The organism is Floridaenema fluviatile BLCC-F154 (assembly GCF_041929135.1).
In the GTDB taxonomy this organism is placed as follows: domain Bacteria; phylum Cyanobacteriota; class Cyanobacteriia; order Cyanobacteriales; family Aerosakkonemataceae; genus Floridanema; species Floridanema fluviatile.
Genome location: NZ_JBHFNS010000070.1, coordinates 1 through 114,747 on the forward strand (window position 1 = coordinate 1; position 114,747 = coordinate 114,747).

The following is a 114,747-nucleotide window of genomic DNA, read 5'->3' on the forward strand; positions in this document are numbered from 1 at the left end:
AAATCAATGTATCTTCTGTTTCTTGGCTCGACTCTACTATAACTTCTGGTAAATTTAGCAACTTAGTTAATAAGCTATTCTTCATATCCTACATCTGTTCACACTTCCTTAATAATTTAGCACAGTAAGTACGGAAGAACCTAAAGGTTTTAAGGTAGTACAAATAAACTAATGATTAAAGTTGTATACAGGTATTGACTCTAAAGGTGTATACAGGTATCGTGATAGTGGAATAGTTGTATACAGGTTTATGAGCATTAGAAAAGGCGGTCGCGGTAATTCTGCCCCATATAAAACCCAAATGGTTAGGACTCCTGAACCATTGTTAGAACTGGCTAAGCAGCTTACAGAGGGTTACAGACAGGTTTTAGGGACTGATAGAGAGCAAGAGTACCTAGACAGCGTACAGAAGGCTATCAGCAATGGTTACTACCCAGATGACACTTCTACATCAGATGAAAGACTGAAGGCGTTACAGACTCGTTTAAGTGCCATAGAAGAGATTATTGGCACTTACCAAGAGCAGAGTAAACCAACTAGGGACTGGACTAAGGCCAACCAACTGATAACCGACCTGAAAGGGTTTTAAATTAGTGGGGAACTTTAGTGGGATTTTTTAGTGGAATATGAGATGATTTAGGTAGTGGGACTGTTTAGTGATTCGCTCAAACCCTTGACTTTACTAAGCCGATAGTGGGATTTGAACCCACGACCAACTGATTACGAATCAGCTACTCTACCACTGAGCTATATCGGCACAATTATTAATTATATCACAACTTACCGAAAATTTACATCGATAATCTTAACTGGGAACCGTTGGGAGTTTTGTTGACTTCGATTCGCGCTTGGAAGGCTTCTTTGAAGTATGGCATGTGGGTGACGGTGAGGATGCAGGCGAAGTCGTTGGCGATCGCATTTATCGCCGCAATTAGGCGATCGCACCCTTCCTGATCCTGTGTTCCAAAACCTTCGTCTACAATCAACATTTGTAAAGCTGTTCCCGCACGTTGCGCTAGGAGTCTTGCTAATGCTAACCTAATCGAAAAGTTAATCCGAAAAGCTTCTCCACCTGAGTAAGTTTCGTAAGCACGAGTACCCCGCGCATCTGCAATCAAAATATCCAAAGTATCAATCATTTTTACATCTTTTTTACTTGATGTTCTACCACTTTTTCCGGCTCTTTGGGTGACAAATTGAACGTGCAATTGATTCCCTGTAAGTCTTGCCAATAAAGAGTTTGTTTCGGCTTCTAATTGTGGTAAAATGTTTTCAATCATGTAAGCTTGAATGCCTTTTTTACCGAAAGCTTCTGCTAAAGAGCTATGCACTTTATATTGGCGTTTTGCTTGTTGTAATTGGGAAGTTTGGGTTTGATATTGTTGATTTAGGGCTTCCAAATGTTGTAATTGTTGTTGCAGACTTCCCAGTTGACGCAGTTGTTCTTCTAATTGCAATTTTCGCCATTGCATCTGCTGTTCTAATGTTTGAATTTCATTGATTGTATTGGGAATTTGTTGTAATTGTTGGACGATATTGTTAATTTGTAGGTTAGCAGTTTCTACGTCTTGCGATCGCACTTCCCACACTCCCGCTAACTCTTGACAGCGTTGGCGAATTTGCGGATATTGTTGTTGCGCCGCTGCTAATTGTTGATAGCGCATTTCCCAACTTCGCGCTTGACGCACCGCTGTTCTTAAAGAGTTGTAATCGCTTTCTTTATAAGCAATTTCAGCTATTTTCTGGTTAATTGCGGCAATTTGATGCGATAATTCGGAATCAATTTGTTCCTGCTCAATTTTGCTTTGAATTTCGGTAATTTCGGCATGAAGTTCAGGTCTTCTGGCGGTAATTTGCGTTTGGCGACGTTGCGCTTCTTTGATTCTATCCTGCTTAATTTCCGCCCAACGCCATCTTTCCACCTCGTTTCGGGCTAAAGCGTGGTTTTTCTCATCGTAGCTCAAGTTTTGTAACTCTTGCTCTAGTTGGCGCAGTTCTTGCTGGACTTCTGTGGCATAATTTCCGGTAGCGAGCGATCGCTCAAGTTGCTCAACTTCCGCTCTCATTTGTTGCAAACGTTGTTGTACGTCGCCTGTCGCCTGAAGTTGAGCTTGCAATTCTCCCCTTTGTTCCCGTAAATTCTCATAAGGTGCTAATTCTTGGGATAATTGGCGATATTCTCCCCTTAATACCTGAATTTCTCGCTCGCAGACTGCCAATTGCTCTCGGATTACCCAAAACTCCTGTTGGATTTCCTGGTGTTCGTTTTGAGTTTTGTGTACGACTCTGTTCCAATGGTGTTCGTCGAGGGGGCGATCGCACAAGGGGCAAATAGCGTCAGGATTTTGCAACATATCGATTTTTTGCTGCAATTCTCCGAGTTTTTGCTCGCATACCCGTTGATTTTCTTGCAGACGCTCCATAAAGCTGCGTCTTTCTAAACCTTTCTCCTGCACACGCTGTTGGTAAACCCGCTTTTTCTCCAACTGATCGATTTGCGTCGCCACTTCCATGACTGCTTGTTGCAATTTTGGTTGACGTTGCTGCTGTGCTTGCAATTGGTAAGCGGAAGCGGAGATTTCTTCTAACTTGGCGCTGAGTTTAGCATGAGTGCGATCGATCTGGTTTTGCAACTGTTGACGACGCTGTAACAATGGACTAACTTGCAATTGCAATTCATCTAATTGATTTAAGCGAATTCGTGCTTGTTGTAACTTCGCCAAAGCTGCTTCAACTTCGCCTGTTTGATTTAATATTTGTTGGTTTTGTTGTTCCTGTTTATCTAACTCTTGTAACTGAGTTTGTATCTGGCGCAATTGCAGATTTAATTCGTTAATTACCCCGGTTTGTTGTTCTTGTAACTTGCGCTTTTGTTCAACTGCTTTTTGATGCGCTTGAAATTTTCCTGCTAAAGCTTCTTCCTGAGATTGTAAGTTTTGAAAATGAGCATAACCCGCAGTTATTTCTGCTTCCTGACTCAGGAGATTTTCTAATTCTTGTTGTTGCTGTTGACTACTCGCCAAATCTTGCTGGAGTCGTTCAATATCTCCCCGGAGATTCTGATATTGTTGTTGTTGCCAAGTTAGTTGTTGTTCCCAAGTTTGGCGCTGATGTTGTAGAGCTTGTAATCTTTGCAATTCATGATTATCGGCAGCTTGGGCTTGTTGGAGAGTGTTGACTTGAGCTTCTACCGTTGCTTGTTCTTGAGCGATCGCATCTCGCTGCTGTAACTGAATTTTAATTCTGTCTAAATCTTGCTGAATTTGATCCGCTTGTCCTTTAAATTGACGGGACAAATCTTTGGCTTTTTCCGCTAATTCTTCATATTGACTTAGTTTCAACAAATCTGCTAAAATTTGTTTGCGTTCGGTAGGTTTTCTGAGCATAAATTCATCGGCTCGACCTTGACGCAAATAAGCGGAATTAATAAAAGTATCGTAATCTAATCTCAGGTGTTGGGAAATTAATTGCTGAGTTGAACGCATTCCCCGTTCGGTTAAAGCGCGATAACCTGTAGGGGTTTGTACCTGAAATTCTAATGTTGCGCCTCCGCCTCGACGACGCGATCGTAAAACGCGATAAACTACTTCTTGATGTTCAAAAACAAAAATCACATGAACCTCATCCGCGCCAGCGTGGATGACATCATCTTCAGTCGCCGCCCGACTTTCGCCCCAAATCGCCCAAGTGATAGCTTCTAAAAGGGAAGATTTTCCCGCCCCATTTGCGCCACAAATGCAAGCAGTATGCAATCCCCGAAAATCCAGGGTTGCTTGACGATAGCTGAGGAAGTTTGTTAATGAGAGTTGTAGAGGAATCATGCAGGCTGTGTGCCCTACCTTTCTTTATTTATTAATACCAGTACATTTGCACTTTTGCATAGTTAAATTGTAAAACTATTAACGTAAATTGCTAGTTATTAGCCCAGACTTTTTAGATCCCCCTAAATCCCCCTTACCAAGGGGGACTTTGAATTTTGAATCCGAGAAGTTTGAGATCCCCCTAAATCCCCCTTACCAAGGGGGACTTTGAATTTTGAATCCGGTTCCCTTTTTTGACTTTGAATCCGGTTCCCCCCTTGGTAAGGGGGGTTAAGGGGGATCTAACCAACAATCTATGTAACTAGCAAATTAAATTATTAGTTAATATTTAGAACAGTTGCTAAGGCGGCGCTAATTTCTTCCATAATTGTTTCGGGAAGGGTTCCTATCTGACGAACAAATCTTTGTTGGGATATGGAACCGACTTGAAAAGCATCTGCGGCTGAGGTTTTTGCGAGATTATTTTCTGTGTCAGTTTCAACTCGCACCATCCAGACTCTAGTTGCAAAATCATCTTTCCAATCTGTGATAGGAACAATTACTTTAAGTCGCAAAATTCCCACTGTATCTTTACTAACGATAACAGCAGGGCGAGTTTTGCTGATTTCTGCTCCTATAGTAGGCGCTAGGTTAACTAACCAAACTTCACTTCTTTGCATGGGAATCTAAATTAGCTAAATCTTCATCTGTATAATCATAAAAATCTTCTCCATCCAGAGCAGTGAAAGCAGTTAGTTCTTCATCTTCTAAATAATCTAATACTGCTAGTTGGGCTGAGATAGCAAGTTGTTGCTCTTTTTCTGCTGGAGTGAGAGTTTTCCAATCTTCCCGCGCCATCTGCAAAGCAACTGTAGCAATAGTAAGGCGTTCTGAGTTGCTTAGTTGTTTGAGTGCTTGTAAGATTTCGGTTTTTGTCATGGGTGTTAGTTGGTAGTTTGGGGAGAATATGAGGCACTTTACTATTTTAAATTGGGTGGGGTGGGTGCGATCGACTCCACAAACTTTTGGCAATTGTGAAATAGCGTATCGGACAAAAATTTTGTAGGGGCGAAGCATTCGGGCGACAATTCACGCAACTCAACCAAAATATGAATATCCGAATGCTTCGCCCTGTCTTAGCGAAAGATTGTAAATACAGGTTATCTGCGGGGGAGGGCGAAGCATTTGGGTACAAGAATTTTTTGTGAGTTGCAAAACTTGTCGCCCAAATGCTTCGCCCCTACTTTAAACAATTAGACAAAGCCCACCAGTCCACAATTTAAAAAATAAACAAAAAACCCGCGCAGGCGGGTTTCGTCTGTGTAGCTACGAATTCTATTCGTTTTAGATAGAAGGTAATGCCTCTTCGTAAAACCATTTTAGAAATTGCAGTGCTGTCTTCCTTTTAGCAAAATAAAGGACATCTAACAACCCATCTTGCTTTACTGTCACAACTTGATGTTTCCAAAGGTAAAGTTGACCGCTAACATCTTGATCTACAGCAGCTAAACCCTTAAACTCGTCAAGAATTTTTATAGAAATAGATGGGCTAAGTTCAAGGGCAGAAAGTAAGTCTACAGCAGTCAGCATAATACTTTCTGCTGTTTTGAAAAATCGCACTAAATTACCATTGAAGTAAAGCTCTTTATAGGTTGTTTGTGTAGTTTCCATAATCATCACTTGCAAATTGGACAATTACAGTTTGGCATTCTTAGCTTGGAATGTAGTCAGAGTAAATGTTTGACTTTATGTAAGAGTTGTCAGAGTTGTAAAATTTAACTTATATAATAAGTTTAAAAGTTTAACTTTTAGGTGGTTATGTCAAGGCGAACACTCCAAGCATCTGCGGAAGGAATCAAAAAAATAAAAGCTGCTCTGAAAAAAAAGAAATGGACACAGGATTATTTAGCGGGTTGTGTTGGTTGTCACCGTCAGACAATTTGGAGTTTATTGAAAGGTAATCCTATTGATTATGATTGTTTTATAGACATCTGCTCTCAGCTTAAATTGGAACAGAACGAAATAGTTAAAGATGAGTTAATCGAAGAGAATCAACAATCAAAAATTAATATTGATGTCTTAGTCCAAGAAGTACGCCAAAAAATAAAACCCTTCATCCAAGAACGCTGCGGTACAATGCGCGTACTGGATATGACTCAACCCATAGGATTAAATGATATTTATACAAAGGTTAACATTCTAGAAAAAATTACTGGACTCAGGCGCAAAGAAATTGCTGACCTACTACAAGAATATAATTGTGAAGATTTTGAACGCTTTGGATTAGGCAAAATACAAGAAAAACGAGTCCCCGGACTAGAAGCAGTCGAAAAATATCCTAAGCTAATGATTCTAGGAAAACCGGGTGCAGGTAAAACTACTTTTTTAAAATACTTAGCGATCCAGTGTATTGAGGGAAGTTTTCAACCAGGCCGTGTACCAATTTTTATCACTCTTAAAGACTTTGCTGAAGCGAAAAATAAACCAAATTTTATGGAATATATTAGTCAACAATATTCTGTTTATGGAGTAACAACAACTCAAGTAAATTATCTATTTAAACATGGTCGGGCAATAATTTTACTTGACGGCTTAGATGAAGTAAGAGAAGAGGATAGTTATAGAATTGTAAATCATATTCGTGATTTTTACGAAAATTATTCATATTCTGATGAATTTAAAATTGAGCAAACGGAATATTCTCAGGAATACCAAAATTACTTGGAAGAATATTCTAAAAAACGCCAATCAACAGCTAATATTACTGCATGGCTTAGGATAAAATTTCCTAATAAATACTATAGAAACTTTTTTATTATAACTTGTCGTATTGCAGCAAAAGAATATACATTTGAGACATTTTCAGAGGTAGAAGTAGCTGATTTTGATGATGAACAAATTGCTACATTTGCAAACAACTGGTTTAAATATAAAACTGTAAAATCAGATAAATTTCTGCAACGCCTCGCAGAAAATCGTCGAATTTATGAACTAGCAACAAATCCATTACTGCTGACATTATTATGTTTAGTATTTGAAGAATCAGGCGACTTTCCAGCGAATCGTTCAGAGCTTTACAAAGAAGGGATAGATGCTTTATTGAAAAAATGGGATGCTAAACGAGGAATTTACCGTGATCAAGTTTACAAAAAACTATCTGTTCAGCGCAAGGAAGATTTACTCAGCAAAATTGCTTTAAATACATTTGAACGTTCAGATTATTTTTTTAAACAGAAAGTTGCTGAACAACACATTATAGAATACATCCGCAATTTACCTGATGCCAGCACAGACCCAGAAGCGTTACAATTAGACAGTGAAAGAGTTTTGAAATCACTTGAAGCACAACATGGGTTATTAGTAGAACGAGCAAAAGGAATTTATTCTTTTTCCCATCTAACATTTCATGAGTATTTCACTGCTAGAGAGTTTATTACAGTTCAACAGTCTTCAGCGGTAGCTTTGAAAAATCTGCTTGAACACATGATGGCAAAACGCTGGCGGGAAGTATTTTTCCTTGCGTTGGGAATGTCCCCAAGTGCTGACCATTTGTTGCTCTTAATGAAAAAGAAAGTTGATGTAATGGTAGCTGCTGATGAGGAGTTGCAGGAATTTTTAATATGGGTAAATCAGAAATCTATTTCAGTTAATATTCCTTACAAACTAGTAACAGTTAGAACTTTTTACTTTACTCATAACCTTGTCCGTGTCCGTGAACTCGTCCGCATTCAAGACCTTACTCGTGTGCGCGATCTTGTACATGACCTTTTCCGTAATCTTAACCTTACCCGTGAGTGTGACCCCATCTGTGACGTAGAACTTATTTATGACTTTAACCTTGTCGGTGTACTTGACCTGGTTCGCCTTTTTAACTTCATGTTTGTTCATGACCGCATCCTTATGCGCGATCGCGTCCTTATCCGCAACCTTGATCACGTTAACAACCTTAACCCGCAGTTAAAAAGTCCACTTCAACAGCTGAGAAATCAATTACCAAATACAGAAGAGTGCCAACAATATGAACAATGGTGGGAAACTAACGGGAAAAAGTGGGCTGAACAATTAAGAGCCATAATGATTAAGTATCGCAATATTGGTCATGATTGGCAATTCAGCGAACAGCAAAAAGAATTATTACAGCAATATTACGATGCAAATAAATTATTAGTAGAATGCCTCAACAGCGATTGCTACGTTAGCCGAGAAGTTCGACAATACATCGAAGACACCTTACTATTACCCAATTCTGAAATTGAAAAATATCCCAAACCAAATCTGTAACAGATGTAGCGGATAAGTAACTAAAAACTTTGCTTAACTCACCATTTATTTAGTCATTTGTGGTTGAAATTCGTTATTCCCGAAATTGCGAATTACATTGAATAAATTATTATAATCAAATTCGACTTGTCGATCGCACATCTCCAAAAACTCCTCTGCTATCAGCTTTAAAGCCTCTGTGAACTCAGAAATTTGGGAAATGGAGAGAGTGCGATCGCAATTGTTATATCATCAATTAGCATAAATCTAATACCAAGGACTTACGCGTGCCAAAAATTCGCTTCATCGACCTATTTTCGGGAATTGGAGGAATGAGATTAGCCTTTGAATACGCTGCTAATTCCTTAAACTACCAAACTGAATGTTTACTGAGTAGCGAAATAAATCCAAACGCTCAATTAGTTTACCAAAAAAACTTCGATCGCCAACCTTTAGGCGACATTCGGCTAATCAAAGAACTTCCCGAACATGATTTTTTACTAGCTGGATTTCCCTGTCAATCTTTCTCTTACGCTGGCAAAAAAGAAGGATTCGGAGATACAAGAGGAACACTTTTCTTTGAAATAATGAGATTGATTGATACTTCTAAACCGAAAGCTTTTATTTTTGAGAATGTTCGAGGACTATATAGCCATGACAAAGGAAGAACTTTAGAAACTATTAAACATGAAATTACCAAAAGAGGTTACAGCTTTAACGCTTTTATCCTCAATAGTTCCAACTTCAATTTACCACAAAACCGCGTCCGTATTTACATATTAGGCATTTTAAATACTGCTCCAAAATTCGCACTAATTTCTGATTTAGGCCCTAAAGATTCCCACTCTTATAATTACGAACAATTATCTTTGTTTTATGGTAATCGAAAAAATGTTACTGTTGCTGATATTCTAGAAGATAATCCCGATTCTAAATATGATTGTTCTCCTAAATTTGTTAATGCCTTAAAACGCTTTACTAAAGGTGATTTAAATCAATTACATGGTGTTCGCTTAATTGATTACCGTGGTGGTAATTCAATTCATTCTTGGGAAATTGGATTGCGTGGTGAATGTAGCCAAGATGAAGTCGAGTTAATGAATCGATTTATCTTGAAAAGGCGGAACAAAGAATTTGGTAATCATCAAGATGGTAAATTATTAACTAAGGAGCAAATAGCAAGTTTTTTTCCCCATCCTCAGCTAGATGAAGTCTTAGAATCGCTGGTAAATAAAAAATATCTAAAACTTGTAGATGGCAAGTATAAACCTGTTGCAGGTAACTTTTCTTTTGAGGTTTATAAGTTCCTCGATCCAGCGAAAATTTCTGTTACCTTAGTTGCTAGTGATGCTAATCGATTAGGTGTTTATCATAATCATCGAGTTAGGCGAATTACTCCCCGTGAAGCTGCTAGGTTACAAGGTTTTCCAGATAGCTTTATCCTTCATTCTGATGATAACAAAGCTTATTATCAATTGGGTAATAGTGTTAGTATTAATGTAGTTAAAGCTGTGGCCGAAGAAGTTATATCCCAGACTTTATACTGTATGCAGCAGAAAGAATTTGCACCAAAAATTTCGGCGGTAGCTTCATAAAAATTCCTACCTCTGTTAATCTCAATATTATTAATTTACCTAGACTACGATCGCATCCTAAAATTACGCCTCGACTTCATTTTTAATCAAAGATGAATTTTCCGGCAATTTCCAAGACTTACCCTGACAATGAACAAATCCATCTTTAACAGTTACCCCAAAAACTTGTCGTCCTAAATTAAAAAACTCTTGCCTTTCCTCTTCCGTCAAATGATCATCACCTTTTCTACCAGTGCGCTTCCGAGTATCACCCGCAGCTTCTAACTCTTTGCGCCTTTCAATTGCTAAATTAGATAGTTCCATCATCCTTTCATACTGCTTCTTTTGCAGTTCATTTGCTTTGTTCATAATTCTGATACTGGTTCAATAAGGGTTACTTCGCCATTTGGTCTTAGTATAGCCAAAGGTAAAACTGGACTGAGAGTGATAATGATGAAAATTCCCGTATCTTCATCATATCGATAATCTCGGAGTAAGGCTAGAGTATCTAGGGCATTAAGAACTAAATACTGTTCTTCCGTTGGTTCCATCAACAGTGATTCATAAATTAACCTCAGCAATTGTACAAGAAAAAAACTATTCTATCTTTAATGTAAGAAAAAATATAGATTTGTTGGAACTAATTTTTGCACCTTACGTCTTTCCCAATTTAAAAAAATATCTGTAAATAGTCTTACCCCAAACGGTTGATGTGACTCATTATTAACCTTGTTATCCTAAAGAAAGTCACTACAAATTTTCTTTTAAATCAATCAAAAAATCTCGGAAACAAAGCTTTTAAACCAGCGTCATAAAGTTCAACAGAAAAACCCCAGGAGGGTGCTAAAAAATGTTTAAAATTCGCAACTGGAAATCAACAACCGCGGTCATCATTGCTTTGGGAATGAGTGCTTCTGCAACTGCGCCAATTTTTATTGCTGCTCCTGCTTTAGCACAATATCGAGATTCAGTTACCCAAAGAAGAGATTACAGAATACCTTCAGGAACTGAAATTCAAGTTAGGTATGATTCAGCAGAAAAAATAGTGGTTTCTCCTAACGAAACTACTAATTTAACTCTGACTGTTGCTAGCGATGTTGTTTCTCGTGATGGGGAAATTTTAATTCCTGCTCGAAGTCAAGTTGTGGGAGAATTACGACCAGCAAGAGGTGGTTCCCAATTTGTCGCTAGAGACTTAATTTTACCTGGTGGAGAACGCCGATCGCTCAATGCCTCCTCCGACATCATCACCGAAACCCAAGAAGTTCGCAAAGGAACAAACCTAACCAGCATCTTAGCAGGTGCAGCCGTTGGTTCCGCCGCTGCTGCTATCATCGCTGGAGTTACAGGCGATCGCCGCATCGACGCATTAGAAGTACTCGCCGGAACAGGGACAGGGACACTAGGTGGTTTACTTTTAGGCAACCGTAGAAGATCCAATGAAGTCGTCATCATCGACCCCAACAGTGACCTCGATCTTAGATTAAACTCAGATTTAGTCGTTAATTCCTTTGGACGTGCCTCAGGTTATAGTTCGGGTTACACTGACCCAGGCTATAACAACCCAAACTACAATCCAGGGTACAACAGAGGCATCTAAATGCACAGGTTTTTGCAAAAAAGCGATCGCTCTACAATTCGTTATAGCGATCGTTTTTTTATTTAATCTTCATTGACACCCTACCTAGAAAAGTGGAAAACTTATACAATAAAACTTTAATGTGAATAATCGTGTAAAGCGATATATTACCACCGATCGGGCTGATAAATCGCATTATCTCTATTGCCAAAAGAGTTATTCTCTTTCGATCCCTTCATCAGAAATTGTAGATTTTCAATTTTTAATTGCTTAATTAGGGTGCTTAAGAGATTATTAAACTATCCCTTTAGCCATATACCAGGAATTGATTTTATGGAAAAAGTTTTCTTAATTTTGGGAGAACTCAGTGATGACGACGTTGATTGGATAATTCAAACAAGTAAATGGCAAAAAATTACAGCCAATACAGTACTTATTGAAGAAGGAAAACCCGTAGATGCAATCTACATTCTCTTAGAAGGGATTTTAACAGTTTCTATTTCCGCCTTGGGGGGTAAAGAAATTGCCATACTCACTAGCGGTGAAGTAGTCGGAGAAATGTCCTTTATAGATTTTCGTCCTCCATCCGCCACAGTCACCTCTTTACAAGAATCCTTAGTTTTATCTATTCCCCGTCGAGAATTAGCCACAAAGCTGCAATTTGACATTAGCTTCGCCTCCCGCTTTTATCGTTCATTAGCAATTCTACTTTCTCTAAGAATGCGTGGTTTAGTCAGTCAATTAGGTTACGGTAAAGCTCAAACAGAAGACGTAGAAATAGAACAACTACATCCCCATCTTTTAGAAAATATTACTCTTGCCAGAGCTAGATTTGATTGGATAATTAGACGGCTCAGAACTAGCGACTCTCAACCTAAAAACCCTTATAATAATGATTAACTAAATCAATTTAGTAGTACAATCATTAAAACCACTTCTTCGGTGACTAAGTTATGTATAAGTGCAGTTTATCCACATTAACGAAGACTGTCTTAATTGGCTTATCAATTAATTTCGCTGCAACTATATCTTTAGTTTTACCATCTCCTAACTTCGCCCAAACTAATCTTAACTTAGAACAAGAAAAACCATCACAAAGGCAAATTGCTGTAAGAGTTCCCGCCGGAACAAAACTTTCTGTAAACTACAATGGGCCTAAAAAAATTTTAGTTTCCCCTAATGAACCAGCACCAATACCATTAAAACTAGAGTTAGTAAAAACCATCTCTGATTTTAATGCCTATTACTTAATTCCTGCGGGTAGTCAAATTATTGGCGAATTAGTTACAATGCAAGACCAAAAAACTGCTCAATTTGTTGCGAAAGAGCTAGTTTTATCCAATGGTAGAAGAATTGAAATTAGTGCTACTTCCAGAATTATTCAAAGAACTTCCGAAATTTCCAAAAACCAAAAAGTTGAAAGAATAATCAAAAATTCAGCTTTAGGTACAGCCGCCGCAGCTGCTTTTGCAGCTATGTCAGGAAATCCACTTATTGCTTCCCAAGAAGTATTACTAAACTCTGGTTTCGGTTCTTCTCCTGAATTAATTGGAACATTTCGCAATCAAGAAAAAGCTACAATTATTACCATATTTCCTAACAACGATTTCACCCTAACCCTAAATTCCGATTTAGTTCTTAGATAAGTCTAGTAGGATGTGTTAATAACGCATCCTACTACTTGCTAAACTCTTGTAACCAGACAATAAAAGTAGTGCCGCATTCCTTGATTTCTGGATGTTTTGCCGGACTAAAAACTTCAATTTTTCCCTGCATTTGTTGAACTAACTCCTGAGCGATCGCCAACCCCAAACCAGTCCCAGGAATCTCCGTTTTCGCTTGCACCCCCCGAAAACCCCTAGTAAACAAATGCTCTAAATCTTGTTGAGGAATACCTGGGCCATTATCACTAACCGCCACGCCTAAAAACTTACCATCTGGCGGATCTTTCCGTTTAATTTCTACAAAAATCTTCCCCCCAGAAGGAGTATATTTCAAAGCATTATCTACAATATTACTTAAAACTTCCGTTAAAGCTTTAGTATGACATTTTATAGTTGGTAAATTATCAGGAATGTCCGCTTTAAAAGTTAAATTTCGCTCTTGTGCGATCGCAAAAGCCGCCGCCAAAACTGAATCTAAAACCTCAACCAAAGAACAAGCCGACAAACTTACCACAGACATCAAACCCGACTCCGGTAACAATAGCAAAGGTTGCTTAACACGCTTCTCCTTTTCTATTTCCACCTGCGAATCAACCGGAGAAATCGTTAACAAATCACCTAAAATTCCTTCCTCAGACGGCTGATACAAATTATCAGTTAAATCAATTACTCGATCGAACTGTTGCAACAAATCTTGAATTCGATCGCTCTCCCGTAAAATACTATTAGCAAACTCCCCATTCTTATCATCCAAACCCAACCTCTTCACCAACAACTTCCCAAAAGTTCTTAACGCCGTCAAAGGATTACGCAACTGATGTAAAAGATTATGCAACAAATCATTTTGTTGCGCTTGCAAACGCTGTTGTTCCGCAAATCTCTGCTCCAACCATTGCGAACGTTGATCTAAAATACAAGCGATCGCGATCGTCTCAGCAATCTCCTCAATCTGACTCCTCTCCGCCTCATTCCACGCCCTATCCCCCCGACTAGTCACCAACAAACCCATCACCACTTCATCATGTATCAGCGGAAAAACAATTTGCCTTTGTTGCAGGAGAAAATTATCCTTCCCCTGATTCGGAGAAGACTTCCCCTCATCTCGCGCCCACTCACCCAAAATCGCCTCATCATCATCCACCGCCGAAGGTAAGCGCCGCTTACCACTCATCCCTTGAAGTTCATTAGGTAGCAAACTTAGCGATCGCTTCTCCGAATAAATTACCCCAGCTTCCGGGTAAGCCACGATCGGAATTAACTTAGTTTCCTTCTCCTCCACCAACTCTTCCGTCACATACACCACACTCAAAGCCGCACCCAACGATTGCGTTAACAAATCAACCTGCGCTTGACAAAGAGTTACAAATTCTGAACTGGCAGGCATCAACATAGCGGTCAGCCTATAAAATCAATAATAGTTGTGCTAACTAAACAGCCCTAACTAAGCTTAAGCTAGTTTCTCTTGGGCATCAGGTGTGAAGAGATCGCATATTCCAAATTCGGGCAATCATACTGCCCCAAGAGCAGTTTCTCTCATTTCACATAAATTTATTATGACTTCTCCCCCATCATCTCTAGCCCTTTCTCCAGAAAACTTCCCTCCCAAGAGTGTTTCTCCCAGCACTATCCCAGACCCCTAGCATAAAGCGTCTGATTATTCTACCTTTTGCGCCCATCTTCAGCAAAACTTTTAATTATCCACTGTCGTGATTTGCTGTTTTGTATCAATGAGTTAATAAAACTTGATTTTTTTTACTCAAGCCGATATACTTTCGACGGTTTTGTAAATATCATTACAATTAGTACCTGAAAGAGGAGGTAAGTAGCTTGGCAAGGAGACGGAAGCGGAAAAGTCGTCGTCGCCAAGAAGGCCGGAGGATTCTTGAGCACGTCCCTCAATATAGCATCGAAAGTGGGCAAGAAAAACCTGTGACGGCGGCACGAAAATTTATTCAAGCCGAAGGAATTTTACCACCCGCATTACTGCTAGTGAAACGTAACGAGCATACTACAGATCGGTACTTCTGGGCAGAAAAGGGTTTATTTGGGGCGCAGTACGTGGAAGAAAACCATTTCCTGTTCCCTAGCTTGCGGGAATTAGAACACCCAGGCGAAAAACCCCAACTCGCCACAGCATCAGTCTGAAGAGAGAACTTAAAAAGCGGTGGGAAATAGGTAAAATTTTCCGTCCAAAAAATCATCAGAGGGTGAGAACCCCTAGTCCTTAGACAGGGGGAGAGTCATGGCTTCAGCCTGACTCAGAACATCCTTTAAGATTTCCCTTGGTTTTAATCAAGGAAGTAAATCAATCACCCTTTACTAAACCAGAATTAACTGAATAGTAAATCGGGTGCCGGGTAGAGAGTTCATCAGTAGGGCTAACAGCGGTTTTCATAAAGCCACAGAATAGCCCATCATGGGGCGATGGAAAACAAAACTCAATAGAAATTTCGTGGCAGATTCATGGCTCATTTGAATAGTCACGGATTAACTCAATGAAAATATTAGATCGACCCCATTCAAACCTTGGCTTGAATGGGGTTTTGACACTCTCACAGTTAACCGCCTGCGCGGTGTAGGGGGAGATTCTTGCTTCTCAGAAACACGCTTTTTGGTACAAGTACCAACGAGACTTACTGTTTCTCCACAAGCTTGAAATTCCGTTTGCCTTTACGAAGCTTGCTGTAAGCCCAAAGTTTCTCGTAAAACCGATAATTCATCTCGATGCCCAGTGACAGTAATTAAATTCTGAGTTTCTTGGGTACTTTCTGCCGTTTTACTTTCCAATTTGAGCGAAACCTGCTCTTGACGACCAGCTTTCTGCCAGTAGAAGATCCCTGCTATCGGCGATAACAGTTCTAGACCCAAAAAAACTAAACCTTTCTGGGGAAACAAAAACGCTAATACCAAAACCAAGCAAAGAATTCCTAATGCCGCCAAGAAGGTCAAGAAAATGGCTAAAAACCAACTTGGACGCACGAATCCGGCAAAAGTTACTTGGTTTTGCTCTGCATCTAAAGCGACGACCTGGTAAGATCTCTGCGTAAAATACTGCTGCAATTGGGCTAAAAGCGAATCAGTTGGTTCTTTTGATATCAACTGAATCACCTCCGTTCTATCCTTCACAGAAGCTCGGATAAAAAAGAATAGCCCGATCGCTAGCAGTACCGTCAGCAAGAAAGTTGAAAAAAGAATCGTCGTACTCATGCAGGAAACTCAATTCAGAGAAGTATCTTTTACTTTACTGAAAATTACGCCCTCTCTGAAACCTCCTTTACAGGTTCCCGATTGTTAGTTAAAGATTCGCTCGGATGATGGTTTTTGGTCGCATAATCATGCCACAGACGTGCTAAATTCTGCGCTTGATCTCGCCAGTCCGGTTTAATCCGGTACATTCTTCTCGGACGACCTCGCCCTTCTACCTTTTTCCAATAACCACTAATCGCCTGTTCTTCTTCCAGAAACTTTAAAGCACTGTACAACACTGTATCTGAAAGACGATAAGCCGGATATTCTGTCTCAATTAACTGAATTAGCTCTGTTCCGTAGGATTCTCCCCGTGCTAAGACAGAAAGTACGTAACAAACCGCTAACTCTTTGGTCAGATATATCGGGGGGGGATTATCGAAAAACTGGTAAATATCGTCAAATTTCATTTGCATAACCCGCTTAACACTCCATTTTTTCTTGCTTGTTTCGCCATAGTGCTGAACACAAACCTTGTCTCTTCATCGTAAACATATTCAGCTAGCCTTAATTTAATCGGGGCTAATAGGACTCATCAATGTCAGAATCAATGACGATGAGATTGTATTTTTTCCGATGGGAGACTGCTGAATATTACGATCAATTCTAGACAGTCAGTTCTCGGTCTGCTTACCTGATTCCGAAAATATTTTGGCTTTGTTTGCTCTGGCAAGTTTAATCGCCGATCAAAAAAGCCTAAAACAGAATCGTCTCAGCCAAGAAAAACCAAGTAACATCAACAATCAGCGATCGACTCCACGCTAGGTGTCATAGAAGCACTGAGAACTATTAAATTTTATTGTTTCCAAAAAGATTTTGCCAATAATGACGCATCTTTTTTTTCTCTTCTTCTCTATCCATCCCATCAAGTCTAGTAATAATAATTTTATTACTACAGTAAAGATTTTTGCTGGCAATGGAATCATTTGTAGCATGAGCTCGTCAGCTTCTTGGCTTTGGAGCTACCCCAATACTTCTCGGTTAAGCATTTTTTGCCTTTGTAGGGGCGAAGCATTCGGACAGAAAATCTAGGGTTTGAGTCATAAATTGTCGCCCGAATGCTTCGCCCCTACTCTTAACCGAGCAGTATTGGGAGCTACCCTATCGATCGCAGCAGTTTAGTGGTAAAGTTCCCAACTACTACTAAAGTAAGAGTCAAAGTACTGCGAGCCAACAACTTCCTGCACCAATTGCTTGGGAGGTGAAAACGGCATCAGCAGCGAGAAAAAATGTTTTTTGTGGACACTTTGTTTTGTTGATTCACTTTAGCTGCATCGGAGAAGACTACAATGAACTGGCGATCGCACGGAAAGCAAAGCTCTCATACCATCACTTTTTCTCTATTTTAGAATAAATTAGCTAATAGGTTGATCGTTATGTCAAATAAATCAGATTCCTCATCAGTTCCAGCATCAATTCGCCAAATTTCCGGGAATTTTCGCAGGGCGGGTTGGACTAGTTTCTGGCTTCAGTTAGTACTAGGTGTAATTTCTATAGTCCTGTTGCTGCTGTTTATCGTTTTCAGCCGTTCACCTAATACCAATAATCCCAACAGTGGCAATCCCGGCACTAGTTTTGGCGTGTTTTTGGCAATTTGCGGCATCGTAAGTTTAGGTATCGGTGTTTACATGGCTTGGCGTTATGTTCAAATTGGTAAACAACTGCAATCATCTAATCCCAGTATGCGACCTCGGAAAGCCGAAGCGATTCCGATCCTTCGCATGGGATTAACAGTTAATCTCGTAGGAATGTTATTAACTATTTTGGGTGCTTGGGCAATAGTTGGTTCTTTGGCAGCCCGGTCAATTTCTCAAGTCCAAACAGCCATCTATGCCGACCTGATTAGCTCTTTAGATATTTTGGCAGTCCAGGCAAATATTAATACCATCGCCGGACATTTCGCCGGGATTGTTGTAGCACTTTGGTTGACCGATCGCATCAGCCGCTAACCCAAAACCCCATCAAAAGCCAGAATTAAATCTCAAAAATTTCCCGATATTTTTTCCCATCTAAGTACCCAAACGGGTACTTATCTTTTTGGCAAAAACCAACTTTAATCGTAAGTAATAAAAGAAAAACTAAACCCTCATTACTGCCTATACTGCCATGAAAAAATTTGAAACTTGGAGATTCATCGCTCAAGTATCTTTTAGTACCATTGTCATCGGATTATGCGTCTTTAAATTATGTACTACTGATGCTAGAAATGACCCCAACGTAGCTCTATACTGGGGAGGTTTAACAGGTGTATTAGGATACTGGCTACCCTCACCTACGAATGATGATAAAGAAGCCCAAGAAAAACAATTTGATTTAGCGATCGCTAACCTAAACAATAGCTACAAAAATCAACCAAACGAACAAATTACGATCGCTCATGCCAGCGAAAAAACCCCATCTTAGAAGCAGGGAAGCCGGGGTTAAGGGAGCTTTTCCCTAACCCCTAACCCAGTCCCCAAATGGTATCCTAATTAATTGGCTCCAAAGCTGGGTAGAAATCTGTGCTAGACCTCAAACAAATCCGGGAAAATCCACAATACGTCCAAGAGCGCCTAAATCTGCGTGGTGCTGGTCAGTATGACATTCAACCGATTTTAGAGTTAGACCAACAACAAAGACAATTAGAACAAGAACGCAGCCGACTGCAAGCCCGTAGCAACGAAATTGCAAAACTCATTCCTGCCAAAATTAAACAAGGTAGCGACCCCAAAGGCGGAGAAATTTTAGAATTGCGGGAAGAAGGGAACAAAGTTAAAACAGAAATTGGTGCACTAGAGCCAAGGGAAAAAGAACTGAAATCCCAACTCGAAACCTTACTGTTAGCACTTCCCAATTTACCCAGCGAAAGTACACCCGTTGGGAAAAGCGAAGATGATAACCCAGAAGTGCGGCGCTGGGGAGAAGAATATAAACCGCAACATTCGGTGTTACCCCATTGGGAAATTGGGGAAAAGATGGGAATTTTGAATAGCGATCGCGCCGTCAAAGTCGCCCAAAGTCGGTTTATCATGCTCAAAGGCGCAGGTGCCGCCCTAGAAAGAGCACTAATCAGCTTCATGCTCGACAAACAAACCGCAGCCGGATACGTCGAAATCATCCCCCCCTTATTAGTTAACAGCCAATCCCTCACCGCTACAGGTCAACTGCCCAAATTTTCCGAAGAAAGCTTTCAATGTAAAGATGACGACCTTTGGCTCATCCCCACCGCAGAAGTACCCGTCACCAACCTCTACCGCGACGAAATACTCGAATCATCCCAATTACCCATTTATCACTGCTCCTATACCCCTTGTTTTCGTCGAGAAGCTGGTGCTTACGGCAGAGATACCAAAGGATTAATTCGTCTGCATCAATTCAACAAAGTCGAATTAGTTAAATTCGTTCATCCCGACAACTCCGAGGAAGAACATCAAGCACTAGTTCGCAACGCAGAGGCAATTCTTCAAGCCCTCAAGCTACCTTACCGCGTCATTGAACTTTGTACCGGAGACTTGGGTTTCGGGGCAGCAAGGTGCTACGACTTAGAAGTGTGGCTACCTTCTGCGGATAAATACCGGGAAATTTCCAGTTGTTCCAACTTTAGAGATTTTCAAGCCCGACGGGGTGGTATTCGCTTTAAGGAAGCAGGGAAAAAAGGCACTCAGTTTGTTCACACTCTCAACGGTTCCGGGCTAGCCGTAGGTAGGACAATGGCAGCAGTGTTGGAGAATTACCAACAGCCAGATGGCACAGTAAAAATACCTGAAGTGTTGCAACCTTATCTAGGGCGAGAGGTGCTTTACGAAACAGCAACGTAAAATGAAGAAATGTGTAGATTTAGCAGCATAAATTATCTATGTCCGTTTTGGCAGCGATCGCAGTCTTAGCTATCCTAATTGTGGTACACGAGTTAGGTCATTTCATGGCCGCTCGTCTCCAAGGCATTCATGCCAACCGTTTTTCCCTTGGTTTTGGCCCCATACTTTGGAAATACCAAGGGCCAGAAACAGAGTACGCCGTTCGTGCTTTTCCCTTGGGGGGATTTGTCGGTTTTCCTGACGACGAGCCAGATTGTAAATATCCCCTTGACGATCCAAATTTACTCCGCAATCGTCCAATTTTAGATCGGGCAATCGTGATCAGTGCCGGAGTAATTGCTAACCTAATTTTCGCTTATTTAGTGTTAGTAATTCAGTTCGGAATTGTTGGTGTTCCCAAAGGAATTAACTATCAACCAGGAGTACTTGTTCCTCAAGTAATCTCGGAAAACTCTCCCGCAGCAGTTGCCGGAATTAAAGCCGGAGATGTGATTCTTTCAGTTAACGGCAAAGAACTCGGTGCTGTTCGAGAAGCACCAGAATTGCTGAAAACCGAAATTCAAAACTCTCCCAATCAACCAATTAAAATCACTGTACAACGGGATGGGACAACAGGTTCTATTAACGTCACACCAGAAGCAGGAACAGATGGTAAAGGGCGAATTGGCGTTCAATTAGTGCCCAATGGTAATCCAATTTATCGCCGTCCTAATAATATTCTGGAAATCTTTAACCTTGCTGCCGACCAATTTCAACAAATCTTTGTCGGAACAGTGAAAGGTTTTTACCAGTTAATTACTAACTTTCAAGAAACAGCTTCTCAAGTAGCGGGACCCGTGAAAATTGTTGAAGCTGGCGCAAAGTTGGCACAATCTGATATTAGTCGGCTATTTTTGTTTGCCGCTTTGGTTAGTATTAACTTGGCAATCATTAATATTTTGCCTTTACCAGCTTTAGATGGTGGACAGTTGGCTTTTTTACTAATTGAAGGATTGCGTGGCAAACCTTTACCAACTCACATTCAAGATGGTGTCATGCAAACTGGGCTAATGTTACTCTTAGGACTAGGAATCTTTTTGATTGTCCGAGATACAACTCAGCTTGAGTGGGTACAAAATTTACTTCAGTGAGCATTACTCGTAAACTAGCTAATAAGCAGCAAAGAGCGTTGGAGATTTTGATTCGTTTAAAGCGACTTTATCCCAACGCTACTTGCACGCTTAATTATGAAACTCCAGTTCAATTACTGGTGGCGACGATTCTTTCAGCGCAATGTACTGATGAACGAGTTAATCAGGTAACGCCAGAATTATTTCGCCGTTTTCCTGATGCGGAAGCGATCGCCAACGCCGACCTCAGCGAGCTAGAATCTTTAATACGCTCCACAGGCTTTTACCGCAACAAAGCCAAAAATATCCAAGGCGCTTGTCGCCTAATAGGGGAAAAATTTCGCGGAAAAGTCCCAAAACGCATGGAACAATTGCTGGAACTACCCGGAGTCGCCCGAAAAACCGCTAACGTAGTTTCAGCCCATGCTTATGGCATTTATCACGGCGTAACAGTCGATACTCATGTTAAACGCCTTAGTAACAGATTAGGTTTAACCGAATATCAAGACCCAATTCGCATCGAACGAGATTTAATGACCCTTTTACCCCAACCAGACTGGGAAAACTGGTCAATTCGCCTCATCTATCACGGTCGTGCCATTTGTACCGCGAGAAAACCGGACTGTAACGCCTGTGCCCTCGCTGACTTGTGTCCTTCCGCTATTTTGGGGACTGGGGACTAAGGACTGGGGACAATAGGGAAACTCAAAACCCTCTACCTCTACTACAAATTGCCACAAAAAGTTAAGATAGAAAATGCTGTCTTAATCGTTCTACAAGGAACAATAGTTTTTCATGGCTAAAAAGAGCATGATTGAGCGCGAGAAAAAGCGCCAAAAGTTAGTGGAAAAGTACGCGGAAAAGCGGGAAAATTTATTAGATCAGTTCGCTAGTGCGACTACGCAACAAGAAAAGTTGGCAATTCATCGTCAAATTCAACAATTACCCCGGAATAGCGCACCTACTCGGTTGCGGAATCGCTGCTGGGTGACTGGTCGCCCTAGAGGATATTACCGTGATTTTGGTTTGTCTCGTCACGTTTTGCGGGAATGGGCACACCAAGGTTTACTTCCTGGGGTTGTGAAGTCTAGCTGGTAGAACTGAAAAGTGATGAGTTGTGAGTGATGAGTCAATTGTTAACTCAAAATTTTGTAAGGGCGGGTTTTGTTGTTAATTCTTTTGCTGAGAGTACAGATTTATCTGCTAAACCCGCCCCTACAACTCAAAACTCAACACTATCATTGACCACAACAGCGATCGATCCCTAGACTATCTAAAAGGATATCGCTGACAGCATTGGCGATCGCAAATTCACTATAAAAACTTTGGGAAAAATCAAACGCCTGCATCTCGGTGACAATGGCAATTACCAAAGATCCTAAGTCGTTTTCCCCTTCCATGCGTTGTCGTGCATAAATTTGCGAGGCACGACGAGCAATTTGTTGATTGACTATTTCTGGGATAAATTCTTGATCGAGCCATTGGTGTAAATTTATGCGTAACCATTCAGCCTCTTGTTGAGGATTTTGTGCGGATGGTAGTGTAATCGGTGGAATTGGTTCAGCCATTTTCTATAATTCTGAGATTCGGGTTACAAGTTGAGCATTAGCTAGTTGGTAAAAGGTAGTGATTGCTGATATGCTAACTACCTGCCAACTTTCAGCCATTCCATCGTTTGCTTAAATTTAACAACAATAGTGGAATATATGAAAGCCTCTGTTGTTGAATTAGGGGTTGAGGAACAGATCGATAGGATTTATTCAATATATTAACTAATCGATGCAAGTTGAAATTAATGGAATTATCGAAGGATACGCCCAAGGTTTCTTTCTCATGGCTGATGAAACTGGTAATTTAAACTGGTATAGTAGCCGCAGGCGTGCTTTGATCCCTCTGGACGATCGCTTTCGTTATCCCAAATCTCTCCGGCGAGCCATCAACCAAGAACGGTTTCAAGTTGCTATTAATCGGGATTTTTCTGCGGTAGTGGAAGGTTGTTCTAACCGAGAAACTACTTGGATTTCTTCGGAATTAAAACGAATTTATCATGCACTTTATCACGCTGGTTGGGCTTATAGTTTTGAAACCTGGCAAGGGGACGAATTAGCTGGGGGAATTTTAGGACTTTCTATTGGGGGCGCTTTTATTGGCGAGTCAATGTTTTACCGAATTCCTGAAGGTTCTAAGGTGGCAATGGTAAAATTAGTGGAACATTTGCGATCGCGTCAATTCGTCTTTTTCGATGCTCAAATGAACAACCCTCACTTAGAACGTTTTGGCGCATTCTTAGTTACAGATAAAGAATATCAAATCTTACTCAAAAAAGCTCTCAAATATCGCGGTTCTTTTATTTAATTTCATCAGATAACCTCCCCGACTTCTTCAAGAAGTCGGGGATCTAATTCACATCTTTTTTTCTGTTACTAAAGTCAAACTCACCCATTCCCCTTTTTCATTATAGCTCCGAATTAACCTTTGTCTTTGATTAGGAGAAAGTAACCAACCTACTTCCAGAAAAAGGCTTTGACCAAACTTAATTTGAGTTGGAAAAGTAGCAGAAACCCCATCAGGTAATAATAAGACTTGTACTTTTTGCGGACTTTGTTCAAAATCGAGAATCGCACCTTCAATTTTGGCAATTGATTCAATAGTGCGATCGGCAAAACTTAGCTTTTGCACTAAGTTACCCGCTGCATTCAGATAAATTTTTAAGTGAGTGGGATAGGTATTAGGCGATCGCCAATCAGGATAGATTGTTACCGCTTCACCTACCCATTCTCCCTGCAATTGTTCCACAGTCAAATTAGGAATTTCTGCTGATTGAGTACCTGCCAAAACTTCGCGAATCAGGGTTATTTCTGCCAACTCACTATTTTTATTAAACAATTGTACCAAGCGCAAACGGCGCTCCCGATCGATCAACCCCAACTCCGCACCAAACTCCGAAAAAGGCGCAATTTGTATCGATCCCTGAGAAAAAGCCCCATTCTCAAAAAATAAAATCCCACGCCCCAACGAGCTATATTCTAAAACTTGTTCCGCTACTTCTCCAGTAGGTAAAAACCGGACAATCTTTTGCCGAATAGTCTGATTATTATTTAACCCTTCTAAAGACACCAGCGTCGGAGTATCTGCCAATAATTCCACTCTGGGCGAAAACCGAGTAAAAGAACCTTGCCACTCTCCCAGATTTTCTAATAAACATTCCCACTGAGACTTCATTTGGTTAAAAAATGATATAGTTTTAGTTGAAATTCTTCTCTTTTATCATATTCAGTAGATTTCTGCCAGACTTCCAAGAAATATTTTTCATTCCGATCTACTTTCCAGTAGCACTAGTAAGGGAAATATACTAACTTTTGTAATTAAACACTTGGCAAAACTAGGGATAGTTTGAGTAAAATATTAATTGGCTTTAGTGATAGATTTTCGTTAGGTAATACACATTTGTGTGGGCTAGGCGATCGGGCAAATCTCCTAACTTAATGACGATCGAAGCATCTCCAACCAAAGTCAATATTTTATCTGAGTTGCATCAATGAAATTCAGCATAGTAAGACCTGCACTTTTACTTACATACCAACTCCATTAAATCCATAAAAGCTCTGGTATTTATGGTAAATTTATCAGTAAAAGATTGTAGCAAAACTACCTTGCTGTAGGTAAAGATAGAGTTAAACTTTGAATATCACAAATAATGACAATTAACTTGTCATCATAGCCTAACCAGAGATTAACTAGAGTAAGATCCTATCGAAAGCTTGCGTAGTTTAGGTTTCAGACCAAAACTGGCAAATCCTTGCTGTAAGCTTCAAAGCCACAGTAGCCAGAGAAAAATGGATTGCTCCTTCCTGTTATTTAACAGGGAATTAAGTATCGTTGCTGAAATAAATGCAAATAATGACTCTTTTTAGACCTAAATCGTTAGATTATATGGATTAGGTAGTGAGGAGATATAGAGAATGGCAACTATTATCGGTACCCCAGGTAGCGACTTTCTAGTAGGCACAAAAGACCCCGACCTCATACTTGGGTTAGCAGGTAACGACTTAGAACTAGGTTTAGAAGCAGGAGACTCCCTGTTTGGTAACGAAGGTCAAGATTTCATCTTTGGTGGAACAGGAAACGACCTAATCAATGGCAACGAAGACAATGACCGAGTTAACGGCAACGAAGACAACGACACCGTATACGGTGGCATGGGAAATGACGAAGTACGAGGAGGTCAAGATAACGATTTACTATTTGGAGACTTGGGAAATGATTCCGTCTTCGGTGACTTAGATAATGACACAATGTTTGGTGGTGTCGGAACTGATTTACTAGACGGCAACGCAGGTAATGATGTCATTAACGGCAATCAAGACAACGACAGCATTTTTGGTAGTGACGGCAACGATTTACTTTACGGTGGTCAACAAGATGACCTGCTAGTTGGCGATACAGGACTAGATACCATTTTTGGTAACTTAGGCAACGACTCTGCTTATGGTGGTGCCGATGATGACTACCTTAACGGTAACGAAGGAGATGATTTCCTGAGTGGTAATGATGGCTTTGATACCATTTATGGTGGTCAGAACAATGACAGCATTTTTGGTGGCAAAGACAACGACTTACTCTCTGGCGACAAAGGTAACGACACAATTTTCGGTAACTTAGGTCGTGACACCATATCAGGTGGCGAAGGTGCTGACGTTCTTAATGGGAATGAAGATAGAGACACCGTTTTTGGTGGTCAAGGCGAAGACTTAATTTATGGTGGTCAAGAAGATGATGTCCTTTATGGTGATAAAGGCAACGATGTAGTATTTGGCAACTTAGGTAACGATAGTTTATTTGGTGGTGTCGGAACAGATTTCCTGAACGGAAATGAAGGTGATGATACTCTCAATGGTAATGAAGAAAATGATACCGTTTATGGTGGTCAAGGTAATGACATAGTAAGGGGAGGAATGGGAAATGACTCCCTATTTGGTGACAAAGGTAATGACACAATTTACGGTGACTTAGGTGCAGATACTCTCACAGGTAACAGTGGCGATCCAGGTACTCAAGATATCTTTGTCGTTGGGTTGTCTGGTAATGCGATGGCTAAAACCACAGGTGGTCTTACCATAGCAGATGCCGATGTTATTACGGACTGGGATCAATGTATCGATAAAATTTCCCTCACAGGTGGACTCAGTTTCGATGATATAGTTTTGGCACAGGGTACTGGAGCAAATGCAACTAATACTATTGTTTCGATTTCTAATACCTTTAAAGGTGATGGTGCAGGTGAGTTTTTAGTTGTTCTCAAGAATGTCAATGTCAACAATATAGACGGCACTTCCTTCATCGATAGTAATGGTAAGATTGGCCCAGCTAGACCAATTATTGTAGCTACTGATGATATAGCGATCGAACCTGTTACCACACCTAACGGGATTCTGACAAACAACGGCGAATTTACGATCTTTGTTCCCTGTAAAGCCGAAAACGATACACCAATTACTTACACTATTACCGGAAACGCGACTCCAAATGATGACTATCAAGCCTTAAGTGGTGTAGCCATTATTCCTAAAGGTTCCAATAAAGCGACGATTCCGGTTGTTCCGATCGCAGACAACATCACCGAAGCCCCAGAAACAGTTACCATCACCCTAGACGCTAAAGGTGCTGGCTTTGTCGCCGGAACACCCCAAACTGCCACAGTTACCATATTCGATTCTGTAGTTACTGATAAACCTTTAGTTTTTGTCACCGCACCCGATCCAACTGCTTTTGAGGATGGTACTAAAGCGGGTACATTTCAGTTTGCACGCACAGGAGGTGACGTTACTCAAGATTTAACAATCTCATATACAGTTACAGGGACGGCTACTCCGGGTACTGATTACAATCCCACATTAAGTGGTACAGTAATTATCCCAGCTGGTAAGAGTGTTTCTGATTTAATCTCAGTCACACCAGTAAATGATGGAATTAACGAACCAACAGAAACAATTGTCGTATCAGTAGCACAAGAATCTGATTATTTTGTAGGTTCGCAAAGTAGTGCTAATGTGAGTATTTTGGACTCCACTCCACTGACAGTTTTACCTGGTAGCGGTGAAATCTTTGTATACAATAATAACAATAAGGTTTCTAGTCATACCAAATTCTCCGATGCAGTTAATGCCGCGCAAAGTGGTAATTTAATTGTGGCTGGACCAGGTACTTACGATCAGGAAACAGGAACTATTATTGTTGATAAGACTTTAACAATTCGTGGTCCAAACGCAGGTTTAAGTCCTACTAGTGGTTTAACAGCTACTCCTGCTCTTGTGAAGGCTCCCGGCTCTACACCAGTTTTTACAATTCTTCCGGGTAAAGATGTCACCATTGAAGGGTTAAGGATTGAAATGAATGGCGATAATTCCAACGCCATTCGCTATCAAAGCAATCAAGCTGATAGCAAAGTGGTGATTCGGCAAAATGAATTCACGGGAAAAGGTCCAGCTACAGGTGGAGTCATCTTCTTAGACTTTGAAAACGCTTCTGGTTCCTCTGCAAAAGTGATCGATAACCTAATTCGTGATGTCACCAGTGGTAGCGTTACTAGTGGTGTTCAAGCATTTAGGGTGGGAACTGCGACAATTACAAATAACTTAGTTGCTAATGTCCAAGGGCCAGGAATTCTTGCCGATAGTGTTCAAACGGGCAGCAAAATTATCTCGAATATAGTCAGCGATACTGGTGAACAAGGTATTCAATTGGCTGGTGGTAGTGCGACGATCGCTAACAATGACATCACCAATACTAATCTCACCAATGAGATAGCTAGCGGTGGTATTCGACTGAGAGAATCAGGTTTAGGAGGTGGAACAATCCAATCAGCCGATATATTCAGTAATATCATCACCAAATCCTTTAATGGGATAGCCGTCAGAGATGGAAGTGCCATTGTTAATGGTACAGTCAATATCAATAGAAATAACCTAATCGGCAACAGTAAAGCTGGTTTCTATCACGGTGGTACTGGGACGATCGATGCCACAAATAACTGGTGGGATAACGCCTCTGGGCCAGTGGTCGGAGGTACGGGGCCAAATGCTATTCTGGGGCCAGGTGCTGGTAGTGTTGACTTTAATCCATTCGCTACTGCGCCCTTCTAAGCTGGGAGTGGCACGATAAAATTAAGAAAAGTGACAGCGTGAATTTAGTCCTACTCACCATTATTTTCCATGACAACTGAGGTTTTAGTCGAAAAGAAAAAGTTAGATAGACCGCCTTTAGAAATTCATACTTTGGGCGATCGCGTTTTGCGCCAACCAGCAAAGCGCGTCTCTAAAGTAGATGCGGAAATTCGCCAATTAGTGCGGGAAATGCTGCAAACTATGTATAGTGCTGATGGCATTGGTTTGGCAGCACCGCAAGTAGCCGTTCACAAGCAACTGATTGTAATTGACTGTGAACCGGATAATGCAGCTAATCAGCCTTTAGTGTTGATTAATCCGACCATTAAAGCTGCCAGTCGGGAAATTTGTGTAGCTCAAGAAGGTTGTTTGAGCATTCCCCAAGTTTATTTAGATGTAAAACGACCAGAAGCGATCGAAGTTAGTTTCAAAGACGAACATGGTCGTCCGCGCACAATTTCCGCTAAAGGTTTATTAGCACGCGCCATTCAACATGAAATGGATCATCTTAATGGCATTTTGTTTGTAGACCGAGTAGAAAATGGTTTAGCTTTAAACCAAGAACTGAAAAAATACGGCTTTTCTACTCAAGCTGTTAAACCAATCGAATAAGGAGAAATAACTGTGGGTATAATGACTCCCAAAAGTGGTCTGTTTTTGATGGCTTCTTGTGTATCAGCGATCGCCGCTGTCGGCTCAATCTTTGAGCTATCTTCAGGAAATCCAGACCTGGGCAACTTAACTACTGGGATTATTCTCGCTATTAGTTTGCCCTTGGGAGGGTTATTCTTCTTAGCAGCTGTTCGTAGTGCTCAAGCCAATCAATAATAATTCCATCAGATTAATAAGGAGTGTAGCAGAGAATTCTCTAAGAAATTCTCTCTTCACTCCAAATTTTTATGAATTTTAGTTGTAATAACAAACTAAATTTTTGTTAAGTAGTGACTTGAAGATTTGACATCTGTTTGAACAGCGACAAAATCTCAAATGTAGCAATCTATAAATAAAAGGTAAGGAGCAAACTTTCACTACTTTTTTACAGCAGACAAAGTGTAAATAGCTAAAGCTTTCAAGTTAATTATTGTTGCTCTAGTTCTGCTAAAGCATAACGAGCGATCGCCAATCCCAAACGCGCCTTTTCCATCTCCGACAATTCCGAAAAAGGTAAATCTCTTACCGTAGCAATCATCGAATCAACCGCAGCAGTTTCCGTTCCCCGCATGGCAAAAGCCAAAGGACGCGAAAATAGATATAAATCTCCCTCCGGCCAATTAGGTAATAATTCTTGCACGCAACGCACCAACTGATCTGCCAAATTCCCAGAAATATTAGTTTGATTCTGCCCCAACTTTAGCTGATAAGCCTGATGAGAAATAGCTTCTAACCAAGTACTTGGTACGCGAGCCGCAAACTTTTGTCGCAGCACCGCAAAAATATCTTCTACTGCTATCTGGGGAACATCAATACTCCAAATTGCGTCAAGTTGATTAAAGAAACTTTGCGTTTTTTGTTCTACTTCTTCCTCGTTCCAATCATCTAATTGGAATGCCTTTTCTAATTGAGCGAAATAAGAATCTGCTTCTGGTTCCGTAGGATTCCAATAATAAACTGATTCTGCTTCATCTTGCAGTAAGACCTGTAATAACTCTTGTTCTGCTTGAGAATGAAAAGAAGGGAAACATCCTGAACCCCTGATGTGACTGGTCATGATTTTAGCTCCTGAGTCTCATTTTTAACTAACGCTGTCCGTAGTTAGACTACATCAGCATTCTTGCCAGTTCCGTAACTTTCTACTTTTTCACCATAAAACAGCAATTTGGTTCGCGAGTAGCTAAGGATATGATTTTCGCATATCTTTTCATTAGGGAATCAGGGAACAAGTAGAAGCGTTAAAGCATTAATAATACATTGAACTTTACCATCTACTACTGACTATTCCAAATTGGAAACTTTAATTTCTTAAGATCCAATCACGAACTCCCAAGTCTGACCTTTAGAACTACCAAATTTTAACTCCATTCCCGACTGAAGAGACACTTGCTCATGATGAACTTTCCTGATCCCATCAGACCCCGACACTAGAGTACCAAACCGAGAAAAATCTCGCAAAAAGTAATTTGGGCCAGCACCGTTAGCATTTAAACTCGTACAGCGGCAAATAATTTCTGCATGAGTTTGGGAAACCCATTTTTCCTCGATTACCAAGTCATTTTTCTGTGCCCGTCCAATGCGGAGCAAGCCGCTGTTGATATGATAGATATTTCCCGTGAAACCTACTGGACGGAGATAAGCATTTAAGTGGGGACGACCGACAGAAGTGGGCGAATCTGGGGGTAATTCAGTAATATCAGGAATGACTTCCAGTAGTTGACCGTCAAATTCTGGATGGATGTACAATACAGGCAAAGTCCAAGCTGGCTGATTAAACTTATAAAGAGTCAATAATTGCTGTCTAGCTATAGCTACTGCTTGGTCAATTGGCTTTCTTTCTGCTAAAGCACGGGCAAAAGCTTCAATAAAACTAATTGCTTCTTCGTCGGCGATCGCATCTCGCATTGCCAGCACAGCAGGTACCCCGTGATGAATCAACACCTCAGCTAAACTACTGCGAGCGATCGCTTGATGATTAATTCTCACCGATTGCGCCCCCCAACAAGAATTAAACACCGCTAAAGTCACTCGGCATCTAGTCAACACCTGCGCCAATTCCGTACCATTGATGTTCACGCCAGGACGGAGAAACAGCAACCCGCCATTTGGTGCTGGTGCGCCATGTCCCGCATAAAATAAGACATTATAAATGCCATTTTCTAAAGTCGAAATTAACTCGGCAGCAGTAGGCATAATTAGCGTGTCTACCTGGCAAGGAACAAAGGTGCCGCCAATATTGATATTATTCTGCACGCTATTCTCTAAAACTGATGCCAGTAACTTAGCTTCCTGTTCTAACTTTAAACAGCCACTACTGGAAGTTTGTCCAGTAGACTCTTCTCCTAAAACTAAAAGAATATTTAAAGTTTGCTCGGTTCTCAATGGCGCTAGAGGTGCAACATCGCTAGTAGTACGACTAAATAATAGTTGTTGGCTTAGAGAAATCGCCTGCTTGCCAACTTGAGGTTGCATAATTTCCCAAGGCATGAGAATTAAATCTGGATCGCGAATTTCTAAACGCAACCGCAAAGCTTGAGTTGGCCCAATACCGATCGCAATTCCCTGACTACGTTCTAAACAACTTTGAATTGGCCCATCAAATAACCATTTCCACAGGTCAATTCCTAACTGTTGCATCAGATGTCCGCTGTATGTCGCACCTGTTTTACTGGGATTGTCTGGTACTACTACGAAAGTTGGCGCGATCGCTAACTGGTGCGCTGGAATTTTGGAAGACTGCGATCGACTAAAAGGAGAGAACATATCTTGCCAAACTAGCCAAGTTTCGGCCAGAGATTCAGGCAAAATGCAATCATGATGAACATGACCACCAGGATAGGGTGCATTCCAAACCCAAATGGCGAAATGTTCTGCCTTACCTTGATGCAGTCGGTCAATAGAAATGTTGAGGCAAAGGCTCTTAGTTGGCAACATTCAGAACTCTTGAATATTTGGCCTAGATGGAAGCTATGGAAAGCTTTCAATTATCAGTTTATCGATTATTTCGCTTTTTCTGATGCTATTCTGGCGACAAAGTTTTTCTTTAGCTATTTTTTATCAAAGATGGATCGTGAATCAGGGAATGAAGTTAATCGAAAATCAATTGACTGGAGCCGATCCATCCTGAGAATAGCACCTTAACGACGCTGGCGATTCAGAAGGAGAATATTCTACAACATAAGGCTGAATCTCCGTTTGTTTGATCCAACCTTGTTCTCCTGGTTTAATTACCCGAAATTTAGGGGGAACAGCTTGATGCGGTTTTTGGTTAAGATTGTTACTTTTCGGTATTTGGGGAAGAGAGCAAACTTTTAATAGTAGCCAGCGTTCTTTCTCCCGTAAGTCTTTGCGCTCAATCTCCAGAATAGTGCGATCGGGAATACTACCAATTATTGATTTATCTTGCGGAGGTTGAGAACTTTTTCGCAACAGTAACTTATTCTGAGTTTGGTTAGTTGAGGATGAAGGAATTTTAATTTGAATCAAGGTTCCTGGGCTTAAAGAAGTAGCGGGTTTCGAGTTGTTGCTTGCCGGAGGATTAGTGATTGTAACTGGTTGTTGTTGCTGTTTAATTTGGCTAATTAAAGCATCAACCCGATAACCGATTGCGGGAATCCAAAGATAAGCTAGTAATCCACCTAAACCTAGCAAAAAAGTGATTCCAGATAATAGTGGTAATAAACTATGTTGTCTAGTTGGTGGGACTAATAAAGGAGTTCTTAGTTGAGAAATTTGATTCTTCTCGGTTGATTTTCCGCCAGAGGAATTAGTTGTTATTTCCTGTTCTTCGGTTCCGGTTTCTAGTTTTTGCTGTTGTTGATGATCTTTAACTTGATAGTAAACTAAACCGACGGTAACATTGTCGTGACCATTTTGGGTGTTAGCAATTTCAACTAAGTTAGCTGCTGCTGTGGATAAACTGACTTTCTTTTCTAAAACAGGGAGAATTTCTTTATCCCAATTTTGTTCTACGCGATCGTTATCGCTAAGTCCATCTGAGCAAAGGAGAAAAATGCAATCTTCATCAATAATAAAACGTTGGACTGTGGGATAGAGATGATTAGAAGAACTCATTCCCAATGCTTGAATTAAAGCACCTGTTCCTGCTTGTTGTAAACTTTCCCGATAGAGAGCGTAACCTAAGCGAACTTCTCGTGATGCGATGTCATCATCTAAGGTAACTTGATGGCAACCTGTGTGGGTAATCCAATAAGCGCGACTGTCGCCAATATGGGTAATATAAACTTCCGAGGCGTACCCTTTTGCCATGACTAAAGTTGTACCCATTCTTTGCCGTTCGGAACGTCCTTCTTGATCGTTTCGTTGACTAATGCGATCGTTAGCATCACAAACAGCATTTTCTAATAGTGTTACTAAATCCCAGTGATTACTATCTAAATGTTGGGGAAATTTATCTAAGCACTCTCGTACTGTTTCAATTGCTAAATTAGAAGCCACATTTCCCCCATCATGCCCGCCAATTCCATCGCATACTATTACTGTGGGAGAGGGACTGTGAGAATCTTCGCCACGTTTTACCCCTTGAGGTGATGGTGGAGGGTAACAAGCATCTTCGTTACGTTGTCTAGTTGGCCCTGTCTCTGTTAGGGTAATAATCTGATAAGTGCAGGTTTGCGATCGAGACACCACCTGTAAAATTTGGTCTAATTCTCCAATCAAATTTTCACTATTCACCAACTCTTCTTCGATCATTCGAGAACAGAGTTGTTCCAGAAATTTTTTAATTTCCGATTGGGCTTTCGGTATTAATTGCCACCAAAATTTACCCAATTGTCTTAAACTTGGTTTTGCTGGCGATCGACATAATTCTAACAACCTAATTAACTGACCTTCTACCCGCAATAATTCAGGATGCAACAAACTAGCAGCTACCCCTTCACTTTCCAAAGGTTGCCACAAATTAGCCATTTGCCACAACCAATTTAACTGACGCATTGGTAGCGCATCTTGCCAAACTTTAGTTAATTCTGGTAATAAAACCAAAGCAGGTGACTTTCCTAATTTTTGATTAGCTGTAACTGTAATTGGAGCTTGTTCTAATAACCAAATATCTTTATATTTACCTTTCTTATGTGGTGGTAGTTTTCCATATACTTGAGGAACGTGCAATTGATAAGGAAACAATCGCAAATAAGGTAATATTTCATCAGCAATATCTTCTGTATAAGGTAAAGGTAGTCCAGGTTGAGTATCAAGAACGATTCTTTCCTGCTTGACAAAAAAACGTTCTCCTACCAACTTTCCAGGTTTTAAAGCCTCTACTCCCTTACCCACCAACCATAAATAACGCTTTGGTAAAGGAGTGCGACATTGCTGACAAAATCTGTGAGTCTCTGGATTGGGAGCCTGACAGTTTAAATTAAAGCAAGTAATTTGTGCATCTCCCATATCATTTTCTCGTGCCGATCGCCATTGGAACAAAAGAACTGAGAATGGTTCAGTAGACTAATTTAACCGGATCATTGCTCATTGTAACGCCTGAATCTCAATCAGTGACTCCGATCCCGATCTGATGTTGATACAGGATACTGTTCGAGGATGCCACTTTGTCTGATTAACTGAGGCCAAATTAGCAAAAAGAAACCCATCCAAGCTAATACTGGCAGAGCGATCGCTAATGTTAGCCAAAATGTTCGCCAAATGAACCAACTACCACTAATTAATATAGTACCTGTTAGTAGAATTGACCAAGGCTGACACCACCAAGGTTTGTAGTTCCAGGGATTCAGAGGTTTTTGTTTTGTCATTCGTTTTGAGATTTCCGACTTCGGATTTTCGATTAACCTGACAGATAAATCTGGTTGGAGGAGTAACAGGTAATTCGCAACTGTTACTAATCTATCATTGGAAGTAGGGGTTTCACCCCGCTTTGGTTTTTTCCATTGTTGGTTTAAATTAAAAGAGAATTGTTAATCGACCAATAGCAAAGCTGTCAGTATTTTATTCAAGGTAATTTTTCATTAAATTTACCTCAATTCTGGTTGTTTCTGCTTTTTCTTAATCATCAGGGTGTTATCTATGTGGCAGAATATATCGCATCGTTCGCTTGGAGAGAAAACTTCACCAATTAATAATTCTCCAATTAGTGAAGTTGCAGAAAAACTCACCGATCTAAAAGTTTCTCGCCAAAATTTAACTAAATTAATGAATTTAGAAATTTGGGCTATTGTGACAACTACCGATGATTTTTTTCCGGGATTTTGGTATAGATTTATGAGTAATCGCCAGTTAGCTTTAAAAAAACTGGTACAACGAGAGAAAGATTTACCAAAAAAATAACTAGCTTTAATTATGAAAAATTAGAAACAGTTGCCAGGGGAAAGCTTAGGTTGATTAAATTCCCCTGGTTTTTTGGTAATTTTAAGATGGGTTTGGTTCGCCCTCAGAATCAACTCTAGGCAAACCCATGCTGTAGTTAACTACACGACTGTTGAGGTTATAACTAAGCTCACCTTTTTGGAGCATGGTGCGAACAGAATGTTCTAAATCAGAACCAATACGTCGCAGATTATATTCGGTTAAATCTTCGCCGTTATAAGCTTCAACTAGTTCATCAAATTGGCGATAAACTTTTTGCAGAGATTCTTCGTTCCAATTTAATTCATTATCGGGATCGATATCCAAAGTTAAGACATTTTCACTGGGAATCAATTCATTCTTTTCTACTTCAGCAGCAAAGATACGGATATGACGGGTTGTAGATTTGAGTAGCATAGTTGGGATAGTTCTGATGCCAAAATTTGTTTGCTTAGATTGTAGCGGGAAGGGGGAACAGGAAACAGGAAACCGAGAAAAATCTGTGTAACCTTGTTTCGGTTTGGATGGAGAGAAAGTTAGGCATTAGTGGAAATCATACCTGTTTTTCTAGCGTAGGCGAAGATACCACCAGCATCAATTACTGGGCCAACTTCTCCTAATGATTTGAGGTCGAAAGTTGTTCCGAGTGTATGATTAATAAGTTGATTTTTGCCAAAGTCAATGGTGACTTCTTGACCTGTAGTAAAGGAATCGCATAAACGTACTGTTGATTCCCAGGGGTAAAGTTCTCCGGTAGCGGAACAGTTGCGGAAAAAGATGCGGGCGTAGGATTGGGCGACGACTGCTTGTACGCCAGATGCGCCGAGTGCGATCGGGGCGTGTTCCCGGGAAGATCCACAACCGAAGTTTTCCCCGGCGATGATAATCGGATATTGGGTTTTCATTTCCCCAGCGGCGATGAATTTGCCGTAGCGATCGGGTAATCCTGCCATAGCATAACTGCCCAACTTTTCATATTCATCTGGCTTAGAGGGAACTAAGGTCAGATATTCTGCGGGAATGATTTGGTCAGTATCAATGTTGTCATCTACAACAAAAATAAGTCCCCGAATTACTTTGTCCATGATTAAATTTTTCTACTTTTAAGAGTAACTACTGTTTAGGTTTACTCAGCAGTCGATGATTGAGATTATTTTTGCCATCAACCTGGAAGCAACTTTTCCTAATTGTACAAGGAATTCACTGATGCGATAGGTACTAAAAGCTGACGATCGGATTGGCAGATCTGAGTATTGCGCCCAGCAGCCGAAAAAAGGTTTACAAATTGTGAGTTTCTGGAAATTGGAGGGCATTATAGGTAATAGAATGTGATTTGCTGGGAATTCTGATAGCTCATCCATATTAAATATCAGTAATGAGAGCATCTACTGATTAAATCTTGGCAGCCAGTCCGGGGAAAATTTTTGGGTTAAATAAAGTCTATAGTCCTTGATAAATCAAGCTTTCAGACAACTCGGAAGACTGTCGCGATCGGAAAACCCATGACAAACTAGAGATAGTTAACGATCGTCATTCAACGAAACGATTCTAGATTTTAGTAAAAAGAACCATGAAAGCGACTACAAGCCATCCATTATCTCCACCAGCTGCATTAGTTCTCAAGGTGATTGGACTAATCTGTATACTGTCTTTTTTAATAGACGCAATCACGTTGCTAATTCCGTTTAATCCTACCGATCGCGGATGGCAAATCAACCTGACAACGCAGTTAGTAGAAAGGGGAATTATCCCTTTAGTGGGAATGGCATTTCTGTTGGCTGGTACTTGGATCGATAGTGTAGCAGACGCATCCGGGAAAGGTACCCCAATTTGGCAAATTGTCAAATTAGTAGCCTTGGTATTTTCAGGAATTTTAGGGTTACTTTACTTGCTAATAGCACCTTTGCACGTTAATAATGTGCGACTTCAGAGTAACGCAGCGATCGAGCGAGTAGCACAGCAAGCAAAACAAGCTGAAACTCAATTAAGTAGTCCAGCTTTTCAAACTCAAGTAGAACAGCGCCGTACCCAAATTAGAAATCAAATTGGGGAATTACTCAAAGACGAACAAAAGTACAACGAAGCACTGCAAAACCAACAAGTACCTAAAGAAGTGAAAGATATACTTCAGCAGTCGAAAGCCAATCCCCAAGTACTCGACGACTTCTTAAATCAACAAGCCAAAAGCTTTAGTAACCAAACTCTAACGCAAATCCGAGAACGCCAACAACAATTAGACACTCAAGCCAAAACTGCGGCTTTCAAGTCTCAAATCCAAATTGGAATCAGCAGTGTTTTATTAGCATTAGGCTTTTTTGTGACAGCGGGAACGGGATTAAGAGGTTTAGTGTCTCTACCATCCGCACCGCGGAAAAAGTCGCCCCCAAAACGCTAAATAAAGACTTTAAGTAATTTATAGCCAGAGTCGATAAGCCTGACGGTACGCTACGCGAACGTCAGGGTACTCTAAGGCAAAGATCTGAAAAAGTCTTTATCTTTCTCGCTTAATTGGAAGTTTTACATGATCTCGATTTACATCCTGACCTATAACGAAGAAATTGATATCGCTGCTTGCATTGAGTCAGCAATGCTTTCTGACGATGTGATTGTAGTAGATTCTTTAAGTAGCGATCGGACCGTAGAAATCGCCAACCGCTACCCAGTAAGAACTGTGCTACATAAATTTGACAGCCACGGACAACAGCGAACCTGGATGCTACAATCAGTTCCCGCTAAATATGACTGGGTGTATATCCTAGAAGCTGATGAACGCATGACTCCCGAACTATTTCAGGAATGTCTACAAGCAACTCAAAGTCAGGAATACATCGGTTACTACGTAGCTGAACGAGTCATGTTTATGGGTAGTTGGATTCGGCGCAGCACCCAATATCCTCGTTACCAAATGCGTCTGTTCCGCAAAGACAAAGTTTGGTTCACAGATTATGGTCACACAGAAAGAGAAGTCTGCAACGGTCCAACCAGTTTTCTCCAAGAAACTTACCCTCATTACACCTGTAGCAAAGGATTAAGTCGCTGGATTGAAAAACATAACCGTTACTCAACAGACGAAGCCAAAGAAACCCTCCGTCAGCTACAACAAGGTAGTATTAATTGGCGAGAATTGTTTTTTGGTCAAAGCGAAGTAGAAAGAAGAAGGGCACTCAAAGATTTATCTCTCCGTTTACCATTTCGCCCCCTAATCCGATTCATTTATATGTATTTTCTCCTGGGAGGGATACTCGATGGTAGAGGAGGATTTGCTTGGTGTACTTTACAAGCTTTCTACGAATATCTGATTATGCTCAAAGTTTGGGAACTGAAGCATCAGCCTTTACCCAACTTTGAAGTTAATCACAATTTACCTAATTCTGATTCTGAGCCTGCTGCTGAAGAAGCAACTACTGACTCAGCTAAGTTAAGTTTGTAGGGGCGAAGCATTCGGGTCAAAATTTATGGCTGAAAACCCAAATTTTTTGTCCGAATGCTAATGCCTACGGCACGCTACGCGAACGCCCCTACCCAAAAACTCTGTTGGCTTTAAACTAGATGCAGAAAATTGTAATCGCTGATACTATCATCATTAACCCCTTTTATACTGAATTGCTGGCTGGAAGTGGGAAAACCGCTTACTTAAGGTACAGTAAAGTGAAAGAGGGGTTGCTTATTAAGCTTTATAAATTTTTCAGCAGGGTAGATAGTAGAGTGGGCGATCTGTGTTCCAACGCTTGAAACAGGATTTAAAAAATGACCTGATTGCAGGTTTATTGGTGGTAATTCCCCTTGCTACCACTATTTGGTTGACGGTGACTATAGCAACTTGGGTAATTGATTTTCTCACCCGGATTCCCAAGTGGCTGAATCCTTTTGATGGATTGCATCCAATTTTGGTTGATTTGCTGGATCTCGCGGTGGGATTGGCTGTGCCGCTGTTGAGTATTTTGCTAATTGGTTTGATGGCGCGTAATATTGTTGGTCGTTGGTTTTTGGATGTTGGGGAACGAGTACTGCACGCTATTCCGTTGGCTGGTTCGGTTTACAAAACGCTGAAACAATTATTAGAAACTGTATTGAAAGATAGTGGTAATAAGTTTCGCCGGGTAATTTTGGTGGAGTATCCGCGACGGGGGATGTGGGCGATCGCATTTGTTACAGGTACTCTGAGCACTGAAATGCAGTCTCACTTATCCAATCAACCAATGCTGAGTATATTTATTCCGACTACGCCTAACCCAACTACAGGTTGGTATGCAGTTGTTCGGGAAGATGAAGTGGTAGACTTGGGTATGTCGGTAGAAGAAGCCTTTAAGGTAATTATCTCCGGTGGGATTGTTAGCCCTAGTCCTTTAGCTCCGGCATCTCTTCCTAAGCTTCCCGATCGGCAGTTGGAAAATTCTTTATCAGAAAGTAAGCTGCAAGTTTTACCCTTAGAAGAAAGTTAAGGAAGTTTTGAGTTTTGAGTTAATCAACTTCCCTTTTTCTTTTTGTTTTCCCTGCTCCCTTTATCCCCTTACTGCTATGTAAATTAGGTTTTCATTCATCAACAAAAGAAGCAAAAATTAGTAATCACAGGAAATATTATGCAGTCTCGTCAAGTTGCGCGTGAATTGGCTTTACTGAGTTTATCTCAGATGCCAACAAATCCCGAAAAGGTTTCGGAACAGGAAATTCCTGATTTTATTATTGCGGCGATCCGAACTTTAACTACGGAAGTTAAGGAAGCTTTGGAGGAAGCTGCTGGAGAGTTACAAAGGGCGGACGATCGCTTATTACACAGTCAAACTCGTGCGGTGGATCTCCAAAGTGCTAGAACGATGCTTCAAGAAGCAATCAAATTGGCTTCTCAAGCAATTAATCGCATGGGTAGTTCTGTAGAAATACCGGAATTTATTCAGCTGGCTAACCAAAGAGATGTTCGCAATTATGCAGAAGATATTGTGCGGAATACTTTGGTAAAACGTGAGGAAGTCGATCGATTGTTGTCGGAAGCAATGGTAGATTGGCAGCTGAATCGGTTGGCTAGGATCGATCGGGATATCCTGAGAATTGCTGTTTGTGAAATGCTCTTTTTAGGTATTCCTGAACGGATTGCAATTAATGAAGCAGTAGAATTAGCTAAACGTTACAGCGGTGAAGATGGTTACAGATTTATTAATGGGGTTTTACGTCGAGTTAGTGACAAACTGAAATCACCTATTAATAGTTGATATTTGATAATTGATCTCAGGTGATGGGGAAAGGGAAAAAGGTAAATTATGCTTTAACTTTTTCCCTTAACTTAAAAGCGGAATAACTGTTTTGTGACTAAATGAAATTTCAGGGCTATGGTTTTTAATTGGTTTCGTCGTCAATATAACGATAAAGAAAAAGAAAAGGAAAAAACTCAGAAACAACCAGAGGCTACGGAGGCTACTTCGCCTCCAGAGTCTCAGGTAGAAGAATCTATTCCGTCTTCAGCAACTTCTGAACCACAAGCTGCGGAAGATTATTTGGCTTGGGCGAAGGCTGCTTATAAAAATATTCAGGCTAAACAACAGTCGGAAACTGTTGGGGAAACTGGGGTTGCTGCTGAAGTAGTTACTACTGACGTGGCTGAGATTCCGACGGAGAAAGTTCCTGAAAGTGTGCTGGAGGGAGAAACTACATCGGAAAATGTGGTAACTGAAGAAGTTGTGACGGAAACGCCGATTAGGTCAGCGGTTGTTGAAAGTGTGATTTCTGAGGAAACTGGATCGGAAAGTCCGACGATCGCAACTGTTGAAGAAACTGGTGATGTGGTTGAGGTGGTGGAAACTGCGCCGGAAACGCCGGAAGTCGAAGAAAGTGCGGTTCAGGTTCCGTTTTGGGCGAAGGACGATCGCCAAGCTAGGTTAGAAAGGTTAAAGGCTACGGCGATCGAAGAACCAGAACCGGAAGTACAACCAGCGGCGACAGTGGCGACATCGGAAACTGTAACCGAGGAGATTCCTGAGCTTGCTTTTGATGAAGGTTTTGTTTGGTCGGCGGAAATTTTAGCGGCTCAAGGTCGTCGCCCGGAAGATATTTCTATTGAAGAGATTACTTGGTTAAAGAAATTGCGGCAAGGTTTAGATAAAACACGGCGCAATATTCTTAATCAGTTAAAGGCGATCGTCGGTCAAGGGCCACTAAATCAAGCTGCGGTTGAGGAAATTGAGGCTTTGCTGTTGCAAGCTGATGTGGGAGTTGAGGCGACAGATTATATCATAGGTTCGCTACAAAGTAAACTCCGAGAAGAAGCTTTGCCGCCTGATGCGGCGATCGCCTATTTAAAAGGCATTCTCCGAGAAATGCTGGAAGCACCCGTGCAAAAATCAGCAAAACGTAGCTTTGCTCCAGAAAAAGATACGTTTAATATTTGGCTGATTACGGGAGTCAATGGAGCCGGAAAAACCACAACTATTGGTAAAATTGCTCACATTGCTGACAAATCAGGCTACAAATGTTTAATTGCGGCGGCTGACACTTTCCGGGCTGCGGCAGTAGAGCAAGTCAAGGTTTGGGGACAGCGTAGCGGTGTAGAAGTAATTGCCAATCCGGGAAATAATACCGATCCAGCAGCAGTAGTATTTGATGCGATTACTGCGGCTAAATCACGGAGTACGGAATTACTTTTAGTCGATACAGCGGGGCGACTGCAAAATAAAAAGAACTTAATGGATGAGTTATCGAAGATTCGTCGGATCATCGACAAAAAAGCGCCAGAAGCGACGATCGAATCTTTGTTAGTTCTGGATGCAACTTTAGGGCAGAATGGATTGCGCCAAGCAGAAGTTTTCGCTCAATCAGCCCAACTCAGCGGTGTAGTTTTAACTAAGTTAGATGGAACTGCTAAAGGTGGAGTAGCTTTAGCGGTGGTGAAACAGTTAGGTTTACCAATTCGCTTTATCGGTGCAGGAGAAGGAATCGAAGACTTACGCCCCTTTTCTAGCTACGAATTTGTCGAAGCTTTACTTAGCGGTTGAAGCGGAAATTTTCGGCTGTAGAGAGAAAGTAATGGGTAAACAATGCACTTTACCCATTACTTTTTAATTTGTAAATAATCTTAAATTTTTTGGGTATCTTTACAAGAGTAATTCATACTGGGAACGGAATTAGGGGAATTCAATGAGTAGAAATACATAAAATTTGTGAATAATTGTAGAAATACAGCAGATACTATCTTTAGAGGTATGTCAGTGGTAGATATCAATACTGTTATGGTGAAGTGATTCGCTAGAATTTATCCCAATAGATAAAGGTATTATCCTACCCAAACTCGGTTAAAATGTTGACCACCCTGCCCACGATCTGATAGAACTTGGTTTCTTAGTACAATTCCAGGCAGAATCAGGAGCAACTAATACTTTTGTCTCTCCATTTTGATGCGCTAGGTTTACCCTTGCTATTCAATTTGCTATTGCTTTTATCCCTAAATAAACTAGTCCAGATGGCTTAGGTAATGAATACTGTGCCCCTTTCTCAACTTTCCTCTGAATCAGGCGATGATTCCCGTAGGGATCGCTACGCGAATCAGGGCGATACTTCCGAAGTAACGCCTGTATTTGCGCTCAAACAGCTGGTGGCGCGTTTGTATCGGGAACAACATAAAATCCAAGATTTGTTGAGTTCTTTAGGGTTTGCGCTCAGATCTTTCAACAATCTGAATCAGTTTTTGGAGCTAATTCCCTTAATGGCAACCAGAGTCACTGATTCTGATGGTAGTGCTTTGGTGTTGTTAAAACCCAATGGTCAAGTAAAGCTGGAACAGTTACACTGCCAAGATAATCTTCAAGGAATAGATATTCGCAAGGCGATCGAAAGCGCAACTTTAAAGGTGAAGGATGCGACGGCGAAAAGTGCTGCTTTAGTAAGTTCCGAAAGCGAGCAATTCGATCTTGAGGAAGCATCGGGAGTGGAAAAAGGTTTGGCGCTGTTAGATGCTCAAGTAAGCCGCTGTTTAGGATCGGATATTCATTTGTTTGGTACAGCAATTTTAGTCAAACAAATGGAACGAGGACGGCTGTACGTATTTAGCCGTGATGCAGAATATACTTGGACGGAAACGCGACAAAAGTTGGTGCGGTTGGTGGCGGATCAAACAGCGGTGGCGATCGCTAATGACGAACTAACAGTGGAACTCCGCAAAAAAGAACGTTTAGACAGAGAATTAGAAATTGGTGCAGAAATTCAACAGAGGTTGTTACCTCGTCAATGTCCGCAAATTCCTGGGATTAAATTAGCGGCTCGTTGTCAACCTGCAAACCGAGTTGGCGGAGATTATTATGATTTTATTCCTACTCATTATGTCCCGCTGAATAAAACTGAGGAAGCAAACGATCAAAATAGCCCAGTAACATCTGCTCGAGGACGTTGGGGGATTGTCATTGGCGATGTCATGGGAAAAGGTGTACCCGCTGGTTTAATTATGACCATGACTAGGGGAATGTTACGCGCAGAAGTTCTTAACGGTCATACTCCGGGGCGGATTTTGCAACACTTAAATCAGGTAATGTTTGCTGATTTAGAAAATTCTCATCGCTTTGTAACTTTGTTTTATTCAGAATACGATTTACAAACTGGTATTCTTGCTTACAGTAATGCGGCGCATAATCCGCCAATGTGGTGGCAAGCTAGCAGTAATTCTGTCCGACGGTTGGATACTTCGGGAATGTTGATTGGTTTAGATGTTAATTCTCAGTATGAAGAGGGACAGGTTCAGCTGGCTGCTGGCGACACAATTATTTATTACACGGATGGTTTTACGGAAGCTGCTAACCCGAATGGGGAACGCTTTGATGAAGAAAATTTGATGCAGGTTTTTCAGAAAGCTTGTCAAAACTGCCAGGAACCTCAAGCGATTTTAGAATATCTGTTTGACCAAGTACAGCAATTTATCGGTCAAGGAAATCGCAATGCGGATGATATGACGCTGGTAGTAATGCGAGTAAATGGGTGCAAAAATTAACACAATATTTGTTTCCTGTTCCTTTCGGTCATCAAAATCTCTGGTTTTAGACTGATAGCCATTTTTGTGCTAAAAATTTTCTGGAGGTTGTCTCTGCAATAAAATAAGGAACAGGAAATTAAGGTGAGGAAAACTGGCTATGGTTGTTAACTTGATGCAAACAATAAGTGGTTGGCTATCGGTTCAAGTTTATGGCAATGATTCACTATCGATGTTAGTGGCGAAAATGCCTTACTGGGTGATGGTATTGGCATATCAAGTGAGAGAGACTAATCTTTGGGGACAGGTGCAAAGTGCTTGGAATCATTTTGTCCAAACAGGTCAAATCTGGGCTTTGATTATTGGATTAATTCTGGGCTATTTCATTAAAGGGTTTACTACTTTTGGTTAATTTGTGGCAAGTTGTTGACAATTGTTTCCTGAATTAAGTCTGCTGGGTAGGTAAAAATTTTTCGATTCTCGACTTTACTTGTGAGTTTCCGATCGCTTAAAGTCAGGAAAAGAAAAATTTTTTGAATTTATACCAGCGGCTACAGATTGTTCTGTAGGGGTAATCTAAGATCTGAAATCTAAAATCCAAAATCGAATGACTGAACAAAAAACTTGGAGTCAACGCTTTGAGTCAGCTTTGCATCCGGCGATCGCTCGTTTCAATGCCAGTATCAGTTTTGACATTGAACTGATTGAGTACGATATTACGGGATCGATCGCTCATGCCAAAATGCTTGCCAAAACTGGCATTATTTCGCGAGAAGAAGGCGAACAATTGGTGGAAGGACTGGAAAGAATTCGCCAAGAACATCGTCAGGGGCTTTTCCATCCGGGAATAGATGCGGAAGATGTCCATTTTGCTGTGGAACGTCGCTTGACGGAACTCAAGGGCGATGTGGGGAAAAAGCTACATACTGCTAGATCGCGCAATGACCAAGTAGGAACTGATACCAGGCTGTACCTACGGGATCAAATTAACCAAATTCGCCAACAAATTAGGGAATTTCAAGCTGTTTTGCTGGACTTGGCGGAAGCTAATGTAGAGACTTTAATTCCTGGTTATACTCACTTACAACGCGCCCAACCTGTATCTTTAGCGCATCATTTATTAGCTTATTTGGAAATGCTAAATCGGGATTGGGAGAGGTTGGGGGAAATTTACCAAAGGGTAAATATTTCGCCTTTGGGATCTGGGGCTTTGGCGGGGACGACTTTCCCGATCGATCGCCATTACACAGCGGAATTACTGAATTTTGGCGGTGTTTACGCTAATAGTATGGATGGGGTGAGCGATCGGGATTTTGCGATCGAGTTTCTCTGCGCCGCTAGTTTAATTATGGTTCACCTCAGCCGCATGAGTGAAGAGGTAATTCTCTGGTCTTCCCAAGAATTCGGCTTTGTTACCCTGAAAGATAGCTGCGCCACAGGTTCCAGCATTATGCCGCAAAAGAAAAATCCCGACGTACCGGAATTAGTCCGGGGAAAATCTGGGCGCGTTTTTGGACATTTGCAAGCTTTACTAGTGTTGATGAAGGGATTGCCGTTAGCTTACAACAAAGACTTACAGGATGATAAGGAAGCTTTGTTTGATGGCGTGAAAACGGTTAAAGCTTGCTTAGAAGCCATGAAGATTTTATTGCAGGAAGGTTTAGAATTTCGGACTGCAAGACTCGCCGCGGCGGTGGAGGAAGATTTTTCCAATGCTACAGATGTGGCTGATTACTTAGCTGCTAGGGGCGTTCCCTTCCGCGAAGCTTACAATTTAGTTGGTAAGGTGGTGAAAACTTGTATCGCTGCCAATAAGCTGTTGAAGGACTTAACCTTAGAAGAATGGCAAGCACTTCACCCAGCTTTTGCAGACGATATTTATGAGGCGATCGCTCCCAAACAAGTAGTAGCAGCCCGCAACAGTTACGGCGGTACTGGTTTTGAGCAGGTAAGACAAGCTATTCAAGCGGCTCGTTCTCGCAGCAACAACTCCTAGAAAAGTTGTTTAGTGCTTGATTATCGCCCAATTAACAGGGAGAGCAGGGTTTAAGGGAAGAAAAAACATTGATTAGTTTTAGTTACTTCCCCGATCGCGCCCAAACTGCTCCCTTTGTGCTATTCAGACGGATTAATATTGATCTTGTCCACCTGTTTCTAGCTCATCATCTTGACTTTCTGCGGCATTTTCATTGCTTTTCCCGCTCTTCCAGTTCCGATTCTTCGAGAATCGACCTGTAGTTTGGCGTTTGCGAAACTTGCGAGCATAAGCTTTATTACGCTGCGCCTTTTCTTTTTTGGGATTGCGGCGCTTCGACATATTCACCTCATTGATAAACTACCAGAAGTATCACTTTAGGGCATTTTAGTACTTGCCGTCTTGAACAATACTCGAACGCCTGAGCTTAAAAGATTTGGGGAATTCAACCACCACTGAAATCTACTGCTGCTGCGATTCTGAATAAGTGATTCAGACGAAAGTTCATAGTTGCATCCGTAGTGCTGACTAATCTATTAATTGTAGTACAAAGAGAACTAAAATTCTCAGTTTGAATGAATTCCTGAAAAGGAACGGGAAATAGAGAATCAATAATTTAAAGACAGGATAGCTTTAGTGGGGTAGCTTATCATTATCTTTCGATCGGAATAGGTTTCCTAAAATAAAGCTAAAATTATCGCTGGTTGTATTATTGTTGGTGTATATGCTTCGATTATGGCAATTTTTTCAAACTGTACTTGGTATATTATTTCGCCATCCAGTTACAGGTGCAACAATTATTCCAATTTTGCCCGATGGTCGGATTGTATTAATTCGACGACGGGATACGGGAAAATGGGGTTTACCGGGCGGAATTGTTAACTGGGGAGAGGATATTCCTACCACAGTGGAACGGGAGTTAGAGGAAGAAACTGGGCTCAATTTGGTGAAAATACATCGCTTGGTTGGGGTTTATTCGGCACCCGATCGCGATCCGAGAATTCATTCTATTTCGGTGTTGATTGAAGCTGCGGTTCAAGGAACGATGGGGGCGCAAGATACTTTAGAGGTGAGTGAAGTTGAGGCTTTCGCGATCGAATCTTTGCCTAAAGGCGACTTGAGTCACGACCACGATCGACAATTAGAGGATTATCTCAATGGCTTGACCAGGGTAGCATAAATTGATTGCACTCATTTCTCACTTACTACACTAGTATCTTTGCTTACATTAGTCATTCTAGTATTATTGATAACATCCTTATACTTTGAATAGCAAATTATCAGGTGTAAGGTGTGAGAGATGAGTAAAGCAGTTAAACTTAACAAAAACAGGTTTTACACAACTAAATATTTTGGAGTTGCGGTAGTAATTGCAGGTTGTTTAACATATTCTTCTGGAGTTAAAGCGCAGGAAATTAACATAAATTTAACCCCAGATTCGATTAACTCCGAAATCAAGGGAAATTTTGATGAGTCGATCGACCAAGTAACATCAGTTTCTCAATTGCGCGATGTTCAACCTACAGATTGGGCATTTCAAGCTTTACAATCCTTAGTAGAAAGATACGGTTGTATTGCAGGATATCCAGACAGAACTTATCGCGGAAATCGGGCGATGACTCGTTATGAATTCGCCGCTGGTTTAAATAGTTGTTTGGATCGAATTCAAGAATTAATTGCTGCTTTACCGCAAGGTGTCAGCAAAGAAGATTTAGATCGTTTACGCAGATTACAAGAAGAATTTGCCGTTGAATTAACAACTTTACGCGGTCGAATTGATGCTTTAGAAGCGAGAGTCACTGAAGTAGAAGCCAATCAATTTTCTACTACTACTAAGTTGCGAGGTTTAGCAGCATTTAATGTTACAGGTGCTTTTGCTGATGGCAATGTGAAAGTAGAAACCTCTAATGTTGATGCTGCGTTAGAAATTCGACCAGCAGGACGCAATTCTTTTACTAATGCACCAATTGTCCAAACTGCTAAAGATCCTCAAGTAACCTTTAGTAATTTGGTGTGGCTAACTCTAGAAACATCTTTTTCTGGTAAAGATTTGTTGGTGACACAATTAGCCGCAGGTAATGGCAATTCGCCGGGAAATGCTTATGTTTCGGCGGGTCTTTATAACTCATTTGGTGTGCCGTTCCTCGACCAAACCGCAGGGCAAAATGTGGGATTAAATGAAGTTATTATTCGGGAATTGTTTTATACTTTTCCGATCGGGAATAATTTCCGTGTCGTCTTTGGGCCCCGGATTAATTGGTATCGCTACTTTGACAATAATTTATTTAACTTTTTCTTGACGGGTACTACAAGTTTTAATTCTGGTGGTAGTACTATGTTAAACACAATTGACCGCGGTTCTGGTGTGGTGGCGCTTTGGGATATTAGCAAAAATGTTAAATTCCGGGCAGCTTATTTAGGAGAAAGCGATGAGTTTCTTCCTAGCGAATTTGGTTTTAATACGGCGGCAAATCCCGGTAAAGGTTTATTCGGTGCAACTAGTACGACAACGGCGGAGTTGCAGATTTCTCCGAGCGATCGATTTAACTTGAGACTAATTTATAATTACTCGAAAATTGACCCTAATGTTCCCATTTTCGATCAAAATGGTAAGTTGACTGGAATTGGGATTGGGAGTGCCACGGGGGAACCGATTTCTGGTGTGATAGATGATGGTTTTGGGGGGTCAGTTCATTATGGAATTGCTCACACTTTTGCGGCTAATTTTGATTGGTTAATTACGCGAAATTTTGGGATTTTTGGGCGTTATGCTTACGGAACTACGGAGGTTAATCCGAAAAATCCAGTTTTGTCTGATGGGAATGTTAATGCTCAATCTTTCCAAGTGGGAATTGGTTTTCCCGATCTAGGGAAAAAAGGTGCTTTGGCGGTGATTTCTTATTTAGTGCCGTTTGATGTTTTAGAGGGTCGGCGTTTCTTAGCCTCTGGTAGTGGGAATGGGGGTACTCAATATGAAATTGAGGCTTCTTACTTTCTGCCAATTACTAATAATATTTCTCTGATTCCGGCTTTTTATATAATTGGCAATCCGAATAATTTTGATGACAATCCTAATGTTTATGTCTGGAATTTACGCACTCAGTTTGTTTTTTAAATTCTGGACTTAATATTAGTAGGGTGCGTCAGAAAGTTAAATGTTGATGGTTTCAATTAACTTTGGGGTCTGACGCACCCTACAATTAATGAGTGATTACTAAATTTCGGATTCCCCAGAAGATTAAGTTGGGATCTACTTTGGTTTTTTTAGCAAGGTCGGGAAATAGAGTTTCTAAGTAGTTGAAAAGGAGGGTTCGATCGCCCCCTGTTAACACAACTTGTCCTTGGGGAAATTCGCGCCACCAAGCTTGCATATAGTTGGCAATTCCTGATAGTACTGTGTAAATTATGCCGCTTTGAATGGCTGACTTTGTGTCTAATGCCCAACGGTCAGGAAGTCGATCGGGTAGGGGAATTTCTGGTAATGCGGCTGTTCCCTGTGCTAACGATTTGATTTGTAATTTTAATCCGGGGAAAATTGCACCGCCTATAAGTTGGCGTTGTTCGTCTGCGCCTGTCAAAGTGAGAGCGGTACCACCGTCAATTACTAATATAGGCCAGCCGGAAGTGACTCCTCCGCCTAAAACTGCTAAGGCGCGATCGATCCCTAAACTCGAATAAATCCCTTTCAGGGGAATTTGATCGCGGTTAACTATCTTGACGTTAGGGAAATTTTGCCAAAACAATGTTTCCGAGGGAATTACCGAAGCGATGTAGAGGGGGAGTTTTTTCCATTCTCCAGAAGCTAATCTTTCGTCGCCAGCACCCAAATGCTCTGTATCCCAAGCTTCAACAAGTTTTGCGCCGCTAAATTTAGCCCAGTGTAATCGGGAATTGCCGATCGTCAAGGCTAACCAAGGATTGTGTTTTTTGTCGTTCTGCCGTTTCACTGTTTTATGTTTTTTAACTGAGTGATAGGTTTTTTAATAAATCTTTAAACTTTAATCATGTAAGAATAAAGTCAGATGAATTTTCTCCGGGTTGGCAGGAAGGAGGCTAGATATGGTATTGCTCACTGAGAAAACCCAAAAGCGGTTGACTATCCAGACGCAGGACATTGCGCCTGAGACGAAGGCGATTCGGTCGTTGGATTGGGATCGCGATCGCTTTGACATTGAATTTGGTCTGCAAAATGGCACTACTTACAATTCCTTTTTAATTCAAGGTGAGCAAACTGCCTTGGTGGATACTTCCCACGAGAAATTCCGCCAGTTATATCTGGACACTCTGAAAAGCTCGATCGACCCAGCGAAGATTGACTATCTAATTATCAGTCACACTGAGCCAGACCACAGCGGGTTAGTCAAGGATATTTTACAACTAGCGCCGAACATTACAGTAGTTGGCTCGAAAGTGGCAATTCAATTTTTGGAAAATTTAGTTCATCAACCATTTGAACGGCGCATTGTCAAAAATGGTGACAAGTTAGATTTGGGTAACGGTCATGAATTGGAATTTGTGATTGCTCCTAATTTACATTGGCCTGATACTATTTTCTCTTTTGACCACAAGACGCAAATTCTTTACACTTGCGATGCTTTTGGAATGCACTATTGTTCTGATAGCTTGTTTGATGAAGATTTGGTAGTAATTGAAGAGGATTTTAAATATTACTACGATTGTTTGATGGGGCCAAATGCTCGATCGGTTCTCTCTGCATTGAAGCGAATGGGAGAGTTACCAGAAATTACAACTGTCGCTACAGGTCACGGTCCGTTATTATTTCACCATGTTAAAGAATTAACTGGTCGCTATCGGAAATGGAGTCAAGAACAAACTAAAGCCGAAACAAATGTGGCGGTGTTTTATGTTTCTGATTATGGCTTTAGCGATCGCCTTTCCCAAACTATTGCTCACGGGATCATTAAAACTGGTGTAGCGGTAGAAATGATGGATCTAAAATCAGCAGATCCCCAAGAAATTACCGAGTTAGTTAGCAATGCTTCGGGTATTGTAATTGGAATGCCACCTTTGTCAAATGCTAATGTGGCGCAAGCTGGCTTAAGTACAATTTTGGCAGCGGCAAAAGCGAAACAAAGTTTTGGTTTGTTTGAGTCTGGTGGCGGCGAGGATGAGTCAGTTTATCCGCTACGAAATAAGTTCAAAGAGTCAGGTTTAATTGAAGCTTTTCCACCAATTCGAGTTACGGAAAATCCCTCGGAAGGAACTTACCAACTCTGTGAAGAAGCGGGGACAGATTTAGGGCAGTTTTTGAGTCGCGATCGCAGTATTAAGCAAATGAAATCGCTGGATAGTGATTTAGATAAAGCTTTAGGAAGAATTAGCGGTGGACTCTATATTATTACTGCGAAAAAAGGCGATGTAGCTAGCGCGATGCTGGCTTCTTGGGTAGTACAAGCTAGTTTCAAACCTTTGGGTGTTACGATTGCGGTGGCTAAGGATCGGGCGATCGAATCTTTGATGCACACCGGAGATAAATTCGTTTTAAATGTGTTGGAAGAAGGCAATTATCAAGCGTTAATGAAACACTTCTTAAAGCGTTTTGCTCCAGGTGCCGATCGCTTTGCTGGGGTGAAAACTCAATCAGCAGAAAATGGTTGCCCAATTTTAACCGATGCACTCGCTTATATAGAATGCCAAGTAGTTAGTCGGATGGAATGCAGCGATCATTATGTTGTTTATGCAACTGTGGAAAGTGGCAGAGTTAGTAAAACTGATTCTCTCACCGCAGTTCACCACAGAAAAGTAGGAAATCACTACTAATTGTTGATTGATTGCTATTTTTTAGGGGTAGGTTTTTACCTACCTCTTTATTGCTATTAAGGCTGATTCTGAATTGATGAAAAAGATTAGCAATCCTGATAGAAAACAGCTTAACTTATAACTTAATTAAAGCTATGCTGAAACTATCAAGTTAGAGGATGAAGAAATGTACAAGTTATTAAAGAATCAGTCAACTAGTGGTGGATGGTTAAATAAGGCGGGAATTGTCCGTTTTTTAGAAACAATTCAAGATTTGTTAATTATTTCTCTTTGCATTGGCTTGTTTAGTTTAATGGCAATTCAGCTAAGAGCAATGTTTTTTGAATTGCTTCCACCGCTAAATTTCAAAGTAGTAACATCGGATATTCTTTTCTTGCTAATCTTGGTGGAGTTGTTCCGGCTTTTGATTATTTATTTACAGGAACAACGAGTATCGATCGGCGTTGCAGTTGAAGTTTCGATCGTATCTGTTTTAAGAGAAGCGTTAGTCAGAGGAGTTTTAGAAGCACATTGGACACAAATTTTATCGGCTTGCGCTTTCTTGATAGTTATGGCATTACTGCTCATAGTCAGAGCATGGCTACCACCAACATTTAATGGAATCGATCCCGAAAAAATGGTTTCTTTAAGACATAAAGGCAAAGAAACTTATGAATCTTCTCTCACAACTGAAAAATCACCGGAAGATTCTATAATTGCTGCTAATATGTTAGAAAGTAATGTCAATGGAGTGAGTAAACATCACTAAAGAAGATCTGCCATTTTTGAGAGATCGTCAAGTTTTGTACTTCAGTTAAATATTCCCGGAAACCTTTATCAAATACAAAAAAACTATGATCCAAGCAACTAAGAAAAGAGATGTACAAGTTTTACCGATCGGCTTAGACACAGTAGTAATGCGATCGCGCACTTGGGATCGGTTAAAGTTTGAAATTGAATACGCTTTACAACGGGGAACAACAGCTAATTCCTACTTAATTCAAGGCGAAAAAAGCGTTTTAATTGACCCTCCTGGGGAATCTTTTACGGAAATTTTCTTAGCAGCTTTACAGCGATACATCGATCCAAAAAGTTTAGATTATGTAATTTTGGGTCACGTAAATCCGAATCGCGCCGTGTCTTTAAAAGCTTTGTTGGAATTAGCGCCGCAAATTACTTTTGTTTGTTCTAATCCGGGTGCGATCGCTCTGAGAACTGCTTTTCCTGAACAGGAATTAAACATTTTAGTAGTGAAGGGAGAAGAAAGTTTAGATGTTGGTAAAGATCATCATTTAGAATTTATTGCTACACCTAGTCCTCGTTGGCCCGATCAACTTTGTACTTACGATCCAAAAACAAAGATTCTCTTCACTGACAAACTTTTTGGAGCGCATATTTGCGGCGATCAAGTATTTGATGAAGGTTGGACTATTTTCCAAGAAGATCGCCGTTATTATTTCGATTGTTTAATGGCTCCCCATGCACGACAAGTGGAAACAGCCTTGGAAAAGTTAGCACCATTTAACGTCAAATTCTATGCCACAGGTCATGGCCCTTTAGTGCTTTATAGCTTAACAGATTTGACTAAATCTTACCGGGAATGGTGTCAGCAACAGAAGAATCAAGAAGCAAATGTGGCGCTTTTGTATGCTTCTGCTTATGGGAATACTGCTGCTTTGGCGCAAGCGATCGCTCGCGGAGTTACTAAATCTGGAGTCAGCGTTGAAACTATCAATTGTGAATTTTCTGAACCTACAGAAATTCAGGCTGCGATCGAAAAAGCCGATGGATTTATTATCGGTTCTCCCACATTAGGAGGTCACGCACCAACCCAAATTCAAACAGCTTTAGGAATAGTTTTATCCACCGCAGCAAAAACTAAATTAGCTGGCGTTTTTGGTTCTTTTGGGTGGAGTGGCGAAGCAATTGATTTAATTGAAGGTAAACTAAAAGACGCAGGTTATCGCTTTGGATTTGAACCAATTCGCGTTAAATTTAAACCCGAAGACAGCACATTACAATACTGCGAAGAAGCCGGAACTGACTTCGCTCAAGCGTTGAAAAAAGCCAAAAAAGTTCGCCCATTACGTCAACCTGTAGGGGACTCTCAAGCAGCGAGAACTGAACAAGCAGTAGGAAGAATTATCGGTTCTTTGTGTGTAGTTACTACCAAAAAAGGCGACTTAAAAAGCGGTATGTTAGCTTCTTGGGTTTCTCAAGCAACTTTTAACCCCCCAGGACTTACTGTAGCTGTTGCTAAAGATCGCGCCATAGAAACAATGACTCACATTGGTGATAAGTTCGTGTTGAATATTTTGGCAGAAGGGCGACAGTTACGGAAGCATTTCATGAAAAACTTTGCTCCCGGAGAAGACCGTTTTGCCGATATTGAAACTGAAGAAGCGAAAAATGGGGCTCCGATTTTAACTGGTGCTTTAGCTTATCTTGAATGTACTGTCCAAAATCGGATGGAATGCGGCGATCATTGGTTAGTTTATGCGACAGCAGATGAAGGAAAAGTGTTAACTCCTGATAGTGTTACTGCCGTTCATCATCGCAAGTCGGGGAGTTATTATTAATTATTAATTAGTAGGGTGCGTCAGAAATTTAAAGCTTGAGATTGTTGATGAGATTTCCGATCTGACGCACCCTACAACTGCCGTTCATCATCGCAAGTCAGGGAGTTATTATTAATTATTAATTAGTAGGGTGCGTCAGAAATTTAAAGCTTGAGATTGTTGATTGGATTTCCGATCTGACGCACCCTACAACTGCCGTTCATCATCGCAAGTCTGGAAGTTATTATTAATTATTAATTAGTAGAGTGCGTCAGAAATTTAAAGCTTGAGATTGTTGATTGGATTTCCGATCTGACGCACCCTACAACTGCCGTTCATCATCGCAAGTCGGGGAGTTATTATTAATTATTAATTAGTAGGGTGCGTCAGAAATTTAAAGCTTGAGATTGTTGATGAAATTTCCGATCTGACGCACCCTACAACTAAAGAATAGCGGGGGTATTTAAACCGGATTTGGGATGAATAACTGAAGAATAAATAATTATCGATCGCTAACTCACCCAATAGGATGAGTCAACAGCAGGAATTGTATCGGTTTCACTTGATAGTAAGTTAGTTAACAAGGCAAGTTCAGGGGTAAGCAATGACAGCTTGGAAAGTGGGACAAAAACTAATTTGCGATCGCAAGGGTATCGAAGCTTATATTCTGGAAATGAACGAAACTCACTCAGGAATATATGCCACCCTTTATCACCCTAAACTCGGTTTTAGTATTTGCTGTAGTATAGAAATGTTAGTAGCCTCTGGTTGGAAGCTATCAACCAGAAATTTATCTTAGAGCTAACTAACTGCTAATTAAAGCTTAAGAGAAACTCCGGTCAAATTCTTTTCTCCAAATATTGACCAATCATCAATTGTTCCCCAGCACGAGAAATAATTGATTGTCTGGTGCGGTAATTTTTCCCAACTAATTTTAACTCTTCTTCAAAGACAGAATCATTGTATTCAGTTCGTAAACATAAAGTTTGTGGATTAGAAAAATAATACTTTGCTGTCACAGGTTTTGGGGTGGCGAAACCGCGATCGCGATATAAAATATTTCCTAAAGCACCAAACAAAGTTTCTCCTTTTGACTGCTTTTTCTGACTCACAGACTCCAGACTTTCCCAACTCACCTTTGCACCACAACTGAGAATCACTTCCTCACTTAAACCGTGCAATTGCGTTAACTCTCGCAGTTCTTTCCTGCCTTTTTCCAAAAATTCAACTGTCAGAATACTTACCATTTCTTTAGTTTGCACCTGTGGCAAAGTGTAATAGCGGCGTTCTGAGTGCCAAGTTCCCTCCGAATGTTGGAAAAACGCGGCGATTAGATCTTCTATTTGAGAAAGTTGTAGTAATGAGGTCACAGAATCTCGTCCTAGTACAAAGTAAACAGGAGCAAATGCCGTTGCTTGGCATCGCTTTACATTTCGTAATTAACTTAATATAGCGTAGAAATACTTATTGTTGCTCTAACTACAGAATAGTTAAACAACTGGGCATTTCTGGTACTACCAAGCTACACTCCCAAAACAAAAAATCCCTGACCCTAAACACTAATTTTATTTTGTTATTCAAATAAAATTATTCAATTAACACAAACTTACGAATCAAAGAATCTTTTTGGTGTTGGTGGGATGAGATCGTAGATTTAACAAATAGCTTCCAAGCTGGTAAAGATAACACGGCAGGAAAAGCGAGTTTGATGGCGATCGGAAATTTGCGTTGCTTAATCGCACTCCAACTATGACGCAATCGTAAATAATTGCGAATATTCTGAAACTCGGAGCAAGTAGAACATTTATCTTCGCCAATCAAAGTCGAAAGTTTTGTCCATACCCAGACATTTTTATCCAACTGCTTTTGTAACAAAAATTGCCGATCGTAACGGCTAAGTATGGCAGTAAATAAAAGTTGCCAAGCCGGAATAGAAAAAATAGCAGGTAAAGCAAAACTTAAAGCATCACTCAGTTTACGCTGTTTACCAGCAACCAAAGCCCAGTGTAATTTAAGATAATTACGAAAAGCTTGGATATTAGGAATATTCTCCTGATGCTTTTGATCGACTAAAGTGTAAATCTTTTCCTTAAGCTCGATATGAGTTTCTAGTCGCCTTTTTAGTGAAAATTTGTGATTATAACCACCAGGCCAAACCGTGCGATAAGCTAAACATTGATTAATGAAAATAGCATCACCAAACTGAGCAATTTTTACCCAAGAATCGATATCATCAAAATTAACATCTAACCGCGAATCCCAGCCGCCTGTTTTCAGAAAAGCATCACGATGAAAGGCTACTTGAATCGGAGTTCCAAAAGGAATTTGTTCAAGTAACATTCCATAGTGAATGTCTTCTTGAGGAATGTAAAAAACTTTACCGGGGCCTGTTTTGCGGGTGCGACTCAGTTCATTTTGGTTAACATCAACTTGTGCGGCTTGACAGGAACAAATTACAGCTTGGGGACGGAGTGCGATCGCTTTTCCGATCTCCTCAACACAATTATTCGCCAAATAATCATCATCATCTACAGGCTTAATCCAATCTCCCGTAGCCACTTTTACACCAGCATTAATCGTCGCCGCATGACCCATATTATGAGAGTTGCGGTGATAAACTAAACGATTATCTCCCTTCGCAGAAAGCTCTTCCTGCAAATTACAGAGATATGCTTCTGTACCATCAGAGGAACAATCATCAGCTACAACTATTTCACAGGGTACAGTTTGAGCCAAGGCAGAAGCAATTGAGCGTCTTAACAAAGACAGACGATTGTAAGTAGTAATAACTATTGTGAATTTCATCTGGGTTTACCTGGCTAGCACCCTGTTAATTGGCTAATTATAGGAAAAAGCAACTAATGCTTTATTTTGCATTAGTATTACTGCTTATATTTTTCCCCGTCAACCCTCTAAAATTATAATCCCCTCAAAATTGAAAAAAATTAACGATCGAAATATTAAGTTTTTTACCAACTTATTAAATTAAATACTGAAATGATTAATCTCAAATACCTCTGGTGTAAAACTCCCATGTAATCCGTAAGGAACGTGATGTTTTAAATGTAACCGAGCTACTGGTTTTTGATGTAAATTGCGAGCATCTAAAATTACTAGATCCGATCGATGATGTGCCGAATCATACACTAAAGTCATCAACCAACCATCATCCTCATTAACGGCATCAGTAGCCGGAACAAATACAGGTTCACTGACAAAACCCTCTGGTGCAGCACTCCAAAGCTGCCTTTCTCCCGAAACTTGGTCAATTTTTAAAATTGCCTGAAGCGGCGCATTCCCCGAAGCTGCATGAGCCGCGCCAAGATACAAATAACGATGAAGTCTACCGACTTTTGCCGGATGCACCCAAGGAAATTCGCAACAGCGACTTTCTAACATTTCTCGCCGTACAGTTTGCTCATTCAAATTAACCACAAACCGCCAAAGTTGTCCCGGAGAAAGCGCATCAAAATCCGTTTCCTGGTAATCGGAATTCGGATCGACTGTAGGCAAAGATTCATAGCAAACTGAATCAATATAAATTTCATTATCCTGCTCGAAAGCATTCGCATGGTGGAAAACAAAACCTGACTGAGTTTCTAAAATCTTTACTTCTGAAATAGAAGTATTAGCATGACGGGGAATGATAATAATGCGTGTTGGTTCTTTGGGATTAAATTTGATAGATTGACCTGCACCTTGCCAACCAAATACAAAAGGTAAAGGATTAAAAGCTACAGGATTTTGAAATAAAATACAGTAGTTTGGGGTAATCACGAAATCGTGAATAAAGGCAAAACCAGGAACAGAATGAGCATGACGCTGGACAATTTTACCAGACTCATCTAACTCGTAAATAGTAATAGTAGTAGAAAGTCCTGGCTTAATAGAAAAATTCACTAATCTAGGTTTACCATCATCCCATTCGCAATTAGGATCGAGGCGGGGATGAGCAGCAAAAGCATCTCCTTCTTTTAAAACGCGATCGAAATATTCCATTCCCAAAGTCGCCAAATTATTTGGGTTGAGGAGATGAGGTTCAGCCGCCTCCCAAAGTGCAAGAAGTTTTTTACCCCAGTAAATTACATTAGTATTGGCGATATTTTTTACTTTTAAATCAAAAGCATTAGCTAACCAACCCCCAGGTTTTTGAGTGCCAAAAACGCCACGATAGAGAATTTTTCCGGCTTTTTGTTCTTCGAGAAAACCTTTAGTTCTTACAAAACGATTTTGAAAGTAAGCTTTGCCATTGGTAAAAGTAAAAGCACAAATCATACCATCACCATCAAAAGGATGATGTAACTTTTGACCGTTAATATCTAATAAACCGGGGCCATTACGAAATAAAGTACCTTGGAGATTGGGGGGAATTTCACCTTCGATATCATCAATCCAGTAATTAAATTCTTGTTTCAGGGATTGATAACCTTTTTGCCATTTTTGGCGATCGTAACATTTAGCTGGAACTGTAGATGCGTGTTCGTAAAGTTGGAAGTTTTGCATATTCAGTAGTTGTTAATCTGGTAAAGTGTGTCAAACAAAATAATTTTTGGCTTTTAGAAAATGTAGAGACGTTGTATACAACGTCTCTACATTTTCTACTTAATCTGCCGTTTTTTCTGCTTCCCTTAAAAAGGATTGAGGTACTAACTCTGACATTAAATCAGGTAGAAAAGCTTGTGCTAAATGTTTAGAAGCAGTAGAATCAAGTTCCAAAGCGGGGACTGGTTGAAGATGTTGCTCAGAGATTTCTGCTTGAGGATCGCCTTTAGGCAACCAATTTATAAAAGGCAAAGGGATAAGAGTGCTTAAGTTAGCAATTACGACTAATATCCAAAGAGATTGAAAATTATGTTCTGTAATTCCCAGCCAGTGCATTAATAAAGCGCCAAACTCATAAGAGAGTAAATGTGCTAAATTTGTCACTGACATAAGTAGTGCAAATAAAGTCGCTTCTACACCGGGAGGACAAAGCCTTGCCGCCAAAACTAACACTGGCATATAAGCGATTTGTCCCATAACAGTGAGAATTAAACTATCTCCCAAACTAAACCAATGGTCGTCAATTCCCAAAGCGCGGTTTGTGTGAGTAACTAGTAACAGCATTGTCATTCCCAACGCCGCAGACAACACCGTTGTCCAAGCAAAAAAGGTGCGGAAAGGAACATTCTTAAAGAATCTTTGAAACAGCCAAACTGCTACCAAAGAAGCAACACTAGTTACTAAACGAACTCTGCCTAAAAATTCCGGTTGAAATCCTAATTCATTAGTAGTAAAGAAGAAAAATGCTGCATCAGCGGTAGGCGTACATTGCCAGAGAAATAAAAATGCGGTGGGCAACCAAATCGCTTTTTGAGTAACAGCTTTTTTTAATTGTTTAACTTGTTGCCAAGCTGTAGAAAGATCGGGTTTTTCGATAATTGGCGATTCAGCAATTAACCAAGCGACCATTGATACAATTAAAGGAAAAGTTGCGGTAATAGCAAATACAGTACGGTTGCTGAAATGTTCTAATAAAAAGCCGCTAAAGTAGGCAGTAATTAAACCGCCCAATGCGGAAGTGCCCCAAGAAAGAGATTGTAAAGATCCGGCATGACTAATTGATTCTCCTCTGGCTCTTTCTACGACTAAGGAATCTACAATTACGTCACTTATGGCAACTGATAGGGAGGAGAGAGCGATCGCCACTGTCGCCGCCCAAACACTATGCACCACTGTCGCCAAACCAATCCAAGCCGCAGATCCCAAAAACCCAGAGAGAATTAAATAAGGTCGCCGTCGATAACCCAAAATTGGCAACCCATCAGAAATAAAGCCAAATAAAGGTTTAACCATCCAGGGTAAAGCCGAAATCCCCATCAAAGCCGACACTTCAGCTGGGCTAAGTGCCAACTCATCTTTGAGGAAAAAGCTCACAGCTAGGCGTGCCAACCCTAAAATACCCTGAACGAAGTACACCGATAAAATGGCTACTAACTCAGGAGTGAGTCTTTTACCAAATAAAGTTAAATTTGTCAAGGAATTTTTCAGCTTGGAGAAGCCAGAGGAGGAAACCACCATTAGTAAATAATCGTTAAGAATTATGACTTTTATAACACATTAGCTCTGGCGGCTGAAGTCTGCCTATGGGTGGAAGGGTGCTTTTAGGTTGGTAATTTTCTGAAAATTGCCTGATTCCTGCTAATCTTGGAAATAGTCAAAAATGACGAATTAAGGTGCTAAATTACGTAATAATTTGATGTTATTTCTTGACTATTTTCCCGACAATTGTCCACCTATAACTGCACAACCAGCATTGGGTAGAGTTTATTACCTGGTTAAGAATGATCCACCCACCCCAGAAGATTTTTTTTCAAAGCGCCAAAAAAATGAAACGCGAACAGCAATGTTGGGAAGAAACAAGTTTAGAACATCTCCGAAAACGAGGTATTCATACAGGTTTAACAGACTATCTTCATGAGATCGAGCAACGTTTAACTCCCATCATTGGAGCCGAGTAAAAATCCTAAAATCTCTCTCAATACTTCTCGGTTAAGCATTTTTTGCCTTTGTAGGGGCGAAGCATTCGGACAGAAAATCTAGGGTTTGAGTCATAAATTGTCGCCCGAATGCTTCGCCCCTACTCTTAACCGAGCAGTATTGAAATCTCTCTAATCTCTTCTCTGCGTCTGGAGCGGTTTCTTCCTTCGCGCTCTTCGCGTCTTTGCGGTTCAAAAAAAATCTTATAAAACCCCTTTAGAACTAGGAATACTCCCCAAACGACGAGGATCGAATTCCACAGCCATTCGCATTGCTCTAGCAAAAGCCTTAAAAGTTGCCTCAATAATATGATGAGAATTAATTCCGTCTAATTGACGAATATGTAAAGTCATTTGGGAATGATTTACCAAGGCGACAAAAAATTCTCTAACTAACTGAGTATCGTAAGTTCCTACACGCTGGGTTGGTATTTCCAAACCATAACTTAAATGAGGTCTTCCCGAAAAATCCAAAGCTACTTGAATTAAAGCTTCATCGAGAGGTGCGAGGAAATTACCAAAACGGACAATGCCTTTGCGATCGCCTAAAGCCTTCCCCAACGCCTGACCCAAAGTAATTCCTACATCCTCATTTGTGTGGTGATCGTCTATTTCCAAATCACCCGTTGCTTGCACATCCAAATCTATCAATCCATGCGAAGAAATTTGGTGCATCATGTGATCTAAAAACGGAATTCCGGTTTTGGAAATACAGACACCTGTACCATCCAAATTAATAGTTACCTGCACATCTGTTTCGCCCGTCGTCCGTCTGACAGTTGCCATACGTGCGGGGGTAGTTTGTTCTGGATGTTCGTGAGAAAGAACTTGGCGATCGCTAATTTGCATAACCTAATTTCAAATCACTAAATTAACTTAACCCATCCCCATGATTTCATAACCAGCATCCACATACAAAACTTGACCTGTGATGCCGCTAGCCAAATCACTAGATAGGAAAGCAGCTGCATTACCCACCTCAGTTTGGGTAACAGTTCGTTTTAACGGTGCCACTTCCTCAACATGGTGAATCATATCTAAAATTCCCCCAACTGCCGAAGAAGCTAAAGTCCGAATTGGCCCTGCCGAAATCGCATTTACCCGAATATTTTGCGAGCCTAATTCTGCGGCTAAGTAACGAACATTCATTTCCAAAGCTGCTTTAGCGATCCCCATAACATTATAGTTAGGAACCACTCTGACACCGCCTAAATATGATAGCGTGATAATGCTACCACCTTCCGTCATCAAAGGTTTAGCTGCCCCACTCAACTGAATCAGCGAATAAGCACTGATTTCTAAAGCCAAGTTAAAGCCTTCTCTAGTGGTTTGGCTAAAATCCCCTGATAAATCATCTTTTTTGGCAAAAGCCAAACAGTGAATTAAAATGTCCAGCTTACCCCATTTTTCGCGGATTGTTTCAAATGTGGACTGGATTTGGGCTTCATTTTGGACATCGCATGGTAAAAACAAACTGGGATTGAGTGGTTCGACCAACTCAGCTACTTTTTTTTCCATGCGACCCTTTTCATCAGGCAGGTAGGTGATGCCAAGGTTGGCTCCAGCTTGATGAAGCTGTTGGGCAATGCCCCAAGCAATCGAGCGATTGTTGGCAATGCCAGTTACAAGTGCGTTTTTTCCGGTTAAATTTAGCATAGTCGTTAATTATATCTGAGAGTTGCCCCGGAAACAGTGCCGAAATTCCCCTATTCTGGCTAAAATTACAGGTAATTTGGCAATAATGTGTCTTAAAATACAGAAAAAATCCCCAAATACTTCAAATTTTGCCATAGTTTCTTGAGTTGAACCGCAAGAAATTCACTCTCTTTTCAGGCCGAGAAATTTCTGTAAACATTAAGGAGCTAAAATGCAATTATGTAAGTAGGTAATATGTGTTATATTGCACAGGAAATTTCTCTATCTCCGACTCGATTGGCAAAAATTATGAAAGTGCGGCAGTGCAGAATAGTCAAAAACACAAACATCAAATAAACTAACATCTTGACCCAAGAGCAAAAATTCATCAGCTAGCTTTGGGAAATTGAGATGGTAGGAGTTATTACTAAGGTTAATTGCCAAGAATTAAATATGTTTCTTGGGTGTCGGTGAGGGTAAAAAAACATGGTCGTTTTAGACGATAGACCGCTAGCATCTGTATTTCGGCAAATAGGAGGTGGTGCGTTTCCACCAGTTGTAGAAACCTTTGAAAGGGGAAAGACCATTTTCTTTCCTGGAGATCCCGCAGAAAGGGTATATTTTCTCCTCAAAGGTGCAGTAAAACTTTCGCGAGTTTACGAAGCTGGAGAAGAAATTACAGTCGCCTTACTGCGCGAAAATAGTGTGTTTGGAGTATTATCTCTGATTACAGGTAATCGCTCCGATCGCTTTTATCATGCGGTAGCTTTTACACCAGCAGAATTGCTCTCAGCACCAATCGATCAAGTAGAACAAGCACTGAAAGATAACCCAGAGTTAGCAATGTTAATGCTGCGTGGCTTATCTTCGCGGATTCTGCAAACAGAAATGATGATTGAAACCTTAGCTCATAGAGATATGGGTTCTAGATTGGTTAGTTTTCTGTTAATTCTTTGCCGCGATTTTGGCGTTTCTGGTCAAGATGGGATTACTATAGATCTAAAGCTATCCCATCAGGCGATCGCTGAAGCCATCGGTTCCACTCGCGTAACGGTAACTCGTTTGCTAGGGGATCTTAGGCAGGAAAAAATGATCTCCATCCACAAGAAAAAGATTACTGTCCATAACCCAGTAGCGTTAAGCCAACAGTTTACCTAATTTGCGGATTGACAGTAATCTCAACTACTTCTCTTCGGAGAAGAGGAAAGCTTAAATAGGTGTAAATTTATTCAATCTATTTAAGTTACTAACTTCAATATTAGTTAGGGTGTGAGATAGTCTGGATATGGAGCTAATTTAGCTGAATATGACCACCGGGTTAATTCTGATCGCAGCAGTTTTGGTGTTGGGAGGCGTGATCGCATCGGTGGGCGATCGGATTGGTACGAAAGTGGGCAAAGCCAGACTCAGCTTGTTCAATTTACGACCAAAGAACACAGCGGTGTTGATCACCCTCCTGACAGGTAGTTTAATTTCCGGTTCGACACTGGCAATTCTATTCGCCGCCAGTGACCAATTACGCACGGGTGTTTTTCGCTTAGAGTCAATTCAAAGAAATCTCAAAAGCGCCCGCCAAGAAGTTGAGAAAACCAAAGGGGAAAAACTACTCGTAGAAGCGCAGAAATTTCAAGTAGAAAGAGAAAAAAATCAAGTTGAAAATGAGTTAGCCCAAGCGAAAGCAGAACAAGCAGCCGCACAAAAACGCTTAGATGAAACAAATCAAGCGTTACAGATGGCATTGGCAAAACTTTCGGAAGCAGTAGCTAAACAAGCTGGTACGCAAACGCAATTAAATCGAACTCAAGCCCAACTGAGTGAAACTCAAGGGCAATTAAGTCAAACTCAGGAACAGTTAAAAGTAGTTTCGCAGCAAACCGAAAATTTACGCGGAGAAATTACTAAACTGCAATCAGAAAGAAGGGAATTGATCGCCCAAAGGGATCAAGTGCAGCAGCAAATTACGCAATTAAAAGCTCAACTGGATCAAAGAGATGAAAAAATAGCGGCACGCGATCGCACAATTAGATTACAAGACCAACAAATTGCCGTTCGCGATACAGCGATAAATGAGCGCGATCAAAGAATTAGAACTCAGGATCGACGGATTTATCAAAGAGAACGCGAAATTGGGATTCGCGCTCAAAAAATGCAACAGCAAGACCAAATAATTGCTCAGCAAGAAAAGCGGTTAAAAGCCTTAGAAGAAAAACTGAATCAAAGCGAACAATTAATTGCTGAAAGGGAAAAGTTAATCAACGAAAAAGAGAACCAACTAAGTCAAAGAGGGAAACAATTAGACATACTGCAACAAGAAGTTGCCACCTTAGAGCAGTATTATCAGGATTATCAAGAATTACGTCAAGGAAACGTTAGATTACTCCGAGGTCAAGTATTAGCTTCAGGAGTGTTTCGGATTGTCGATCCGACAGCTGCTCGTTCAGTTGTAGATCAATTATTGACGCAAGCTAATCGATCGGCTATCCAACGCACTAAACCTGGAGAAAACAACTTTAAAGAACAAGTAATTGTAATTAGAGAAACAGAAGTCAACCAATTAATTGACCAAATAGATGATGGCAATGATTATGTAGTTCGGATTATTTCTGCTGGTAATTATGTCCTGGGAGAGTCGCCCGTGCAGGTGTTTGCTGATGTGGCTCCGAATCGCGTGATTTTTCAAGCTGGGGAAGTATTAGCAGCAACTTCTGCCGATCCCGCAAAAATGACAGAAGAACAACTACGCCAGCGAATCGAATTGTTGATTGCTGCTTCTCAGTATCGCGCCCGACGTGCCGGAATAGTCGCTAATACGATGCAAATCGGAGACGATCGCATTGAAACCTTAACCCGCTTTTTGGAGCAACTAAAAAAATCAAAAGAACCCTTAGATGTCCAAGTAGTAGCATCAGATACTACTTACACTGCTGGGCCAGTCAGAATGGATTTAGTCGCAATTCAAGGCGGACAGGTGGTTTTTAGAACCTCGCCAACAGGGTAAGGGGACAGAGGAGAGGAATTTTCTGCGGGATCTGTAGAGGTTAATCTAAAATTTAAAATCTAAAATCTAAAATTGACTCATGTTTTCTCCTGATAGTCCTAATCCTGACTTTAAGGGATCGCCCAAACAGCCTGTGATTTTGGGTTTCGATCCAGGGCGGCAAAAATGTGGTTTAGCGGTGATGGCAGTCGATCGCAAATTACACTACCACGAAGTTGTGACTGCGGAAAAAGCGATCGCTACCATTCAAGAATTAAGGCAAGTTTATCCGATTTCTGTGTTAGTCATGGGGGATCAAACTACCGCTAAAAGTTGGAAAAAACAACTCAATCAAGAACTGCCAGAACCTCTGCGAATTATCTTGGTGGATGAGCGATATAGTACTTTAGAGGCACGCGATCGCTATTGGCAAATGTACCCACCCAAAGGGCTTTACAAGTTAATTCCCCAAGGAATGCGACCTGTACCCCGTCCCATAGATGATATTGTCGCCATTCTACTGATCGAAAGATATTTAGGACGTTTAGTCAGCTATTAACTCAAAACGCCAGACTTTCCACTGTTCCCTATTTCCTGTTTCTTTAAAACTTCGCCCGAATAGTGAAAGCATAATCACCACCAGGCTCTAATTGATAATCAGACTGTTCCAGAAACCTACCCAAAGGCTCGATAATTAAAGCACGTCCTAGAGTAGGTTGAACAGATAACTTGCCTTGTTTAAAAGACCATTGGAAGTGCCACTCATAATCGTCGGCTCTCACTTCCCCAACAATTTTGCCCTGTAGCCAACAAAGTTCGGTAATGCGGACAAAGGCTGTGGTTTCTGGTAGACGTTTTGCGCTCACGATTTCAGGACAATCTACTTTAACACTCTTTTCTCATGTTAAACGGATGGCAATTTGAGTCAATCTTACTAGGATCAAAATATATACCCACGCTCACCCTGTAATTGACCGGAGGATGCACTTTGACTACTTTTTCTGGGTCACAAAAAAGTTTACAAAATGATTCCGCAAATTCCCCAGACCTGGAAAGGGAACTGGACAATGCTATTTTTAGCTTTACTGATATTCAAGAGGAACTAAATTATAAACAGGCGCAAACAGCCTTAAGAGAGATTGTTGCTAAATTAGACCTTTCGCCTCAAGAACAAGCCGGACTAGAGTCGGAAATTCATGATTTACAAAATATGCTGGACAAGTTAGAACGTTCAGTAGTGCAAATTGCCGTGTTTGGCATGGTAGGGCGAGGTAAATCTTCTTTGCTCAACGCTTTGTTAGGGGAAAAAGTGTTTGAAACTGGCCCTTTACATGGGGTAACTCGCAGTAGTCAAAGGGCGAATTGGGACTATTTTCAAGAAACTGTGGGTGAGGGGAATTCGCAAGTTTTGCGCGTGGCTTTACCGGGAAAAGGTAATTCCCAAGTAGAGTTAATTGATACTCCGGGATTAGATGAGGTAGATGGGGAAACTCGTGCTGCTTTGGCGCGAGATGTAGCAAAACAGGCTGATTTAATTTTATTTTTGATTGCTGGCGATATGACGAAAGTGGAACATAGTGCGCTTTCGGAATTACGATCGGCTGGTAAACCAATTTTATTAGTATTTAACAAAATAGATCAATATCCTGAAGTCGATCGCATGGCAATTTATCAGAAAATTCGTGACGATCGCGTGCGAGAATTACTCTCACCTGATGAAATTGTTATGGCTGCGGCTTCTCCTTTAGTCGCTCAAGCAATCCGGCGACAAGATGGTAGTTTAGGCGTACAAATGAAAGCCGGAGAACCGCAAATTGAGGAATTAAAATTAAAGATTTTAGAGATTTTGCATCGTGAAGGTAAGTCTTTAATTGCACTGAATTCCATGTTGTTTGCTGATGAAGTAAATGAGCAAGTATTACAGCGAAAAATGGCAATTCGGGAAAATAGTGCCAATCGAATTATTTGGAATGCTTCGGTGACAAAGGCAGTGGCGATCGCTCTAAATCCACTTACAGTAATAGACTTATTTAGTGGTGCGATCGTTGATGTCGCTTTGATTTTAACTTTGTCCAAACTTTACGGAATTCAAATGACGCAACAAGGAGCAGTATCTTTGTTAAAAAGAATTGCTCTTTGTATGGGTGGTTTAACTGCTAGTGAATTAGTGGCAAATTTGGGTTTAAGTTCTTTAAAAGGTTTGTTAGGTTTAAGCGCACCAGCAACCGGAGGTTTATCTTTAGGTGCTTATTTCTCGGTTGCATTAACTCAAGCAAGTGTGGCTGGTGTTTCTTCTTATGGAATTGGACAAGTTACCAAAGCTTATTTAGCAAATGGTGCTTCTTGGGGTCCCGATGGGCCAAAAGCTGTGGTAGACCAAATTTTATCTTCTTTGGATGAAGATTCAATTTTGAATCGTTTAAAAGATGAATTGCGGGCGAAATTATATAGTAGAATTTCACAGGAAACATAAAGACGATTAAAATCTACATTCCGCACAGGCAACTACAAAAATAAAGACCGCTTAATAATGATTTACTTGGAGCGAAAACATTTGTTATTAATCTTTCAAATATCTTCATGTTGCCTTAATTTTTCCGCGATGTGGTAATAATAAATCATACATTTTATCCGATGGTGAAACTCATGGAAACATTTATTGGAACCATCATTCTTTTTCCTAACACCTATGTTCCTAGAGGTTGGGCTGCTTGTAATGGTCAGGAATTATCAATCATGCAGAATCAAGCTTTATTTAGTATCTTAGGAACAACTTATGGAGGTAATGGCACAACAGCCTTTGCTCTACCTAATTTGCCTACTGTCAAAGATGTAGATGGAAAAGGAGAATCACAGTATATTATTTGTCTTTATGGCATTTATCCTCAGCGTGATTGGTAAGTGTAAGCCCTAAACAATTTATCCTAGATTCCGACACCCTAAAGATAATAAAGGGGTGCTTTTTCTACTTGGTAAAGCACCCTAATTTAACTATTCAAATTATTGAATAGAGTTAACTACAATTTCGGTGGTTCATTCTTTTTGCGTTTAAAGGTTTCTAACCAATCTCGAACTTGTTCGCCAGCGACATCACGACTACCTAATCCAAAGGCGATCGCAGCGGCTACGGCGATCGCACCAAGCAATAAACCAAAGGCTAAATTAACGATATCCGCAGCAATACCCATTTGTTGTAAAGCCATTGCTGAAACTAAGGTGATAATCGCAATTCGCGCCGCATTTCCCAGGATAACTGCTTGTTGATTCCCAGAACTGACGATCAAATTGAAAGCGAGATTTGCTAAATACAAACCGATCGCAAATATCACTAAACCAACCAAAATTTGTCCAGCGATCGCGACAATTCCGGTAACAATTGCGGTGAGGGCTGCAAATGCTAAAACTTCTACAGCTGCTACTGTAGCTAATAGCATGATCCCCACTAATACAATAATTCCGACGATTTCCGAAGGGGTTCTCGAAGCAGTAGTTTTTTCTTCGACTGTCGGTGGTTGAGGAATATCAGAAGGAGTTTCTGAGGGAGAGACAATTATTCTACTGCGAGTTTGTCTCGGCTGAGGTAAACCAATCCAGTTGAAAACATTGTTGAAGCCAATGCTGGTTAAAATACTGGTGACTACATCAGCTAAAAACTTACCGATTCCATAAGCTACCGCTAAGATAATTGCCGCTGTGAAAATTCGCGGAATTGCACTGAGAATATCATTGAGCATGGCGATCGCGGGAATCGAAATCGCACTAATTCTCAGAGCATTTAAAGCAGCGATCGCAACTGGAATTAAAATCAGTACGTAGACAATAGTACCAATAATCCAAGATAGAGATTTCCCAGTTGTCGCCGGATTAATTCCGAACTGAGAACCTAATCTATCCGTTCCCGCAGCTACTAACAAATTAGTTACAATTCGCCGGACAACTTGGGCAACTAACCAACCTGCTGCTGCAATCAAAATCGCTGCAAATATATTCGGCAATATTGCCAGAATATCATTGAGTAATCGCTGTACTGGTTGTAAAGTTCCCTCTAATTCTAATGTACTTAAAACCGCGGGAAGAAACAGTAAAAAGATAAACCAGTAAAGTGTATTACCAATAGTTTCACTGACGGAAAATTGGTTGCTTGTATCGTTAACCTCTTGGTTAAGTCGCTCATCTAATCGAACTGCTTGTAATGAGCGTGTCACTACCAATTTAACTATTGTTGCTATTACCCAAGCAATAGCTAACAGAATAGCTGCTCCTGCTAATTTCGGCAGGAAAGTAAAGATCTGATTGAGTAAGTTATTGAGTGGTTCGTAAACCGCTGTCAGCTGAAGTGCTTGTAAAAAAGCGACTAGAGCAAAGATGAAAATTATCCAAAATACTACATCAGAAATCCACTTTTCTACAGGTAGGCTTTCTGCGTCGGCTCGCCCTGTCACCCAAGAGGTAATCCTATTATCAATGCTAGTGCGATTTAGTAGTTTCTTGACTGCCCAAGCGATGATTACCGCTAATAGCCAGCCTAAAACTAAGAAGACGATCGCACCTAACAAATTGGGTAAAAATTGACCAATGTTAGAAGTGGTTCGCTGGACAACATCAACCGTATCATCTACGGGGTTAACGGTTCTTGTTACCTGCGCCACAATTTCATGAGGGAGGATCGGCACATTCAAATCTAAATGTGCTGTACTTTGCCAAATGCTATTCATAGTTTTTCTGATTTAATGTCAGAATTGTTGGTTAACATACCATAAAATCGACCTTGGCAAGCATAAATTCACGATTTTTACTTGTCATCTACCTTTATAGGTAAATTGCTTGTCCCCGAATTTACTTGAATAGATGGTAAATGATTTAACAAATTAACAAATCTTTGAAATTGCGAATTTTAGAAATTAGGTGAAATCAGCCTTTCGGGAAAGGCTTTTTAGTTACCCTACCGAAAAGTTAAAGTTTAATTAAGATAGATATAAAATCCTCTCAGTATACTAGGTAACTTATTTGCGGGATTTAATTTCACATTCCCGACCTAGTAAATTTTACTCAAAGAGCAAAATTGATTCCAAAAGTGCAAAACTTGTTTAATAATAAAGATTAAACGGAATCAAAGAGAATCAAGTTAAATTAAAAAGGATACCATTGAACGTGAAATCAGATTGGCAAGTTTTTGAACAATCAATTCAGATTAAAGCGAGCGCCACGGTAGTAGAACACTGTATTACCGATCGCGTCTTAATGCACCGCTGGTTAAATCCAGCTTTACGTTGCGATCCCGTAGGCGAGTGGAGTACAGAAATAGGTAGTCGCAGTCGATTTGTAATTCAAATTCCCGTTTTACAACCGACTTTAAACAGCAAAGTAGTGGAACGAGAACCCGGTTTAATTGTCTGGGAATTTACAGGTTTTTTCCAAGGACGCGATCGCTGGGAATGTCAACCTGTAAAGGAAGGTACGCTATTAGTTAATCGCTTTGAATTTACAATTGCTAATCCTTTGATTCGTTGGGGATTTAATACTTTTGCAGCCGCTTGGACAAAAGAAGATATGCAAGCACAACTAAGACGAATAAAATTAGTCGCTCAAGAACAAGCTCAAGGATTTAAATAGCTAATAAATTAAGGCAAATTTTCGCGAATCTGTGCTACTAATTGTCGAATAAAACTAGCATCTTCAGCATTAGGAACCTGGATCAAATAACTTTCTAAATCTTGACAAGCCGATGCTAAATCGCCAATTTGGTAATAGAGTAAACCGCGATCGCGCAATTCAGTCGCAGTCCCCGGAAATAGCAATAAAATCCGTTCAATACTTGCCAAAGCTTTCAGCCATTCCCCACGATTAAGATAAATCATCTTCAAATTCATCAGCATTCTTGACAAAAAACGTCGCGGAGTTACAGGTTCTAATAACCCCGGAGAAATAATTACAGGTTGCTGATAAATTTGACTTAATCTTTGTTCGCAATCTTGCTCAAATAAAATTTCCCCTCGATTAAAAGCATCCACATAAATTCCCACACCAGGAAAATCTGGACGAATTAAAAAATGACCTGGCATTCCAATACCTACCATCGGAAAATCGATGCGTTGAGCAATTTCCAAATAAACTAAAGAAAGACTAATGGGAATCCCAGTTTTCCGTTCAATTACTTGATTTAAATAACTATTACGTGGGTCATAATAATCATCACTATTACCAATAAAACCCAAATCCTCATAAAGATAATTATTAATACATTGAATAATCCGTAACGGATAAGGTTCGCTGGGTAAACGTTCCTCAACTTCACCTGCCATTGTATCCAAAGCATTAAGATATTCCTCTGGATTCATGTCAGAATACTCTTCCTGAGCAATATACAAAGCTGCTTTTGCCAGATTAATGTTTTTCTCAGCTTGATGAATCTCTCTGTAGAAATATTGTCGCGCCAGAGGAAAGTTCATTGAGTGAAAACCTAGTACTTTAGGAATTGCCTTGACGATCTCAAGATAAATATTACCTTGTAACCGATCAATTGACTTAATCTGTGCCTGAAAATCCAGGGAATTCTGAAAAAATGTCACATATTCACCTATTTTACCCTACAAGCTGGCAAATTAAAAAGTACGTTGTTAGCCTTTAGCACTGAAACGCAACAACGTACCGATAAAATCCGTTAAGGATTGTGACATTAGCGGAAGTTTTTCCGCTAAAGTTTACTATCCAACACGAGACAATGCTTGTTGGACTTCACGAATTTGCCGCAGAGTTTGTTGCGTAGCCTCTTCATCTCCAACTTGCCGGAACAAAGACAAAGCTTCTTGATAGGAATCCATAGCTTGTTGTTGGCGATTCAGATAACTGTAAGTTAAACCAATCATGTAGTAAGTAACCGCTTTACTTCTGGGCTGACTCAAGGAATTTTCAAGTTTTAAAGCTGTTTGAAAACTGTTTAATGCTTTTTCATATCCTTCTTGTCTCAGGTAAGCTACACCTAAATTACGGAGAACGATCGCTTCACTGCGAGGAGATTTTAATTGCCGAAAAAGAGCTAAAGATTGTTGATGATAATCCACAGCTTGTGCATAATTTTTTTGTTGGCGATAAACTACACCCAAATAATCTAAGTAGGAAGCTTCATTAAAGCGATCGTTCAACTTCCGGCTAATTACCAGCGCCTTTTCATAAGCAGTTTGCGCTTGGGGATAATCTTGCAAATCTTCGTAAATCATCGCCAATCTATAAAGAGTTAACATTTCTCCCTTGCTGTACCCAAGTTTTCGCATCATTTCTAAAACTTGAGTGAAACTTGCTAATGCTGCCGAAAATTGTTTTTGTTTGTACTGTTCTAATCCCTGTTCATACAATTGAATTGCTGCTTCTAACTTAGAATTATCTGCTTGCGCTTGCATTAGAGGGGTTTTGACAGTTGTAATTGCCGAAACTGGACTACCCAAAGCAATTACTAAGGTTAAGGGAATTAAGCTGAGATGTTTAAAATTAAATTTCATAGTCCTTAAGCCGAAGTCAGTTGAAGAAAGATTTTTTCCTGGTCTACTCCTCTATATGTCTGGGCGAAAAGGACTTATGCAGTTATGCTGGAAAAATTTTATCTTCGCCTCTACTCTTCACCGAGCAATATTGGGATAATTGCTTTTTAGCGTTTTCATCCACCTGCTGAAGCTAGGTGGCTCTCAACATTTCTTTTAGTAAGTTGACAGACTGGAATTTCCAACACAAATTTAGTACCATTTTCCGGCGTAGAATCACACCAAATCTTGCCGTTATGCTTTTCTGTAATAATTTGGTAGCTGATGGACAAACCCAAGCCCGTTCCTTTACCAGCTAACTTCGTTGTGAAGAAAGGATCGAAAATTCGCGACTTGACAGTTTCCGACATACCTAAACCATTGTCTGCGATCGTAATCCGTACCTGATTTTCCGGCATTAACTGAGTGGAAATCCAAATAGTACCGGGCTGTATTGGTTGATTGTCTTTCCGCTGTTGTTGTCTGCGTTCTTCGAGTGTATCAATAGCATTTACTAATAAATTCATAAATACCTGATTGAGTTGTCCGGGATAACATTCAACTAACGGCAAATGATTGTAATCCTTAACAACCTGAGCGATCGCAACTTCCGATTTTGCCTGGAGACGATGTTGCAAAATTAGCAATGTGTTATCGATGCCTTCATGCAGATCGACAGCTTTAAATTCAGATTCATCAAGGCGAGAAAAGTTGCGAAGAGATAAGACAATTTGCCGAATCCGATCGGTTCCAACTTTCATTGATTGCAGGATTTTAATTAGGTCTTTACTTATAAAATCGAGTTCTATATCATCTAGTAATTCTTGCAGGGTTGCAGGTGAATTTGGATAATGAGATTGATACGCCTCTATAACCCTAAGAAGATCTTGAATGTAGACATCAATATGGGAAATGTTGCCATGAATAAAATTGACAGGATTGTTAATTTCATGGGCAACTCCAGCAACGAGTTGACCTAAACTCGACATTTTTTCTGCTTGTACTAAATGGATTTGAGTATCTTTAAGCTCTTGAGTATAGGTAGCAATCCACTCAATTAATTGATTGAGAGCATTTGCCAGCGTACCCATCTCATCATTAGTAAAAACAGTAGCTCTCAAATTTGTGTTTCCATCACGAGTTACTTGTTGTGCCACGTTCCCAATAGATTCTAAAGGACGAGAGATAGCCCGACTGGTAAAAAATGCCAACAAGCTGGCAGCAATAACTGAAGCAATAAGACTAGCTAGCATGATTTGCATTCGCAAAATTTCAGCTTGCTGTTTAGCATTTTGAGCTATCAATATATCTTTATCTACTTCAACTGTTACCCGATCGATCCGATCTGCAAATTGAATAAGCTGAGCAAAACTACCACTTTTAACTAATTCCAAAATGTGTTGCTCCAGAAAATCTTTGTTATTTGATTCTTGAAATAACTGGCTTTTCTGTACTATCATTTCCAAATCTTGAGAGAATGTGGCTAAAGTCTTCTGGTATTCTTGCAACTGCGGATTAAAATTGATTACTGCTCTGGTTTTTGCCACCTCTAGTTGACTCACTAACATCTGAAGGTAGCTCACTCGGGCAAGCATCTTGTCACTTGCTTGTTGAAAAGCCTCGGAATTTTCCACAAAAGGTGCCAATTCTTTTGCAGGCCGATTTTTTAGAATTGTAACTTGTAAGTTATTCAGAAGCTTTTGTTCGTGATAAGTTGTAGTTAATTTTTTAGTTGCCTCCTCCTGATAGTGATTTCCTACCATCAATCCAGCCAATGCTCCGATTACTGGGATACTAACTGCCAGCGCATAGCCTAAAATAATCTTTGTTCTGACCATAAAAAAGCCCAATTTTCTAGATGTTTTTTGCAAGGTGTGGTGAGACGGGTACGATACCCTTGGATATTGATTGTGGTTATCTGATGAAGGAGGAATCATAGTTTCAACAGGTAAATTCTTTCTGTTTATATAGTTCCCACCGAGAGAACACAACTCTCAAAGAATGTTTCAAAGGGCTTTTTGTGTTTCTTTTCTTGGCTGCCTTGTGCCATACAACCAACAAACAATTGCTCTGTAACCTTCCCTAGTCTACGATTAAGGGTGATTGGCGCTATCTTTCCGGCTACCGATGGAATACTGGGAATTTCTGATTCAAAAACAAAACGATCGCTCTTGGCAATCCCTGAAATCACCGGAAGTTGAACTTCCTCCAGGCAGGTATCGTCTCGTAGTGCGTTCTAACCGTGCGGATACTGATATAGATATTCGGATCGTTCACCATTCAATTCACGAAAACCCACCGAAACGGAGGTTACAAAAGCGATCGCGTCGCATCAACTCCGAAGGGTTAATGGTGCTGATTCCTTTTACCGATCTCACTCCCGGAATTTGGGAGTTTCGCTGTTTGCCAGATTTATTTGAAGATTTAATGGGCGAACCTTGGCAAAAAAGTCTAAAATTAAATATTTTGCCCCCAGATCCGCAACCAGAAGCAGCGAATTACAGTTTTACGGGAGAAGAAACCCAAGGAAGAATTGGCGATTTAACCTTTTCTCATCAATCTAAAAATCCAGTTTCTAGTGTCAAGTCAGCAACTCCTGATTCTTACCCCTTACGCTTAACCCTCAAGCAGGAAACATACATGGCGCGTGCGGGACAGTCTATTACTTTATCAGGTTATTTGGAGCTACCAGATACAGAAGATCGGGAAACTGAAACAAAAGTAGCATTAACAGGAGAAATGCGAATTCGTCTGCGCGATCCCCAAAACGGACAAATTTTAGCAGAACGTCAGCAGCAAATTACAGAACAGGAAATCCCCTTTACTTTTGCTTGTAATATTCACATTCCCCCCCAAAGTAAAACCCATTTACTGCTAGGTGAAGTGACTATTTATGACCTGCCAGAAACAGCAAGTGATTCTCCTTTAGTTTTGGCAAGTAGATCTTTTAGTATTACCGGAAATTTGGACGATCTACTGAGTGCGATCGCTGATAATTTCCAAGAAACAGAAGTATTAGAACTATCCTCAAATCAATCTAAATCAGCAACTTTAGACCTGGGTACTTATAACCAAGCAATTACACCCACCAATCTTAATATTTCAAGTTTTCAACCCGGTGGTAAGCAAATTTTGCCCCCACAACTCTATCAACCAGACTTGGTAAGAAACCCGATTAAAAAGCTAGAATTGCCCAGCTTTGGTAATTTTGTCAATCCTATACCAGAACCAGAATTAATAACTGAAACAACTCCCGAAACCACAGAAACAGAAACAGAAACAGCATCATTAACAGAAGAAAATACTACTAACGAAACAGAAACAGAAACAGCAGAAATTGCCGACCAAGTTACTGTTGATGAGGAGACAGATACAACAGCGATCGAATCAAGTAATATTGATACAGCTTTTCAATCTTTAAAATTAGAAGAGCGTTTTTGGTCGCGGTTAAATGCGATCGCTGCCGATGCCGAATTATCCACTGAATTAAGCAAAGATCCGGTTTTTGAAGAATTTGAAGAAATAGAAGAAAAAACTGAAACTCCAGCTGCAATTTATACTGGCCCGGATGCTGAATTAGCCGCAATGGAGTTTGTCGTAGAGGAAGAAGAACCACCAGCACTTCTACCAGGAAAATCGGAAAATAGTCTGAGTTCGCTAGGGGAAAGTTCTGTTGATGAAACAGAAGCAGAAGCTTTACCAACACCAGAATTAGAAGTACCAGAAGGAGAATTAACCGCAGGACAACAAATTCGATTGCGAGTCAAAGTCCCCATGAGGCAACCTCGACTCGGCGTTAAGTTTTGGGTGGTAGATTTGCAAACGCGATCGCTCGTAGAAGGCCCACGTTGGTTAGGCGATTTTTATCTCGACGCTTGGGGAAACTTAGAAACCACTTTTCAAATGACAGTTCCCTTCGGTTGTTTAGAAATCCGCTTTGAAGCCATTTCCTCCGACATTTCCACCAAACAAGAAAGCCGTAAAGCCCAAATTAATCGCAGCGTCGTTCCCCCAGACTTACCTCAGTTCTCGGAAGACGATCTCAATACTCTTTGAAAGGCAGGGGGGCAGGGGGGCAGAGGGGCAGAGGGGCAGGGGGGCAGGGGGGCAGAGGGGCAGGGGGGCAGAGGGGCAGGGGGGCAGAGGAGCAGGGGGGCAGAGGGGCAGAGGGGCACAGGAGAATTTAAAACTTAAAACTCCCCAAACTCTTCCTAACTCAAAACTCAAAACTTTCCTAGTCCCCAGTCCCCAGTCCCCAGTCCCCAGTCCCCAGTCCCCAGATAAGTTGAAAAACCGCTTTTCCTAAAATTAGGAAAAGCGGTTTTTTGACAAACATCTAAATCTAAATTGAGACAATTCTTACAAAGAAGAACCTAAACCAGCGTAGGCACCATAAAAGAAAATGCCCACAACACCGATTACGCCTAAACCTGCTACAGTAGCAACAATCCACAAAGGAATTCTTCCACTTCCAGACATAGTATTACCTCCTCTTGAAACAGCAACAACTTTTAATTTTTGAAACCGAGTATCAGTGAAAATCAATTGACTACCAGTTAGTTAAAGAAATAACTGGAGAACAACAAACCGAGAACGAAAACCAAGAGCAAACCCAAATAAAGAGAAGTCCGGTTTAACTCAACTGGTTGATTATTAGGATTAGGGGTACGAGAAGGCATTAGTTTCTCCTAGCGTTGAATAAATTGCATAGCGGCGATCGCGCCCAGGAAGAAAACTGTAGGAACAGCCAGTGTATGTACAGCCAGCCATCTCACAGTAAAAATTGGATAAGAAACAGGTTGATTCGATGGAGTATTCATATTTCAAAACCAATGATGGAAAACTACTTACCAGAAAATTCTTGAATTTGGTCTTTCGCTTGATATCGATCGTTAATGATCGGCAATTCTTGACGAGTTTGAGTATAGTACTCATCAGGACGGGGAGTACCAAAAGCATCATAAGCTAACCCAGTGCTGACAAACAGCCAACCCGCGATGAACAACATCGGGATAGTAATGCTGTGAATTACCCAATAACGAATACTAGTAACAATGTCCGAAAACGGACGCTCTCCAGTAGTACCTGCCATTCTTCTTCCTCCGACAACAAGATCAAACCTTAAACAAATGATACGAAATATTAAACGTTCTCACAAGACAAGAGTAAGAATGTTTAAGCTGCGCCGACAATATTAGGATTGTATTTCAGCACTGTGCCATTCTGACCAATAATAAATCCTTGCTCTGGACTCAGAAACACGATTCGATAAAGATTAGAAGGTACATCTTCTACCTGACGGTCTTTTTCCCAGGTTTTCCCAGCATCTAAGCTGCGAAGTAAATTCCCGCTACCGCCAGCTACCCAAACTTCTTCCGGGGTGCGAAAAGCTAAATCCAGCAAACCCCAGCTAGTAGAAAATTCGGGATAATCAGCATCTAACCATACTTCGGGATCTTCAGGGTCAGTAAATTGCAGTTGACCACCACGGGCTAACATCCACAATCTACCATCCCTAGTGAAACCCATGTTTTGCACTCGGCGGGAACTATTGCGGTTATGCTGAACCCAAGCACCTTGTCCTGGTTCCCAAGTAGAGTAAAAATTTCCCCTTGAGGAAACCGCCACATACTTACCATCAGGAGAACGGGAGATATTCCGCACCACACCGACAGCTTCAGCCACCATTGCTTTCCAGGTTTTACCACCATCATTTGTCCGGTAAATTGCGCCGACATCGGTGGTCATTTCCGCGGAGTCAGAGCCGAGAGCAAGTATGGTGTTAGGATTACCAGGGAGCTTTTCGCTTAAAGTAATCCTTGACCAAGATTGTCCTTCATCAGTAGTGTGTAGCAACAGTGAAGGTTGTCCAGCAATCCAGCCTTCTTTGCCAGAAAAACTGATTGAACTGAAACGGTACTTTTGCTCACCTAAATCTAAAATTTTTGGTTGCCAAGTTTTGCCACTATCAGTGCTTTCCAGCAAAGTGGTGTTACTTCCCACTATCCAGCCGTGATTTTTGTCGCTGGTAAAAGCAACATCCGACAGGTTGCTTTCTGTGGGTAAATAGAGGACTTCCCAAGGGTTGTCACTGACAGTCGGTACTTTACTACAAGCTACACAAAGGAGGACAACTGCTAGCAGCACTCCTAATTTTTGCAAATTTCTCAATAGCGATCGCATTTTTTCCCAATATTCTCTAAATCGTCTTGCTTACTTTTTCTGCCAGACTTTCTCATCTTCTAAAAATCAGTCAATTTTTTATCTTACGGCATCGAGGAGCTTAATTAGCTTGAGCCGAAATCCTGCCCAAGCCAAATCATTGTAATCCATACAGACTGAGGAAAAACAAAAAGGCCAGTGCCAAGCCACCAAAAATCAGGAGATTCTTTTGTGTGGGTGTAAGAGTATTGACACCTAAGCCGTAGCCGTAATTAGACTTAAATCCCGATGCAGTTCCTTTTGGCCCAATGTTTTGGAATGCAGATTGCCGCACGCCACAAACCGGACAGCGCCAATTTTCTGGCAATTGCTCAAAGGGAGTCCCCGCCGGAATATCGTTCTTGTTGTCTCCCTTTTCCGGCTCATAAACATAGCCGCAGGCGTTACACTCATATCGATCCAATGTATTCGGATCAACAGCTTGGTTGGTCATTGCTCACTTTGGATTATTAGAAAAGAAGGAGAAACCTTAAAATCTCTGTTACAGATTATGACATATTATTTCTTTCTGACCGAGAAGATGAGGAAATCTAGACTCCCCACTTCTTGAAGAAGTCGGTGATCTGGGTACTTATGGTTTTCATAAGCAAACTGAGGCATCCCGAAGAACGAATTATCTGTAAAAATAAGTAACAAATGTCCTTTTGCCAAAGTGGTAGCAACTAATTGTGTTTGTTCTTAGCGGCTATGAATATTTACTAGGCTTTCTAATCATTTGCAGCCTAGTCCCAGTTTTAGCTCTGACTGCATCGAAACTACTGCGCCCCAGCCGTCGCGGTCCAGAGCGTCGTACTACTTATGAATCAGGGATGGAACCAATTGGCGGAGCCTGGATTCAATTCAACATTCGCTACTATATGTTTGCCTTGGTCTTCGTGGTCTTTGATGTGGAGACGGTTTTTCTTTACCCTTGGGCTGTCGCCTTTAATCGTTTGGGACTTCTAGCCTTTATTGAAGCACTGATCTTTATTGCGATTTTAGTGGTTGCTTTGGTGTACGCATGGCGTAAAGGAGCCTTGGAATGGTCATGAATTCAAATCTCACAAATATAGATCCCAATTTTGAGCAACAGCTAAAAGAAAAGATTCTCAATCCAGTTGAGCGGACTTCTGTTACTCAAGAACTTTCCGAGAATGTCATTTTAACTACGGTTGATGACCTTTACAATTGGGCTAGGCTTTCGAGTCTTTGGCCTTTAATGTTTGGTACGGCTTGCTGCTTTATTGAATTTGCGGCGATGATTGGTTCTCGGTTTGACTTCGATCGCTTCGGTCTTGTCCCCCGTGCTACTCCTCGTCAAGCTGATTTAATTATTACCGCAGGTACGATTACCATGAAAATGGCTCCGGCTTTGGTTCGTTTGTACGAGCAAATGCCGGAACCTAAGTATGTAATCGCAATGGGTGCTTGTACAATTACGGGCGGAATGTTTAGCGTTGATTCTCCGACAGCTGTACGGGGTGTGGATAAGCTGATTCCGGTGGATGTTTATATCCCTGGCTGTCCTCCACGTCCTGAAGCGATTATGGATGCGATCGTCAAACTGCGGAAGAAAATTAGCAACGATTCCATACAGGAACGGGGAAAACTCACTCAAACTCACCGTTACTACAGCACCACTCACAAAATGAAAGCTGTACCAGTAATCTTAGATGGTAAGTATCTCCAATCCGATACTCGCTACAACCCACCAAAAGAATTGACTGAAGCTATGGGTATGCCTGTACCACCAGCCCTGAAAGCAACAGAAAAGGAGGTTTCCCGTGGCTGATGAATCTCAAACCCCAGAAAATTCAACTCTGGTAGAAGCAGGTAAAGTTTCTCGCTGGTTGACGGAAAATGGTTTTGCACATGAGTCTTTAGAACCAGATCCTCGCGGTATCGAAATCATTAAGGTGGAAGCTGATTTCTTGATTCCTTTGGCTACCGCTTTGTATGCTTACGGATTTAATTACCTTCAGTGTCAAGGTGGTTATGATGTGGGCCCTGGAGAAGAGTTGGTCAGTTTTTACAATCTGATTAAACTTAGTGATGATGCCGATCGCCCAGAAGAAGTAAGAATCAAGGTATTTTTGCCCAGAGAAAACCCCAAAGTGCCTTCAGTGTATTGGATTTGGGCAAGCGCCGACTGGCAAGAACGGGAAACTTACGATATGTACGGAATCGTTTACGAAGGACACCCGAATTTGAAGCGGTTATTAATGCCTGAAGATTGGGTAGGTTGGCCTTTACGTAAAGATTACGTCTCTCCTGAATTTTACGAGTTACAGGATGCTTACTAAAGCTGACCAAAATTTTCATTTCCCCCAAATTTGGGGGTTTTTTAATTTTTATCCTGGTTTATTGATTAACTGCGTAGAATATAACGACAGAATAAAGTATTAAACAGTTGTGCTAGCTTTAAACAAATAGCAGAGCTTTTCATATCCTTTTTGTATTTTCTCCATTGGTTCAGTGTAATGAATGGTAATTTAGCAACTTCTTTGGCAGCGGACATTATGATTGTGGATGATACGCCAGATAATATTCGTTTTTTATCTACTCTGCTGCAAGAACAAGGTTATAATGTGCGGAAGGCAATTAATGGGAAAATGGCTTTAACTGCAATTAGAACTGTTTTGCCTGACTTGGTTTTATTAGATATTAATATGCCGATGATGAATGGCTATGAAGTTTGTCAGGAATTAAAGCGTGATGAAAAAACTAAGTCAGTACCAATAATTTTTATTAGTGCTTTGGATGATGTAACTGATAAAGTGAAGGCTTTTCATTTGGGTTGTGTTGATTATATTACTAAACCTTTTCAAATTGAAGAGGTTTTGGCACGGATTGAGAATCAGTTGACGATCAAAAATTTACAAAATAAATTGCGATCGCAAAATACCGAACTGCAAAATGCCTTGGAAGAGCTAAAAACTGCCCAAGCTCAAATAATTCAAAAGGAAAAAATGCTCAGTTTAAGCCAGTTAGCTGCTGGCATGGCACATGAAGTTAATAATTCCATTGGTTTTATTGCGGGTAATATTGATTTTGCTCGTCAATATGTTCAAGATTTATTAGAGTTAATTAATATCTATCAACAAGAGTATCCTCAGCCAACTCCAACTGTCCAAACAGCACTGGCAGATATTGACCTAGAATTTATCGCTAAAGATGTAAAGAAAGTACTGAATTCTATGCAAACGGGAGCAGAAAGAATTTCGACCATTAATTTAGCGTTACGTATTTTTTCCCGCTTAAATGAATCAGATGTGAAACCTGTAAATTTACATCAAGGAATTGATAGTGCTTTGGTATTGTTACAGCAAAGACTTCGCCAAGAGGAACGAAATCGGGAAATTAAAGTAGAAAAGAACTATGGAAAATTACCAGTAATTACTTGTTATGCTAGTTTAATGAATCAAGTTTTTTTCAATCTTTTAAATAATGCGATCGATGCTTTAGAAGCTAAATGGGAAACAGCTGGTGATACATCTACACCAACAATCTTAATTATTACTGAATTAACCGATCGACAAACAGTAATTGTAAAAATTAAAGATAACGGCACAGGAATTCCTGAAAATATTAGACAACAGTTATTTAATCCATTTTTTACTACTAAACCAGTAGGCAAAGGCAGCGGATTAGGACTATTAACTAGTTATCAGATTGTAGTAGAAAAACATCAAGGTAACTTGACTTATCAATCTATATTAGGTGAGGGTACAGAGTTTATCCTCGAAATTCCAGTTAGTTTAAAAAAAATATCAGATAAAGCAACTGTAGAGTAAGGAATTTTATCAACAATTAGTGATATTAGTTACCAAGTTAGGCGAGCTAGTACTGAAATAAAAATTTTTTTAAAGCATTAAATACTTAACTTTACAAAATATTTGCAATTCCGGGCGAGGAAATTACAGAAAATATAGCTTGTGGGATACAGAATTAGATAAACTTAAAAAGTGAGCGTCTCAATCGCAAGCGAGGCAAAATTAATGACGGTTCACTCTTCCTTTGTGCCAATTACTGTTAATCCAATTAAATTTGGAACAGATGGTTGGCGAGGTGTAATAGCAGCAGATTTTACTTTTGAGCGCGTCGCTTTGGTAGCACCGATCGCGGCTCAAGTCCTAGCTAAAGAATATGGTAATCATACCAATAGTCGCACGGTAATAGTCGGTCACGATCGGCGTTTTATGGCAGAAACCTTTGCGCGTACAGCAGCAGAGGCGGTTCGTGCTATGGGATTTGATGTTTTATTGACCGAAACTTTTGCGCCGACTCCAGCTTTTAGTTGGGCGGCGAAAAAGTTTAATGCTTTGGGTGCGATCGTGCTCACAGCTAGCCATAATCCTGGCAGCTATTTAGGTTTAAAAGTCAAAGGTGCTTTTGGGGGATCGGTTTCTCCAGAAGTAACTAAGCAAATAGAAGCTTTGTTAGATGAGAAGTTGTCACCAGCAGCACAGCCGGGAAAATTAGAAATGTTTAATCCCTGGCCTAGCTATTGCGAAGGATTACGCAGTAAGGTAAATATTGACCAAATTTGTAGCGCAATTAAAGAAGGTAAATTAACAGTTTTTGCTGATGTAATGCACGGTGCCGCAGCTACAGGAATTGAACAAATTTTGGGCGTACCTGTCAAAGAAATTAACAGCGATCGCGATCCGTTATTTGAAGGTGGAGCACCGGAACCTTTACCTAAATATTTGAGCAAACTTTTCCAGGTAATGAAAGAATATCGCGCAAATAATCCTGATAGTTTATCAGTTGGTTTAGTGTTTGATGGAGATAGCGATCGCGTTGCTGCTGTGGATGGACAAGGCAACTTTTTAAGTTCTCAGGTATTAATTCCGATTTTAATTGAACATTTGGCAACTAAAAGAGGGATGAACGGCGAAGTAGTGAAAACTGTCAGCGGTTCGGATTTAATTCCCAAGGTAGCAGCACATTATCAACTGCCAATATTTGAAACTGCTGTTGGCTACAAATATATTGCCGATCGAATGTTGGAAACTTCCGTTTTACTCGGTGGAGAAGAATCTGGTGGTATTGGATATGGCACTCATATTCCTGAAAGAGATGCTTTGTTATCGGCTTTATATGTACTCGAAGCAGTGGTAGAATCGGGTAAAGATTTAAGCGAATTGTACCGAAATTTGCAGGAGAAAACTAATTTTAGTTCGGCTTACGATCGCATTGATTTACCTTTGGCTAGTATGGATGTCCGATCGCGTCTTTTGCAGCAATTACAAAATCAACCAGTTAAAGAAATTGCTGGTCAATCAGTAGTTGATTGCAATAAAATTGATGGCTATAAGTTCCGTTTAGCTGATGGTAGTTGGCTAATGATTCGCTTTAGTGGTACTGAACCAGTTTTGCGCTTATATTGTGAAGCTGCTAACCTTGATGAGGTACATAAAAGACTGAATTGGGCGAATGATTGGGCAAATTCCGTTTAGTTATTAATCGTTAGTCATTAGTCATTTATAAGTAGTTAGTTGCTCAACCAATGACTAATGACCAGTAACCAATAACCAATGACAAATGACTAATAACCAATGACAAATTTATTAGTAGTTGCTACAAGTAATCCCGGTAAGTTGTTAGAAATGCAAGCTTACTTAACAGATTTAGATTTAGAATTGCAACTTAAACCTGACGAATTAGAAATTGACGAAATCGGAGAAACTTTCAGCGAAAACGCTTGTTTGAAAGCATCGCAAGTGGCGAAAGCGATGGGAAAATGGGCGATCGCAGATGATTCTGGTTTAGAAGTAGCAGCTTTGGAAGGAGCACCCGGAATTTACTCGGCTCGCTATGGTAAAAGCGATCGAGATAGAATTGAAAGATTATTATTTGAATTAGGTAATGAGTTAAATCGAGAAGCTAGGTTTGTTTGTGCAATTGCGATCGCCCGCCCTGATGGTTCCATTGCATTAGAAACGGAAGGAATCTGTCCAGGAGAAATCTTGCATTCTCCACGAGGTAATAATGGGTTTGGTTACGATCCGGTTTTTTATGTTCCAGAAGAAGGTAAAACTTTTGCAGAAATGACTCCAGAAGTAAAAAAATCTGTAAGTCATCGGGGAAAAGCATTTAAAATCTTACTACCCAAGTTACAAAAATTAGATTTTAGATTTTAGATTTTAGATTTTAGATGGGTAATCCCAAATCTAAAATCCAAAATCTAAAAATTAAAATCCTTAGATTGCTTCTGTATTCTTTTCCCCTGTACGAATCCGAATTACTTGTTCTACAGGCGAAATGAAAATTTTGCCATCTCCAATTTCTCCAGTTCTAGCAGCGGCAATGATTTTATCAACTACCGTATCCACTTGATTGTCTTCAACCACAACCTCTACCTTGAGTTTTTGGAGAAATTCTACAGTGTACTCAGAACCGCGGTAACGTTCAGTCTGACCTTTCTGGCGACCAAAACCACGTACTTCGGAAACTGTCATTCCGACAATCCCTGCATTAACTAAGGCTATCTTGACTTCATCAAGTTTGAATGGTCGAATAATCGCTTCAACTTTTTTCAATTTCTTAACTCCTCAAAAACTGTTTCTTGCGTCTTTTAGTAGACAGTACCAGCAGAAAAGAAGCAAGGGGGTTGATCTACGAACTGTCTATACAGAAGGTCGGTTAGGGAATAGAATTGTACATCAAACCGTCCCTACTTCGGGAAAGTTGGTTGGAAAATAATTTTGTGTTTTAGGTTGTCCACTGTTATTTGTGGCATCTTTTACTTTGACTAATCCTACCGCCTACGGCATTCTTGCTCCTTTTACTGGCACAACTCATCGTTTGAGAGTACCATATCTCAGGTTATCTTTCATGCTTTTTAAGTGTTGAGACTGTCAAAAGTAAACAATTCATGACAGAAAAGTTAAGTTTGGCTAACTTGGGGTGGTTTAGATTTGCCAGGATTAGTTAATATTTGATATTTCAGAAATCTTCCGGCTAGGATAAACAAGACAACTACAAAAGTTCCAATTCCCAAAGGACTAGGAAGCCAAAAAACCGCTTCTAAATGATTCAATTCCCCTGGTTGTAGTTCCCAAGTTAACTGTTTTCCTTCGGCTTTAATTTGGGGATTAATGGCATTCTCGCTTTTAATAATGCTTCGTGCCACTCTCGGAGTTTTTAAGCTAAATTCTAACTGAAATAGGGAACTTGGATCGATTTTCAGGTTACTATTGGAGGCTAAGGAGAGCGATCGCAAATCCAAATCATAAATCAAATGGTTGCGTACCCAAAACAGAAAATTACCTTGTTTTAACTGCAACTTAGATTTAAACTCTGGCAAGTTTTCATCTTGACTAGCAAGATTTTGGTACTTTTGCTCCTCCACGGGATTAAAAAAGTTGTTATACTTTGACTGTAAATCCTTGCCATTATTAAAAGGAATCGTCACAATTAATTCTTGTTCCGAAACTCTTTTAACTTTTCCGTCTAACTTTTTAGCACGATTTTCGATACTATTTAACCATTCGTCAAAGGTATCAGGGTTGAAATTCTTGAGTCGTTCTTCTAACTTAATACTTTGGACAATTTCACCTTTATGAAGTCCCGCAAAATTAACTCCCACATCATACTGTACGCAGCCAGTCAGGAAAGTTACAATACCTAAAATTAAAGGCAAAATTACGAGAAGTTTATTTTTTCTTTTCGGCTTTTGATTCTGCACTTTTTCCCTATTCCTTTTAACGATAAAACTTTAAAATCCCCACCAGACTAAACTACCCAATATTAACAGAACACCAATCAATGCTACCCAAATAAAGCGATTATCCTTGGTATTTACCTGACTTAAGTCTACAGGTTCCGGGGGAGAAAGAGAACGAGAGGAGGATTTTCCCCCAGCCGCAGGTTTACCTAAGCGAATTTTACTTTCATTATCGGCGATCGCACCTAAATCGGGAATTTGGGTCAGCCATTCTGGGCGGCGATTCAATTGGGGAGCCTCTAAAATATACAATAAACGGCGACTTTGTTGGCGAATTTCATAACTGGGATGACGGTCTAATTGTTTACAAAGAGCGATCGCTTCTTGTCTTTGATTCGCAGCTTCATAAGCAGTAACTAACCAAATTTGGATCTCGCCACCAAAGCGGGTATTGCGATCGACCAAAGCACTAGCCTGAGCCAAAAATTCTACTGACTGGCGATACTGACCACGCTCAAAAGCCGCCTTCCCAGCTTGGTATTGTTCTTGAACAATTTCTAAACTTTCTCCACTCATAACTTATTTTTTGATGAATCTGCAAAAATCGATCTCTTGTACTTATGGCGATCGCTAAACCTGACTATTATTAAGTAATACTTGATTACCAAAAATCGTCATCCTCAATCCTCCATAAATACAAGAGAATCCTAATTATTTACCTCTAGTATTCATAAACTCAGAAGCAACAATCATTGAGCCAATTCCCGCATCAGAGAGAATTTCTAATAACAGTGCATGAGGAACCCGACCATCTACAATATGAGTGGCGCGAACACCTTGAGCTAAACTCCGCACACAGCAATTTACTTTAGGAATCATTCCCCCACCAACCACACCAGAAGTAATGAGATTACGCGCTTCTTGAATATCCATTTTGGCAATCAAAGTAGAAGGGTCTTTGTAATCTCTTAAAATTCCCGGAGTATCTGTTAGTAAGATTAACTTTTCTGCACCTAAAGCAGCTGCCAATTCTCCCGCTACAGTATCAGCATTAATATTGTAAGCTTGTCCAGTTTCATCAGCAGCAACACTGGAAACTACCGGAATATATCCACTTTTAAGTAAGGAATCTAAGATGCTAATATTCACCGCACTAACTTCTCCCACAAAGCCAATTCCTTCTTGACCTTCAGGACGTGCTTTGATCAAATTACCATCTTTGCCACACAAACCGATCGCTAAACCACCAGCTTGATTAATTAAAGTGACAATTTCCTTATTTACCTTACCCACCAAAACCATTTCCACAACTTCCATTGTGGCTGCATCTGTGACTCGCAGACCATTTTTAAATTGTGGTTCTATTCCTAGTTTATCCAGCCAAGAATTAATTTCTGGGCCACCACCATGCACCACAACCGGACGCAAACCAACACAAGACAAAAAGACAATATCGCGCATTACTTTATCTTTCAGCGAACTGTCTTTCATCGCTGCGCCACCATACTTAATTACCACAGTACGTCCAGCAAATTGTTGAATGTAAGGTAATGCTTCGCTGAGTACTCGGACGCGAGTAGCATCAGTAGTTGGAGTCAAATCGAGTTCTTGAACCATAAGTTTATTTTGTAATCCGAAAAGGTTTTAGATGCAGTTTAGTTGAGTTTGGATGGCAAAAAAGATCGCAATGGCAACACTTTATAGTTTTTTAATCAATTAAAATCGCTGGGGGGAACTACGGGAGGTTTTAACACCAAGGGAATTTCCGCCAAAATGCGTTTGGTAATTTGTTCGGGCGTTTCTTGCGGTTGAACTGTAATTCTTAAGTCAGCTTGGCTATACAGTGGCTGTCTTTGTTCTAGAAGCATTTGCAGCTTTTTTTCTGGGTCAGTATCTTTTAACAAAGGTCGGCTGTTGTCCTCTTGCAAACGCTTTATCAGTAATTCTACTGGTACATCTAGCCAGATTACCAAACCATGTTGCAAGTAACTCCAATTTTTTTGTCGCAATACTATACCCCCACCTGTGGAAACTACGGTTCTTTTGTAGGTACAGAGTTCCGCTAACACTTGGGTTTCTAATTCCCGGAAGGCTTCTTCACCAGCGGTTGCAAAAATTTCGTTAATGGTTTGACCTTGAGCTAACTGTTCAATTAAAGTATCGGTGTCAAAAAAACGGCTGTAACCTAGTTCTTGCGCTAGTAAATGCCCTACAGTGGTTTTCCCAGCACCCATCATGCCAATTAAATAAACACTTATGTCTTTGAGAATATTATCCACTTGTTGAGGTTTTAAGTTTCATAGACTGAGGACTGCTATTCAGTTTACCTGGATTTGGCTAGGAAATGACCTCTTTCTGAAGTTGGTTTTGTTCGTTAAGTTGTTGATTAAGATATTCTTTAAATATTGGCAGGAGTTTGAAAGTAGTAGTATGTTTGTGGATTAGCGATCGCCTAATCAAGGATTCCAGGGTTTCCAGTAACTCCATTTTGGTCATTCCCGGTGGCATTTCATCAACTACCGCGGCGGATAAAAGTAAAATATCTTGTTTCAGAGCTAACCAGTACAATACTTTTTTTTCAACTGCGGAAATCCGGTTTAATTGTTCTTCTATTAACTCCCGCACTCCCCCAAAAACCAAGATATTTTGCTTTAAAAAACTGGCAACTTTACCGTCAAATAATTCTAAAATTGTTGTTAAAACTATTTTTAAAACTAAGGGATTACCTGCATAGCGATTAACTAGTAAGCGCCATTCATACTCAGAACAAGTGACTCCTTTAGCTTTAATTATTTCTTGGCAATCTACTTCAGTTAACCCTTTTAATTGTAAAGCTCTTACGGGGAGTGTAACCCCTTCGATGGCTGCTACATCTTTCAGTTTTTCTCGACTAGTTAACACCACGCAACTTTGATGTAATACCTCGCCAAGCCGCTGAAAAAACTCTTGATATTCCTCATATTCCGGGCGAAAAATCCCTGCATAAGTGCAGGGTTGCAACAAGGAATCAAGGTTATCTAATACTAGCAAACAACGGGAGTTTCGGAAACATTCAATTAATTGGGTAGTTCTGCCAGCGATCGTATCTGATAAAATGAACTGATTGTCTTGTTCTGGGGTTAAAAATTTTAGCAAACTAGCTAAAAGTTCTGCTAGTTGCGGGGGATGATGTAGCGATCGCCAAATCAAATATTTAAAATTATCCTGTACCTGTTCTGCTAACTTTACCGATAAAGTGGTTTTACCAACTCCACCCATACCCAGCAAAGACACTAAGCGACAACGATCTTGAATAATCCAATTTTTTAATTGTGCTAATTCTTTCTCTCTACCATAAAAGATACTGGTGTCAACTGCTTCGCCCCAATCAAAATTTTGCCTAATTACTGGTGGAACGCTTTCTTCAATCAAGCTTGGTGTAAATTGCTGCGAGACACTAGAAGATAATTTATAACCAGCTTCTTCTAAGATGTTTGTTACCCGACTCCAATGGTTAATTTTTACCTTTTGACTAGTCTGAGAATACAACATCACTTCCAGGTATTTGTACAAACCATTAGAAAGGTAAACTCTCACTGAACTACTACTAGAAGTTTTATAAATAATATCTGCTATTTCTCTAGGACTATAACCACAAAGTAATCCGCGGAGAATTTTCTTTTCTACAGGTGTTAGTCCTTTATTTTTTGCTGAAGCAAGATCTACATATAATTTCTCTAGCTTCCAATTGTAACTAGCTTCTATAAATTCCCCTGATTCCACTTGTTTAAATGTAGACAGCATTATCAAGCAGACTAACGTTTATTTAACTATCTGCTAATTTTAGCGATTTCGATCATTTTTATTATAAATATTAACGCAATTACTAACATCCGTATAGTAACGGATTCGCTAAAAATGACTTAACATTAACTTCATAAAAGTTTCATAAAAAGTTCATGAATTTACCGTAAAGCAATGAGTCAAATAAGTAATATATAATATGTACTAGCTCAACTATGAGCTTAGTAATATGCCCAGTACTGTAGGCTTTCACTAATTTAACTTGTGTTTTCCCTGAGATGACTTGTTGTAGTTCGGTATTTTTACCTCTGTTGTAATTTGCATCTAAGAATTTAATTGGTGATTCAGTATGTACCTCATTCGTGAAGTAGTTCAACAAGCTTTGAAAACTGGTTATCTTAGTCTGGCAGCCGAAGAACAGTTGCGACATTTGTTGCAAAATAAGTACGACTTGGAAGACCTTGATGCTTTCATGAAACTGCAATTTGCAGCAATGTCTGGTCAAGTCAAGCAAGAGTCTCGCGAGTTAATTGGTTCTTCTGTTGGCAGAAATGCGGGATGGCTATCTGAGGTAGCCTAACTTTCATTAATTCCCCTTAGCGATTTGCACGTAAGTAACCGGAAAAAAGTTGACGAGTTTTCAAAGCTGTTTCCCATTCTTGAGTAATTCCAGTTAAATAGATGAGTTGACAACCTAAAAATTGAATTTTTCGCCAATATGCCAATATTTAGACTAATACATCTCTGTGGAATAGAGTTATCGGCGAAAATCATAGTAAATGCAGCTTTAGAAAACTCGATCGCACTTTTCCCCACCTAAGCAAAAAAATCAATTCATTAAATTGCCAACCCTTGAAAAAGTGCCAATTTAGCAAAAACCGCTAAAAATTAATGCTCAAGTTTTTTGCATGGTATTAAATAAAGCCAAAGGATGAGGATCTAAATTACCGTAATAAACTGTTTCCTCAATAGAAACTACTTGTAACTTAGGACTGAAAATTTCTCTAATCTCCTCTGGTGTAAATCTATGCGGCCCACCTTCCCTAGTTTCTAAGTAAGAAAAGCATTTTAATAGTAAATAACCTTTCGGTTTCAGCAAACTATACACCACATTAAGGTAATCTTGTCTATTTTCCGGGGGGAAGATATGAAAACAACCGCGATCGATAATTACATCAAACTCCCCAGAAACTTTACTATGAAGAATATCATCCTGTTGCCAGTTAACATTCAATCCCTTTTCTGCCGCTTTAGCAGCAGCTTTTTTGATAGCTGTTTCCGAAAGATCGGTAGCAGTAACTTGAAAACCTCTTTCCGCTAAAATAATTGCTTGCGTACCCGGTCCAGTACCAATATCTAATACACTTCCCTTAGTTAAATTTAACTTGGTTAATTTTTTTTCTATATCTGGGTCTAAATCACCATTAAACCAAGGCATAGACTCAACTTCTTGTTCTTGATATAACTGTTCCCAGTTCCGCAAATGTGGTTTTTGATTCATCATTCTTCCTCAGTTTAAGATAAAATATCCTGCAAACCTTTCACTAATCTACTGATACCTGCTTGGGCTGTTTCCGCTTGCAATGCACCATAAGCAACACGCAGATAACAACCATCATCCATGCCAAAAGTTGTGCCCGGAATTACTGCTACCTTGTATTCACGAATTAAACGTTCTACTAATTCCATTGCCCCCAAATCAGTTTGAATTTTTAACAAGAAATAAAATGCACCATCAGCCGGAGGAATTATACATAATTCGGAAATGCTTTGCAATTCCTGAAGCACAATTTCGCGGACTTTAGTAATGGCTTGTAGTTTTTCCTGACAGTAATTTACTCCAGCTTGCAATGCACCTAAAGCGGCATACTGAGAAATTACTGGCGCACAAATTAATATAGTATCTTGAATCTTCTTAACTGGCACTAATAAATGTTGCGGAATTACCATATAACCAATCCGCCAAGAAGCAAAACCATAAGCCTTAGAAAGAGAAAACAGGGAAATTGTATAGTCGTTACTTTCGGGAATTGCTGCTGGAGAAAAGTGCTTGACTCCATTGTAAGTAAAATATTCGTAAGCTTCGTCGCTAATATGATAAATCCCCCTTTGACGGCAAATTTCATTAACAGCTTGTAGTGTTTCCTGGGGGTAAACAGCACCAGTGGGGTTATTGGGAGAAATTGTAACTACTGCTTTAGTTTTATTAGTAATTGCTGAAGAAATCGCATCAGGAAGCAATTGATAATTCTCATCAGTTCTGACTAATACCGGACGACAGCTAGCGATCGCGATCGCCATTTCATGATTAAAATAATAAGGCGTTTGCAGAATGATCTCATCTCCCGGATTAGCAATTGCTAAAATCGCATTCATAAACCCCATATTACTACCAGCAGTCACCACAATACAGTTATTCTGATTAATTTGAATCTGATTTTCTACCCACAACTTAGCAGCAATTGCTTCTAATAAAGGAGTAATACCTTCAACCGCTTGATATTTATGGTTTTGTGGTAACGCCAAAAATCGTGAAATTTGTTGTCCTGCCTCTGGTGGAGGAGCATAATATACCACACCTTGACCCAAAGAAATAGTTCCCGGACAACTGCGAATTAACTCACCAACTACAGGAATAATTGGTGACTGTACAGCTTGCATTCTTTGAATTTCGTTTTTCATTAATATTTGGCAAGTTAGTTAATTAATAATTTTAGATTGATTCGGTTAACCCTTCAAGAGTATTCGGTTTTCCGAGATGGGATTTATACTACCAAATTAGCGGCAATCTCCACTCGAAAAACTTCGATCGATTAGCGAAGATGATCTTGTAAATTCAAAGGGCAGACCAAGGAAAGATTAACCATGAAAAAAACTATCGTAGAAAACATATATAACTGGTATCGTCAAACAATTCGCCATCCTAAATATCGCTGGTTAATAGTCCTTGGTACACTATTATATTTAGTTGGCCCTGTAGATATTTCCCCAGACGTATTTCCGATCGTTGGCTGGATTGATGACACTGTAGTTGCTACCTTATTAGTAACAGAAGTTTCGCAAATGCTACTAGAATCGCGGAAAAATAACAAGAATAAGCAGTCCGATCCTCAGCCTAATACTATCGATGTCGATGCAGTTTCCGCCAACTAATTAGCAACATTATATTCATCTTTTATCCTGATACCCCCACAGATAGAAAGCTCGATCTTGCTGGGGGTAGAAGATTAATTAAGGCGATCGTACCACAATCAAAACATGAACACTATCAATACTCTCGAACGTCTTGCTACCCTCAACCGCATTCGCAAATTCACCTACTTAATGGATAGCGCCTTTCGCGTTCCGATCGTTGGTTTCCGCTTCGGTTTAGACCCCATTATTGGTTTAGTTCCAGGTGCCGGAGACTTAATTAGTACAGCCTTTTCTGCTTATTTAATTTACTTAGCTGCTCGCTTTCGCCTTCCCCCACAAATCTTTAGACAAATGATCTTTAATGTGGCATTAGAAGCAGTAGTGGGTACAGTACCTTTAGTAGGTGACTTATTCGATGCTTTCTATAAATCTAATATTCGTAACTTAGCACTTTTGGAGAAACATTTGGGAATTGAAGATCCCGAAACAACCGAGCAAATTAACTCAGTAACTACTCAAACAAAAGAGCCTGCTATAACAATTAAATAATTCTTTAAGGAGAGGTGAAATTAATGCCAAATTTGGAATAATTCACCTCTTTTTTTATATCTAACTTACCATAACCCTATTTACCAATAGCCATTAAAGCTGCTAAAAGGGCAAGATTTAAAAACCAAGGTGCGCTGACTACAAACCAAACAAAACTAACGAGAAGAATAACTACAGCGCAAGCACAAACAATTTCCTTTGTAGGTGGCTCTGCTTTAGCCTGAGAATAAGCCCAAAAAGCAGCAATTCCTACAATTAAGGAAGTAACTAAATTAATTACAGACATATCAATCATTTCTTTGCCAGTCTCCTTTGGGATGTGACAAAGCCTTAAAATCAGCCGAAAGCCGATCTATTGGCTATTAACCTCTTTGTTAATTAAAGTGAGTGCTATAACTAGCTTTACTTATCTTAAAACAATTGGCATCCTGCATCCGGGTTATTCTTCTGGATTTAATTTCCAGGGAATACCAGGTAAGATAGCTAAGATTTAGTAAACCTAGTTTTTTTTATTTTAATGCTGGCTCAACTGTTTAACCTCTCTAACCTGTTTGTTTTACCCTTTTGGGTACTGATGATTCTCTTACCGAACTGGAGTATTACTAGGCGAGTAATGGAATCTTATGTTCCGTTTGTAATTTTAGCTGGACTGTATTTATACTTACTTACAGGTACAATTACATCGGAATCTGCTCAAGCATTAGCCAATCCTCAATTAGTAGATATTGCCCGCTTTTTTGGTGAAGAAAGAGCAGCTGCAACCGGATGGACTCACTTTTTAGTGATGGATTTATTTGTGGGTAGGTGGATTTATTGGGAAGGGCAAAAAACAGGTATTTTTACCACCCATTCCATTTTGTTATGCTTATTTGCTGGCCCTTTAGGTTTACTTTCTCACATTTTGACTGCTTGGATTAAACAGAAATTTTTCTCTCCCAAGCAGGATGTTTCGGTGTCTAATTCTGCAAATACACCACAAGCACAAGAATAAATTGTAGAGTGCGTTACGCTGCGCTAACGCACTCTACAAGTAATTTTTTATTCAAAAACTACGGTGCGATTGCCGTAAACTAATACACGATTTTTTAAATGAGCGCGAACTGCTCTGGCTAAAACTACTCTTTCTAAATCTTTACCTTTGCGAATTAAATCATCTATATTATCTCGGTGACTAACTTTTACTACATCCTGTTCAATAATTGGCCCTGCGTCTAAATCTGCGGTGACATAATGGGCGGTAGCACCGATAATTTTTACTCCTCTTTGGTAAGCTTGATGATATGGATTTGCGCCGACAAAGGCAGGTAAAAATGAGTGATGAATATTAATAACTTTAGGAAATTTACTAACAAAATCCTGGCTGAGAATTTGCATATATTTTGCCAGAACGATTAAATCTATTTGATATTTTTGCAAGAGTTCTAATTGTTTAGCTTCTTGCTCGATTTTGTTATCTTTATTAATGGGAATATGATGATAATCAACGCCAAATTGGTTGGCTATTTCCTGTAAGTCAGGGTGATTACTAATAATTAAAGAAATTTCGGCAGCAAACTCTTTCGCTTTATGTCGCCAAATTAAATCATATAAACAATGGTCTTGCTTACTTACCCAAATGGCAATTTTAGGAACAGTATCAGAGAAATGTAACTGCCAGTTAGATTGTAGAGGTGCAGCGATCGCATTAAAAGCAGTCCCAATTATTTCCCTTGGTAAATTAAACCCTTCTAGTTGCCACTCAATCCGAGTTAAAAATAGCCCAGCTGCAAAATCTGTATGCTGATCGGCGTGGATAATATTGCCACCATTCGAGTAGATAAAGTTAGCAAATTTAGCTACCAGTCCCTTCTGATCGGGACAAGAAATCAGTAAGGTTGCAGTTGGGCCAGTCATAATCAGCTATTTCATTTAAAAAGGGTAATGATTATTTCAAAATATACAATTAAAATTTTCATACCTCGACAATTTTTAGATTATTATCAGGATCGCGGCTTGTCAGATCGGGGATTGTCGTTATCATCATCTAAATCCCAATCTTCATCGTCAACAAAACCCCAATCCTTGTCATCATCATCATTATTATTATTATTCTGTTGATTAGATGGTGGAGATTCAGGATTGTACTCCTCTTCCTCTGTATCCAAAGGGCGATAAGGTGGAGTAATTACCCGATATTCGGCATCATAAACTGATTCAGTTTTCCCAACTGCGGAATCGCTAGGATTTTTGTAGCTATAGGAATAAACCGAACCAGAATGATAACTACTTGTTGGTTCTTGTTTAACTTCGTAATTGCGATCGCTCTCATCACTCGGCATATTAGAACTAGAGCGATCGTAACTAGAATCCTCTAGCTCATCATCCTCTTCTTCTTCCCACTCTTCATTACTATTCACAGTTGACGAAGCACTCCCAGCACTCCCAGCACTGCTACTTGCTGCCGAATAAGAATAACTTTGATAGCTAGAAGTAGACTCTCGACTTTGACTTTGGTAACTAGCTTTTTCAGCTTCTAACTGACGAATTCGAGATTGCAATTTCGCATTTCCCCAAGTATTAATAATGTGTAACAGCCAAGCCACAGCCAAAGCTGTCAGTACCCCAGCTACCACAGCCGCTAAGATCCAAAATCCTAATGGTAATGATTGGGTTGTCATCCCCAAAAACACCAACTTCAGCGGCGTAGAATTCTGAAGGGCAAACACTGTCAACCCTCCAAGAGCCATTAATAGTATTAAAATGCGAACAACCATGTTTGAAAAGTTTTGATTTTTGAATTTTGAGTTAGAGAAAAACTACTAAGTTTTAAATTATCTTCCCTGCTCCCCGCCCTTGCCAACGTTCTAACGGAACACAATCAATATCTAACTGATCTAAAGCACGGGCTACTACAAAATCTACCAAATCCTCAATAGTTTGGGGGTTGTGATACCAAGCGGGAATAGCAGGGACAATTCTGGCACCTGCTTCCGCTAAACTGGTTAAGTTTCGCAGGTGAATTAAGCTAAAGGGAGTTTCACGGGGTACTAATACCAGTTTACGACCTTCTTTGAGTTGGACATCTGCGGCTCGTTCCAAAAGGTCGGAACTTAAACCTACTGCCAACTTTGCTACTGTACTCATGCTACAAGGCATGACGATCATTCCCAGAGTGCGGTAAGAACCGCTAGCAATATTTGCGCCGACATCGCCCCAAGGATGACAACGTAATTTTCCCTGAGTAAATACTTTTGCTTGTTCGCGCCAAAATTGTTCTTGTTGAATTGGTTCGCTAGGAAGTCGGATGTTTTGTTCTGCTTGCCAAACCATGTAAGTAGATTTAGAGGCTACTAGTTCGACGCTCACATCAGCTTCTAGCAAAAATTTTAAGGCTCGAACCGCATAAATTAAGCCCGATGCCCCAGAAATTCCCAAAATTAAAGGTTTAGTCATTAGTTATTTATTATTTGTCATTTGTGATTTGTGATTCGTCATTGGTCATTAGTTATTAAAATACTCAACAAATGACCAATGACCAATAACAAATAACATTACTCATCATCAAAATTGGGGAATGGATAATCATCGCGGTCATCATCTTCGAGATCGCCATCACTGCCAACAGTTACTAAATCTATCTGCTGACGATAATAGTCTACGCTTTTTACTTGCACTTCTACGCGATCGCCCAACCGATATTGCTTGCGATTTTTGCGTCCCATTAATGCTTCTTGACGAGAGCGATACTCATACCAATCATCTTTTAAAGATGATACATGAACCAAACCCTCGGGATAAAAATATATCCCATTAGCTAATGGCACTTCCATTTCCACAAAGAAACCATAAGATTGGACACCAGTAATTACGCCGGGGAAAATCTCTCCAGTTCGCTCTTTCATTAGTTCGGCTTTCTTCAAACCTGCCAAATCGGTTTCCGCTTCTTGTACTTCCTTTTCTCGTTCATTTAGAGGTACAATTAACGCTCCCAATTCGTCCTCTAACTCTTCTTGAATATTTGGTGGTAGAACATTCCAATTAATTTGTCCGTGACAAGAACTATGATATAAATTCACCCTTTCTTTGACACGAGTACTCCGGCGATCGCGTCCTTCATCGAACACTAATGAAAGTATTCTCTGCACCGTTAAATCTGCATAACGTCTTGCCGGAGAAACAAAATGAGTATAGGCACCAGGCAAAGCCAAACTAAAATGAGATCCCGAAGTAGTGCTGTAAACAGCTGGTCTTAAAGTTGATTTCAACAAAGAATTTAAAACCTTTTCTGCCCGAGACTGCGAAAAATCCTCAATGTATTTTTGAAAATCAAAAGGTGTGACAGCATCTTCATTATCGAGTTGCAAATCTATTTCTAAATTACTGGCTAACTTATGCAATTCTGCGGCATCATCTGGGTCGGGTGCTGGTTGCACTCGGTAAATACCTGGCACTCCCAAAGCGGCTAAATGACTACCGACAATTTGATTAACTAAAATCATTAATTCCCTGACCATTGACTGCGCCGGATGATTGGGCAAATTGAGTACAGCATCAGCTACTCCTTCATCATTAAATTGGCTTTCTTCATCTGGCAGCCTTAATTCAAAACTGCCCCTTTCTAGACGTTTTTCTCTAATACTTCGACTCAAGACAAAGAGTTGATCGAGAGTAGCAAATACCGGAGACAATTCTTCCAAATCATCTGCTTCTAAATCCAAATCTGTATGATGACGTAAAAGAATTGCTTGTGCTTGAGATTCAGTTAGTTGAAAATCTACTTGAATCACACTTCTTTGCATCTCAAATTCCACTACTTCGCCATCACTAGATAAAGAAAGTAATACTGAAATAGCTAAATGATTTTCTCCGGGTAATAAGGAACAATGATCCAGCAAAGCTTCAGGCAACATCGGCAATACTGTATCACCTAAATGTACCGATCGCCCACGTCTTTTTGCCTCCCGATCCAAGGGAGAATCAGCTGGTACATAATGGGCAATATCAACAATGTGAATCCCCACTCGCCATAAATCACCCTCAATTTTTTCCAAGGTAAAAGCTTGTTCTACCAGCGAATTTTGTCCGTCAATCTGAGCGCCTGCCGGAGTTACAGTCAAAGTAATTAAATGACGTAAATCAAGGCGATTCTTTAATATAGTTTTGCTAATTTTGCTAGAAAACTTTTCCAGGGAGGAGAGGACATTTGACGAAAATTTCCGAGGTAAGTCATGTTTACAGCAGACAATATCAATATCGGCAGCTGCTTCAGCGTCACTACCAAGGACTTGAGCGACTCTACCAATAGGAGGATAAGATGCCAAAGGATAGCGAACAATTTCTGCGTGTACTAGATGATCGATCGCCGCATTTAAATCTACACCATTGGGAACTAAATCCAGTTCAAACAATAAGCGATCGTCTAAAGGAACCGCTTTGTAAAACACTTTTCCCGTGGTATCCATGCTTTGTTTGATCCGGGCTAAAACGCTGGGATTAGCACGTTCTAAAATTAGTTTTACTTCCCCTTCAGGGCTTCTTCTCCGGTTGCCTTCCTTAGTAATTTTTACCAAAACGCGATCGCCATTCCAAGCCGTACTCAAATGACTTTCCCGGACATAAATATCCGCTGCCCCTTCCACATTTTGAATCGCGAAACAAAAACCCTTACTAGAACAGCGCAGTTTTGCTTCTACAATTCCCGGTTCAAAAACTCGCCGATACTTACCTCGTTCCTTGATTAAAACGCCAATTTTTTCCAAGGCATCCAAGATAATTTGTAGTTTGCGTAAACTCGGCTCATCAGTACAACCTAGTTTTTTTTCCAAAACTTTGGCAGCTACCAATTTTTCATCGGGAAAATTAGAAAGTAGTGTAGCGATTGAAAATTCCATGTAGCGAATCAGTCCTTAGCTTCTCAATTTATTTGTCCTTTCACTTCGCCATCACTTCACGCCCAATCAATTTCAAATTTTAAATTGTCGATTTCCGATGATTTACAATTGCTCAGTCAAATCAAAAACCAGACAATTTCTCAATCCAAAATGTGAAACTCTAAACCCCAACCCTACGAGAATTGTACTAAACTTAAGCCATCTCCTTACCAAATACAAAGGAAGGGTAGATGCAGTACATACTGATAGTGAGATGATGTCATTTAATGGAAAAAGCCTGAAAAGCTGTTCCCAAAATTGACCCCAAGATGTTTTACTCATAGATGAACTCACCAAGGGTTATCCACTCTGTATGTTTAATCGCGTTGCTGGTGCGCCCGATTTCCATGCTTTGAGCCACCTTCACACTATTACACGCGGGATTTTGTCAGGTGATAAATCGCCTTTATACTCAGTGCAGAGCCGTAAATCTGCTTCTAATGGGCGATCGCATTGCGCTGTGCTTCGCGTAATCGCGATGAGTAGCGTGTCAGCGGTACAGCAGGTCGGTGCTTCAACAATTAAGCGTTGCGGTTTGATAGCGTGCGGATGAACAATCCTTTCACTATTGTAGGTTTAGAGCGGTCGTGAAGAAAACAGCTATGCTCAATGTTTAAAGCAGGATATTAACAACTATGTTTGCACAATTTCGGGTTCGTTATCCCACAGGTAGTCTGATTTCAGAATTATTAACAATTTATAACGGCAAATTTGTCGTTCGCGCCCTAGTTCAAATCGATGGTGTCACCAAAGCAACTGGGATGGCAATTGCTGACACCATTGAATTAGCAGAAGACCAAGCCAGAATTCGCGCCTTGGAACTCATGGGAATTCATTTAACTTGGGGACAGATGGAAACAACCGATCGTCCTGTCTTTTCTGCGGAAAACCGCGAAACTCCTCATTTAGGACAAACAACTACAGATCCTACTTGGTCAAATCATGGTAATTTCGGCTCATCTTTACCGGAAAAAACCACTCACTCCACTGGTAAAATCACAACTCATCCCGCAAAAACTCATCTGGAAGTTACAGAAGATACAGCAGAAAAATCCGATTCTACATTTAGCGATCGCCAAGAAAATCGCTTTTTAGAAACACCCAAACTCACTCCAGTAGATTCTTTTGTCGATGACAACGAACCACCTGTTACGTTTAGTAAAGTAACACCAATCGCTTCCCGTCGTCACGATCAAGAAATGGCGATCGCACCTCCCCCACAATTAGACGATCGAACCAGCAATCAACCCCCAGAAAACAGCGAAGAAACCAGTCCCGACGATTTTTCTGATTTAATTGCTCGCACCAACGTGCAAATTAAACGCTTAGGTTGGACGAAAAAACAAGGAAGCGATCATCTATTACGTACCTACGGCAAAAAAACTCGTCAAGACCTAGAAAAAGAAGAGTTGCAAGACTTTCTAGAATTCCTAGAAGCTCAACCCAACCCCTCTTAAGTTGTCACCCATTTAAACCTCTTATTGAGATCGCAGGGGAGCAGGGGAGCAGGGGAGCAGGGGAGAAAATTAAACCTATTTATCTTCTGTTTCCAAACAACCTAATTTAAACGCGGAACAGTTTAAATATTTCCAAATTTTTCTAGTAAATTGTTGCGCTTTATTGCTAAATCTGGCGCTAAAGCGCAACAACATACCTCTTTAACAAAAATTAGACAGCCACAGGTTTGCTACCAGCAGCAGTCCGATCGATTACCTGATCGATTAAACCGTAATCTTGAGCCTCTTGTGCTGACATAAAGAAATCTCTTTCTGTGTCTACTTCAATACGCTCTAAAGGCTGACCAGTGTGTTCTGCTAACATTTCATTCAAGCGACGTTTGTGATACAAAATTTCCTTCGCCTGAATTTCAATATCAGTTGCTTGACCTTGTGCGCCACCTAAAGGTTGGTGAATCATAATCCGAGAATTTGGTAAACTCATCCGTTTCCCTTTGGTCCCAGCACTCAGTAAAAATGCTCCCATACTAGCAGCCAGTCCAGTACAAATAGTGTAGACTTCTGGACGAATTTGTTTCATGGTATCGTAAATACCCATGCCTGCCGTTACCGAACCACCCGGAGAATTTATATAAATATACACAGGTTTTTCCGGGTCGTCGGAGTCTAAATAAAGCAACTGAGCCACAATTAGGTTAGCCAGGTCTGAGTCAATTTGTTTACCTAAGAAGATGATTCTCTCCCGCAAGAGTCGGGAGTAAATATCAAAGGCGCGTTCACCACGACCAGACTGTTCAATAACGGTAGGAATCATTGATCCTGCTTTTTTGTTAATTTTCTTAATTTGATTTTATCCGTTTGTCGGGTAACGCGCTCTGTGTGGATAACCGAAAGGACTAGGGACTAGGGACTAGGGACTAGGGACTAGGTACTAGGTACTAGGGACTGGGAAAGTTTTGAGTTTTGAGTTAACTTTCTCTTTATTTACTCGTAAAGTTTAGGGAAATTTTCGCTCTCTGACTTCTTTGTTGTAATTCTGTACGGCTTGAGTAATTGTTTCTTGTAAGTTTACATAAGCTTTGGCGAAAGGTGGTTGTTTGAGAGTCAGTCCCAACATATCCGCGGTAACTAAAACTTGTCCATCACAGTGAACGCCTGCACCAATTCCAATAGTAGGAATTGAGAGTTTTTCGGTAATTCTTAATGCCAATTCATTGGGAATATGTTCTAATACTATAGCAAAAGCTCCCGCTGCTTCTAAGGCGATCGCTTCCTGAAAAATTCGCTCTCCTTCTTCAACGGTTTTCCCCTGTTTTCGGTATCCTAATTTATGTACTGACTGCGGTGTTAAACCAACATGACCTAACACCGGAATTCCCGCTTCAACTAAGTAGGAAACTGTCTGCGCGATCGCTGGATATCCCCCCTCTAATTTTACTGCTTGCACTCCGGTTTCTTTCAGTATTCTTCCAGCCGATCGCATCGCTTGTTGCGGACTTTCCTGATAACTTAAAAACGGTAAATCGCAAACTACCAAAGCTTGTTTTACACCTCGACGCACCGCTTTAGCATGATGAATCATTTCTTCCAGAGTAATTGGCAATGTCGTTTCATAACCCAAAGCTACCATTGCCAAAGAATCACCAACTAAAATCACGTCTACCCCAGCTAAATCCAACAATTGCGCGATCGCATAATCCCAAGCTGTGAGCGTTACAATTGAACGACCTTGCTGTTTATATTGAATTAATTGCTGAGTTGTGACTGCCATTTACAAGAATTTAACTGTTACTAATTATTCAGTAGATTAACATCAAGAAAGTTTTTTAAACCCGTGGTTTAATGCGATCGCACTAAAATCTACACTTAAATTTCCCCCCTGCACCTACTGGCGACTAAAACCGCGATGAGTGGTAGCAAAACCTGTATCTACTTTTACCCAAGATAACCCTTCGCTAGTACCTACCCAAAGTTTATTACCTGTGTCTGGAGAGAGGGAAAGAACTCTCGCAGCGGGTAAACCTGACACTTGACCAGCTAATCTAGATCGATAGGGGTCGTAGCGAAATACACCATTATCTGTACCGATCCAGAGACTCCCTAATTCGTCAACAGCTAAGGCTGTAACGTTGCGCTGGTTAAACTCTGGAACCACGCGAATCACTGTTCCGGTAAGGGGATCGAGTTCAATTAAACTACTTGGTGTTCCCACCCAAAGACTACCTCTCGTATCTAAAGCTAAAGCTTGCACGGTAGTACCGGGAAGATTGGTAACATCACCGATGGGAAATGCGCTAGCTGTATCAACTCTAACTAAACCATTTAGTGTTCCTACCCAGAGTTGACCTTCAGGATCGAGACTGAGAGCGTTTGCACTAACACCGCGTAATTTTTGCAGCGTAGTCATTAATAATCCTTGGTCAGGACTAATTAAGGCTAAACCCCGATCGCCTCCTACCCATAAATAGCCTCTTTTGTCAATTAATAAAGATAAAACTCTTTTAGAAGGAATGACATAATTTTGGGCGGTAATTTCGTTAGTTCGGGGGTCTACTCTTTGTAAACCCTGATAAGTTCCCACCCAAATTCTACCGACTTTATCTTGAGCTAAAGCTCCGATCGCATAATCAGGTAAAGCCACTCTAGCCAAAATTCGCCCGGTATTAGGATCGATTCTAGCCAAACCTCGCCAAGAACCGACCCAAAGATTGCCAGTGTAATCTGGTTGCAGCGCCCCGACTCGATATTCGGTTTGCCTAACAGGTAAGGGTTGTACTGGCAAAGGTGGAGTTCCTGGTGGTGGTGCTCCATCGCTATCTATATAGTATGGAACCGATCGATCTCTAGATACCGATTGAGCAAATACAACAAAGCTGCTTTGAGCCAGAATTACTCCTATCCCTAACAGGCTAAGGCTTAAAGTCCTACTTTGACGCAATCTTTTCATTTCCTTACCAAATATTTTTCCTCGCTCTCTACACTAATTTAGTCTGGGAAAAACTGCGATCGACAGCCAATCAACTAAACATAGAATGTTACTTTTTGCATCAATGTTGCAACAAAAATTCATATTTAGCAGCATAATATAACTTTAGGTTATGAAAATCTAAAAAAAATTTGAAGTTTAAAGAATACATTTATTGATATAGTTTAAAACGACAGCCAAAAAAGGCAGATAAAAATTCAAGTCATTCCCAGGAACAGTAGATTATGTCTTACGCTCAAACTAAGACTCAGAGCAAATCTGGGTATCAAGCAGGGGTTAAAGATTACAAGCTTACTTATTACACTCCAGATTACACACCAAAAGATACAGATATTTTGGCTTGCTTCCGTGTTACGCCTCAGCCCGGAGTTCCTCCAGAAGAAGCTGGCGCTGCGGTAGCGGCTGAGTCTTCTACTGGTACATGGACAACAGTATGGACTGACTTGTTGACAGACCTAGATCGCTACAAAGGTCGTTGCTATGATGTCGAACCAGTTCCTGGTGAAGATAATCAGTATTTTTGCTTTGTTGCTTATCCTCTAGATCTGTTTGAAGAAGGTTCTGTGACCAATATGCTTACCTCTATTGTAGGTAACGTATTTGGTTTCAAAGCTCTGAAGGCACTGCGTTTGGAAGATATGCGGATTCCAGTCGCTTACCTGAAGACCTTCCAAGGCCCACCACACGGTATTGTGGTTGAGCGCGACAAGTTGAACAAGTATGGTCGTCCTTTGTTAGGTTGCACCATCAAACCCAAACTCGGTTTGTCGGCGAAGAACTACGGACGTGCAGTTTACGAATGTCTGCGCGGCGGTTTGGACTTCACCAAAGACGACGAAAACATTAACTCTCAGCCATTCATGCGCTGGCGCGATCGATTCTTGTTCGTGCAAGAAGCGATCGAAAAAGCGCAAGCAGAAACAGGCGAAATCAAAGGTCACTACCTGAACGTTACCGCCCCCACCTGCGAAGAAATGATGGAACGGGCAGAGTTTGCTAAAGAACTGAAAACCCCGATCATCATGCACGACTACCTGACTGGTGGTTTCACAGCTAACACTACCTTAGCGAAATGGTGCCGTCGTAACGGTGTTCTGCTACACATTCACCGCGCGATGCACGCGGTAATCGATCGTCAACGGATTCACGGCATTCACTTCCGCGTATTAGCCAAGTGCTTACGGATGTCTGGTGGAGACCACCTACACTCCGGTACCGTTGTAGGTAAGCTGGAAGGCGAAAAAGGCATCACAATGGGCTTCGTTGACTTGATGCGCGAAAACTACGTTGAAGAAGATCGCTCTCGTGGTATTTTCTTCACCCAAGACTGGGCTTCCATGCCTGGTGTAATGCCAGTTGCTTCCGGTGGTATCCACGTATGGCACATGCCAGCGTTGGTAGAAATCTTCGGTGATGATTCCTGCTTACAATTCGGTGGTGGTACTCTGGGACACCCTTGGGGTAATGCTCCTGGTGCAACCGCTAACCGCGTAGCATTGGAAGCTTGTATCCAAGCTCGTAACGAAGGTCGTGACCTGATGCGTGAAGGTGGCGACGTGATCCGCGAAGCTTGTAAGTGGTCCCCTGAGTTGGCTGCTGCTTGCGAACTGTGGAAAGAAATCAAGTTCGAGTTCCAAGCCGTAGACACCCTGTAATAATTTTGGATTTTGGATTTTAGATTGGCGGTTTTTAGGATGTCTAGATCTGACAACATTTTTTGTTGCTCAGCAGGAATACCTAGTCTAAAATCTAGAATCTAAAATCTAAAGTCTAAAATTTATCAGGCTGGAGTCACGACATGGACTTAAAAAAAGTTGCGAAAGACACAGCTAAGGTGCTGAGTAGTTATTTAACTTACCAAGCACTGAGGACTGTATTGGCTCAGCTTAATGAAACGAATCCTCCTCTAGCGTATTGGTTGAATGACTTTGCCGCTAGGAACAGCGTTCAAGATGGAGAAGCGTTTCTAGAAGCGTTGCTGCATGAGAAACAGGACTTAGCTTTTCGGTTAATGACCTTGCGACAGCATTTTGCAGAGGAAGTGACAGACTTTTTACCGGAGATGGTTCGCAGTAATATTGAGCAAGCCAATATGGAACATCGGCGAGGGCATTTAGAGCGAATCACGCAACTCACCATTTCTGACTCCAGTAGTTATCCAGAACAGGAAAGGGATTCTTCTGAGCCAAATTAGGATAATTCCGATCGCTAAATCAACACTTTTCCAGACATTCGTAAATTAAGGATTTTTACACAGCCATGCAAACTTTACCTAAAGAGCGTCGTTTCGAGACTCTTTCCTATTTGCCACCTCTCTCCGATGCTCAAATTTCCCGCCAACTCCAATACATTTTGGATAACGGCTTCATTCCTGGTGTAGAATTCAGCGAAAGCTCTGCTCCTGAACAACACTACTGGACTCTGTGGAAGCTACCTTTGTTCAACGCTACCAGCACCAATGAAATTTTGAGTGAAATCAAAGCTTGCCGTTCTGAGTATTCCAATTGTTTCATTCGCGTTATGGGTTTTGATAACGTGAAGCAGTGCCAAGTTCTAAGCTTTATCGTTCACAAACCAAACACCAGCAGATTCTAATTTCTGTGGTTGCATAATTGAATAATTAGAAGTTTTAAGTAGGGGTAATTTTTAAATTGCCCCGATTTTTTATTGGCTAATATAGTAAGCGTTAAGGAAAGCAAATAAATGAGGTCGAACTATGAGAGGAATTGTACCGAAAATTTTGCCTCTGGAAAATGGCGATCGCCTAACTCGCACCGAATTTGAAAGTCGCTACGAAGCAATGCCGCACCTAAAAAAAGCCGAATTAATCGAAGGAATTGTATACATGGGATCGCCAGTTAGAGTTATTCACGGTAGACCTCACGGTGATATCGTAGGATGGTTATCTTCATATAAGATAGTTACGCCTGGGGTTGATTTGTTAGTTGATACTACAGTGCGCCTCGATCCAGATAACGAACCGCAACCGGATGCACTGTTGCGAATTGAAGTAGGTGGACAGTCAATAATTAGCGAAGATAGTTATGTTGAAGGTGCGCCAGAATTCATTGCTGAAATAGCTGCAAGTAGTGCTTCTTATGACTTGCGAGAAAAATTAAGAGTCTATCGTCGTAACCAAGTTCAAGAATATTTAATTTGGCAAGTTTATGAGCAGAGAATTGATTGGTTTCGGTTAAGAGAAGGAGAATATATTGCTTTACAAGCAGATGAAGCTGGAATAATTAAAAGTGAAGTTTTCCCTGGTTTATGGTTAGCAATTCCCGCTTTATTAGCGGGTAATTTAGTTGAAGTTAACTCAGCGTTACAGTTAGGTTTGGCAACGCCAGAACATCAAGCTTTTATTGAACAGTTGGGGAATCGCTAATCAATAAAAGTGCTATAACTTCAGTTCACGGTAGATTTTTTTAAATTTACTTCCCTGAATCTGTTCTTCCCCAATAATCAGTAAACCACGCTTTTCGTAAAGAATTTGAGCAACGGCTTGATTTGGAACATTTGAAGTGTATAAGCGAAGAAATTTTTTGTCATTCGATCGCGCTTTTTCAATCGCAAAATCAACCAGTTTCGCCCCGATTCCTTGACCGCGACAATCTGGATCTACACAAGTATAACCCAACCAATATGCTTCCGCCTCGTCTTCAGCGTAGGTATATAATCCAGTAGTTCCTACTACTTTACCTGAGTTTTCATCAATAGCAACCCAGTAGTTTGCTTCCGTTATTTGCATTTGCTCAAGAAGCGATCTAGATGATGGGTTATCTTGATCGAGGCTAGCAGAAAAGGCAATTCTAGCATTTTCATACATGGTATCTTTCTGGTAGGGGAAAATATTATCTACCAAGGAAATAGCTTCTGGAAGTGTTTCGTAAGATAGTGGTTTAATGTTCATTTACAAAAATCAACTTATCTAAATTTAATAGTATTTATTGTAGACGATCGCACTTTTGAGTAGTTGTTGTCTTAGTTGCTGATGGGTGCGATCGCACTTTATTAATTAACCTCCAAACCTTTCTAGCAATTCCTCGCGAGATAATTGTAATAACAAAGGAGCCAATTCTTCTGGAGGTAAAGTCAACATCGAATCAATTAAAGCAGATAACTCTGCATCTAATTCTCCAAATCTTGCTTTGACTACATTTTCCACAATTAAACGTATACCTTGTTGAATACCTTGCGGAATACCTTGTTGAATTCCTTCTTGTTCAAGTTGTTCTAGCTTTTCCTGATACAGACGGCGCAATCTCATAATTAATCTTTAATTAAACAGTTAATGAATTGAGCTAAACATTTGGATTTCTAAATCTTCCTAGCAATTCTTCACGGGAAAATTGTAATAGCAAAAGAGCCAATTCTTCTGGAGGTAAAGTCAACATCGAATCAATTAAAGCAGATAATTCTGCATCTAATTCTCCAAATTTCGCTCTTAATAAATTTTCCACTATTAAACGCTCTCCTTGTTCGATACCTTGTTCGATACCTTGTTCGATACCTTGTTCGATACCTTGCTGGATACCTTGCTGGATACCTTGTTCGATACCTTGCTGGATACCTTGCTGGATACCTTGTTGAATGCCTTGTTGTTCAACTTGAGCTAACTTTTCCTGAAGCAAAGGTTGTAATCTCATAACTAACTCCCGATCGTCTGCTGCTAAACTTTGATTAACGTTTAAATTTTCTCGTAATTGATAAAACAATTCCAAGATTCTTTCTCGCCATATATTGCCTGCTGGTAATGCCGACAATTCATCAATTGCTTGCTGTTGAACTTTTTTCTTTCCCAATATTCTCAACCAAAGAGTTTCTGGGGTTTTAGGTAATTGATGAATTACGACAATAGCTGTTCTCAAATAATGAGGTAGGAAATAAACTCCTGCACCCCAATTGTCCTCTAGTATAGCGCGGAATCCTCCTAAGATAGAGGCTGATGCAGTTGGGGTGAGTATCCATAAATGGGGTAAGCTGATAGTTTCATTGGGAGCATTTTTGCGCTTTGCTTGTCGTTGAATGCTTTCTCTAACTTCTAAAGCTTTCAGGAGACAACTACAAATTTCTTCTGGTTCAACGGGATTGCGAAACGGTTCAAAAATTGCGGCTGTTTCTCCCAATCTTCCTAATAAACCTAAATCTTGTGAGAGGGTGGCTGAGGGAGTGTTGGGAATGAACATTAAATCGATTTCCCTGGTTTCTGATGAGACTTTTTGCGCGGGTTTTACTTGTCCGTAAGGTGTTAGTAACTCCTCTAAACAGTCTTTGGCAAATTGATCGTGAATGAAGCGAGTCATTGTTAGATATAGGGGAATTTTTGCAGATGTTAAATTATATATGTTGTTAAAATTTTTGAGAGAGCTTAGGATTTTTCAAAGAAACTTAATAATTAAATGTTCCCTTAAGCCTGTAACACTCACTCAATTGTATCGAATACCCAAATGTTTGCTACAGATGTAAGGGAAAGGGCGGGTTTTGACTTCAGTTTGATTGTTGGAGATTTCAAGTTTTTGGCTAAACTCGCCCCTACCTCATTTGTCTCAATCATTTGTGTAAACGATATTAAACCTCCCCACCAAACCGTTCCAACAACTCCTCACGAGAAAGCGTCAACAACAACCGAGTTAATTCTTGTGACGGTAATTCCAACATTGACGGTATCACCCCAACTAACGCCTCATCGAGCGAACCAAATCGAATTTGCAGCAAATTTTCCACCATCTCTCGCCGCCCTTCCTGCACTACATCTTCTCGCCATTTCAGATAAGCTGGTGATAAATTCATAAGTACCTCCCTATCTTCATCATTTAAATTTTGACTTACTTGCAAATTGACGTACCACCTACCAACAATTTCCAAAATATTCCTTCTAAAAGGATGGTTATTCGGAAGCATTTCTATTTCTCGTGCTGCTTGTTTTTGAGTTTCGCCACGTCCCAAAATTCGCAACCACAAAGTTGCCTCCGTAGTTGGTAACTGATTAATCGCTACCAATGCCGTTTTCTGATATTCTGGCAAAAAGTAAACCCCTTCAACCCAATTTCCAGAACTATCTAATTTTGCGCCAAAACCATTGAGCAAATTTGCCGAACAGGTAGGCGATAAAATCCACAAAATAGGCAGTTCCGCTTCGGAAAGAGAATTGTTTTCTCTTCTCGCTTTACGTAAAAGTTCGCCATGTAGCGAATACAATTTAAGCAAGCAGTTTCGCACCTCAACAGGATTAGGTTGGTTCCGAAACGGTTCAAACGAACAAGCAGAAGATGCCATTTGTCCCAACAAACCCAACACTTGTGGTTGGATGGAAGGCGAAGCTGCTGGAACAAACCAAACATCAACTTGACGCACTTCTGGCGATACATCCAGACTAGTTTCGACCTGTCCCAAAGGCGCTAATAACTCCTGCAAAAATTGTTTAGCAAATTGGTCGTGAAGCTGGCGCGTCATCTAATTCCCCAATTCAATTATCTCTCAATCATACTCATCAATAATCTCCTTTATCCCTCACTCATTTCCTTCTCTTTCTTCGCGTTCTTCGCGCCTTCGCGGTGCAAAATTATTAAACTTAAATCTTCCCAACCAGCGGATTTGTTATAAAATTTTAACAAAGAGCAAAAGCGCGAATCCGAGACACAAAAAACAGACCAATGGCTTATTACATCTCTCCCAAGTTTCTTGACAAATTAGCAGTTCATATCACCAAAAACTTTCTCGAAATTCCAGGGGTAAGAGTTCCCTTAATTTTAGGAATTCACGGACGAAAAGGAGAAGGAAAATCCTTTCAATGTGAATTAGTTTTTGAGCGCATGGGTATCGAAGCAATTCATATTTCTGGCGGCGAATTAGAAAGTCCAGATGCGGGAGATCCAGCACGTTTATTGCGCTTACGTTATCGAGAAGCAGCAGAATTAATTAAAGTTCGAGGCAAAATGGTTGCCTTAATGATTAATGATTTAGACGCTGGCGCTGGTAGATTTGATGAAGGCACTCAATATACAGTAAACACTCAGTTAGTTAACGCTACACTGATGAATATTGCTGATAACCCAACTAACGTGCAACTTCCCGGAAGTTATGATTCGACCCCTTTAAATCGCGTGCCAATTATTGTTACTGGAAATGACTTTTCTACTCTCTATGCGCCATTAATTAGAGATGGACGGATGGAGAAGTTTTACTGGGAACCAAACCGCGAAGATAAGATTGGTATTGTTGGTGGTATTTTCTCAGAAGATGGGCTTTCGCCAAGGGAAATTGAACAATTTGTTGATACTTTCCTGAATCAATCAGTTGACTTTTTCAGTGCTTTGAGGGCGAGAATTTATGATGAACAAATTCGCCAGTTTATTCATGAAGTTGGATTTGAAAAGGTTTCTTCTCGTGTGGTAAATAGTGTAGAAGGGCCACCAAGTTTTAAAAAGCCTAATTTTAGTTTATCTCGGCTGATTGAATTTGGTAATGTAATGGCGCAAGAACAGCAGAGAATTCAGGATTTAAGATTGGTGCAAGAGTACAATGTTTTGCGGCGTTTGACTGGCGATAATCGACCAAATGTAACAATTAGCCCGCAAGTTCAAAAGGAACAACCAAAAGCGGAAAGTGCCAAAGTTGTTAATAGTAATTATGGCAATGGTAATGGGCAAGTTTCTAGCAATAAGTTGAGTTCGGAAACGCTGGAACAGGTGCAACAAATTTTGGCGCAAGGTTATCGTTTGGGAATGGAATATGTAGATGAAAGAAGGTTTCGGATTAATTCTTGGCAAAGTTGCGCTTCGGGAATTACTGGGGAGTCGGAGGCGATCGCAGCTGTAGAATCATGTTTAACTGAACATAATGGCGAATATGTGCGTTTAATTGGTATCGATCCAAAAGCGAAAAAGCGAATGGTAGAAACAATAATTCAACGTCCGAATAAGTAAGTTAATATTAGCGATCGCTCCTAAATTATCACTATAAAGGAAGCGATCGCTAACCTTGAAAATTGCTGTTATAGTAATAAAAAAGGCTTTATTATGACCCAATCTATCCCCAAAAAAGTCACATTTGACGAATTCATAGACTGGTATCCCGAAAAATCAGAACACCGCTATGAATTGCACAACGGAGTAATTATTGAAATGCCAAAACCAACAGGCGAACATTCAGAACTTGGGGGCTTTCTCAGCTTAGAAATAGGTCTTCAATGTCGCAATAATCAACTTCCTTACTTCATTCCTAAAGAATGCGTAGTTAAACCTTTTCGTGATGAGTCTGGTTACGAACCGGATATTATTGTTTTAGATCGACAAGCTGTGGCAAATGAACCACGTTGGGCAAAAGGATCTATTATTACAATGGGTTCGTCAGTGCGTTTGATTGTCGAAATAGTCAGTACTAATTGGCGCGATGACTATCTTACAAAAGCTGGTGATTATGAAGAAATGGGAATTGCTGAATATTGGATAGTTGATTATTTAGGTTTAGGTGGTAGGCGATTTATTGGTAATCCGAAACAGCCGACTTTTTCTGTTTATCAACTGGTTGATGGTGAGTATCAAGTTAGTCAATTTCAAGGTAATAATTCGATTCAATCACCAGGATTTCCTAACTTTAATTTAACTGCTGAACAAGTTTTTCGAGTTGGATTATAGCCAGGTTAGTTTATAACTGAATTGTTGGTTATTGTGGCTGATTCCTATCACATCACGCTTCATCGATCGCGCACCCAACTAAACACTTGCATAGCTGTCAAATCTAACATTATGTTCGGTAATACAGGTAAGCGATCGCTATTTTTGAGCAAAGAAATCCGACCATCAGGTAACAATATTAATATCAGCTGTTCTGTAGGATCGATTAACCATCCTAGCTTTGTTCCCTCATTCAAGCAGATTTGAATTTTGGCAATCAATTTAGTAGTACTTTGGTCAGGAGAGAGGATTTCAATCATCCAATCTGGTGCGCCTTCAACAGCAGTATTCTCGACAGGAATTCGGCTTTTGTGGATAACTGTAATATCAGGAACGACAGAATTGTTGCTGAGAGTGCAGCGTAGTTCTGGAAAAGCTTCGTAGGGTGAATTTGATAGATCGATCGCCGCAGTCAGTCGTTTTTGTAAAATGCTATGATAAGCTGTTGGCATCGGTTTTTGATTTGCTTGTCCCTCCACAAACTCCCAAGCTGGCGACTCCTCAATATTGGGGCATTTCAAAAAGTCTTGTAATGTGAGTTGTTGGATAGAACTAGTCATCAGGTTTAAGTTTATCTCATATTAGTAAGTTGTTCAATTTTAGCCTAATTATTAGGATTGAGATTTTATAAACTAATTGTCCAATCCTCAGCTTTCAAATCTTTAATTTTACTGAAGTCAGACATATTACGAGTCCCCTGTGAAACCTGTATCTATAACAAACTCAATAGGGATGCTTGAGCCATTCGGTAGCAAAAACGTCAGCGCAACGGTTGCGTGTCTATCCGTCACGATTCCAGAAATCACTTGGAGACAACTTGCTCGAATCCCAAACGCTCAAGTGCCCGAATCGCTTCTCTGCTTGAGATCCGTGGCATCTTAGGCATAGCTGACCTCAATGCTGGTTACAAGTCTAGGAGATGTTTCGGGTAGGGGAAATTCCTCCAACTAGAGCCGCGTTGCCTCTCTCAAACCCGCGATCGCTTGTTCGATCGTTTCCCCTTGATCGACTGTGCCAACCTCTGGACATTCAGCGATGTACATATCCTCTTCTTTGTAGAGAATGACTGTAAAGCTACGACTCTTCACCGTGTTTTATCCTCAAACCCTCTTTCATAAAGCATAACATCAACCTTCTCCAGAGATACTCATATTCGATCGCCTATCAATAAAAAAAAGTAAGTGCGATCGCATCCATATAAACAGTGCGCTCGCCCTATTGGTGAAAAAAGGTAAAGTGCGATCGCATCCATATAAACAGTGCGATCGCCTCTCTACAAAAAGCGCAATTGCTTCTTCAATTAGTAGGTAAGTCTTAAAATGGAACATTGTCGAGCGG

At 40.4% G+C, this 114,747-nt stretch carries 116 protein-coding genes, 1 tRNA gene and 3 pseudogenes; 57 read left to right on the forward strand and 63 right to left on the reverse strand.

Annotated elements, in window-relative coordinates; translation table 11 throughout:
• Positions 1–250 precede the first annotated feature (250 nt).
• Complete coding sequence (locus ACE1B6_RS17985) at positions 251–589, forward strand: hypothetical protein (RefSeq protein WP_413258631.1); 339 nt, start codon at positions 251–253, stop codon at positions 587–589.
• Positions 590–685: 96 nt separating this feature from the next.
• On the opposite strand, the gene ACE1B6_RS17990 is transcribed toward ACE1B6_RS17985, so the two are convergent.
• The 5 genes from ACE1B6_RS17990 to ACE1B6_RS18010 form a co-directional block, all read right to left on the reverse strand.
• Positions 686–757: transfer RNA gene (locus ACE1B6_RS17990), tRNA-Thr, on the reverse strand.
• A 34-nt stretch (positions 758–791) separates the two neighbouring features.
• Positions 792–3,821: an exonuclease subunit SbcC gene (gene sbcC, locus ACE1B6_RS17995; protein ID WP_413258632.1), complete on the reverse strand. Its 3,030-nt coding sequence runs from the start codon at positions 3,819–3,821 to the stop codon at positions 792–794.
• A gap of 317 nt (positions 3,822–4,138) precedes the next feature.
• Positions 4,139–4,480: a type II toxin-antitoxin system PemK/MazF family toxin gene (locus tag ACE1B6_RS18000; protein ID WP_413258633.1), complete on the reverse strand. Its 342-nt coding sequence runs from the start codon at positions 4,478–4,480 to the stop codon at positions 4,139–4,141.
• Positions 4,467–4,739: a hypothetical protein gene (locus ACE1B6_RS18005; RefSeq protein ID WP_413258634.1), complete on the reverse strand. Its 273-nt coding sequence runs from the start codon at positions 4,737–4,739 to the stop codon at positions 4,467–4,469. Before ACE1B6_RS18005 ends, ACE1B6_RS18000 begins: the two co-directional genes overlap by 14 nt.
• Positions 4,740–5,144: 405 nt before the next feature.
• Complete coding sequence (locus tag ACE1B6_RS18010) at positions 5,145–5,471, reverse strand: hypothetical protein (RefSeq protein WP_413258635.1); 327 nt, start codon at positions 5,469–5,471, stop codon at positions 5,145–5,147.
• A gap of 147 nt (positions 5,472–5,618) precedes the next feature.
• Here ACE1B6_RS18010 and ACE1B6_RS18015 point away from each other — a divergent pair, with 147 nt between their 5' ends.
• Positions 5,619–8,081, forward strand: coding sequence for an NACHT domain-containing protein (locus ACE1B6_RS18015; RefSeq protein ID WP_413258636.1), 2,463 nt, complete (start codon positions 5,619–5,621; stop codon positions 8,079–8,081).
• Between the two features lie 266 nt (positions 8,082–8,347).
• Positions 8,348–9,655 (forward strand): DNA (cytosine-5-)-methyltransferase, encoded by a 1,308-nt coding sequence (gene dcm, locus ACE1B6_RS18020; RefSeq protein WP_413258637.1) that lies wholly within the window; start codon positions 8,348–8,350, stop codon positions 9,653–9,655.
• 63 nt (positions 9,656–9,718) lie between these two features.
• On the opposite strand, the gene ACE1B6_RS18025 is transcribed toward dcm, so the two are convergent.
• A complete protein-coding gene (locus tag ACE1B6_RS18025) occupies positions 9,719–10,003 on the reverse strand; it encodes a hypothetical protein (protein WP_413258638.1) in 285 nt (94 codons plus the stop codon).
• Positions 10,000–10,185, reverse strand: a complete 186-nt coding sequence (locus ACE1B6_RS18030) for a hypothetical protein (RefSeq protein WP_413258639.1) — start codon at positions 10,183–10,185, stop codon at positions 10,000–10,002. The genes ACE1B6_RS18025 and ACE1B6_RS18030 overlap by 4 nt, the downstream gene beginning before the upstream one ends.
• A 299-nt stretch (positions 10,186–10,484) precedes the next feature.
• Between ACE1B6_RS18030 and ACE1B6_RS18035 the strand changes: the two genes are divergently transcribed.
• The 3 genes from ACE1B6_RS18035 (at position 10,485) to ACE1B6_RS18045 (ending at position 12,859) form a co-directional block, all read left to right on the forward strand.
• A complete protein-coding gene (locus ACE1B6_RS18035) occupies positions 10,485–11,234 on the forward strand; it encodes a hypothetical protein (RefSeq protein WP_413258640.1) in 750 nt (249 codons plus the stop codon).
• A 312-nt stretch (positions 11,235–11,546) separates the two neighbouring features.
• Positions 11,547–12,113: a cyclic nucleotide-binding domain-containing protein gene (locus ACE1B6_RS18040; protein ID WP_413258641.1), complete on the forward strand. Its 567-nt coding sequence runs from the start codon at positions 11,547–11,549 to the stop codon at positions 12,111–12,113.
• A 53-nt stretch (positions 12,114–12,166) separates the two neighbouring features.
• On the forward strand, positions 12,167–12,859 hold the full coding sequence (locus ACE1B6_RS18045; RefSeq protein WP_413258642.1) for a hypothetical protein: 693 nt from the start codon (positions 12,167–12,169) through the stop codon (positions 12,857–12,859).
• A 31-nt stretch (positions 12,860–12,890) separates the two neighbouring features.
• Here ACE1B6_RS18045 and ACE1B6_RS18050 read toward each other — a convergent pair whose 3' ends face one another.
• Entirely contained in the window at positions 12,891–14,261 is a 1,371-nt protein-coding gene (locus ACE1B6_RS18050; RefSeq protein ID WP_413258643.1) for a sensor histidine kinase, read from the reverse strand.
• Between the two features lie 443 nt (positions 14,262–14,704).
• Between ACE1B6_RS18050 and ACE1B6_RS18055 the strand changes: the two genes are divergently transcribed.
• Positions 14,705–15,022: a DUF3155 domain-containing protein gene (locus ACE1B6_RS18055; protein WP_413258644.1), complete on the forward strand. Its 318-nt coding sequence runs from the start codon at positions 14,705–14,707 to the stop codon at positions 15,020–15,022.
• Between the two features lie 342 nt (positions 15,023–15,364).
• Here the strand turns inward: ACE1B6_RS18055 and ACE1B6_RS30135 are convergent.
• The 3 genes and pseudogenes from ACE1B6_RS30135 to ACE1B6_RS18065 form a co-directional block, all read right to left on the reverse strand.
• Positions 15,365–15,544: pseudogene (locus ACE1B6_RS30135) on the reverse strand (hypothetical protein); the annotation flags it as partial.
• Between the two features lie 3 nt (positions 15,545–15,547).
• A complete protein-coding gene (locus ACE1B6_RS18060) occupies positions 15,548–16,084 on the reverse strand; it encodes a cofactor assembly of complex C subunit B (protein WP_413258645.1) in 537 nt (178 codons plus the stop codon).
• Positions 16,085–16,128: 44 nt separating this feature from the next.
• On the reverse strand, positions 16,129–16,533 hold the full coding sequence (locus ACE1B6_RS18065) for a PadR family transcriptional regulator (protein ID WP_413258646.1): 405 nt from the start codon (positions 16,531–16,533) through the stop codon (positions 16,129–16,131).
• A gap of 966 nt (positions 16,534–17,499) precedes the next feature.
• Between ACE1B6_RS18065 and ACE1B6_RS18070 the strand changes: the two genes are divergently transcribed.
• The 6 genes from ACE1B6_RS18070 (at position 17,500) to rpsN (ending at position 22,127) form a co-directional block, all read left to right on the forward strand.
• Entirely contained in the window at positions 17,500–18,072 is a 573-nt protein-coding gene (locus ACE1B6_RS18070; protein ID WP_413258647.1) for a DUF3611 family protein, read from the forward strand.
• Positions 18,073–18,229: 157 nt separating this feature from the next.
• Positions 18,230–18,526 carry a hypothetical protein gene (locus ACE1B6_RS18075; RefSeq protein WP_413258648.1) on the forward strand — a complete coding sequence of 99 codons (297 nt, stop codon included), beginning with the start codon at positions 18,230–18,232 and terminating at the stop codon, positions 18,524–18,526.
• A gap of 98 nt (positions 18,527–18,624) precedes the next feature.
• Positions 18,625–19,920 (forward strand): serine--tRNA ligase, encoded by a 1,296-nt coding sequence (gene serS / locus ACE1B6_RS18080; protein WP_413258649.1) that lies wholly within the window; start codon positions 18,625–18,627, stop codon positions 19,918–19,920.
• A gap of 38 nt (positions 19,921–19,958) precedes the next feature.
• Positions 19,959–21,050, forward strand: coding sequence for an RIP metalloprotease RseP (gene rseP, locus ACE1B6_RS18085; protein WP_413258650.1), 1,092 nt, complete (start codon positions 19,959–19,961; stop codon positions 21,048–21,050).
• The gene (gene nth, locus ACE1B6_RS18090; RefSeq protein ID WP_413258651.1) at positions 21,047–21,712 is read left to right on the forward strand and encodes an endonuclease III; all 666 of its coding nucleotides are present in this window, start codon (positions 21,047–21,049) and stop codon (positions 21,710–21,712) included. Before rseP ends, nth begins: the two co-directional genes overlap by 4 nt.
• Positions 21,713–21,824: 112 nt before the next feature.
• Positions 21,825–22,127: a 30S ribosomal protein S14 gene (rpsN, locus tag ACE1B6_RS18095; protein WP_073594726.1), complete on the forward strand. Its 303-nt coding sequence runs from the start codon at positions 21,825–21,827 to the stop codon at positions 22,125–22,127.
• Positions 22,128–22,267: 140 nt separating this feature from the next.
• Here the strand turns inward: rpsN and ACE1B6_RS18100 are convergent, their stop codons facing one another.
• Positions 22,268–22,597 (reverse strand): hypothetical protein, encoded by a 330-nt coding sequence (locus ACE1B6_RS18100; RefSeq protein ID WP_413258652.1) that lies wholly within the window; start codon positions 22,595–22,597, stop codon positions 22,268–22,270.
• Positions 22,598–22,808: 211 nt separating this feature from the next.
• On the opposite strand from ACE1B6_RS18100, the gene aat reads away from it, so the two are divergent.
• The gene (gene aat / locus ACE1B6_RS18105) at positions 22,809–23,384 is read left to right on the forward strand and encodes a leucyl/phenylalanyl-tRNA--protein transferase (RefSeq protein ID WP_413258653.1); all 576 of its coding nucleotides are present in this window, start codon (positions 22,809–22,811) and stop codon (positions 23,382–23,384) included.
• Positions 23,385–23,432: 48 nt separating this feature from the next.
• Here aat and ACE1B6_RS18110 read toward each other — a convergent pair whose 3' ends face one another.
• Positions 23,433–24,251, reverse strand: coding sequence for a DUF3598 family protein (locus ACE1B6_RS18110; protein WP_413258654.1), 819 nt, complete (start codon positions 24,249–24,251; stop codon positions 23,433–23,435).
• Positions 24,252–24,991: 740 nt separating this feature from the next.
• Between ACE1B6_RS18110 and ACE1B6_RS18115 the strand changes: the two genes are divergently transcribed.
• From ACE1B6_RS18115 to ACE1B6_RS18125, 3 genes are all read left to right on the forward strand, one after another.
• Complete coding sequence (locus ACE1B6_RS18115) at positions 24,992–28,171, forward strand: Calx-beta domain-containing protein (protein ID WP_413258655.1); 3,180 nt, start codon at positions 24,992–24,994, stop codon at positions 28,169–28,171.
• Positions 28,172–28,240: 69 nt separating this feature from the next.
• Positions 28,241–28,804: a peptide deformylase gene (def, locus tag ACE1B6_RS18120; protein WP_413258656.1), complete on the forward strand. Its 564-nt coding sequence runs from the start codon at positions 28,241–28,243 to the stop codon at positions 28,802–28,804.
• Between the two features lie 21 nt (positions 28,805–28,825).
• Positions 28,826–29,020, forward strand: a complete 195-nt coding sequence (locus ACE1B6_RS18125) for a hypothetical protein (protein WP_413258791.1) — start codon at positions 28,826–28,828, stop codon at positions 29,018–29,020.
• Between the two features lie 250 nt (positions 29,021–29,270).
• Here ACE1B6_RS18125 and ACE1B6_RS18130 read toward each other — a convergent pair whose 3' ends face one another.
• From ACE1B6_RS18130 to ACE1B6_RS18145, 4 genes are all read right to left on the reverse strand, one after another.
• Positions 29,271–29,900 carry a hypothetical protein gene (locus ACE1B6_RS18130; RefSeq protein ID WP_413258657.1) on the reverse strand — a complete coding sequence of 210 codons (630 nt, stop codon included), beginning with the start codon at positions 29,898–29,900 and terminating at the stop codon, positions 29,271–29,273.
• Between the two features lie 251 nt (positions 29,901–30,151).
• Positions 30,152–31,777, reverse strand: coding sequence for a CHAT domain-containing protein (locus ACE1B6_RS18135; protein WP_413258658.1), 1,626 nt, complete (start codon positions 31,775–31,777; stop codon positions 30,152–30,154).
• Positions 31,778–31,942: 165 nt separating this feature from the next.
• Positions 31,943–34,252 carry a protein phosphatase 2C domain-containing protein gene (locus ACE1B6_RS18140; RefSeq protein ID WP_413258659.1) on the reverse strand — a complete coding sequence of 770 codons (2,310 nt, stop codon included), beginning with the start codon at positions 34,250–34,252 and terminating at the stop codon, positions 31,943–31,945.
• A gap of 101 nt (positions 34,253–34,353) precedes the next feature.
• Positions 34,354–34,611 carry a DUF6737 family protein gene (locus ACE1B6_RS18145; protein WP_413258660.1) on the reverse strand — a complete coding sequence of 86 codons (258 nt, stop codon included), beginning with the start codon at positions 34,609–34,611 and terminating at the stop codon, positions 34,354–34,356.
• 271 nt (positions 34,612–34,882) lie between these two features.
• Between ACE1B6_RS18145 and ACE1B6_RS18150 the strand changes: the two genes are divergently transcribed.
• The gene (locus tag ACE1B6_RS18150) at positions 34,883–35,143 is read left to right on the forward strand and encodes a hypothetical protein (protein ID WP_413258661.1); all 261 of its coding nucleotides are present in this window, start codon (positions 34,883–34,885) and stop codon (positions 35,141–35,143) included.
• Positions 35,144–35,224: 81 nt separating this feature from the next.
• Here ACE1B6_RS18150 and ndhM read toward each other — a convergent pair whose 3' ends face one another.
• Both ndhM and ACE1B6_RS18160 read right to left on the reverse strand, forming a co-directional pair.
• Positions 35,225–35,578, reverse strand: a complete 354-nt coding sequence (gene ndhM, locus ACE1B6_RS18155; RefSeq protein ID WP_413258662.1) for an NAD(P)H-quinone oxidoreductase subunit M — start codon at positions 35,576–35,578, stop codon at positions 35,225–35,227.
• A 119-nt stretch (positions 35,579–35,697) separates the two neighbouring features.
• On the reverse strand, positions 35,698–36,246 hold the full coding sequence (locus ACE1B6_RS18160; protein ID WP_413258663.1) for a LeuD/DmdB family oxidoreductase small subunit: 549 nt from the start codon (positions 36,244–36,246) through the stop codon (positions 35,698–35,700).
• Positions 36,247–36,731: 485 nt separating this feature from the next.
• Here ACE1B6_RS18160 and hpsJ-B point away from each other — a divergent pair, with 485 nt between their 5' ends.
• The 8 genes from hpsJ-B (at position 36,732) to argH (ending at position 46,101) form a co-directional block, all read left to right on the forward strand.
• Positions 36,732–37,556 carry a hormogonium polysaccharide biosynthesis protein HpsJ gene (gene hpsJ-B / locus ACE1B6_RS18165; RefSeq protein ID WP_413258664.1) on the forward strand — a complete coding sequence of 275 codons (825 nt, stop codon included), beginning with the start codon at positions 36,732–36,734 and terminating at the stop codon, positions 37,554–37,556.
• Between the two features lie 126 nt (positions 37,557–37,682).
• Positions 37,683–38,591: a glycosyltransferase family 2 protein gene (locus ACE1B6_RS18170; RefSeq protein ID WP_413258665.1), complete on the forward strand. Its 909-nt coding sequence runs from the start codon at positions 37,683–37,685 to the stop codon at positions 38,589–38,591.
• Positions 38,592–38,877: 286 nt separating this feature from the next.
• Positions 38,878–39,603, forward strand: a complete 726-nt coding sequence (locus ACE1B6_RS18175; protein ID WP_413258666.1) for a DUF502 domain-containing protein — start codon at positions 38,878–38,880, stop codon at positions 39,601–39,603.
• Between the two features lie 138 nt (positions 39,604–39,741).
• Positions 39,742–40,368 (forward strand): transcription antitermination factor NusB, encoded by a 627-nt coding sequence (nusB, locus tag ACE1B6_RS18180; protein ID WP_413258667.1) that lies wholly within the window; start codon positions 39,742–39,744, stop codon positions 40,366–40,368.
• A gap of 117 nt (positions 40,369–40,485) precedes the next feature.
• Complete coding sequence (gene ftsY, locus ACE1B6_RS18185; RefSeq protein ID WP_413258668.1) at positions 40,486–42,144, forward strand: signal recognition particle-docking protein FtsY; 1,659 nt, start codon at positions 40,486–40,488, stop codon at positions 42,142–42,144.
• 476 nt (positions 42,145–42,620) lie between these two features.
• On the forward strand, positions 42,621–44,126 hold the full coding sequence (locus tag ACE1B6_RS18190; protein ID WP_413258669.1) for a PP2C family protein-serine/threonine phosphatase: 1,506 nt from the start codon (positions 42,621–42,623) through the stop codon (positions 44,124–44,126).
• A gap of 139 nt (positions 44,127–44,265) precedes the next feature.
• On the forward strand, positions 44,266–44,517 hold the full coding sequence (locus ACE1B6_RS18195) for a hypothetical protein (RefSeq protein WP_413258670.1): 252 nt from the start codon (positions 44,266–44,268) through the stop codon (positions 44,515–44,517).
• A gap of 195 nt (positions 44,518–44,712) precedes the next feature.
• On the forward strand, positions 44,713–46,101 hold the full coding sequence (gene argH, locus ACE1B6_RS18200) for an argininosuccinate lyase (RefSeq protein ID WP_413258671.1): 1,389 nt from the start codon (positions 44,713–44,715) through the stop codon (positions 46,099–46,101).
• Positions 46,102–46,233: 132 nt separating this feature from the next.
• Here argH and ACE1B6_RS18205 read toward each other — a convergent pair whose 3' ends face one another.
• A complete protein-coding gene (locus ACE1B6_RS18205) occupies positions 46,234–46,422 on the reverse strand; it encodes a hypothetical protein (protein ID WP_413258672.1) in 189 nt (62 codons plus the stop codon).
• Positions 46,423–46,804: 382 nt separating this feature from the next.
• Here ACE1B6_RS18205 and ACE1B6_RS18210 point away from each other — a divergent pair, with 382 nt between their 5' ends.
• Complete coding sequence (locus ACE1B6_RS18210) at positions 46,805–47,260, forward strand: NUDIX domain-containing protein (RefSeq protein WP_413258673.1); 456 nt, start codon at positions 46,805–46,807, stop codon at positions 47,258–47,260.
• Positions 47,261–47,380: 120 nt separating this feature from the next.
• On the forward strand, positions 47,381–49,195 hold the full coding sequence (locus ACE1B6_RS18215; protein WP_413258674.1) for an iron uptake porin: 1,815 nt from the start codon (positions 47,381–47,383) through the stop codon (positions 49,193–49,195).
• Between the two features lie 85 nt (positions 49,196–49,280).
• Here the strand turns inward: ACE1B6_RS18215 and ACE1B6_RS18220 are convergent, their stop codons facing one another.
• Entirely contained in the window at positions 49,281–50,027 is a 747-nt protein-coding gene (locus tag ACE1B6_RS18220) for a pantothenate kinase (RefSeq protein ID WP_413258675.1), read from the reverse strand.
• Between the two features lie 112 nt (positions 50,028–50,139).
• On the opposite strand from ACE1B6_RS18220, the gene ACE1B6_RS18225 reads away from it, so the two are divergent.
• The 4 genes from ACE1B6_RS18225 to ACE1B6_RS18240 all read left to right on the forward strand — a co-directional run bounded on the left by ACE1B6_RS18225 (position 50,140) and on the right by ACE1B6_RS18240 (position 55,197).
• Positions 50,140–51,861 carry a diflavin flavoprotein gene (locus ACE1B6_RS18225; protein ID WP_413258676.1) on the forward strand — a complete coding sequence of 574 codons (1,722 nt, stop codon included), beginning with the start codon at positions 50,140–50,142 and terminating at the stop codon, positions 51,859–51,861.
• A gap of 166 nt (positions 51,862–52,027) precedes the next feature.
• Complete coding sequence (locus ACE1B6_RS18230; RefSeq protein WP_413258677.1) at positions 52,028–52,609, forward strand: phosphate-starvation-inducible PsiE family protein; 582 nt, start codon at positions 52,028–52,030, stop codon at positions 52,607–52,609.
• Between the two features lie 88 nt (positions 52,610–52,697).
• Entirely contained in the window at positions 52,698–54,419 is a 1,722-nt protein-coding gene (locus tag ACE1B6_RS18235; RefSeq protein ID WP_459563056.1) for a diflavin flavoprotein, read from the forward strand.
• 583 nt (positions 54,420–55,002) lie between these two features.
• Complete coding sequence (locus ACE1B6_RS18240; protein WP_413258679.1) at positions 55,003–55,197, forward strand: hypothetical protein; 195 nt, start codon at positions 55,003–55,005, stop codon at positions 55,195–55,197.
• Positions 55,198–55,237: 40 nt separating this feature from the next.
• On the opposite strand, the gene ACE1B6_RS18245 is transcribed toward ACE1B6_RS18240, so the two are convergent.
• From ACE1B6_RS18245 to ACE1B6_RS18260, 4 genes are all read right to left on the reverse strand, one after another.
• Positions 55,238–55,768 carry a phycobiliprotein lyase gene (locus ACE1B6_RS18245; protein ID WP_413258680.1) on the reverse strand — a complete coding sequence of 177 codons (531 nt, stop codon included), beginning with the start codon at positions 55,766–55,768 and terminating at the stop codon, positions 55,238–55,240.
• Positions 55,769–55,985: 217 nt separating this feature from the next.
• Positions 55,986–57,203 (reverse strand): glycosyltransferase family 2 protein, encoded by a 1,218-nt coding sequence (locus ACE1B6_RS18250; protein WP_413258681.1) that lies wholly within the window; start codon positions 57,201–57,203, stop codon positions 55,986–55,988.
• A 180-nt stretch (positions 57,204–57,383) separates the two neighbouring features.
• Positions 57,384–58,901, reverse strand: a complete 1,518-nt coding sequence (locus ACE1B6_RS18255) for a carotenoid oxygenase family protein (protein ID WP_413258682.1) — start codon at positions 58,899–58,901, stop codon at positions 57,384–57,386.
• Between the two features lie 99 nt (positions 58,902–59,000).
• Positions 59,001–60,458 (reverse strand): folate/biopterin family MFS transporter, encoded by a 1,458-nt coding sequence (locus tag ACE1B6_RS18260; protein WP_413258683.1) that lies wholly within the window; start codon positions 60,456–60,458, stop codon positions 59,001–59,003.
• Between the two features lie 308 nt (positions 60,459–60,766).
• Here ACE1B6_RS18260 and ACE1B6_RS18265 point away from each other — a divergent pair, with 308 nt between their 5' ends.
• The gene (locus tag ACE1B6_RS18265) at positions 60,767–60,898 is read left to right on the forward strand and encodes a hypothetical protein (protein ID WP_413258684.1); all 132 of its coding nucleotides are present in this window, start codon (positions 60,767–60,769) and stop codon (positions 60,896–60,898) included.
• A 222-nt stretch (positions 60,899–61,120) separates the two neighbouring features.
• On the opposite strand, the gene hisB is transcribed toward ACE1B6_RS18265, so the two are convergent.
• Both hisB and fabI read right to left on the reverse strand, forming a co-directional pair.
• Entirely contained in the window at positions 61,121–61,765 is a 645-nt protein-coding gene (gene hisB / locus ACE1B6_RS18270) for an imidazoleglycerol-phosphate dehydratase HisB (protein WP_413258685.1), read from the reverse strand.
• 27 nt (positions 61,766–61,792) lie between these two features.
• Complete coding sequence (fabI, locus tag ACE1B6_RS18275; protein ID WP_413258686.1) at positions 61,793–62,572, reverse strand: enoyl-ACP reductase FabI; 780 nt, start codon at positions 62,570–62,572, stop codon at positions 61,793–61,795.
• Between the two features lie 465 nt (positions 62,573–63,037).
• On the opposite strand from fabI, the gene ntcA reads away from it, so the two are divergent.
• The 3 genes from ntcA to ACE1B6_RS18290 all read left to right on the forward strand — a co-directional run bounded on the left by ntcA (position 63,038) and on the right by ACE1B6_RS18290 (position 66,087).
• Positions 63,038–63,709, forward strand: coding sequence for a global nitrogen regulator NtcA (gene ntcA, locus ACE1B6_RS18280; protein WP_193980593.1), 672 nt, complete (start codon positions 63,038–63,040; stop codon positions 63,707–63,709).
• Between the two features lie 148 nt (positions 63,710–63,857).
• Positions 63,858–65,549, forward strand: a complete 1,692-nt coding sequence (locus ACE1B6_RS18285; protein WP_413258687.1) for a DUF3084 domain-containing protein — start codon at positions 63,858–63,860, stop codon at positions 65,547–65,549.
• A 79-nt stretch (positions 65,550–65,628) separates the two neighbouring features.
• Complete coding sequence (locus ACE1B6_RS18290; protein WP_459563053.1) at positions 65,629–66,087, forward strand: pre-16S rRNA-processing nuclease YqgF; 459 nt, start codon at positions 65,629–65,631, stop codon at positions 66,085–66,087.
• 43 nt (positions 66,088–66,130) lie between these two features.
• Here ACE1B6_RS18290 and ACE1B6_RS18295 read toward each other — a convergent pair whose 3' ends face one another.
• Positions 66,131–66,394, reverse strand: coding sequence for a DUF3146 family protein (locus ACE1B6_RS18295; RefSeq protein WP_413258688.1), 264 nt, complete (start codon positions 66,392–66,394; stop codon positions 66,131–66,133).
• A gap of 182 nt (positions 66,395–66,576) precedes the next feature.
• Between ACE1B6_RS18295 and ACE1B6_RS18300 the strand changes: the two genes are divergently transcribed.
• Both ACE1B6_RS18300 and ACE1B6_RS18305 read left to right on the forward strand, forming a co-directional pair.
• On the forward strand, positions 66,577–68,001 hold the full coding sequence (locus ACE1B6_RS18300) for a GTP-binding protein (protein ID WP_459563057.1): 1,425 nt from the start codon (positions 66,577–66,579) through the stop codon (positions 67,999–68,001).
• Between the two features lie 173 nt (positions 68,002–68,174).
• Positions 68,175–68,429 (forward strand): phage tail protein, encoded by a 255-nt coding sequence (locus tag ACE1B6_RS18305; protein ID WP_413258690.1) that lies wholly within the window; start codon positions 68,175–68,177, stop codon positions 68,427–68,429.
• Positions 68,430–68,545: 116 nt separating this feature from the next.
• Here the strand turns inward: ACE1B6_RS18305 and ACE1B6_RS18310 are convergent, their stop codons facing one another.
• On the reverse strand, positions 68,546–70,243 hold the full coding sequence (locus ACE1B6_RS18310; protein WP_413258691.1) for a mechanosensitive ion channel: 1,698 nt from the start codon (positions 70,241–70,243) through the stop codon (positions 68,546–68,548).
• 430 nt (positions 70,244–70,673) lie between these two features.
• Between ACE1B6_RS18310 and ACE1B6_RS18315 the strand changes: the two genes are divergently transcribed.
• Entirely contained in the window at positions 70,674–71,141 is a 468-nt protein-coding gene (locus tag ACE1B6_RS18315) for an SRPBCC family protein (protein WP_413258692.1), read from the forward strand.
• An 8-nt stretch (positions 71,142–71,149) separates the two neighbouring features.
• Here the strand turns inward: ACE1B6_RS18315 and ACE1B6_RS18320 are convergent, their stop codons facing one another.
• From ACE1B6_RS18320 to ACE1B6_RS18330, 3 genes are all read right to left on the reverse strand, one after another.
• On the reverse strand, positions 71,150–71,977 hold the full coding sequence (locus ACE1B6_RS18320; protein ID WP_413258793.1) for a SirB1 family protein: 828 nt from the start codon (positions 71,975–71,977) through the stop codon (positions 71,150–71,152).
• Positions 71,978–72,232: 255 nt separating this feature from the next.
• Positions 72,233–73,024, reverse strand: a complete 792-nt coding sequence (locus ACE1B6_RS18325; protein ID WP_413258693.1) for a tetratricopeptide repeat protein — start codon at positions 73,022–73,024, stop codon at positions 72,233–72,235.
• 155 nt (positions 73,025–73,179) lie between these two features.
• Positions 73,180–74,880, reverse strand: a complete 1,701-nt coding sequence (locus ACE1B6_RS18330; protein ID WP_413258694.1) for a sensor histidine kinase — start codon at positions 74,878–74,880, stop codon at positions 73,180–73,182.
• A 289-nt stretch (positions 74,881–75,169) separates the two neighbouring features.
• On the opposite strand from ACE1B6_RS18330, the gene ACE1B6_RS18335 reads away from it, so the two are divergent.
• The gene (locus tag ACE1B6_RS18335; RefSeq protein WP_413258695.1) at positions 75,170–77,098 is read left to right on the forward strand and encodes a hypothetical protein; all 1,929 of its coding nucleotides are present in this window, start codon (positions 75,170–75,172) and stop codon (positions 77,096–77,098) included.
• 303 nt (positions 77,099–77,401) lie between these two features.
• On the opposite strand, the gene ACE1B6_RS18340 is transcribed toward ACE1B6_RS18335, so the two are convergent.
• From ACE1B6_RS18340 to ACE1B6_RS18365, 6 genes are all read right to left on the reverse strand, one after another.
• Positions 77,402–77,521 (reverse strand): photosystem II reaction center protein J, encoded by a 120-nt coding sequence (locus tag ACE1B6_RS18340; protein ID WP_413258696.1) that lies wholly within the window; start codon positions 77,519–77,521, stop codon positions 77,402–77,404.
• A 77-nt stretch (positions 77,522–77,598) separates the two neighbouring features.
• On the reverse strand, positions 77,599–77,721 hold the full coding sequence (locus tag ACE1B6_RS18345; protein ID WP_413258697.1) for a photosystem II reaction center protein L: 123 nt from the start codon (positions 77,719–77,721) through the stop codon (positions 77,599–77,601).
• A 9-nt stretch (positions 77,722–77,730) separates the two neighbouring features.
• On the reverse strand, positions 77,731–77,862 hold the full coding sequence (psbF, locus tag ACE1B6_RS18350; RefSeq protein WP_193980582.1) for a cytochrome b559 subunit beta: 132 nt from the start codon (positions 77,860–77,862) through the stop codon (positions 77,731–77,733).
• 23 nt (positions 77,863–77,885) lie between these two features.
• Positions 77,886–78,134 carry a cytochrome b559 subunit alpha gene (psbE, locus tag ACE1B6_RS18355; RefSeq protein WP_193980580.1) on the reverse strand — a complete coding sequence of 83 codons (249 nt, stop codon included), beginning with the start codon at positions 78,132–78,134 and terminating at the stop codon, positions 77,886–77,888.
• An 83-nt stretch (positions 78,135–78,217) separates the two neighbouring features.
• The gene (locus tag ACE1B6_RS18360; protein ID WP_413258698.1) at positions 78,218–79,225 is read right to left on the reverse strand and encodes a photosynthesis system II assembly factor Ycf48; all 1,008 of its coding nucleotides are present in this window, start codon (positions 79,223–79,225) and stop codon (positions 78,218–78,220) included.
• Positions 79,226–79,361: 136 nt separating this feature from the next.
• Positions 79,362–79,697: a rubredoxin gene (locus ACE1B6_RS18365; protein WP_413258699.1), complete on the reverse strand. Its 336-nt coding sequence runs from the start codon at positions 79,695–79,697 to the stop codon at positions 79,362–79,364.
• A gap of 235 nt (positions 79,698–79,932) precedes the next feature.
• Between ACE1B6_RS18365 and ndhC the strand changes: the two genes are divergently transcribed.
• The 6 genes from ndhC (at position 79,933) to rdgB (ending at position 85,389) form a co-directional block, all read left to right on the forward strand.
• The gene (ndhC, locus tag ACE1B6_RS18370) at positions 79,933–80,295 is read left to right on the forward strand and encodes a photosynthetic/respiratory NAD(P)H-quinone oxidoreductase subunit C (RefSeq protein ID WP_413258700.1); all 363 of its coding nucleotides are present in this window, start codon (positions 79,933–79,935) and stop codon (positions 80,293–80,295) included.
• The gene (locus ACE1B6_RS18375) at positions 80,292–81,035 is read left to right on the forward strand and encodes an NADH dehydrogenase subunit K (protein WP_413258701.1); all 744 of its coding nucleotides are present in this window, start codon (positions 80,292–80,294) and stop codon (positions 81,033–81,035) included. The genes ndhC and ACE1B6_RS18375 overlap by 4 nt, the downstream gene beginning before the upstream one ends.
• Positions 81,028–81,546 carry an NAD(P)H-quinone oxidoreductase subunit J gene (locus tag ACE1B6_RS18380; protein ID WP_413258702.1) on the forward strand — a complete coding sequence of 173 codons (519 nt, stop codon included), beginning with the start codon at positions 81,028–81,030 and terminating at the stop codon, positions 81,544–81,546. The genes ACE1B6_RS18375 and ACE1B6_RS18380 overlap by 8 nt, the downstream gene beginning before the upstream one ends.
• 177 nt (positions 81,547–81,723) lie before the next feature.
• Positions 81,724–83,037 (forward strand): sensor histidine kinase, encoded by a 1,314-nt coding sequence (locus tag ACE1B6_RS18385; RefSeq protein WP_413258703.1) that lies wholly within the window; start codon positions 81,724–81,726, stop codon positions 83,035–83,037.
• 204 nt (positions 83,038–83,241) lie between these two features.
• Positions 83,242–84,705, forward strand: coding sequence for a phosphoglucomutase/phosphomannomutase family protein (locus tag ACE1B6_RS18390; RefSeq protein ID WP_413258704.1), 1,464 nt, complete (start codon positions 83,242–83,244; stop codon positions 84,703–84,705).
• 99 nt (positions 84,706–84,804) lie between these two features.
• Positions 84,805–85,389, forward strand: coding sequence for an RdgB/HAM1 family non-canonical purine NTP pyrophosphatase (gene rdgB, locus ACE1B6_RS18395; RefSeq protein WP_413258705.1), 585 nt, complete (start codon positions 84,805–84,807; stop codon positions 85,387–85,389).
• Between the two features lie 60 nt (positions 85,390–85,449).
• On the opposite strand, the gene ACE1B6_RS18400 is transcribed toward rdgB, so the two are convergent.
• The 6 genes from ACE1B6_RS18400 to ACE1B6_RS18425 all read right to left on the reverse strand — a co-directional run bounded on the left by ACE1B6_RS18400 (position 85,450) and on the right by ACE1B6_RS18425 (position 90,698).
• Entirely contained in the window at positions 85,450–85,788 is a 339-nt protein-coding gene (locus ACE1B6_RS18400; protein ID WP_413258706.1) for a P-II family nitrogen regulator, read from the reverse strand.
• A gap of 347 nt (positions 85,789–86,135) precedes the next feature.
• Positions 86,136–86,936, reverse strand: coding sequence for a DUF3153 domain-containing protein (locus tag ACE1B6_RS18405; protein WP_413258707.1), 801 nt, complete (start codon positions 86,934–86,936; stop codon positions 86,136–86,138).
• Positions 86,937–86,966: 30 nt separating this feature from the next.
• A complete protein-coding gene (locus ACE1B6_RS18410; RefSeq protein ID WP_413258708.1) occupies positions 86,967–87,491 on the reverse strand; it encodes a hypothetical protein in 525 nt (174 codons plus the stop codon).
• A 135-nt stretch (positions 87,492–87,626) separates the two neighbouring features.
• On the reverse strand, positions 87,627–88,532 hold the full coding sequence (gene argB, locus ACE1B6_RS18415) for an acetylglutamate kinase (RefSeq protein ID WP_413258709.1): 906 nt from the start codon (positions 88,530–88,532) through the stop codon (positions 87,627–87,629).
• Positions 88,533–88,627: 95 nt separating this feature from the next.
• Positions 88,628–89,194: a shikimate kinase gene (locus tag ACE1B6_RS18420; RefSeq protein WP_413258710.1), complete on the reverse strand. Its 567-nt coding sequence runs from the start codon at positions 89,192–89,194 to the stop codon at positions 88,628–88,630.
• 58 nt (positions 89,195–89,252) lie between these two features.
• Complete coding sequence (locus ACE1B6_RS18425) at positions 89,253–90,698, reverse strand: helix-turn-helix transcriptional regulator (RefSeq protein WP_413258711.1); 1,446 nt, start codon at positions 90,696–90,698, stop codon at positions 89,253–89,255.
• Positions 90,699–91,047: 349 nt separating this feature from the next.
• Between ACE1B6_RS18425 and ACE1B6_RS18430 the strand changes: the two genes are divergently transcribed.
• The gene (locus tag ACE1B6_RS18430) at positions 91,048–91,278 is read left to right on the forward strand and encodes a hypothetical protein (RefSeq protein ID WP_413258712.1); all 231 of its coding nucleotides are present in this window, start codon (positions 91,048–91,050) and stop codon (positions 91,276–91,278) included.
• A 16-nt stretch (positions 91,279–91,294) separates the two neighbouring features.
• Here ACE1B6_RS18430 and ACE1B6_RS18435 read toward each other — a convergent pair whose 3' ends face one another.
• From ACE1B6_RS18435 to ACE1B6_RS18445, 3 genes are all read right to left on the reverse strand, one after another.
• Positions 91,295–91,423, reverse strand: coding sequence for a hypothetical protein (locus ACE1B6_RS18435; protein ID WP_413258713.1), 129 nt, complete (start codon positions 91,421–91,423; stop codon positions 91,295–91,297).
• 170 nt (positions 91,424–91,593) lie between these two features.
• On the reverse strand, positions 91,594–92,202 hold the full coding sequence (locus ACE1B6_RS18440) for a class I SAM-dependent methyltransferase (RefSeq protein ID WP_413258714.1): 609 nt from the start codon (positions 92,200–92,202) through the stop codon (positions 91,594–91,596).
• Between the two features lie 11 nt (positions 92,203–92,213).
• Positions 92,214–93,380 (reverse strand): pyridoxal phosphate-dependent aminotransferase, encoded by a 1,167-nt coding sequence (locus ACE1B6_RS18445; protein WP_413258715.1) that lies wholly within the window; start codon positions 93,378–93,380, stop codon positions 92,214–92,216.
• 183 nt (positions 93,381–93,563) lie between these two features.
• On the opposite strand from ACE1B6_RS18445, the gene ACE1B6_RS18450 reads away from it, so the two are divergent.
• Both ACE1B6_RS18450 and ACE1B6_RS18455 read left to right on the forward strand, forming a co-directional pair.
• A complete protein-coding gene (locus ACE1B6_RS18450; RefSeq protein ID WP_413258716.1) occupies positions 93,564–93,851 on the forward strand; it encodes a YkvA family protein in 288 nt (95 codons plus the stop codon).
• A 114-nt stretch (positions 93,852–93,965) separates the two neighbouring features.
• Positions 93,966–94,382, forward strand: a complete 417-nt coding sequence (locus ACE1B6_RS18455; protein WP_459563058.1) for a DUF4112 domain-containing protein — start codon at positions 93,966–93,968, stop codon at positions 94,380–94,382.
• A gap of 76 nt (positions 94,383–94,458) precedes the next feature.
• Here ACE1B6_RS18455 and ACE1B6_RS18460 read toward each other — a convergent pair whose 3' ends face one another.
• The gene (locus ACE1B6_RS18460; RefSeq protein ID WP_413258718.1) at positions 94,459–94,677 is read right to left on the reverse strand and encodes a hypothetical protein; all 219 of its coding nucleotides are present in this window, start codon (positions 94,675–94,677) and stop codon (positions 94,459–94,461) included.
• A 222-nt stretch (positions 94,678–94,899) separates the two neighbouring features.
• Between ACE1B6_RS18460 and ACE1B6_RS18465 the strand changes: the two genes are divergently transcribed.
• A complete protein-coding gene (locus ACE1B6_RS18465) occupies positions 94,900–95,373 on the forward strand; it encodes an ABA4-like family protein (RefSeq protein ID WP_413258719.1) in 474 nt (157 codons plus the stop codon).
• A gap of 47 nt (positions 95,374–95,420) precedes the next feature.
• Here the strand turns inward: ACE1B6_RS18465 and purU are convergent, their stop codons facing one another.
• The 4 genes from purU to ACE1B6_RS18485 all read right to left on the reverse strand — a co-directional run bounded on the left by purU (position 95,421) and on the right by ACE1B6_RS18485 (position 100,252).
• A complete protein-coding gene (gene purU, locus ACE1B6_RS18470) occupies positions 95,421–96,275 on the reverse strand; it encodes a formyltetrahydrofolate deformylase (RefSeq protein ID WP_413258720.1) in 855 nt (284 codons plus the stop codon).
• Positions 96,276–96,361: 86 nt separating this feature from the next.
• On the reverse strand, positions 96,362–97,087 hold the full coding sequence (locus tag ACE1B6_RS18475; protein WP_413258721.1) for a LapA family protein: 726 nt from the start codon (positions 97,085–97,087) through the stop codon (positions 96,362–96,364).
• Between the two features lie 100 nt (positions 97,088–97,187).
• On the reverse strand, positions 97,188–97,814 hold the full coding sequence (locus tag ACE1B6_RS18480) for a flavin prenyltransferase UbiX (RefSeq protein ID WP_413258722.1): 627 nt from the start codon (positions 97,812–97,814) through the stop codon (positions 97,188–97,190).
• 98 nt (positions 97,815–97,912) lie between these two features.
• Positions 97,913–100,252: a ribonuclease R family protein gene (locus ACE1B6_RS18485; protein ID WP_413258723.1), complete on the reverse strand. Its 2,340-nt coding sequence runs from the start codon at positions 100,250–100,252 to the stop codon at positions 97,913–97,915.
• A gap of 674 nt (positions 100,253–100,926) precedes the next feature.
• Here ACE1B6_RS18485 and ACE1B6_RS18490 point away from each other — a divergent pair.
• On the forward strand, positions 100,927–101,748 hold the full coding sequence (locus ACE1B6_RS18490) for a hypothetical protein (protein WP_413258724.1): 822 nt from the start codon (positions 100,927–100,929) through the stop codon (positions 101,746–101,748).
• Between the two features lie 211 nt (positions 101,749–101,959).
• Here ACE1B6_RS18490 and clpP read toward each other — a convergent pair whose 3' ends face one another.
• The 3 genes from clpP to ACE1B6_RS18505 all read right to left on the reverse strand — a co-directional run bounded on the left by clpP (position 101,960) and on the right by ACE1B6_RS18505 (position 104,695).
• On the reverse strand, positions 101,960–102,583 hold the full coding sequence (gene clpP / locus ACE1B6_RS18495; RefSeq protein ID WP_413258794.1) for an ATP-dependent Clp endopeptidase proteolytic subunit ClpP: 624 nt from the start codon (positions 102,581–102,583) through the stop codon (positions 101,960–101,962).
• 162 nt (positions 102,584–102,745) lie between these two features.
• A complete protein-coding gene (gene panB, locus ACE1B6_RS18500; protein ID WP_413258725.1) occupies positions 102,746–103,519 on the reverse strand; it encodes a 3-methyl-2-oxobutanoate hydroxymethyltransferase in 774 nt (257 codons plus the stop codon).
• Between the two features lie 114 nt (positions 103,520–103,633).
• Positions 103,634–104,695 carry a ligand-binding sensor domain-containing protein gene (locus ACE1B6_RS18505; protein ID WP_413258726.1) on the reverse strand — a complete coding sequence of 354 codons (1,062 nt, stop codon included), beginning with the start codon at positions 104,693–104,695 and terminating at the stop codon, positions 103,634–103,636.
• Positions 104,696–104,958: 263 nt separating this feature from the next.
• On the opposite strand from ACE1B6_RS18505, the gene ACE1B6_RS18510 reads away from it, so the two are divergent.
• The 4 genes from ACE1B6_RS18510 to ACE1B6_RS18525 all read left to right on the forward strand — a co-directional run bounded on the left by ACE1B6_RS18510 (position 104,959) and on the right by ACE1B6_RS18525 (position 108,119).
• Positions 104,959–106,389 (forward strand): form I ribulose bisphosphate carboxylase large subunit, encoded by a 1,431-nt coding sequence (locus tag ACE1B6_RS18510; RefSeq protein WP_413258727.1) that lies wholly within the window; start codon positions 104,959–104,961, stop codon positions 106,387–106,389.
• A gap of 143 nt (positions 106,390–106,532) precedes the next feature.
• Positions 106,533–106,928 (forward strand): RuBisCO chaperone RbcX, encoded by a 396-nt coding sequence (rcbX, locus tag ACE1B6_RS18515; RefSeq protein ID WP_413258728.1) that lies wholly within the window; start codon positions 106,533–106,535, stop codon positions 106,926–106,928.
• Positions 106,929–106,993: 65 nt separating this feature from the next.
• On the forward strand, positions 106,994–107,329 hold the full coding sequence (locus ACE1B6_RS18520; RefSeq protein WP_413258729.1) for a ribulose bisphosphate carboxylase small subunit: 336 nt from the start codon (positions 106,994–106,996) through the stop codon (positions 107,327–107,329).
• A 121-nt stretch (positions 107,330–107,450) separates the two neighbouring features.
• Entirely contained in the window at positions 107,451–108,119 is a 669-nt protein-coding gene (locus ACE1B6_RS18525; RefSeq protein WP_413258730.1) for a Uma2 family endonuclease, read from the forward strand.
• A gap of 12 nt (positions 108,120–108,131) precedes the next feature.
• Here ACE1B6_RS18525 and ACE1B6_RS18530 read toward each other — a convergent pair whose 3' ends face one another.
• The 4 genes from ACE1B6_RS18530 to ACE1B6_RS18545 form a co-directional block, all read right to left on the reverse strand.
• On the reverse strand, positions 108,132–108,644 hold the full coding sequence (locus tag ACE1B6_RS18530) for a GNAT family N-acetyltransferase (RefSeq protein ID WP_413258731.1): 513 nt from the start codon (positions 108,642–108,644) through the stop codon (positions 108,132–108,134).
• Between the two features lie 105 nt (positions 108,645–108,749).
• Entirely contained in the window at positions 108,750–109,001 is a 252-nt protein-coding gene (locus tag ACE1B6_RS18535; RefSeq protein ID WP_413258732.1) for a hypothetical protein, read from the reverse strand.
• 34 nt (positions 109,002–109,035) lie between these two features.
• A complete protein-coding gene (locus tag ACE1B6_RS18540; protein WP_413258733.1) occupies positions 109,036–110,037 on the reverse strand; it encodes a hypothetical protein in 1,002 nt (333 codons plus the stop codon).
• A gap of 265 nt (positions 110,038–110,302) precedes the next feature.
• Positions 110,303–111,187, reverse strand: a complete 885-nt coding sequence (locus ACE1B6_RS18545) for a hypothetical protein (RefSeq protein WP_413258734.1) — start codon at positions 111,185–111,187, stop codon at positions 110,303–110,305.
• Positions 111,188–111,387: 200 nt separating this feature from the next.
• Between ACE1B6_RS18545 and ACE1B6_RS18550 the strand changes: the two genes are divergently transcribed.
• Both ACE1B6_RS18550 and ACE1B6_RS18555 read left to right on the forward strand, forming a co-directional pair.
• Positions 111,388–112,659, forward strand: coding sequence for a ribulose bisphosphate carboxylase small subunit (locus ACE1B6_RS18550; protein WP_413258735.1), 1,272 nt, complete (start codon positions 111,388–111,390; stop codon positions 112,657–112,659).
• A 93-nt stretch (positions 112,660–112,752) separates the two neighbouring features.
• Positions 112,753–113,370 (forward strand): Uma2 family endonuclease, encoded by a 618-nt coding sequence (locus ACE1B6_RS18555; protein WP_413258736.1) that lies wholly within the window; start codon positions 112,753–112,755, stop codon positions 113,368–113,370.
• Between the two features lie 59 nt (positions 113,371–113,429).
• Here the strand turns inward: ACE1B6_RS18555 and ACE1B6_RS18560 are convergent, their stop codons facing one another.
• The 4 genes and pseudogenes from ACE1B6_RS18560 to ACE1B6_RS18570 all read right to left on the reverse strand — a co-directional run bounded on the left by ACE1B6_RS18560 (position 113,430) and on the right by ACE1B6_RS18570 (position 114,737).
• Positions 113,430–113,969, reverse strand: coding sequence for a Uma2 family endonuclease (locus tag ACE1B6_RS18560; protein ID WP_413258737.1), 540 nt, complete (start codon positions 113,967–113,969; stop codon positions 113,430–113,432).
• A 254-nt stretch (positions 113,970–114,223) separates the two neighbouring features.
• A pseudogene (locus tag ACE1B6_RS30140) lies at positions 114,224–114,295 on the reverse strand (type II toxin-antitoxin system HicA family toxin); the annotation flags it as partial.
• Positions 114,288–114,497, reverse strand: a pseudogene (locus tag ACE1B6_RS18565) (type II toxin-antitoxin system HicB family antitoxin). The pseudogenes ACE1B6_RS18565 and ACE1B6_RS30140, both read right to left, overlap by 8 nt.
• 39 nt (positions 114,498–114,536) lie before the next feature.
• Positions 114,537–114,737 carry a hypothetical protein gene (locus ACE1B6_RS18570; protein WP_413258739.1) on the reverse strand — a complete coding sequence of 67 codons (201 nt, stop codon included), beginning with the start codon at positions 114,735–114,737 and terminating at the stop codon, positions 114,537–114,539.
• Positions 114,738–114,747: the final 10 nt, after the last annotated feature.

Excerpts from the sequence above, each read along its gene's own strand:
- ACE1B6_RS17985 (WP_413258631.1), top strand. The coding sequence starts at position 251 with ATGAGCATTAGAAAAGGCGGTCGCGGTAATTCTGCCCCATATAAAACC.
- sbcC (WP_413258632.1), bottom strand. The coding sequence starts at position 3,821 with ATGATTCCTCTACAACTCTCATTAACAAACTTCCTCAGCTATCGTCAA.
- ACE1B6_RS18000 (WP_413258633.1), bottom strand. The coding sequence starts at position 4,480 with ATGCAAAGAAGTGAAGTTTGGTTAGTTAACCTAGCGCCTACTATAGGA.
- ACE1B6_RS18005 (WP_413258634.1), bottom strand. The coding sequence starts at position 4,739 with ATGACAAAAACCGAAATCTTACAAGCACTCAAACAACTAAGCAACTCA.
- ACE1B6_RS18010 (WP_413258635.1), bottom strand. The coding sequence starts at position 5,471 with ATGGAAACTACACAAACAACCTATAAAGAGCTTTACTTCAATGGTAAT.
- ACE1B6_RS18015 (WP_413258636.1), top strand. The coding sequence starts at position 5,619 with ATGTCAAGGCGAACACTCCAAGCATCTGCGGAAGGAATCAAAAAAATA.
- ACE1B6_RS18025 (WP_413258638.1), bottom strand. The coding sequence starts at position 10,003 with ATGAACAAAGCAAATGAACTGCAAAAGAAGCAGTATGAAAGGATGATG.
- ACE1B6_RS18030 (WP_413258639.1), bottom strand. The coding sequence starts at position 10,185 with ATGGAACCAACGGAAGAACAGTATTTAGTTCTTAATGCCCTAGATACT.
- ACE1B6_RS18035 (WP_413258640.1), top strand. The coding sequence starts at position 10,485 with ATGTTTAAAATTCGCAACTGGAAATCAACAACCGCGGTCATCATTGCT.
- ACE1B6_RS18040 (WP_413258641.1), top strand. The coding sequence starts at position 11,547 with ATGGAAAAAGTTTTCTTAATTTTGGGAGAACTCAGTGATGACGACGTT.
- ACE1B6_RS18045 (WP_413258642.1), top strand. The coding sequence starts at position 12,167 with ATGTATAAGTGCAGTTTATCCACATTAACGAAGACTGTCTTAATTGGC.
- ACE1B6_RS18050 (WP_413258643.1), bottom strand. The coding sequence starts at position 14,261 with ATGCCTGCCAGTTCAGAATTTGTAACTCTTTGTCAAGCGCAGGTTGAT.
- ACE1B6_RS18060 (WP_413258645.1), bottom strand. The coding sequence starts at position 16,084 with ATGAGTACGACGATTCTTTTTTCAACTTTCTTGCTGACGGTACTGCTA.
- ACE1B6_RS18065 (WP_413258646.1), bottom strand. The coding sequence starts at position 16,533 with ATGAAATTTGACGATATTTACCAGTTTTTCGATAATCCCCCCCCGATA.
- ACE1B6_RS18070 (WP_413258647.1), top strand. The coding sequence starts at position 17,500 with ATGTCAAATAAATCAGATTCCTCATCAGTTCCAGCATCAATTCGCCAA.
- ACE1B6_RS18075 (WP_413258648.1), top strand. The coding sequence starts at position 18,230 with ATGAAAAAATTTGAAACTTGGAGATTCATCGCTCAAGTATCTTTTAGT.
- rseP (WP_413258650.1), top strand. The coding sequence starts at position 19,959 with ATGTCCGTTTTGGCAGCGATCGCAGTCTTAGCTATCCTAATTGTGGTA.
- rpsN (WP_073594726.1), top strand. The coding sequence starts at position 21,825 with ATGGCTAAAAAGAGCATGATTGAGCGCGAGAAAAAGCGCCAAAAGTTA.
- ACE1B6_RS18100 (WP_413258652.1), bottom strand. The coding sequence starts at position 22,597 with ATGGCTGAACCAATTCCACCGATTACACTACCATCCGCACAAAATCCT.
- aat (WP_413258653.1), top strand. The coding sequence starts at position 22,809 with ATGCAAGTTGAAATTAATGGAATTATCGAAGGATACGCCCAAGGTTTC.
- ACE1B6_RS18110 (WP_413258654.1), bottom strand. The coding sequence starts at position 24,251 with ATGAAGTCTCAGTGGGAATGTTTATTAGAAAATCTGGGAGAGTGGCAA.
- ACE1B6_RS18115 (WP_413258655.1), top strand. The coding sequence starts at position 24,992 with ATGGCAACTATTATCGGTACCCCAGGTAGCGACTTTCTAGTAGGCACA.
- def (WP_413258656.1), top strand. The coding sequence starts at position 28,241 with ATGACAACTGAGGTTTTAGTCGAAAAGAAAAAGTTAGATAGACCGCCT.
- ACE1B6_RS18125 (WP_413258791.1), top strand. The coding sequence starts at position 28,826 with ATGACTCCCAAAAGTGGTCTGTTTTTGATGGCTTCTTGTGTATCAGCG.
- ACE1B6_RS18130 (WP_413258657.1), bottom strand. The coding sequence starts at position 29,900 with ATGACCAGTCACATCAGGGGTTCAGGATGTTTCCCTTCTTTTCATTCT.
- ACE1B6_RS18135 (WP_413258658.1), bottom strand. The coding sequence starts at position 31,777 with ATGTTGCCAACTAAGAGCCTTTGCCTCAACATTTCTATTGACCGACTG.
- ACE1B6_RS18140 (WP_413258659.1), bottom strand. The coding sequence starts at position 34,252 with ATGGGAGATGCACAAATTACTTGCTTTAATTTAAACTGTCAGGCTCCC.
- ACE1B6_RS18145 (WP_413258660.1), bottom strand. The coding sequence starts at position 34,611 with ATGACAAAACAAAAACCTCTGAATCCCTGGAACTACAAACCTTGGTGG.
- ACE1B6_RS18150 (WP_413258661.1), top strand. The coding sequence starts at position 34,883 with ATGTGGCAGAATATATCGCATCGTTCGCTTGGAGAGAAAACTTCACCA.
- ndhM (WP_413258662.1), bottom strand. The coding sequence starts at position 35,578 with ATGCTACTCAAATCTACAACCCGTCATATCCGTATCTTTGCTGCTGAA.
- ACE1B6_RS18160 (WP_413258663.1), bottom strand. The coding sequence starts at position 36,246 with ATGGACAAAGTAATTCGGGGACTTATTTTTGTTGTAGATGACAACATT.
- hpsJ-B (WP_413258664.1), top strand. The coding sequence starts at position 36,732 with ATGAAAGCGACTACAAGCCATCCATTATCTCCACCAGCTGCATTAGTT.
- ACE1B6_RS18170 (WP_413258665.1), top strand. The coding sequence starts at position 37,683 with ATGATCTCGATTTACATCCTGACCTATAACGAAGAAATTGATATCGCT.
- nusB (WP_413258667.1), top strand. The coding sequence starts at position 39,742 with ATGCAGTCTCGTCAAGTTGCGCGTGAATTGGCTTTACTGAGTTTATCT.
- ftsY (WP_413258668.1), top strand. The coding sequence starts at position 40,486 with ATGGTTTTTAATTGGTTTCGTCGTCAATATAACGATAAAGAAAAAGAA.
- ACE1B6_RS18190 (WP_413258669.1), top strand. The coding sequence starts at position 42,621 with ATGAATACTGTGCCCCTTTCTCAACTTTCCTCTGAATCAGGCGATGAT.
- ACE1B6_RS18195 (WP_413258670.1), top strand. The coding sequence starts at position 44,266 with ATGGTTGTTAACTTGATGCAAACAATAAGTGGTTGGCTATCGGTTCAA.
- argH (WP_413258671.1), top strand. The coding sequence starts at position 44,713 with ATGACTGAACAAAAAACTTGGAGTCAACGCTTTGAGTCAGCTTTGCAT.
- ACE1B6_RS18205 (WP_413258672.1), bottom strand. The coding sequence starts at position 46,422 with ATGTCGAAGCGCCGCAATCCCAAAAAAGAAAAGGCGCAGCGTAATAAA.
- ACE1B6_RS18210 (WP_413258673.1), top strand. The coding sequence starts at position 46,805 with ATGCTTCGATTATGGCAATTTTTTCAAACTGTACTTGGTATATTATTT.
- ACE1B6_RS18215 (WP_413258674.1), top strand. The coding sequence starts at position 47,381 with ATGAGTAAAGCAGTTAAACTTAACAAAAACAGGTTTTACACAACTAAA.
- ACE1B6_RS18225 (WP_413258676.1), top strand. The coding sequence starts at position 50,140 with ATGGTATTGCTCACTGAGAAAACCCAAAAGCGGTTGACTATCCAGACG.
- ACE1B6_RS18230 (WP_413258677.1), top strand. The coding sequence starts at position 52,028 with ATGTACAAGTTATTAAAGAATCAGTCAACTAGTGGTGGATGGTTAAAT.
- ACE1B6_RS18240 (WP_413258679.1), top strand. The coding sequence starts at position 55,003 with ATGACAGCTTGGAAAGTGGGACAAAAACTAATTTGCGATCGCAAGGGT.
- ACE1B6_RS18250 (WP_413258681.1), bottom strand. The coding sequence starts at position 57,203 with ATGAAATTCACAATAGTTATTACTACTTACAATCGTCTGTCTTTGTTA.
- ACE1B6_RS18255 (WP_413258682.1), bottom strand. The coding sequence starts at position 58,901 with ATGCAAAACTTCCAACTTTACGAACACGCATCTACAGTTCCAGCTAAA.
- ACE1B6_RS18260 (WP_413258683.1), bottom strand. The coding sequence starts at position 60,458 with ATGGTGGTTTCCTCCTCTGGCTTCTCCAAGCTGAAAAATTCCTTGACA.
- ACE1B6_RS18265 (WP_413258684.1), top strand. The coding sequence starts at position 60,767 with ATGAAACGCGAACAGCAATGTTGGGAAGAAACAAGTTTAGAACATCTC.
- hisB (WP_413258685.1), bottom strand. The coding sequence starts at position 61,765 with ATGCAAATTAGCGATCGCCAAGTTCTTTCTCACGAACATCCAGAACAA.
- fabI (WP_413258686.1), bottom strand. The coding sequence starts at position 62,572 with ATGCTAAATTTAACCGGAAAAAACGCACTTGTAACTGGCATTGCCAAC.
- ntcA (WP_193980593.1), top strand. The coding sequence starts at position 63,038 with ATGGTCGTTTTAGACGATAGACCGCTAGCATCTGTATTTCGGCAAATA.
- ACE1B6_RS18285 (WP_413258687.1), top strand. The coding sequence starts at position 63,858 with ATGACCACCGGGTTAATTCTGATCGCAGCAGTTTTGGTGTTGGGAGGC.
- ACE1B6_RS18290 (WP_459563053.1), top strand. The coding sequence starts at position 65,629 with ATGTTTTCTCCTGATAGTCCTAATCCTGACTTTAAGGGATCGCCCAAA.
- ACE1B6_RS18305 (WP_413258690.1), top strand. The coding sequence starts at position 68,175 with ATGGAAACATTTATTGGAACCATCATTCTTTTTCCTAACACCTATGTT.
- ACE1B6_RS18310 (WP_413258691.1), bottom strand. The coding sequence starts at position 70,243 with ATGAATAGCATTTGGCAAAGTACAGCACATTTAGATTTGAATGTGCCG.
- ACE1B6_RS18320 (WP_413258793.1), bottom strand. The coding sequence starts at position 71,977 with ATGAACTTTCCTCTGGCGCGACAATATTTCTACAGAGAGATTCATCAA.
- ACE1B6_RS18325 (WP_413258693.1), bottom strand. The coding sequence starts at position 73,024 with ATGAAATTTAATTTTAAACATCTCAGCTTAATTCCCTTAACCTTAGTA.
- ACE1B6_RS18330 (WP_413258694.1), bottom strand. The coding sequence starts at position 74,880 with ATGGTCAGAACAAAGATTATTTTAGGCTATGCGCTGGCAGTTAGTATC.
- ACE1B6_RS18335 (WP_413258695.1), top strand. The coding sequence starts at position 75,170 with ATGGAATACTGGGAATTTCTGATTCAAAAACAAAACGATCGCTCTTGG.
- ACE1B6_RS18340 (WP_413258696.1), bottom strand. The coding sequence starts at position 77,521 with ATGTCTGGAAGTGGAAGAATTCCTTTGTGGATTGTTGCTACTGTAGCA.
- ACE1B6_RS18345 (WP_413258697.1), bottom strand. The coding sequence starts at position 77,721 with ATGCCTTCTCGTACCCCTAATCCTAATAATCAACCAGTTGAGTTAAAC.
- psbF (WP_193980582.1), bottom strand. The coding sequence starts at position 77,862 with ATGAATACTCCATCGAATCAACCTGTTTCTTATCCAATTTTTACTGTG.
- psbE (WP_193980580.1), bottom strand. The coding sequence starts at position 78,134 with ATGGCAGGTACTACTGGAGAGCGTCCGTTTTCGGACATTGTTACTAGT.
- ACE1B6_RS18360 (WP_413258698.1), bottom strand. The coding sequence starts at position 79,225 with ATGCGATCGCTATTGAGAAATTTGCAAAAATTAGGAGTGCTGCTAGCA.
- ACE1B6_RS18365 (WP_413258699.1), bottom strand. The coding sequence starts at position 79,697 with ATGACCAACCAAGCTGTTGATCCGAATACATTGGATCGATATGAGTGT.
- ACE1B6_RS18375 (WP_413258701.1), top strand. The coding sequence starts at position 80,292 with ATGAATTCAAATCTCACAAATATAGATCCCAATTTTGAGCAACAGCTA.
- ACE1B6_RS18385 (WP_413258703.1), top strand. The coding sequence starts at position 81,724 with ATGAATGGTAATTTAGCAACTTCTTTGGCAGCGGACATTATGATTGTG.
- ACE1B6_RS18390 (WP_413258704.1), top strand. The coding sequence starts at position 83,242 with ATGACGGTTCACTCTTCCTTTGTGCCAATTACTGTTAATCCAATTAAA.
- rdgB (WP_413258705.1), top strand. The coding sequence starts at position 84,805 with ATGACAAATTTATTAGTAGTTGCTACAAGTAATCCCGGTAAGTTGTTA.
- ACE1B6_RS18410 (WP_413258708.1), bottom strand. The coding sequence starts at position 87,491 with ATGAGTGGAGAAAGTTTAGAAATTGTTCAAGAACAATACCAAGCTGGG.
- argB (WP_413258709.1), bottom strand. The coding sequence starts at position 88,532 with ATGGTTCAAGAACTCGATTTGACTCCAACTACTGATGCTACTCGCGTC.
- ACE1B6_RS18425 (WP_413258711.1), bottom strand. The coding sequence starts at position 90,698 with ATGCTGTCTACATTTAAACAAGTGGAATCAGGGGAATTTATAGAAGCT.
- ACE1B6_RS18430 (WP_413258712.1), top strand. The coding sequence starts at position 91,048 with ATGTACCTCATTCGTGAAGTAGTTCAACAAGCTTTGAAAACTGGTTAT.
- ACE1B6_RS18440 (WP_413258714.1), bottom strand. The coding sequence starts at position 92,202 with ATGATGAATCAAAAACCACATTTGCGGAACTGGGAACAGTTATATCAA.
- ACE1B6_RS18445 (WP_413258715.1), bottom strand. The coding sequence starts at position 93,380 with ATGAAAAACGAAATTCAAAGAATGCAAGCTGTACAGTCACCAATTATT.
- ACE1B6_RS18450 (WP_413258716.1), top strand. The coding sequence starts at position 93,564 with ATGAAAAAAACTATCGTAGAAAACATATATAACTGGTATCGTCAAACA.
- ACE1B6_RS18460 (WP_413258718.1), bottom strand. The coding sequence starts at position 94,677 with ATGATTGATATGTCTGTAATTAATTTAGTTACTTCCTTAATTGTAGGA.
- ACE1B6_RS18465 (WP_413258719.1), top strand. The coding sequence starts at position 94,900 with ATGCTGGCTCAACTGTTTAACCTCTCTAACCTGTTTGTTTTACCCTTT.
- purU (WP_413258720.1), bottom strand. The coding sequence starts at position 96,275 with ATGACTGGCCCAACTGCAACCTTACTGATTTCTTGTCCCGATCAGAAG.
- ACE1B6_RS18480 (WP_413258722.1), bottom strand. The coding sequence starts at position 97,814 with ATGACTAAACCTTTAATTTTGGGAATTTCTGGGGCATCGGGCTTAATT.
- ACE1B6_RS18485 (WP_413258723.1), bottom strand. The coding sequence starts at position 100,252 with ATGGAATTTTCAATCGCTACACTACTTTCTAATTTTCCCGATGAAAAA.
- ACE1B6_RS18490 (WP_413258724.1), top strand. The coding sequence starts at position 100,927 with ATGTTTGCACAATTTCGGGTTCGTTATCCCACAGGTAGTCTGATTTCA.
- panB (WP_413258725.1), bottom strand. The coding sequence starts at position 103,519 with ATGGCAGTCACAACTCAGCAATTAATTCAATATAAACAGCAAGGTCGT.
- ACE1B6_RS18505 (WP_413258726.1), bottom strand. The coding sequence starts at position 104,695 with ATGAAAAGATTGCGTCAAAGTAGGACTTTAAGCCTTAGCCTGTTAGGG.
- ACE1B6_RS18510 (WP_413258727.1), top strand. The coding sequence starts at position 104,959 with ATGTCTTACGCTCAAACTAAGACTCAGAGCAAATCTGGGTATCAAGCA.
- rcbX (WP_413258728.1), top strand. The coding sequence starts at position 106,533 with ATGGACTTAAAAAAAGTTGCGAAAGACACAGCTAAGGTGCTGAGTAGT.
- ACE1B6_RS18520 (WP_413258729.1), top strand. The coding sequence starts at position 106,994 with ATGCAAACTTTACCTAAAGAGCGTCGTTTCGAGACTCTTTCCTATTTG.
- ACE1B6_RS18525 (WP_413258730.1), top strand. The coding sequence starts at position 107,451 with ATGAGAGGAATTGTACCGAAAATTTTGCCTCTGGAAAATGGCGATCGC.
- ACE1B6_RS18530 (WP_413258731.1), bottom strand. The coding sequence starts at position 108,644 with ATGAACATTAAACCACTATCTTACGAAACACTTCCAGAAGCTATTTCC.
- ACE1B6_RS18535 (WP_413258732.1), bottom strand. The coding sequence starts at position 109,001 with ATGAGATTGCGCCGTCTGTATCAGGAAAAGCTAGAACAACTTGAACAA.
- ACE1B6_RS18540 (WP_413258733.1), bottom strand. The coding sequence starts at position 110,037 with ATGACTCGCTTCATTCACGATCAATTTGCCAAAGACTGTTTAGAGGAG.
- ACE1B6_RS18545 (WP_413258734.1), bottom strand. The coding sequence starts at position 111,187 with ATGACGCGCCAGCTTCACGACCAATTTGCTAAACAATTTTTGCAGGAG.
- ACE1B6_RS18550 (WP_413258735.1), top strand. The coding sequence starts at position 111,388 with ATGGCTTATTACATCTCTCCCAAGTTTCTTGACAAATTAGCAGTTCAT.
- ACE1B6_RS18555 (WP_413258736.1), top strand. The coding sequence starts at position 112,753 with ATGACCCAATCTATCCCCAAAAAAGTCACATTTGACGAATTCATAGAC.
- ACE1B6_RS18560 (WP_413258737.1), bottom strand. The coding sequence starts at position 113,969 with ATGACTAGTTCTATCCAACAACTCACATTACAAGACTTTTTGAAATGC.
- ACE1B6_RS18570 (WP_413258739.1), bottom strand. The coding sequence starts at position 114,737 with ATGTTCCATTTTAAGACTTACCTACTAATTGAAGAAGCAATTGCGCTT.